Raw genomic sequence first — 115343 nt, 5'->3', positions numbered from 1 at the left:
GGTTTTTGCCAATTTCCTTCGCCTTTATTACTAATAACCTTTCTAGCTTGTAACTTAGTCAAATCTTTTTTATCTTCTCTAAAAAAACTTCCTTCTGCAAGCTCGAATTTGTTATTGTTTGATATTTTGTAAGCTTCTATAGCCTTGCATACATCATTATAAATTTCTCTTCTCCCCTGTATGGGAATAGTATCACCCTTACTATTAATATACAAATATGCTGCATCCAATTTAGGAACTGTTATTAATTTTTTCCCTTCAGATAACTTATTAAGCTCACTTTCAGGTGGATTTATTACTATGTCTCTTTCAGAAACCTCATAGGATGCCATGGATTCTTCAATGCTATCATCAGTTACAATTTTAATAGCAGATATATTTACATCATTGCTTATTGAACTTCTCTTTAATGTAAACTGATCCTTAGTTATTGAACTAATTTTGTAATCTCCTGAATAAATCAACGTATCGTAATTATTTCTTATGTTTCTCCACATTACTAAGTATTTTCGCAATCTATATTGGGGGTTAGTTAACTCATTTAGAAAATTGTCATCCTTATTATTTAATCTTATAATTACGGAACTATCCGTTCCTTTTATTGCAACTCCGTTCTCAAATACAACTTTTCCTTCTTTATATTTCCTAGCTCCATAAACTTCAAGTAACCCTTGGATGTTTTTTTCATCTTCTTCCTTTAATAATTCCTTAAAAAATCCCACAATATCCTTTGGAGTTATTTTTGTTCCATCACTCCAAAAAACATCATCTCTAATTTTAAATTCATATTGAATTCCATCTGGATCTTTAACAACCTCGCTTGCTAAAGAAGGAATTATTTTATTATCCTGATCCTTTGAGACTAATCCTTTACTTACAGCACATATAATGTCTTCTTGACGCTTTGAAAGATTAGTTACCTTTTCTAGGTCATCAGGAATTGCCTCCATTCCATAAGTTATTGCTTCTTCTAAATTACCACTAGCCATATTATCACTTTCTCTATTTATAAATCCAACAAAAAATAAAATCACATATAGTAGAATGATTATATAAAAAAGTTTTTTTTTCATATCCTACCCCCTTTACCTTCATTTATATTTTGTATTATTGCCAAAACTTTCTTCTTATAATCATGGATATAAGCTTAAGAATAAAAAGGAGCATTTCAACTGGTCAAATTTTAACCAATTGAAATACTCCTTCATTAAGCTCAGATTATTAATTTAATTTTTATTATTGTTTCATATCCTCTACTTAACAAAGTTCAACATAAAGAAAATCAAAGAAGATGCTATTATAAAGCTAAAGGCTGCATAAATTATGCGCTTCTTACCATTTTCATTAATAAGAAATCTAACGCCTAAAATTGTCATAGTAATGCAAACTCCAAGCTGTATTGGCAAATAGGAATTAAAAATTTGCCCAACATAATAAAATTGATATGTTGTTGTAAAAGTACAAATTATTAAAATGCTTGTTACAAGAGCTGATGTAAACCCAAGCAAATTCACTAATTTTTTCATACTCTACCTCCTTAACATTTCCTCAAATTCTTCTTCTGAAATGACTTTAACCCCTAATTCCTGTGCTTTCGTTAATTTTGAACCAGCTGCTTCACCTGCAATTACATAGTCTGTCTTCTTACTAACACTTCCTGCTACTTTAGCACCTAAGCTTTCTAATTTTTCTTTTATCTCTGTTCTTGAATAATTTTGAAGTGAACCAGTTGCAACTACTGTCTTTCCTGCAAATAAATTTTCCACAACTTCTATTTCATTAAATTTAGGAGTGATACCTAAAGCTAATAATTCCTCTATTGTTTCTATTACTTTTTCTTCACTAAAGAACTCTACAACACCTTTTGCAACTATATCTCCAACATCCTGAACACTCACTAATTCTTCAAAGGTTGCATTTTTTAAACCTTCTATGGATTTAAATCTGTTAACTAAATCTTTTGCAGTCTTTACACCTACATTAGGAATACCTAAAGCATATATAAATGCAAACAATTCACAATCCTTACTCTTTTCAATAGCTTCCAAGAGATTTTGTGCTTTTTTAGGGCCAAACTTTTCTAAACCTACTAGTTCTTCTTCTTTTAGCTTATATAAATCAGAAATAGCTTTAATATTAAGTTTTTCAAATAACTGCTCTGCTGTCTTTTCTGAAAAACCTTCTATATTCATAGCTTCTCTTGATGCATAGTGAACTATACTCTTAACCATTTGTGGTTTACAAGATAAGGTATTTTCGCAGAAATAATGTGCTCCATTTAAGACCAAATGACTTCCACATGCAGGACATACCTCTGGCACTTTAATTTCTTCAGAACCTTCTAAGGATTCTGGAACAATGCCCATTATTTCAGGAATAACATCATTACTTCTACGGACAAATACTTCAGCACCAATTCTGACGCCTTTTCTTGCAATATCATCCATGTTGTTTAAGGTTGCTCTTTTAACTGTAACTCCTGCAAGCTCTACTGGTTCTAATATAGCTGTAGGTCCAACCCTTCCGCTTCTTCCAACATTCCATTCAACATCTAAAAGCTTTGTTGTTGCTTCCTGTGCTTCAAACTTATATGCAATTGCCCATTTAGGAAATTTAACTGTATATCCTAATAGTTCTCTTGTTCTAATATCATCAATTGCAATAACTAAACCATCTATATCATAATTTAAATCAAATCTTATATCTTCAATCTTCTTAATTTCTCTTTCAATATCCTCTAAAGATGTACAAACTTCAAGATAATCATCAACAGGAAGCCCTTGTTCTTTTATAAAATCCATCATTTCTAAATAAGTTTTAAATTGATTTCCTTCTTTATATCCCACATCATAAAAGAAAGCTGAAAGATTTCTTTTTGCAGTTTCTTTAACATTAAGATTTCGAAGCGCTCCAGCTGCACCATTTCTTAAGTTCTTAAGTGGTGTTTCAGAAGCTTCATTATATTTTTTAAAAGCCTCCTGAGTCATTACTGCCTCTCCATGAACTTCTAATATATCATTACTTGAAATTTTAAGTGGAATTGATTTTATGGTTTTTACTTGTGCAGTTACTTCTTCTCCCACACTTCCTGTTCCTCTTGTTGCAGCAATTTCAAGTATACCTTCCTTATTATATGTTAAATTGATTGTTAATCCATCAAACTTTTTAGTAACTACATATTTTAAATTAGGTAGATTTTCTCCTCTGCTTCTTGCTTCCTCAATAAACTTAACATTTCTATTGTGCCAATCCTTAATTTCTTGTAGGCTTTGAGCCTTATCTAAACTCCAAAGTCTTGCTTTATGAGTATACTTTGAAAATCCCTCTAAAACTACATCCCCAACTCTTAATGTAGGAGAATAGGGCAGTACATACTCTGTTTCTTTTTCCAACTCTTGAAGCTCATAATACATTTGATCATAATCCTTATCACTTACAGAAGGATTATCTAAAGAATAATATTCATATGAATATCTATTTAAGTTTTCCACAAGTTCTTTTATTCTTTCAATCTTATCCACAATTACCTCCACATTATTCTAATTACATTCACTTAAAATATAAAATTAATTTTAAAAATCTAATAATATTAGCTTTAATATAATGAATAAGGAATAATGAATGGTGAATGATTAAGGAATAATATCCTCCTCAATCATTCACTATTCACCATTCATCATTAATTTAAATTCCCTTAAGCTTTGCCATTGATAACATTAAAGACTTAATCCCTTGTTTATCAAAAGCAACCGTCAATTTCTTATCATTTCCTGAATCTTGAACTGCTACAATTGTTCCTACACCAAACTTTTCATGAACTATTTTTCTGCCTAAAGTAGCTTCATTTACAGTTATATAATCAGTTCCTTCTGCTTTAACTGCACTTTTATCAACTATATTATTAAGCCCGCTGCTAAAACCACCAGAAGTATTTGTTTTATTTCCAAGTATATTATTTCTTAAGCTATGAGGATTACTGTAAGAATTACTTTGAATCACTCTATCCCTGCTTATAATATTTGACTTTTCTCCGCTAATATATTCCTTAAGTTCTGATTTTATTTCATTAATAAAATCAGATTGTGGGTAAGCTACTGTCTTACCGAACACCCTTCTAACTTCTGCCGAGGTCATAAACAAGGTTTCTTTTGCTCTTGTTATTCCAACATAACATAATCGTCTTGATTCTTCCATTTCAGAATCTTTTTCAAAGGAAGCCATTCCAGGGAATATTCCATTTTCCATACCAACCATAAATACTACTGGGAATTCTAGACCCTTAGCACTATGTATTGTCATTAATATTACAGCATCATCTTCCTCTTCAATTTTATCAGTATCCTGAACTAAAGATACTTTTTCTAAATATGCAGTTAAAGATTTATCTTCACTATTCTTTTCAAAGTCAACAGCATCAGATACTAATTCTTTTAAATTTTCAATTCTGCTCTTATCTTCAATTTCATTTGAATCTTGTAACTGCTTAAGGTAACCTGTATCCTTCAATATTGCTTCAATAAGTACAGATACTGGTACGGTTTCACTTAATTCCATTAAATTTTCCATCAATGCTACAAATGGTTCAATGGTTGATACATTTCTAGAGGTCAATGTTGGTATACTTCTAACTTCTGTTAAAGCATCCCACATATTTAATTCAAAATCAGCTGCAAAATCCTGCACCTTAGAAACTGTTGCATCTCCAATACTTCTCTTAGGAACATTTATTATTCTCTTAATACTAATATCATCCTGTGGATTAATAAGAACTTTTAAGTATGCTAACATATCCTTTATTTCTTTTCTATCGTAGAATCTTGTGCCACCAACTATTTTATATGGAATTCCCTTTCTTCTAAGGCTCTCTTCAAAAATTCTTGATTGAGCATTAGTTCTATATAAAATAGCAAAATCATTATACTTCTTATCTTCTTTAGATTTTATATCTAAAATTTGCTTTCCAACAAAATCGCCTTCATCACTATCTGCATAGGCTCTATAGATTTTAATCTTGCTTCCAGCTTCCTGCTCTGTTCTTAGGACCTTGCTTTTTCTATTAGAATTATTAACAATAACAACATTAGCTGCAGTTAATATGTTTCCTTTAGATCTATAGTTTTGTTCTAACTTAATCACTTTTGCACCAGGATAATCTTTTTCAAAATCTAGGATATTTCTAATATCAGCACCTCTCCATTGATATATGCAATTATGAACTACTACATCATTTGCAATATAATTTCTAGCATTATCTATATTTAAATCATAAACAAAACCATCATAATTTTCTATTTCAACAGAAACAACAACTTCTTCTTCAATAACACCATTATTGCACACTCCAATAGACATGCCTTCTTTAAAACTACCTATGGGCATGAACATAAAGCTTTTATCTGTTGTTAATTTTGCTTTTCTTAAAATTTCAAAGTCTTCTTCTACCTGGCTCAATTTTCTTGCAAATTCTTCTGTTTCATCATATAAAGCTCTTTCTGTTTCCACTCTATATGTATTTCTTTCACCTTTTCTAACATTAAAACCTGCTTCTATAAACTTTTGTTTAGACTCATCTCCTGAGGAATTCAAACCTATTCTATGAGAGTAAAGACCTCTTTGACTTGATTTTTTCCCGCCAAAAAAGCTTATATTAATTCTTTTTCTTGAGGTTTCTCCTCTTATTACTGCTCCGCTTAAATGATGTGGATATTCCTTATATAAGAATTCATCCTCCATTAATCTTTCAGCAGCACCTTCAGAATCAATTTCTTTAAATAATCTTTCTATTTGCTCTTGTGAAACTGTTATATTTCTGCCTCTAGAATTAAATACCATAGTAGGAATTCCATATTTAACAGAATAGTACTGTTCATAAAAAGTTGCCTCTCCCTTTGATGTGCAAACCTTTATTATCCACATCTTATCTGCCTGTTCTCCATTGAGTCTCACAGCTAAGCCACTGGCATCACTACCTTTTCTACTTCTAATTGATGAAGTTTGCCCTACTCTATAACCAAAGCCTTTTTTATACATTAAATATACGTAATATTTTTCTTCCTCTAATAAGACTCTTCCAAATGACAAATGATTAGGCGTAGCTTTTATTATTTTTCCACTGCTTGTAGTAACCTTTACTATATCTCCACAATACTTCTTTTTACTTATATCCTTCACTGGAAGTAAACAGGTTTCCCCATTACCTGCTGCTACCTTTATAATGTCATCTTTATTTAAATCTTCTATTTTTATAGCTTTATTATCAACAGCTATTAAGGTTCCTTCAACCAAACATTGGTCATCATCACCAACAACGCATATATTCTTATATTTTGCTGCTAATAATTTTACCAATTCATATTGGGCTCCATTTGTATCCTGATACTCATCCACCATAATATACTTAAATTTATTTTGATAAAAATCTAATACTTCAGGATTGTTCTTAAAAAGTTCAACTGTTTTAAAAATCAAATCATCAAAGTCTAATGCATTATTTTCCTTCAATCTTTTTTGATACATTTCATAAACATCTGCAATCTTTTTTTCTCTAAAATTGGATTCATTTTCTAGCATATAACTTCTAGTTCCCTGCATACTATCTTTGGCTTTTCCTATCTTTCCAATAATCTCTTGCTCAGTTATATCTTTATCATTTATATTTAAAGCTTTCATGCATTCTTTAACTAAGGTCTTTTGATCTGAGCTATCATATATAGTGAAGCTGCTTTTGTAACCTATTTTATCAATTTCTCTTCTTAAAATCCTAACGCACGTTGAGTGGAAAGTGGATATCCACATATTATCAGCTCTTTCACCAATAAGTGCCTTAACTCTATCCTTCATTTCCTTTGCTGCCTTATTCGTAAAAGTTATTGCTAATATGCTATAAGGGGCAATTCCAAGATCATCAATCATATGAGCCATTCTATGAGTTAAAACTCTTGTTTTACCTGAACCTGCTCCAGCTAAAATCAATACCTGCCCATTAATTGTAGTTGCCCCTTCATATTGTTCTTTATTAAGTAATGTTTTTAAATCCATTTACTTATTCCTCCTTTCCTAACCTTTAAATATTATACCATATGTGATAATAATTAAATCATTATGTAAGATAAAATTTACATCCTTATGAAAAGAGCAGCTATGCACTTATATAAAGAGTCGCTATGTCACAACACGGACTTATCACTTATAAAAAGAGGGCTATGCCACAATACTGAACTTTCCTGCAATTCAGAACTTAAATTTAGTTAAGAAGCAAGAGGTAAAAGTTAAGGAAGAAAAGCCACAGACTTTTCTATAAAAAATAAGCTACTACAAAACCAATTTGTTAGTTTTGTAGTAGCTTATTTTCAAGTTAAATCGTAAATACTAAAATCTAATCTTCTCGTCTAAAATCAAATTTTTCATCAGGAACTTTCAATTTATGGCCATTAATTATAACAGTGTTATCATCAATCCATTCAATTATAGCGTTGTCCTCTCTATTATTCCAATATATGTTTTTAGCACTTTTCTTTTCTTTATTGTAATTTAATTCTCCTCTTATAGCAAATGAAGTCGTCGCTCCTCCGTTTGTAATATAAGCTTTAATTGTATATGTTCCATCAGGAGATTCTTTTTCACATATAAAATCACCTTTTGGCAGGCTCTCCATACTATAGCCAGTTGAATAAAAGATATAACCTAAAAGCACTATTATAATAGAAAGTCCTATTAATATTTTTCTTTTCAAATTTCATCCTCCTATATTATATATAAGCATTGATATATTACATCATATAATATTTAAACTTAACTAAAAGTATATGTGTTACGCCATCTTCTGAATACAATCCTTCTCATTTTCAGAAATAGCTTGGTATTTCATCCTTAACTCTTGCCTCTCTTAATTCTTACCTATTAGCAATTCATGTATTTAATTTGAACTTATATACGCAAGAAATGAATGAAAAAAGTCATAATATAAAACTTATGACTTTTTTCATTCATTTCTTGTGATTTTATTAATTTAATTAATTATTTTACTATTTTTTATTTCCGATTTTTTTGATATCGTATTCATTTTTAAAGTAAACATTTTCATTTATATGTAACAAAAAACGCAACCCTTGGGGCTAGGTTGCGCTTTAGCAATAAGCAATAAGCAATAAATAAAAAGGGGGCTATATATTCCTTTTATTTATCCTTGCAAGAATATTATAGGGTATAATTATTAATATTGCAAGTAATTTAATAAAATTTATGATTTTTTTTAGAATAAATGAATTATTTTATTGCAAAATTGCTTAACATTCGTTAATAGCTCTTTAAAAGGGCTAATTCTTCGTCTGTCAATTCTCTATATTCGCCTTCTTGTAACTCTGGATCTAATAACAGACCTCCAAATTCTTCTCTCTTTAGATAAGTAACCTTTTTCCCAACAGCTTCAAACATTCTTTTTACTTGATGAAATTTTCCTTCTTGTATTGTAAGTTTAATTTCTGAACCTTCATCACTGCTATTTAATATTTCAAGCTTAGCTTCTAAACATTTGTATCCATCATCTAAGGTAATTCCATTTTTAAATGCTGTTATATCTTTTTCATCTACCTTTTTATCTATTTTAGCATAATAAACTTTATCAACATGCCATTTAGGTGATATTAATCTATGATTAAGTTCTCCATCATTAGTAAGTAATAATAAACCTACTGTATCCTTATCTAAACGTCCAATTGGAAATGGCTCAAACACTTGATGATCTAATTCAAGCAAATCAATTACAGTTTCATCCTTATTATCATGAGTTGCAGATATTACTCCATCTGGTTTATTCATCATTAAATATATGAATTTACGATATAATATTTGTTCACCATTAACTTTTATAATTGATTTTTCTGGATCAACACTTATTCCATTATCCTTAATTACTACTCCATCTACTTCTATAAGCCCTTTTTTAACAAAAGATTTAACATCTTTTCTGCTGCCATATCCTAAATTAGAAATTATCTTATCTAATCTTTCCAAATTATTCACTCCAATCTTTTTTCTATTAGTAAAAATTCACTCAATTATTTTTCTCTATATCCACTTATTTTATCATAGTGTTGTATTTTATAACATATTATTTATAAGATTTAAAAATTTAGGTAAGAAGTAAGAGGTAAACCCTATGCAATGAAAAAGTCTAGAATGCTTTGCATTCTAGACTCCACTTCCGTAATATCCCATTACCTTTGGTACATAATTTTGAGTTTCTTGAGGCATTTTGTATAAATCAGAAGCTGATCTAACACCTCTTTTTTGCATAGTGCCTGGCCCTCCATTATAAGCCATAAGTGCCATTTCCTTATTTCCATCATATTGATCTAAATATTCCTTAAACAGTTTGGTTCCACCATTGATATTTTGATCTACATCATATGGATCTGTAATTCCCAAATGACTGAAATTTTCTGGCATTATCTGCATTAATCCCGCAGCTCCACAGCCTGAAGTTGAGTTCGGATCAAAATCAGATTCTTGCTTAATAATTGCAAGTAATAAATTTGAATCTACTCCATACTTTTTAGCAGCAGTATTTACAGCACTATATATCTTTTTCAAATCAGCATCACTTCTATTGGCCAATATAGGATTTGAACCTTTTCCATAAACACCATATTTGTTATTAAGAATTAAAGGAATATCCTCCAATCTTTGTCCTGCAGCATATTTTTGTGCCGTTCTTGCATCTACACCTTTAGTTGGAGTACTTACAACATTTGAATCTGCAGAATTACCTGCTTGAGTATCCGTCTTTTTAGAATCCTTGCTTTGTTCTTCTCCAGTTTTATTTACATTACTAGTAGTTGTAGGAGCAGTATTTTTATTAGAATTCTTATCCATCAAATTTTGCATTACTGTTTGAAATGCAAAGTTTGCTTCATTACTAGTAGCCCCATTTGAACTAGAATCATTTGTTACTTGTCCGTTAGATAACAGATTCATCGCTAGCAGTTGTTCATTTGAAATTTGATTTAAACCATCTATTGCCATCTTTAAATACCTTTCCTCCCAAATTTATCTACGGTAATTATCGAACCATTTTTTCAAAACTTTAGGCACAAGAAAATAATAGGCTTATTGTTTTTTTGATTTTTCCTTAACATAAAATACTATTTGGTCATAATCTTCATAACTAACCTTTTTGTAATAACTTTTTGCTAAAGCCAAAATTTTATATTTTCCAGGAGCAAATGGAATAAAGCTATAATGATGCTTTCTGCTATATTCTTGTACTTTCATCCATTCATTATTCTCCATCAAATAAAATTCATAGCAGACATCTTTTCCTCCTCTGCTTGTGGCTTCAAAGGTAAACTCCTCATTTATGCTTCCTTCAAATTTATCAGTTATTATCTTGGTTTCTATTACTGGATATGCTTCGTTTACATTAATGGTTATTTGTTTTTTAGAGTCATATTCACCCTTACATTTTATATTTTTTGCATACACCTCAATTGTATATTTACCTGAAATTTTAGGATTAAATCTTAGCTTTTTGTTTTTAGAAAACTCTGTTTCCTCAACAACATTCCCATTGATTTTAGTTTCATATTTAACTAAAACATTTTGGGTATTTTGGATAATGCATTCAAATTCTATAGTATCTCCAATTAAATAGGTTTCTTTATACGGAAATATAATATAGTCAATTTCTCCAGGTAAATATTCCATAGACTTTAAATATACAATTGCATTAGTGTCATAAGATTTATCAGAATATCTATCCTTAACCATGACTTCTACTTCATATTCTCCAACCTCTTTAGGGACATAATTAATCCAGTTAGATTTACCGTAATCTATCTTTTCTAAATTTCTCTTGTCCTTTTTAATTATAAATGAATATTGAAGCCTTGTTCCACCTTCTGCTTTAATCATTATGTTAATTGGTTCCCCAACTATAATCTTCTTTTCCTTATCAATTACAATATCTAAAATTTTTACTGGTTTACTTCCCTTTTTTTCAATTGTAAATGCAATTTTTTTAGATGCTTCATATTCTCCTGAATAATTAAGATCCTTAATATATAAAGTAATATCATATTCCCCTGGTTCCATAGGCTTCCATGAAAATTCTTGCTCACTTATAAAACCAGTATCTACTTCAATAGGTCCATTAACCTTATACCTGTAAAGTAAATTATTTCCGCCTTCTACTTCTGATGTAAAATTTATTGCTGTTTCAGTAGTTTGAGGCGAATTTAAACTAGCTACAAAACTATTGATTTTAACAGGCTTATAAGGTTTTACACTATACATTAAAACAGCTCTATCCTCATATTCTTTATTAGATAATATACTCTTTACTAAGCATAAAATCCTATAGCTTCCTTGTTCCATTTCTTTGTAATACACATGATTTTTTGTAGAATAATCTTGTATACAAACAGACCTTCCATCTTTAAAAATTTTATAGAATTTATAAAGCAGCACAAGCTGTTCCTGCTCTTGCTGTTGCTGATTAATATTAGTTTCAACTTCAAATTCAAGCTTTTCACCAACAATTAAGGAGCTGGTTAAACACTTAAAATTTGTAATTTCTATCTTAGCAATATTTTTTACCACTACTTTTATAGTTCTATAATCATCAAAACTTTCAGTAGATTCTATTTTTTTGCATTGAATTAAAAATTCTTTTTCGCCTTCTTCAGTTGCTGTATATTTTAAAATGTTAGCTGTATCATAATCTCTAACTATATCCCAATTTTCATATCTTTTAATAAAAAATCTATATAAACATCCATTTTCATTCTTAGGTAATACTTGTATAGAACATTTTTCTCCAACTACAAGTTCTTTTTTATCAATTAAAACGTCTTCTATAATACCTGGTTCTGATTTAATACGTTCTACTTCTACTAGCTTAACTATATTGTTCTTATCCAACAATGCTTCATCTGTAATTTCATTTTCATTTTCCTCAAAATTATCACTGTCGGTTAAAATACTTATATGACTCTTTTCTTCACAGCCTATTGTTTCTTCCTCTATATTTATTTCAGATTCATTAACTACATTTTCATTAGACACTTCTTCATTCATAGTATTCGCTACCTCTCCATCAACTATAGAATAATCCTCTCTTGCTAGGTAATCTAAAGATTTCTTTCCATACTTGTCCCTAGCTTGTACCATAACCATATAATCCCCTTCTATTACAGGTCTCCATATACACTGATTTTTTTCTGAGAATTCTTGTATTGTATTCCAAACTCCGCCTCTGCCTACAATAAATTTATATTCTAAATTTCCAACATGTCTATCTATTTTAGTTGAAATATTTATTTCTGTTCCAACACTTTGTGGTCTTTCCTTATCAAAAGCAATTTCAACATACTTTAACTGAAGCTCTTCCATATAATTAATTCACCTCTTATAACCATATTTGAATTCATCCTTAATAACAATTATACATTTATCCCATAATTTGTAAATAACTTCAGTTAAATTTTTATTTTATTATAACATATTTCGAAATGTAATAGAATTCAGTTTTCCATTTAATACGTAACTTCTGCATTATGACGTGACATGGTAGTATTACTCACTAAAAAACATAAATTAATTAAATGAAAAAATATTGAATTTTAAAATCACTTCAAAAAAATACAACTACATTTGTAGTTGTATTTCCTCATAACTTTTTATAATCATAATTTCAACTTCACTAAATTTTATTTATTCTATCTACTGCAATTTGATACACTGCATTATCTTCTCTAACTGATACCACAATTACCTTCATTGTATCTTTTTCCCTTATAAGCTTATATACAGCTCTTATTCCTAATTGTCTAAGTTTTATTTTTAAATATCCAGTTAAATTATTCCCATTTTTATTACCTAATGGCTTACCATATCCACCTTCACTAAAAGGTAACGGATTATTGGATACTTTAGACATTGCTTTTAAAACTTGCTTCCTTTGCGAACCATCAAGCGTTTTTATATCTGCCTTTGCTTCATCAGTATATTCAATTTCCCAACTCACTATTCTATCTCCACTTCTGTGGAATCTAAATCTTCTTGTGTAATTCCCAACTCAACCATCAAATTTTCTTGAGATGTACATTTATCATTTTTTGCATTTTTCATTCTTTTCTCTGCTTCCATATATAAATGATAGTCTTCAATTTCTTCCATCAATTCTTTATATTTTTCTGGTGAAATAATAACACCCGTTGGTATATTATTCTTTACTACAATTTTAACACCTGTCTTATCGACTTCATCAAAAATCTTGCTTGCTTCACCTTTATTAAATCTTGAAATAGGAACTATTGAATCTAACATATTATTTACTGATACTGTATTCATTCTCAATATCACCTCTTTCTTTATGATATTATTATACATAACACCAATAAATTTATATATAAATTTATTGATATATAAATATATATATATATATATATTGTATCCGAAATATAAATTAAAATCAATATTACTCTTTAATAATGACTAGTTGAGAAAAAAGAAGCCTAAAATAACATTAAGCTTCTAAAAAAATTTATTTTCAATAAGTTTTATTAAATTTTTCTCTAATCGTAAATTATCTTCTTCAGTTCTCTTTTTAGGATTTGAAGTTCTTCCTCCACCTCTTCTGATTTTTTGTGAGAGATGTCTTTCTTCTAATAATCTATCCATATTTTTTTCATCATAGATAAAACCTTTAGGATTTATAACCTTTGCCTTTTTTGATAAACATATTGCAGCTACGCCATAATCTTGAGATATAATTATATCTCCATCTTTAGTTTCATTCATCACATACATATCTACGCTTTGAAATCCACTATCGACAATTTTCACTTGTGAATAATCACTTTGAATAAAATGATGAATATCACAATAAATTGTCACGGGTAATTCATATTTTTTTGCCACTTTTTCAATAATGGAGATACCTGGGCAGGCATCTCCATCAATTATGATTTTCATATTTTAATTAAAGTCTCTTTTCAAGTTCTGCTTTCATTTCTTCGTAGCCTGGTTTTCCAAGTAAAGCAAACATGTTTTTCTTATAAGCTTCAACTCCTGGTTGATCAAATGGATTAACACCTAAAAGGTATCCACTGATTCCACAAGCTTTTTCGAAGAAGTAAACCATATATCCAAAGTAATATGGTGAAAGTTCTGGTACATTTAATACCATGTTAGGAACTCCTCCATCATTATGAGCAAGTATAGTTCCTTGGAATGCCTTCTTATTAACAAAGTCAACAGTCTTTCCAGCTAAGAAGTTTAATCCATCTAAATCACTTTCAGCTGCTTCTATATTAATTTCATATTTTGCTTTTTCTACATTTACAACTGTTTCAAAAAGGTCTCTTCTTCCTTCTTGGATATATTGTCCCATAGAGTGAAGGTCAGTTGAGAAGTCAACTGCTGCTGGGAATAATCCCTTATTGTCTTTTCCTTCTGATTCTCCATATAATTGTTTCCACCATTCATTGAAGTAGTGAAGTGATGGTTCATAGTTTACTAAAACTTCAATTGTTTTCCCCTTATTGTATAATGCATTTCTAACTGCTGCATATTGGTACGCTTGGTTTTCTTTAAGAGATGGATTAGAATAAACTTCTCTTGCATCAGCAGCCCCCTTCATCATTTCATCTATATCAATTCCAGCTGCAGCTATTGGTAATAATCCAACTGCTGTAAGTACAGAGAATCTTCCTCCGATATCATCTGGAACTACAAAACTTTCATATCCTTCTGCATCAGCTAATGTCTTTAAAGCACCTCTAGCCTTATCAGTTGTAGCATAGATTCTCTTTCTAGCTTCTTCTACGCCATATTTCTTTTCTACGTATGTTCTTAAAATTCTAAATGCTATTGCAGGTTCTGTAGTAGTTCCTGATTTTGAAATTACATTTAAACTTACATCTTTTCCTTCAATAGCTTGTAAAAGCTCAGTCATGTATGTAGAACTAATGTTGTTACCTACATAAAATATTTTTGGAGCTTTTCTCTTGTCGCTATCTAATGCATTATGAAAGTTATTTGTTAACATTTCAATTGCTGCTCTAGCTCCAAGATATGATCCACCTATTCCAATAACAATTAAAACATCTGAATCTGATTTGATTTTTTCTGCTGCTTTTTTAATTTTTGCGAATTCATCTTTATCATAATTCACTGGTAGATCAATCCAACCTAAAAAGTCATTTCCTGCTCCTGTTCCATTGTGTAATTTATCATGAGCGCTTTTTACCATATCTTCCATATAGTCAATTTCAGTCATAGCTAAATAAGGTGCCACTTTTGATAAATCTAACGATATCCCTTTACTCATTTTCTATTCTACCTCCATATACAATAAGAATATTTTTTTCTTATTAATTATATCACAATTTATCTAAATCATAACTTATGTGTTTGTATTTTTTATTATTTACTACAAAATAAATGATTATTCTTTAATTCTAATTAATGATGAATGGTGAATATTGAATAATGAATGATTGCTTATTCATTCTTAACAATTTAACTTATTTAATTCAAAAATAAATTATACTAACATAATGGGTTAAAATATTATAAAGAGGACTATATTTCTACAATCCTCTTTACTTAATTTTAAATTATACTATTTTTCAGGTATAATACTAAGTTAATTAACAATGTCTATGCTTACAGCATTTGCAACAACATTTACAACAACATCTTTTTTTCTTGAAAAACTTCAAGATATCTTCTCTTGCCTTCTCTTGACCATCTTTACAGCCTTGTTTATATCCTTCACAATATCCTTTTTCATATCCAACGCAGTAACCTTTTTTATATCCCTCATTAAAAGCTTCTTCTAAAGCTTGAGCAAAACGATCACGATCCCTATTATGATTGCATTCTCTTTCTGCTTCTTCATATGAACATCTTCTATTCATACCAGCAAGCTCTTCTTCATCACAATCAAAATAATCTCTTCTATCTTTATTGTTATCCATGATTTTCTCCCCTTTTGTAAAAATTCTTATAAAAAATGAATTTGTATAGAACTTGTAATTATCTAATAATATATTATGCTTGTTTTTAATATTTGCCATTGAATAAATGTAAAAATTTGACCAAAAACAACGTGACTGAACCAATCCCTTTATTAATCACATTTTTACAACTAAACTTCCTATTAGATATTGATATAACTGGCTTTCTAATTTTGGAAATTTTATATTTTCCTCTTATAGAATGGCTGTCCATAATTCCAAGCTTCGTACTAACTAATAATTTATGAATAAAACTAAAATAGGGTTTTATGTAGTAAAATCACTACATAAAACCCTTAAATATTTAAACCATTTATTTAAATTCAAATATCATATTTTTTATTATAACTATATATATTGCAATAATAATTCAACATTATTAATTCAAAAAAACCTGTAAGGAAAAGTGAGCATCCAAATTTTATATTTGGTAACTCGAACTTTCTCTGTGAGCTCGAACCATAATTGTAAACTATTAATTGAAGTATATATTAAGCGTTATTTAAATTTATCCATTGGCCGTCAAGGAACATCATTCCTGTTTTCATCATTCCATTTGCATCGAAATAATATCTCTTGCCATTTATTGTTTGCCAGCCTCTTACCATCTTTCCTGTACCATCTAGGTAATACCATGTCTTACCATTGTATAACCATCCATATCTCATAGTTCCATCATCATTAATGTAGTATTTATTTTTATCATAAGTTATCCAGCCTTTTTGCATTACACCATGGTCATCCATATAGTACCATTTACCTTTATAGTATAACCATTCTGTTGCCAATTGACCGTACTTATTAAAGTAATACCACTTTCCATCATAAGTAGCCCATGTATCATATCTCATAATGCCATCACCTTGTAAGTAATACCAGTATCCATTATCATATAACCAACCTGTTTGCATTATTCCATCTTTATTTAAGAAATACCATTTACCGCTCTCTTGAAGCCATCCAGTTTTACGATATCCATTGATGTCTAAGAAATACCAAACATTATCATATTTAACCCATTGGTTCTTAGCTTGTACGCCTTCTGCATCATAAAAGGTCCATTCACCACCAACAAGAACCCATCTATTTGTTCCTTCTATTTCTCCTCTTATTATGCTTAACTTATAAGTAGTTGTTGATTTACCATCCTCAGCTATAACTTGTACATCTACAAGATTAGCACCTAGCTCTAATTTTATAAAATCAGATTGACCACTAGTATATTCTTTACCATTTATTTTAATTTTAGCTTTGTCATTTTGAGATTTATAAATAACTTTAACTCTTTCAATATTTCTACCTACTTTAACACTATAAGCATAGGTTTCAGGATCAAATCTTGGTGAAAAAGTTCCATCTGTTACTGAAAGACTTGCTAAGTTAACATTATCTTTAGAATATTTTCTACTTACAGCTATTGTATAAGTATTTGTTGCACCATTAACATCAGTAACTGTTACACTAATTAGATTTCCGCCTTCACTTAAACTTATATTTCCAGAAGCAGCTCCACTTGGTACCCTAATCCCATTAACTGTAATTGTTGATGCAGGATCTTCTGCTGTTGGAGTTACAGTTATGGAATTAACAGTATTATCTACTGATGCAGTGTAAGAATTAACATCCTTATTAAAAGCAGGACTCAATGTACCACTGCTTATAGTTAAACCTGAAAGCTTATTACTTCTAAATTTTTCAGCTCTCACTACAGTAACTATATAGGTAGAAGTTTCTCCTTCTCTAGTTGTGACTACAACAAGAACTTTATTAGTTCCTTCTGAAAGAGAAATTTCACTACTCTTTTTTCCGCTCTTTACAGCATATTTTCCAACTTTAATAGTAGATGCATTATCTACAGATGTTGGTGTAAATGCTATAGTAGTTTGAGTTGTAGGTACATTTAGAGTATAATCCATAATATTTCCTGCAAATGCTGGACTTAAACTTCCAGTTGAAGGAACAAGAGATTGTAATAAAGCCTGTCCCTTTTTAGTTATTATAAGATTAAACTGTCTAGTGGAATTATTGCGCGTTATTGTTATTGGTATGTAATTATCTCCACCAGTTAAATTAATATCGGCTCCTGGTGAACTTCCATTGATTTGTACACCATCCTTCATAACAAATGATCCACTTATTAAATTAATTTGAGCCTTAACTATATCTGTTGGAATATCTTTACTCCTATAATATCCATCTGAATCGACTTGATTATATCCTATATTGGTCTGAGTCTTTTTACCATCCTTATCAAGATAAGTAATGCTTATTGTATCAAATTGAAATACTGAGTCAGAATCATATTTCATATCAACTGTAAATGTTTCTTCTACTTTAGTACTTATATTTTGAACTGTTATCTTAAAGCTAAAGTTACTATATTCCTTTATTGAATATATATATAAAATCGAACCAGCACTATTACCATTTATAACACTTGTCCCAGTTGAGGAACCCAAAGAATTTCCTGCTGTATGAGTTACATTAGTAACTTTATACCCCAGTGCGCCTTCTATAGTAAACTGTTTAGTTGCAAGATTAATCTTTTCATAAGTTAATCTATTACTTACTGAGTCAACTATTACTTGCGAACTTGAATCAAGATCTGTTTTAAGTATTATCTTATCAGCAAAAGTTCTATCAGGTACTGCTGCTTTAGCTACCTGTATATTAGCTGATTGTACTAATCCTAATAGCATAAAAAACATCAATAAGTATGAAATGGTTTTTCTTAAAGTGAATTTTGTCTTCATAACACGTATATCCTCCCAAAATTGTTATATATAGCAACCTTATTTACATAGGTTTATTATAATCTACATTAATCTTTCTTTTCTTATTTTATTTTCAAAATAAATGTGTTCTAGTATATAATATCATTATTATGAAATCTTTTCAAAGCCATATTTATTAATTTTGCCATGTCGCCAATATATGTATTTAAACATAATACATTTTTTCTTATTAATATTATTAATACATTATAATATACAATTAATCTGCAAATTATAAGTACTTTTTCTGTAGAAAAAAACAAAATGCCATCACATAAAGAATAAAAACTCCAATATATTGTATTAAATTTTAATACAAAACATTGATAATTATTTTTCTTAATGCGACAGCTCTTTTTAATCAACCTTTATTGAACCATCAGAATTAACTTCATATAGATATCCATCCATAATTTTTGAAGTTGTCATTAAAGTTCCATCTTCATGAAAATAATAATATTTACCCTCGCTGTTAAGCCAGCCCCGTCTCATATTTCCTACATAATTCAAATAGTACCAGTTATCTTTGTAATATAGCCATTCTCCAGATTTCATACTTCCATCAGAATTTAAACAATACCATTCACCATCTATTTTGATCCACCCTGTTTCCATAGCTCCGTCTTCATTTAAGTAATACCACTTTTTCCCATAGTATATCCAACCTGTCCTCATTGCTCCATTAGAATTTAAATAATACCATTTGCCATTTTCAAGCATCCAGTTTGTAACCATCTTGCCATTCTTCTGCAAATAATACCACTTATCATCATAATATATCCAGCCTGTCTTCATAACTCCGTTTGTTCCTAAAAAGTACCACGAGCCTTCATCAAATATCCAGCCTGTCTGCATAGCTCCACTTGAACTCAAATAGTACATTTTTTCATTATCCTCAAGCCAGCCTGTTTGCATATTTCCTCTGCTGTTAAAATGAAAATAACTATTGTAATTTTTATCAAAAAACCAAATATTTTTTAAGCTTTCTCCTACAGAATCATTATATCTCCATCTCCCATATACTAAAATCCATTGATTAGGCTTAATTACATTCTTAATAGCCTCTTCAACATTAGGTGATACAGGTATTCCTAAATATATATTTAAAGTATATTTTCCTACCCTATCAGTATCCTCGTCTTTAACCGTTATAGTCACTGCATATTTTCCTATGGCTTTAAACTTTAGCTTTATAGAGTTTTTTTCACTTAATTCAACTTCATTAACAGTGACAGAATAATTTCCTTCATCTAATATAGTTTCAAGATCAACAATATTAGAATTTTCATCTAATTCTAAATCATAGGAAGTTGTACTTTTATTAAAACCAATAGTTTTACCATCTATGTTTATATCCTTTAAATAAACAGCCTCTTTTCCTCCTCTATATACATAAACTATATATTCTGTTTTAACCTTTTTTGAATCACTAACTTCAATTTTTACTATATTTTTACCTGGTTGTAATTTTACACTTTTTTTGTAGTTATCGTCTTTAGTTACAATTTTACCATTAATATTAACTGTATCCTGATCATTGTTTGGCCTAGCTTTAATATATATTTCATCAGTATCCTTGTCCAAATCTAGAATATAAGAATATTGGTCTTCAGAAAACTTTATATTATCCCCTTTGTTTATATATATACTCCTTAAAGAAGGCTTTATTTCTGCATAGGACTTTGCAAGAGTAAAATTTAAGCAGCTTGGTGCTGTAGCTGAAAAAGCAGAAAAAACAAATATTGCTGCAATTATATTTTTAATGTTTTTACTCATAATTCGCCCCCTTTTCCATAATGTCTGCATCTTAAATAATTTCCAAATTATTTCTATTCTATTAATAATGTTATCATTTAAATACTTTACTGTAAATGTGGATTGAATAGTAAAATTCTTAATTTTACATTAAATTTTTCTAAACGAAATTTAATATATAGTTATTGCTATTAAGCTTTTTACAACTTAATAGCAATAAAACTATCACCTGAAGTTGGATTTAACAATATTATATTTATATTTCAAAAATTAAATTTTACTATGAGAATGCTTTATATTAAAATAAAATGGATATAACTACTCATTAAACTCTAGGAGGAATTTTATGCAAAAGCTACTTAGTAAAATGCGTCAAGCAATAAATGATTATAAATTAATAGAAAATGGAGACAAGATAGCTGTTGGGCTTTCAGGTGGTAAAGATAGTTTAACCCTCCTTCACCTTTTAAATTTCTATAAGAAATTTTCTCCTGAAAAATTTGAACTTATAGCAATAACTCTTAATCCTGGAAAGGTTGATAATTCACCTCTTCACAAACTATGCAAAGAATTAGAAATAGAATTTCATGAAATTCAAACAGATATTCAAGAAATAGTATTTGATATAAAGAAAGAAAAAAATCCTTGCTCACTATGTGCAAAATTAAGACGTGGAATACTTAATGATACAGCTGAAAAACTTGGTTGTAACAAAGTTGCTTTAGGCCACCATCAGGATGATGCAATTGAAACCTTAATGTTGACTTTATCTTATGAAGGAAGAATTAACTGCTTTTCACCAAAAAGCTTTATGGAGAAAAACAACCTAACACTAATACGTCCTATGGTATATATATCAGAGTACATGATAAAAAGCACAGCAAAAAAATATGATTTTCCTATAATAACAAATCCATGCCCTGCTGATAAAAAAACTAAAAGAGAAGATATAAAGAATTTAATTGAAGAATTAAATGTTAGAATTCCAGGCTTTAAAAAGAATTTATTTGGAGCTTTAACTAATTCCAAGGAGCTGTTTATTTGGGATAAGGAAGATATTCAAAATATGAAATGATATAAATTAAAGATGAAATTCAAGATATAAAATGCATAAAAAATCTGCTTTGCAAACCATGTGTTTCTGCTGCTTTCAAAAGTTATATTCAGATTTGACTTAATTAAATTTCGTAAAAAATAGAAAAAGATGAGACAAAATAAACAAATTATTTTGCCTCATCTTTTTGAATTTTATTTTAGGACTTAAGAAATATTCAACCCTTAATATTTACTTCTCTCCTTTTCTCTTAAACATCTAAATTAAATGTTAAAAAGAAAAGCCTTTATCTTTTGTTTTTGTAGGGGTAATTAGGGAAATTGGTAAATTTCCCCTGGGGTCAGTCCCCGTCTATTTTACCCAAGCTCCTGATGCACCTAATTTGTATCCATCAACAACTGTGTTAGCAAGCATTGCTCCTGATCCTGCTAAGTAGTACCAAGTTCCGTTGTCATTTATCCAACCAGTTTTCATTGCTCCTGATCCTGCTAAGTAGTACCAAGTTCCGTTGTCATTTATCCAACCAGTTTTCATTGCTCCTGATCCTGCTAAGTAGTACCAAGTACCATTGTCATTGTACCATCCAGTAGCCATGATTCCATTAGCTTTGATCATGTACCAAACTCCGCCATCTTGAACCCATTGTCCTTTTACTTGGCTTCCATCATTATTGTAGAATGTCCAACCTTCTGCTGCTTTAACCCATCCTTTATTTTGAACTGGAGTTTGTGTATTTCCTCCGTTACCAACTTCTCCTAAAACGTCTTTGTCATTTACTGCTGCATAAACATTTTCGCCGTCTTCCCAAGCAAGTAAACTTTTTTCATTGTATACTTCTAAAGTATCCATAGCTCTATCAACATTGTAAACAGTCTTAAATTCTGATCCATCAAATTTTAAGATATCACCTTTATTTAATACCCAAGTGTTTCCATTAACATCAATTGATACAGCTTTTTCACCCATTATATCTTGATCTTTATCTACATCTTGTTCTACTAAATAAGCATCTAATTTAGCTGTTGTATTATCTACTGCAACCTTGTCCTTCTTTAATTTAAAAGTAGTTACTGTAACTTTCTTTCCAGCAGTTTTAGTTGCATAAACAACTCCATTTATTACTCTGAAATCAACTCCTGAATAATTAGCAGTTTTATAAGCATCAAATGCACTCTTTGCATCATCTGCACTTCCTGAATCAAAGTTAGATGTTATTTCATATGAAGCTACAACATTTGGAAGATATGCTCCATCTTCATCTACACCTTGAGCTTTAGAAATCTTTTGAACATAAGTTGCTTGTGCAGTAGTAGTTGCACTTACAACATTTACGTCTGCTAATCTGTATATATAATCTTTATCTTGAGCAATTGTTTTAGTACCAACTAAGTTTACTGTTAAGTTATTGTCTTTGTCAGTTTTACCAAAATTCTCAATTTTAACCATTTTAGTTCCATTATATACATACATGTTTGCTGTAACATCTGTATCTACATACTTTCCTGCTTCATTTACATAACCATGTAAAGTTGCTCCACCACTTGTAGTTACTTCATATGAGAACCAGTTATCAGCAAATTGTCCTGATACTACTTCTTTTAATTCTCCAATGTTAGCAGTAGTGATTTTTCCATATCTATCTGTCTTGCTTAAAGTTGATTTTAATTTAGTTGCTACAGAATCTTTTATGTCTTCTATAGTTTCATCAACAACTTTTCCAGTTGTTAAATCAACTAAATAATCTTCTGACATATCTGAAACTTTAGCATACTTGCTGCCATATTCAGCCATATCTGATGAACTTAAATCTTCAATTAGCTTGTCTTTATCACCTTTATTATAATAAACACCAGTTTCATCAGTGTCAGCTTTATATCCATTAAATATATATCCACCATCGAAAGCTATTGCTTGTTCAATAGTTCCTTCTTTAGTTTCTAATCTTTCAGCTGCACTAACACTTGCTGCAGGCACTAATGACATAACTGCTGCTGCTGCTAATAATAACGATGTAGCTTTACTTACTCTTTTTATCATTTGTATATTCCTCCTAAAGTTTTATCTTTTGTGTTTTTCTTCTATAAGTGTTTTTGTTTTCTCTTACAAGAATTATTATACCAATTCAGTTCGACATTGTCTACACTCTTTATTCAAAATTTGTATTTTATTGTAGTTTTTTATTAATTTTATTTAATAAAAATACTGTTATTACGTGAAACTTATTCTTATATTACCATTTACATGAAACTATGTCGTATTTTTCTCTAATAAAAAAGCAGTTACACAATGTCTGTACTTTTTTAATCAGCTTAAAATCATTGCAAATATGCATATAAATATATATATTTATAGACAAAAGCAAAGGTTATGCTCTCATTTTAATAATTGCATAACCTTTGCTTTTTCTTAATTTATATTCTTACTTAACCCATGCACCACTTGGCCCTAGTCTATAGCCTCCAATATTTGTGTTTGAAAGCATTATTCCTAACTCGTTGCAATAGTACCAAGTTTGTCCATCTTGTATCCAGCCAGTCATCATAGAACCACTGCCATTAAAATAATACCAATTATTATTAACCTTCTTCCAACCAACAACCATTGTTCCATCAGTATCTAAATAATACCAACTTCCACCATAAGGTAGCCAGCCTGTAAATTTTGTTCCATCTGCATTGTTGTAAGTCCATTTACCATTTGAATCTTTTACCCATGATGATGTAGTTGCTGGAGTTCCTGCATTTGTATTAGTATTAGTATTAGTATTAGTATTAGTATTAGTATTTGTGTTTGTATTGGTATTAGTGTTAGTAGTATTATCAGTAGTCGCTTCTTTCTTGCCAACTATTGAATATATTTCATCACCTGAATCCCAAATAACTAAATCACCTTTATCATAAACAGATAAATTATCATATTCCTTATCTACTGAGTATATTTTTTCAAAATCTTCATTATTATCAAATTTATAAATATTGCTATCTGATAATGCCCACAAGTTACCGTCTACATCCGTATCAACTGAATTTTCTCCATCTCGTAGAGTTACATGATCATCGTTACTTTTTTCCACATAATAAGTTGAACTTTTAGATTTTAAATTTATTGATACAGCTTCAAGCTTATTTCCGCTGATTTCATAATTAATAAGCTTTCCTCCAGCTACTGTAAAACCTGTTTGAGAAGCATTCAATAAATCTACCTTTTTACCATCTTTATCTGAAAGAACATAAGTAGATGTACTCTTAGCACACTTTATTCCATTAACTTCTTTAGATGCTTGAGATTTTGATATAGATTGAATAACATCAAAACTTACGCTTGTTTTATCTGCTGATGGCACTAAGCTTGTAGCACTTGAATCCACCTTTATATTATTAATTTCAGTTATAGTATTTGCGGTTACTGTAGATTTAACAGTAATCTTAGCCAATCTATAAATGTTATTAGAATCTTGACCTATAACTTTAGCATCTGAAACGCTTGCCCTTACATCCTTGTCTCCATCACTTGTATTTTCAATAGTAGCAATCTTATCATTACTTAATTTAACTCTTATTTTACCTAAATTATAATCAGCATCAATATACTTACCATCTTTATTAGTATAAACATTAAATTTATCTGCGCCACCATTTATAGAATCATCAGTCTTCTTAGCTTTATATGTAGCTTCATACCAATCTTCTGAAAATTTACTGTTTGGAATTTTAGTTACTTCCTTAAGAGCCTTCGCATCATCAGCATCATATCTTCCATCATTGTCAGATTTTATTTTATTTCTTAAACTAACTGAAGCGTCGTCTAATTCTTTTTCCTTAACCTTATCTTCTGTAACCTTACCTGTTGATAAGTCTACATAATAATCTCCATCTTTAATTTCTGCATATTTACTTCCATAAGCCTCTGCTTTATCTTCTGAATCAATGTCCTTTAATTTATTATAACTTCCATCAGATAAGTAGTAAGCTGCACTATCTTTACTAGAAGGTTTTCCTCCTATGTAAAACTTACCATCTTTATAAGCTATTGCAGTATAAATTTCTCCCTTTTCTGATTTCAATTGATCTGCTGCCAATACTTCTGTAGGCACTACTGAAGCTATGGCTGCTGCTGCAACTAATAAAGCTGTTATTTTATTTGCTCTTTTAAACATATTTTCCCTCCTAAGTTCCCCTATATTTCATTTAATATGAAATTCGTCGATTATCTATACATTATACCACAACTTTACAATTTAATTATTATTTTTATATACTATTTAAACCTTGCCTTTTCTAGCTTTATTTTTTAATTTAGTTCCCAATGCAAAAAACATATTACTTAATATAGTTCCAATTATACCTCCACTAAAATCTATTAATACATCAATTAAACTGGAGGTTCTTCCTTGAACATATTTTTGAAAAAGTTCATCAAATACTGCAAATAACAGAACCACAAATAATGGATAAATAAAAGATTCTACTTTATTTATTTTTGCAAAACTAATTGTTATAAAAACTACTACAGCTAAAAGAAAGAATTCAAAAGCATGAGCACTTTTTCTAACTAATACATTTAGATCAGATTTGTCTATTCCTTTTTCTTTTATTTTATCTATGATATCAGAATCTAAATAATCACTTTCTTTAAGCATAGTTACAACACGATTTACTATATTTTGACTTATATTATTTGATGCAGTTCCTGTTTTGCTTGAATTAAAAAATATAAATGCTATACAAAAACAACATATTACTACTAATACTACTCTTTTCACTTAACTTACGCATCTCCTTCTATATTGATAATGTTATACTGCTTTTATTAAATTTACCCTTAATTGATTTGCAATATCAGAAAAATACAGTTAATAAAATTATATCCTTCAAATCTGAATATATACTCAGATAAATAGACTGCACAAAACTATTCTCCCCCATAATCTTAATACAGCAAATTAATCATAATTTATTAAATAATACTGAAAGAAAGCAACTAGTCTTCCATCTCAGACCAAGTCACTTTCTTAAATAAAAAATATTCTATAATTAAATATAATTCCTTTTATATTAAAATGTATTTTTTTGTTGAACAGCTATATTGTACAGTCCTATCTAATCCTTTTTCATCAGTAAAACCAAATTCATATCTAAGAATTTCAATATCGTCTTTATTTGTTTCTATTGAATCTCTAGGTTCTATTTTATCTGATGTTTTTTTAGCCTTAACCTTTTTGTCAGAATCAAAATATACTTTTTTGCCAGTGCTTTTTACTGTGGCTGTAACTTTATAGGATGTTATATCCTTATCTGTATTATTAGTAAAGGTAGCCTTTACAGTATTATTTTCATCTATAAACGTTACAGGAACATCTTCAACATGAATTGGCGGTTCCTCTACAATTCCCTCTGCATTTGCATATTTTTCATCCATTGTTTTAACCTTCTTTTCGCAGCCTATCATAGAAAACATCATTATTACTACAAAAATTGGTATAAGTATTTTTTTCATTGTTCAATCACCTCATGAACCATTATAGTACAAATTGCTTTCAATGACCAAACTTGTTCTTATGCAAATTATAATCTTGCTTACTCATAATAGATTGAGTGGTTTAAAATCTTTCCCCTTTCTGCATTAATGAGTTAAAATAGTTGATTCTAATAAAACAACTCTTCTATATCCACTTCAAATTCTTCAAAAAGTTTTGATTTAACAATTCCAGTTTCAGTTTTAACTATACTTTGTTCATACATTTTATCTTGGTTTAGCGTATATAACATAACAGTATTTAATATAGGATTAACTATCCAATATTCTTTTACCCCATAGTTCATATATATATTTAATTTTGTAACTAAATCGTGAGATTGATTTGATGGACTTAATATTTCTATTATTAGGCTTGGCACTCCTATATACTTATTATCTGTAAAACCGCTTTTATCACATATTACTGATAAATCTGGAATTACTAACTTTTCTCCTTCAGTCTCATCATTCTTTAATAATATATCGAAAGGTGCATGAAATACCTCACAGCTCTTTCCTTCTAATATATTATATAACTTTGCATGTAGTTTACTTGATATTCTTTGATGCTTAGTAGATGGTGATGGAGACATATATACAATACCGTCTATATACTCTAATATATTATCACTTTTTTCCCTAAGCTCTAGGTAAGCCTCATATGATAATTTGGTATTCTTTATCACTGGTTCCACTAAAATCACTCCAATCAATTTTATATCAATAAATATATTTAATTCTTATTATAATTATATTTTAATATTTAAGTTAATTCAACTTGGAGAAAGCAAGAGATTTATAACCTGGTAAATTCACCCAAGGGTCTGACCCCATACAAGTCGCTCGCCCTCTTCTAATGGTGGCATATCTCCATCCAAAAACACTAATATAGGTTTATCTTCTATTTCATCTGCAGCAATTTCGGTAACCAATTTACTTTCACTTTTCCTCTTTTTCTTGGATTTCTGGTTATCTTTTGTTTCTAAAACGACTAAATTATTCTGATTATCCTGTTCAGAATTGTACTGGATATTTTCCTGAGTATTTTTATTGCCTAGATAATTGCTAATATTATCTGATTCAGAATTCACATAAATATTTTCTTCACCTGTTATATTAATTAAATCAATGTCTACCGCCTGTTTATTATTAATATTCACATCCTCCATATTAGCACTAACAACATCAGTATTCCTTACATTATCATTAGTTATTTCTTTATTTTCTTCTTGTATTTGCTTATTTTTATACTCAAACTCTTCTTGTATCTTTTCTCTTCTGCTATCTTCTAATTGCTTATCCTTATTTATCTCAACTTCTTTATTACTTTCAATCTGAGCGTTTGTCTTTTCTTTATCATTTATCTCAGCATTTTCTTTCACCTTGATATTTTGATGCTTTACAAAGCCCTTTACTCTATAAATATTATCTTGTATTACTTCAATCATTTTTAACTGTATTAATAAATCTAAAGCCAGTTTAATAAGTGTAACTTCTCTATTAAACTCTATTGCTAAAGTTTCTATTGTATAAGGAATATTTTTTGCCATATACAAATTGCCTTCACAGTCAGCCTTTCCAGCTAAGATAATACTTCTAGCAAAAAAGTAATGAATAAAATCTCTTTCTGGTCTTTGATCTATAATCTTAGTTTTTGTATCGTCGTATATATCTAATTTGAATTTTACATATCTTCTTTCTCTCATTTTCATCATACCCCTTCATATTTATATAGTAATAAATAAATCCACAAATAAGTTCTTAGTTACAGAAAATTTCCGAATTGTGGCATACTCAATCTTTTTATAAATGCATAGCTGCTTTTTATATAGGTGATAAGTTTCCTATTGCAGCATAGCTGCTTTTTATATAGGTGTGTATCTTTCTCTCATTTCAATAATTGTTATATATAATAGGTCTTATATATGTACTTCATAAAAGATATATGTATTTTGATGAATGTTTGCATATCTTTTGAAAAAATATCTTCCATCAAAATGCTACATTATTTTTGTAGAAAGTAAAAATTCGGAGAGTAGTTATATATTGGAAAATACATCCAGGGGTCTGACCCCTCCCTCAACAAACTCTTTATACAACCTATACTTATTTTCATCCTTGAAATAATCCAAAACTATATCTGCATTTATAAATTTATCTTCTTTTTCTCCAATAAACATATTATAACTGGACCATTTATAGTCTTCTGGCTTTTCTATTAACTTTGCTTTTACTGGATTTAAATGAACATATCTGCTTACCTCTAGCATATACCAATCATCTCTAATTAATTTTCCTTTATATCTATCTTGAAATAGATGGCCTACATAGTTATATTTATTATTAAAATTACAAGCATATCTGCTATGAGCTCTTTTTATTAAATCAGATACATCCTTATCTGTTGTTCCTACTACGATATGTACATGATTAATCATCAAGACATATGCAATTATATAGTATTTATTTTCATAATGTTCGACAGCTTCTTTTAAGCAATTTAAATATACTTGATAATCTATAGTTTCTCTAAAAATAGCATTCCGATGATTACCTCTTGCAGTAACATGTATTTTTGCTCCTTCATACCATTGATGTTTTTTTCTTGGCATTTTTATCATCCCTTAATTAAAATTTTTATTTTAATTATTTGCCTTTTTCTAAAATCTTAAACAAAAAACAAACGAGATATAATTCCGCAATTACCCATGAGTCATTCCCCTCCTTAAAACAAAAAAACAGATAAGATTTCATTTCTTCAATTCATCTTATCTGCTTTACTTATTTACTTGGTAAATTTATACAAGGGTCAGTCCCCTTAATTTCCTATCTCACAGTTTATCTTTAATTCTTACACTTAATACAATATACATACAATTAATAGACTATACATACAATTTATGGTTGCATAATATATCTATGAACAGATTGATATATAAAGTCTAGGAGATGATTTACATTTTAAATAAAAGAATATAAAATTTTATAGTAATATAAACAAATTAAATAATTATAAACTATATTTTAATAACTATAGAAAATTATTTAATGTCTTTACATTTTTTCGCGCCTGGAGTTTGCTTCTTAGTTGTTATTTGTTCCGCAATTGTAAATTCTTTATTTTCACTCGCTACAAGTCTTACCATCTTTAAAGCTTCTATATTTTTCTACACGAAAAAAAGACAAGAAATCACTCTCTCATCTAAGACACATTAAAGAAGATATTCTAAAAAATCTCTTTCTTCAGAACATCATAATTTATTTATTCTTCAAAATTCACTAAGGGTTTATCCCTTCATTAATATATTGTAAATTAATAACCCCTGCTTATTGGTAATTTTCCCCAAGGGTCAGTCCCCTATATTCATTTACAACACTTCTGACCACAGCCGCAGCATATGCAGGTAATGATTTTATATTCTCGCGGCTTTTATGAATTTGAATAGCTCTATATTTATTTACTATAAGTTGAGTGATTCTTTCTTTTAAAAACCATTCCTTAAGATTAGCTATTGCACGCACTAAGTGCATCACTAACTTTTTAGTCAATGTTATTTCAGCAAATTTGGCCTTTTCCATTACAAGATTGTATTCATTGGGATTATTAATTTTAACTAGTTCGATATAATCATCTTCTTTAATCTTAGTATTAATTACTTCACATTCAAAGTAGAATTTAAAATTTGCATTTTTCTTAGGAGATAAGTCTTTTGAGCGCTCATTTTCACTATTATTTTTAAATATTTCTGAATACTTATTAAGCATTTTATCAATAGTATATTTTGCGTAGTATTTACATTTAGTCTTTAAAACTTTCATCCAGGTGCTATTGAATTTTAATAGGTTTATAGAAAAACCATCATGAAATTTTGAAGCTTTAGAATCGTTAAGAGCCGACATGTACATCATAAGTCTCTTTTCACGAGCTTTCATATTTCTGAATTCAGAAGTGAAAAAGAATTTTCTTATATTAGTATAACCAGTTAGAACAGACTTTTCTTTAACTGTAGTAGAGTTTAAATCACTCTTTAAGCTACCTTTAGCTTTTGTCATATTCTCCATATCAACTAAAACCCAGCTATCTAATGCGTAATCAAAAGCTAAAATTGATTTTTCAATTAATTTGTTTATACAATTAAATACAGTTTTATAAGAAACCTTTAAATTGCGACGAACTAAAGCTACGAGATCAGCCTTAGAGCTTGTAGAGGTTTGAATAATATATTTTGAATCAATTTCAGTAGAAATGGCTGCTAAAGATATATAAGTATCAATAATGTAGTATTCATTGCATTCAAATATTATTTTTGATAAATGAGAATTATATAGTTTTGTAGCCATTCCTTTCTACCTCCTCTTTTTTGTTAATTTTAGGCCTTTTATTTTCCTTTTTAATATGCTTCTTATTTTCTTTCTTACTTTCGCTCTTATTTTACTCATTATTTTCTTTCAATTGCTTATATGAAACCATATATAAATTTATGAATATAAAATCTTATAAGTTTATGAATTTGTGAGTTTATTAACATATTGTTTTATTAGTCATTACTTCCTATAGATTATAAACACGTTTCCATTTTTTTATGTTAATACATTGTCTTCTTTCTTATTCCTTAGGCGGAATTCTATTTAAAATATTATTAACCCAGAAATCTTTTTCTATTTGAACAATCATATCAATTACCTTGTCATCTCTTAAAACTTCTTTATATACAAATTTTTTACCACCAAGTAATGATGCTACATAGCATTTCTCAGCTTTAGAAACTCTCATGGAATGTTGGGCTTCAAGGACATATCCAGCTGGCACCTCCTCCCCCTTCCAGTTAACAGCAAAAAATATACTTTCACATTTACAAATTAAAATGGAGTTTTCCCCAACCACCTTTCTATTAATATTGGATACTATAAAATCATGTTCCTCATCTATTAGCTGCTTATTTCCTTTTCTGATCTTCCTATTACTTCTAAGTGAATATTCTCTTGCAATCATTTCTTCAAAAGTTAAATTCCAATAATCAGCTTCACTTGTTTTTTCTAAAATGCCACCATATTTTGTAATTTCATCAATTGAGTTTAGCTTCTCTAAGTAAACATCACCTAAATTTTTATTTTTGTCCAAGCCCATAATTGCAGCAATATCTAACCCATCAATTCCATTTCTAAATTCTTTTAAAATATTACTTTTCACCACTTCAATTTCTCCTATCTGCACAAAAAACAATCTATCCAAAATAAATTACAATCGCCTACTTTAAATGAAGAATTAAAATTGCAACATATATATTTAATTTTAAATACGTTAACATTAGATAATATTCACCTCAACAAAACGTTTTCATTATATTGGTTGAAACATTTTATTTGAAACGTCATTAATATCATTATATTTTTCACTTATCATTTCTTTCATCTTATTAAAATCATATTTCTTTGGATTTTCAAATATTAATTCTTCACTAACCCCAAGTGCTGCTGCTATTATTTTTTTACTTCCTCTTCTAGGAATTGATTTTCCATTCTCCCAGTCTGACCAACACTTTTCAGTTGTAATACTTAACTCCGCTGCTTGTTTTATTGTTAAATTTCTCATTTTTCTCAAATACCTTATTCTCTCATTGACCTCGCTATTCATAAATATTTCCTGACATTCAATTAAAAGTCTCTCCATAGTATTTTGCCTCCATATTTTATAATTTCAAATTATCCAACCTCGTTGTAAATAATTCCCTTAAATGTATTTTATATAAATTTCATTACACTTTCCAACCTCTTATTTGTTCAAAATACCTTAATTTAGCCATTTACATTTATTTTTATCAAATTTAATAGATTTTATATATAAAGCGACATGAAACATATAGTTTACTGCTTTAAAACCAATTTTTTAAATATTTTATGGTAAAATTTCCCTAAAACCATATATAAAGTAAAACTAAAACTCATAAAATTATTTAATTTAGGAGGTATTACTTTATGAATTTCAACGAAATTGAAGCTTTAGTTGCAGCTGCTAAAGCTGAAAACAAATTATCAAAGGAAAAATTAGCTGAAAATTTCAAACCCTTCATATTAAATCTTTCCAGCAAAACCTTTATAAATGGTTATGACAAGGAAGATATACAAAATGAATGTTACAGAATCTTATTTAACTGTGTTTCTGCTTACAATTTAGATAGGCATAGATTTGTAGGCTATGCTATGAGTGGAATAAGAAGAAGCATAAATGATTTAATTGAAAGAAGTGTTAAAAGAAGTGCCACAGAAGGCAAAGAAGCTCTCATTTTATCAGATAATTTAGAACATATACTTCCATCAGAGATGGATGCTTTAGATGATATGCTCTGGAATAAAACAGCTTCACAGCTTCTGAAAACTGCTATGGATAGTTTATCTCAAGAGGAAAGGGAATTAATCATTTTTGTTTATTTTAATAACTCATCTTTAAGAACATATGCTTATTGGAAAAACATGTGCTATTCCACTGCCAGTAAGAAGAAACAAACTATATTAAATAAGTTAAAGAACCATATGGGTTGTGCAATATATTAGCTTTTACACTAGGTTCTAATAAATTAAATTAATTGATGATAAATGTTCAAGGATTTACTATTCATTATTCATTTTTGATCATTTAACTATTATATATATTTTAAAATCCATACTGTATAGGTAGTGTAAAAATTATATAAAAAACTGTATATGAGGAGGTGATACTTATGACTATTAATGAATTGATAGGCCTTATAGGAAATGTTGGTTTCCCTGTAGCAGTCAGTGCTTATTTATTGATTCGCTTAGAAAAACAAATCGATTCCTTAACAAATTCCATTAGTAAGCTAAATAATATAATCTCAGCAAAAACTGGCATGATTATTGAAAATGGTGAAGAAAATACAGTTTCCAAAAAAATTTCATAATTTTTTTAATTTTCCGTGTTAACTTTCCAATATACCCATATATATTTTATGAACCAACAGAAAGGAGGTGAAAAAAATGGCTATAAATAAAGTTATAACTGAAACTTCACTTAACATTGAAGTTCAAAAAGGCGCTGACAAAAGTGGTGATCCAATCTATTCTAAAAGAACTTTCTCACACTTAAGAAACGATGTAGACCCACAAAATGCTTATGATGTTGCTACAGCTATTAAAGATGTTTTAGAAGCAAATTCTAGAAATGTATCTTTAAATGTATCATCTGACTTAGTGAACAGCTAGGAAATTGACAATTTTCAATTTATGATTGATGCCCTTTATGGGTAGCATGTTACCGATTAGTGTGTTACCGATTAAGGATAAAATTCCTACGGAATTTTTAAATACTTTTTCAAACTTCATAGGAATGTTTCTCAAATTGTGTATTACAAGAAGGAGGTGAATTTTAAATGGAATATGTATTAACAATGGTTTTTGCAACTGAAAAGGGTGGCAAAACAACTATCAGCATAAATGGTGTTAAATCAACATTTACAGAAGCTCAAGCTAATGCCCTAATGGACACAATAATTGCTAAGAATGTGTTTCTTACACCAACAGGAGCTTTAGTATCAAAGGCTGATGCTAAGATGACTGAAAGAAAAATCACTAAGTTTACTGTAGATTAATGATAAATATGGGGGTCAGACCCCTGGGAATTTTCCCCAGGGGTCTGACCCCCAAAAAAATATTATTCTTCTACAATCTTAACACTTTTCCCTTTAAATACAATTGCCAATTTCCATATATGAGTTATGCCTCTATCCTGAAGTTCAGCTTCATATTTATTTTCTTCAATTTGGTCTAAGGCTTCCTTAACTCCTTGATCCATAGTTTTAGGTGAAGTATCTTTTATTCTTTTAAATTCAATAATAATTCCAAGCTTTGAAGGATTTCTTGGAATCAGCATAACATCGTATCTACCATAACCGCTTTCTTTGTTGGATTTAACTTCATATTTATCTGCAAGAGATACTATCATTCCAAGTACAAAAGCATGATACACCTTTTCTGGTTCTTTTCCTGATGGATCAAAATAACTCATATTCATCATTACAAAATCACTAAATATTTCTTCAAACACTTCAAGGTCTTTGGTAATTAAAGCAGTCAACATAGTATTATATTTTTGATTATTTAATGTTTCTTTAAACCATTTTACAATTAAATTTTCATAAAATATTTGGACTTCTTCATTAGGAATTTTAAGTTCACAGTTCAATCTGCCTCTTATCACTTCAGTTTTTGTAGCTTTTAAATACCCACTCATTAACAGGAAGCTCCAGATATTCTCACTTGAATCTTCAACTTCTGACATTACTATATTATCATCAATCATTTTATTTATAGAATTTCCATCTATAAGTTCTTCAAGTTCTAACTTCATATTATTGTCACCTTGAAGAAGAAGTTTTTTAATTAAATCATTGCTGCTGCTATTAATCCAATAAGGCATAAATCCAGCATTATTATTATCAATATAATTTAATACAGACCAGGGATTATATATTACTTCCCCTCCAAAAATATAACCATTATACCATTTTCTTATGTCTTCACATTTATCATCTAAATTATAATATTTTAAGAGTTCTTTTAATTCTTCTTCTGTAAATCCAAATTGCTCATTAAACTTAAAACCCAATATGGTATTTACTTGGAGATTATTTAATCCAGAAAAAATACTCTCCTTTGCAACTCTAAGTATTCCTGTTATTAATGATTTTTCAACATATAAATTATCTTTAAGTGCTGCAGTTAATAAATTTCTTATTATTACTATCATTTCTTCATAATATCCACGTAGGTATGCTTCTTGAATAGGCACATCATATTCATCTATAAATAACATTACTTTTTTTCCATAATGTTTATTTAAATAATACATTAAATCACTTATACCATTTTGTAATGTAGCTGTATTAATCTCTTCTTTTAAATAAGCTTGATATTTTCCTTTGTCATTTTCCGTTAATTTAGTACTATCTAACAAGTATTCATATTCTCTATATAAATTAGATATGAGATTACTCATTCCTTCTAAAAATTCTTCATAATTTATATGCTTTTGATTTTTAAAGGTAATAAAAATAACTGGATATTCTCCTTGAAGCTTCATTATTTCTGCTTCATTTTCTATTTTTAGCCCTCTAAATAAATCTTTTGTTTCCTCTTTTTCTCTTATGTCGAAGAAATATCTGAGCATACTTAAATTTAACGTCTTCCCAAAACGTCTTGGTCTTGGGGTTAAAATAATCTTAGCTCCATTTTCTATAAATTCTTTTATTAATAAACTTTTGTCTACAAAGTAATTATTTCTTTCTATTAATTCTCTAAAATCAGATATTCCTATTTGTATAGTCTTATTCATTTAATAACCCTCCTCTCTTATTAGGCATAGTTTTATTTCCCGCTTCACGTCTTTTCTTAATATTATATCCTATAACCCAATCGCTTAAAACAAAAAAACAGATAAGATTTTTCAACATATTGATTATCCTTCCTTAAAACAAAAAAGCAGATAAGATTTATTCCTTGAATTCACCTTCTCTGTCATCTTTATCGTTTTTATTGCTAAACTGTGACCAGAACAATATTATAACAATGCAAAGAAAGAATTAAAAGTAGCATAGATTTTGAAATATTAAGATATTCTGCTTTATTTGATTTTCTCTTTTAAACTATTTAGCAACTTCATCTTATCACTATCCCCATTTACATCAGGATGATATTTCTTAGCAAGTTTACTAAATCCTATCTTAAGCACTTCTTTGAAAATCTCTGCTTCCTCTGATGTTAAATCATAAAAGTTAGATTTACTTTCACCTCTTAGCTTCTTCCATCCTTCAGATTTATGATATCTTTTAGCTTCATTATATGTATCAAATTTTGTGTTGTAGTTGTAGTTAATTATATTTACATACCACATTTTAAAATGTTCTTCATCATTAAAATTTTCACCATATTCTTCTTCATAATAGATCATATCTTGTAAAATTTCATTTTCTTTTTTCTTGCGAAGATATGCTCTATACTGGTTCTTACTAAACTTATCTCTGAACTCATGTTCATAAAAATCCTCAACTGCTTCTATTATCATTCGTTCAAAAGATTTCTTCTCTATATTTACTTTGTCTTTTATATTTTCAAATACTTTAAATTCCTCCAATAAGTTTCTTATATCTGACCTGTAAAACGATGAATTACCTGTTTCACTTATATGAAATATCTCTTTTTCATCAAACTCAAATAGATGCAGAATTTTCCCTTCCTCAAGGCAGTAATCCACTTTATATTTATTTCGATATCCTTTTAGATGTCTATTAATGTTTATGCACAAGTATATCGCCCCCTCTACAACTTAATTTGATAATGGATCACGAACACCTTCATTCATAGTTTTAGATGAGGTATCCTTTATTCTTTTAAATTCTATAGTCAATTTTCTTATTATAATATATTATATCCTCTAATATATTTGCTTAAAACAAAAAACTCAATGAAAAAGAGGTCATGCTTGCTTTTATGCGTGGCCTCTTTCCATTGTTATACAAAGATCTGACTCAATAAGGTATCAGGTCTCTTTTATTTTATATTTTTTATTTTTACTTTTTGGTTTATGAGGAATAGTATATTCTATCAATCCTTGATTTAGCAAATTATCTATCGCTTTTTTTAGATTTCCGGTAATTGATTTATATCCTAACTCCAAAGCAATTTCTTTTTTTGATTTCTCTGATTCTTTTAATATTTTAATTAACTTTAATTCAGTCTTATTCAAATTATCTATATTTATTATATCAATTTCCTTTATTGATTTATCTTGGGCCTCATCTTCAATAAAATATTTATTAACAGGTAAATTCACTAAAAAATATGTTCTATCATCATCTGTATCAAAAATAGGTTTTGGTGATTTATTTATCTTCATAGACTTAATTATTTTAGGAATACCTGTTGCTCGGCCTTCTGTCAGCTTTAATTCTTTCAAAAAGTCTCCAATTCTTCTATTTCTATACCTTCTTGCAATCACTTGCCCACTATCTATATCTGATTTTTTTATTGATTTATCTGGTCCTGGATAACTTACTATAGTAATCCTATCTTTATCAATTCTAACTTCTATTGGATTTCTTTCCTCATAGCTTCTATGATATACTGCATTTACAATAGCTTCTTCTATTGCTGCATACGGATAATTAAATACCCTTATCGCTTCTGCCTGACCAGCCACTTTAATAACTTTTTCTCTTATTATTGTATTCTTTATATACTTTAGAATATTTCTGATTTGCTCATGAATAGGTCCTGCAAATATCTTTTCAATAGGTATATCACTAACTTTATGGTACAAATCGCTTTCTACATCCCCAAGATACTCTTTTATTAGATTTAGCTTTAAATCTGATACTTCTGAAGTGTAATGCACTCTATCATCAAATGGTATATTTCCAGCTAAATTATATAATTCTCTCTCCTCATCTTGTTTAGCCGGAACAGTACTAGAATAGCGTCTAACATACAATTTATAATCCTTTGCTTTAGAATGAAAATCCTTTGGAGATTTATATGGTCTATTTTGCCCTCCTGGGGCCCAAATAACAATAATCCATTTTCCTTTATATAAATTTTCTTACTTAAAGTAATTCCACCCATGCTTCATAATAATCATATCTTTTATCCTCACAAGCAGAAATCAGGTATTTTCCGATTATAGTACCTGTTTTGTATCCCAATTTTTCAGCATTAAGTATTAATTCATTACAATTGTTCTTATTATTAATATCATCACCATCAACTTTTAACAAGCCCTTTAAATATAATTTTTCACAGCTATCTTTATCTCTAAAAATATTCTTCTCCTCTTCTTCAGATACAAACATTCCATAATCTGCAATTGATTTTTCAGAATCAATAACTATTACAAAATCATCAACATCTGAAATGTAGAATTGTGTCATTTCTTTACTCAAGTAATTTTTAGAATAATTGAATAATTTAATTGGAGGGAAAATATATTTTTCTATATAGCAAGGGTTGGATTTATAATATTTGATTTTCTCAATACTTTTTTCTTTTGTTTCAATTTTTTTAACGGCTTTTTCTAGGCTAGCTAATTCTTCAATAAGCTTTTTTCTATTTTGACCTATAATAAATTCTAATTCATCAATATTCATCTGTCGCATTAACTTAATTTGTTTCAATGGAATGTTAAGGTTTCGATACAGTATAATATCCCAAATTCTTAATATTGTCTTTAAAGAAATGGATCGGTAGTTGTTGTCTTTATCTCTTGGAAATTCAACAAGTGATTGATCTTCCCAATATCGCAATGTAGAAGAAGGAATTTTAAGTACTTCTGAAATTTTCCCTATATAATTTCTTTTTTTCATATAAACCACTCCTGTATGAAGTTATATTTTAAATATATACGTCTTGACTTTAAAGTTACTTTAAAGTTTATAATGTGAATATAGCATAAATAAACTTTAGACGTCTAGCATAATAATAAAATATTATAATATTAAATTAATTTAATTTAGGCTATTACTTTTCAATTCTCATTTAAGGTATTACTAGAATCATCTAGTACACTAATAAAAATATTAATAAATACCTATAAATACTTTAAGCTATATTATTTTTCTTGATTGCTTATCAACGTTTTAAAATAATATCTATTTTTCTTATTATATTAAAAATTACTTAGTAATTCATTTATAGTTAATAAATATAAAATGTGGAATAATATCAAAAAGGTACCCAAATAATGTTTTTTAATTGTATTATATACCGAGAGAGAAAAATATAGGTTTTCAAGAGACATTATGTCGTTATTTATTTATTTTTTATATTATCTTTAATATAGATATAATATTTCTTCATAATGTCGATTGATTACAAAAAATTAGGAGGAAATTTTATGTTCAAACGAGCTAACAAAATTACAGCATTATTAGTGGCTGCTGCTTCAGTTATGTCAATTGTACCAGCAATGGCTTCTACAAGATTAGGGGTTAAAGATGGTCACATCAAAGGACAAGCTTTCGCTTACGACAACGGAAAATACATCTATGAAGGATACAGAACAGATGAAGATGACAACGGTATTTACTACAACAACGGTAGTGCAGAAAAAGAAAAATTCAATGATGATCTAAGAGATTATGAATTAAAAGCTAAATATGGTACAAAGTACGCTTATGCTCAAGATGGGAATGACCAATATTTAGTTGATTTATCAACAGGAAAAATCGTTGATGATGAAACTCCAGAAGATAAAGCAGATGAAGTTAAAAGTAAATTAAGATCAGCTTTAAAGAAAACTGATAGATATTCATTAACTAGTAGCTGGGATACAGTTGACCTAGGAGATCAATATTCTGGAACTATCAAAAGCAGAGATGGTTACAACTTAAACGTATTTGGAAACAGATTCGGAGAAGTTTGGTACCAATATACAGCTAAAGGTGACAAAAACAACGGAACAAATACAGGTTCTATAGTAGGAAACGTTGATACTGCTGCTAAATTCACTATACAATTACCATCAACAGTTCCAACAACAGGAACATATAAAGTTGGTAATGGAGCATTCTTAACTTATCCTGCTACAACTACTAAAGCTGAATTTGCACAAAAAGTTGTTGCAGCATTAGTTGGAGATCCAGATTTTGCTTACAATGTTACTACAGATACAGGTGTATTTGATGTTACTACTATCAAATATGATGCAACTTTAAACCAAATCACAGGAACTGCTAAGAAAACTGGACATGTTGATGCAACTGTTGCTTTAAGCCATTACACAGTTGTAGACGGTCTTGGAGCTGGAGAACAAACTACAGGAGCTGCCGCTGGTTTAGCTTTAGATAAAGTTATTAAAGCAGAAGGTACAAGATTACAAGTAGATGTTAAAGCTGCTAGAGATGCAGTAGCTGTTATAAAGGATTCAGATCCAGCAACATATGCTGCATATACAGCAAGATTAAATGCAATAGCAGTAATTGGAGATGAAGCACCACTTGGAGCAACAACTGTACAAGCAGTAAATACATTAGTAGCTAACCCAGCTGTAGCAACTCTTTCTACTTATACAGATGCAGGAATAACAGGTGTTTCTGCTGATGGATCAGTATCAGGAACTATAAGTGTAGCAGTAGCAAATGCAGCATTAAAAACAGCAATTGCTAATGGAAAATTAGGTGATTCAGTATCAGATGCTTTCGCAAGACAAAAAGCAATTCAAGCTATAATCACTAATGAAATAAGTAAAACTCAATCAAGCACAAAAGCTGTATTATACCTAGTAGACGGTAAAGTTCAAAGCAACGGTTTAATCGGAGTAAGAGGAAATTACACTGGATTCGTTAACGGATCAGGTAAGTATATCGATGCTTCAGCTACAGCTAACATGTATATCTATAGCCAAGCTGCAAAGAAAACAGTAAGAGTTAAAGAATACGATAAAGCAAATCAAGATTATAATATCACTGTTAACTTAGAAAATCTTTATGCATTAAATCAAGATAAAGATTATATCTATGCTTTAGCTAAAGTTGCAGTATCAGAAACAGGATATGCAGTAAATGAACAATACTTCATCCAAAAGATATCAAAAGCTCAAGGAGACACTAAAGACGGTGCTTACCTTCCAAAGAGCGTTGATTCATATCAATTAGATAACAATACTATATACGATTGTGATGATTCTAAAGTTGCATACAACTTCTTAGTAAATGGTAACGAAGATGGATTTGATTTAGAAAATATCACAGTTAAAGATGGCAATTTATATATAATTGGATCTAAAGATGACAATGGAGATAAAGATAAAGTTAAAGTATTCAAGATTGTTTTAAGAAAAGACAAAATTGATACTAAAGATAGTAGTAAGAAAAATGTTGATGTTTATATAGCTAAGAAAGATGGGGATAGCGATATAGATATTAAAGATGGTACAAGACACACAGCAATCGCATATGACGTTAATGGAAACACTTGGGTAATAAGTAAAGGTACTATCACTAAGTTCAATGGAACTGAAAAGAAAGAAATGTACACTACAGATAGATCATTTGATCATATAGATGTATATGACGACAACAACTTAATTGCTTGGGATGAAGATAATGAAGTTTACACAACAGTTCAAGAAGGAACTAAGAAAACTCAAGATGAATCTACAGCAGTTACTCCAGCAGTTGTAACTGGATGGGTTAAAGGAACTGATGGAACTTGGACTTACAATGATGCAGCAGGAAATAAAATTGTTTCTAAATGGATTAACCTTGGTGGAGCTTGGTACTACATGAAAGCTGATGGAATCATGGCTACAGGCTGGTATCAAGACGGAGATGCTTGGTACTACTTCAATCCATCATCAGGAGCTATGCAAACTGGTTGGATAAATGACAATGGTACTTGGTACTACTCAGCTGGCTCTGGAGCTATGGTTACTGGCTGGATAAATGACAACGGTAATTGGTATTACTTATCTCCATATACAGGCGGACCAAAAGGTTCTATGAAGACTGGTTGGATAAATGATAATGGTACTTGGTACTACTTAAATGGCTCAGGAGCTATGTTAGCTAATACAACTGTTAATGGTTATAGATTAGGTGCTAGCGGAGCTTGGATTGGATAATATAAACAGTTAATACTATTAATATGCAATTCTGCGTGCTCTTAGCAAAATTGCATATAAGATACTTTCCTAAATTTAAAAATTCAGATATGTTGCTGGGAACGAAAGTTTCCAGCAATTTTTTATCTATTTTTTATAATAATGCAATCTTTTTTATAAAAGCTAATGCGGTACTTTATAATGTTTTTATGCTCTTCACTTCTAAGTTCTAAATCATAGTCTTTAGTTTCTGTCTGCTTTATTGCTTCTTCTGCCTTTTCTATCTTTATTTTTAATTTTACTTCCCAATGCAAAGACCATATTACTTAATGTAGTTCCAATTATTCCTCCACTAAAATCTATTAACACATCAATTAAGCTTGAGGTTCTACCTTGAACATATTTTTGAAAAAGTTCATCAAATACTGCAAACAACAGAACCACAAATAATGGATAAATAAAAGCCTCTACTTTATTAACTTTTGCAAAACTAATGGTTATAAAAACAACTACAGCTAAAAGAAAGAATTCAAAAGCATGAGCACTTTTTCTGACTAATACATTTAAGTCAGATTTGTCTATTCCTCTTTCCTTTACTTTATCTATAATATCAGAATCTAAATAATCGCTTTCTTTAAGCATAGTTACAACACGATTTACTATATTTTCACTTATATTATTTGATGCAGTTCCTGTTTTGCTTGAATTGAAAAATATAAATGCTATACATAAACAACATATTAATACTAATACTATTTTTTTCACTTAACTTACGCATCTCCTTCTATATTACTAATTTTATCCTTAATTTAATTTAATTTAATCACTATTTTATCCCTACTTTAATTAGATTCACTATCCTCAATGCAACTTGAATAAAAAATAAAAGTATCTATACTAGTATTTTACCCAAATTATGCTGAAAGAAAGCAACTAGTCTTCCATAACAGACCAAGTCACTTTCTTAAATAAAAATATTCTATAATCAAATATAATTCCTTTTATATTAAAATATATTTTTTTGTTGAACAGCTATATTGTACAATCCTATCTAATCCTTTTTCATCAGTAAAGCCAAATTCATATCTAATAATTTCAATATCATCTTTATTTGTTTCTATTGAGTCTCTAGGCTCTATTTTATCTGATGTTTTTTTAGAATTAACCTTGTTATCAGAATCAAAATATATTTTCTTGCCAGTGCTTTTTACTGTTCCAGTTACTTTATATGATGTTATATCCTTATCTGTATTATTAACAAAGGTAGCCTTTACAGTATTATTTTCATCTATAAATGTTACAGGAACCTCTTCAACATGGATTGGTGGTTCCTCTACTATCCCCTCTGCATTTGCATATTTTTCATCCGTTGTTTTAACTGTTTCAACCTTCTTTTCGCAGCCTATCATGGAAAACATCATTATTACCACAAAAATTGTTATAAGTATTTTTTTCATTGTTCAATCACCTCGTGAACCATTATAATACAAATTGGTTCAATGACCAAATTTGTTTTTCTGCAAATTATAATGTTGCATGCCATAACAGATTCAGTAGTTTAAAAGCTTTCGCTTTCGCCTTTTTTATTAATTAGCAAAAAATGTTGGTCTAAAGTAAATCAATTTAAAATCAACTATTTATATTATATATTGTAGTTTTATTCATCAATAACCGATCTCTATAATAGGCTCAGTACCAATTATTCCGCTGACAAGAAATATTATAATCTATAAGTAAATTGTGGATTGTACAGTACTTTTAATTGCAAATCAACACTTACAACCATCAATATCTTTACAAAAAAGAGGTCATGCTTTTTATTTAATCCCATAACCTCTTTTACCATTATTATACAACGGACTACCACTTCTTAAATTACTGTTTCTAAATACTTTACAAATTCATCTTTAAGTTCTGGCTTTCTAAGTGCATATTCCACAGTAGCTTGTAAATATCAGAGTTTATCCCCCACATCATATCTTCTGCCTTCAAAGTTATATGCATACATTGCTTCTTCTTTAATAAGTTCTAGTAAAGCATCTGTTAATTAAATTTCATAACCTTTACCAGGTCTAGTATTGTCTAAAATATCAAATATTCTTGGAGTAACTATGTATCTCCCTAATATTGCAATATTTGAAGGCGCTTCATCAACTTCTGGTTTTTCTACTAGTCCTTTTACTTTAGACACTTCGTTTTCTACAGGTATTCCATCAACTATACCATACTTGGATACATGTTCCTCTGCTACAGTCTGCACACCTAATATACTTGTTTTATATTCATTATAACAATCAATGAGCTGCTTCAAACATGGTGTTTCAGTATTATAAACAATATCATCTCCAAGAAGAATTGCAAAATGTACGTCTCCAACAAATGTCTTAGCACAACGTATAGCATGTCCTAATCCTTTAGGCTCCTTTTGAAGGTCTACAGACTTATCAAAGTAATCTTCAATACACTTCTTGTTTCTACCTGTAATAATAAGAATTTCTTCTATTCCAAAAGCAATGCCTCTTCAATAATATATTGAATTGTTGGCTTGTCAACTATAAGAAGCATTTCTTTTGGTTGAACTTTTGTTACAGATAAAAATCTCGTACCTAGACCTGCAACAGGTATTACTGCCTTTCTTATTTTCCTGTTCACTTTTACATCTCCTACGTATTTATTAATCAATTCTATAAAATACACGCTTTAAACTATTACCATTAGCATAATATCGATATATATAGGAACTAATCTTACTAAACAATATCATTAGTCCTAAAATAAATACTAAAAATAAATAGTAAAAAGATGGGAAAAAATATCTGAATTCAAAACTTTGTGTATTAATTATAAAACCTCCATAATAAAAAACTGAAATTAGTAAGAGAAATGCTAGCATAATAAAAGATTCATGTTTAATTATTTTTGCATAACACACTGCCAGTATGCCCAAAACAAACCATATATACGGCTGGCGAATTACTGAGAACGCACTATGAAAAAGATGATAACTTTTGATAAAATTTGTTCTTAGACTAGTATTATTTATTTTAATATAATTACTGTCAGGTACATTGTACTCCAATAAGTCAGCCAATTCATGTGTAATACCTAAATTGCTTAAAATGAATTTAAATTTATTTTTTAAAAAAGCCTTTGGTTCATTTTTCATTAACTCAAAATATTTTTCTTTTACCTTTTGGGCGTTATTAGATTCACCAATAATATCAGGTTTAAGAATACTCCAAAGCCAAGGATTAACACTTTCATTATTCTCAGCGTTCTTTTGCAATGCAGCATTTGTACTTCCTTGACCTCCAATTTCATCTAAATAATTAATATATTCTATTTTAGATTCTTGTCCCAATTGATTAATGGTAGAAAGAATCTCCCAAGAAAATCCTGCTGTAGAACTATCATAAACTTTTATATTTAATATACTAGGAACCATAAAAACCAAACTTAATCCCATAAGCAATGCGCTGACTCTTAATAAAAGCAAATGAATATTTTTTTTCTTTCTATAAAAATATACACAAATCAAAAAAAATATTGGTAATACAGTAAATGCATTTTGTCTAAATCCGAACATGCAATAAGATGATAGTACCAAAAATAAAAAATGTATAACTTTTTTTATTTTTGGATTATCTTCATTAAAATTTACGACAAGCAATATGTACAAATTACTTCCAATTATGAATCCCACTTCTGTAGAATGATATACGCTAAAGGTATAAAAAATTGGTGTTATAATAAATATAATTATTGCAAATAATTTATAGGTTCCAAACACACACTTATCAATTAGAATAAACGTAGTTAAAAAAAATAAAAAACTTTGAATTATTGTAAATGATGATATATTATAAGTAATCATATACAATATAGCCATAAAAAACTGTGGAGTAATACTAATCCAGCTATCAATTTCTTTAAAATTAAACTTTGAACTTGATGATAATATTTTAAACACTGAATCCCATCGAACGCAAGAATCCGAATATAGTATACCTGGATACGTTATTAGTGTAAGAATTACAGATAAAAAAACAGAGATTATTATTAATAATAAATACTTTTTTTGCTGTTTGGTTTCTATCTTAATCCAATCTAAATCAAAACATCTCATATTGTCACCCTTTCTTTACTTTTTTCCATATCCTTCATATTTAAGTTTTCGAATTTGTGTCACCTACCTTCCTACAGTTTCACTTATAGATAACTTTGAACATAGAATCTTTACATACTAACTATCTACTGAAATTATCCTATTTAACACTGTAGGCTTCTTACTTTTTTTACAAAATCTAGTTATAGAATAAATATAATCGAATTGCTTTTTGAACTATACAATTATTAATTTAAATTTTTATTACTAAATAGGAATACATTATTGTGCTTATTTTTGCTGTTTTTTATCATAATATTTTAAATGCCTATATATATTCAGTCAGTAATTAGACTTTCATATGTTTGTACACCGAAATTGTGTATCACTTTATAGTAATTAATAGTGCACCAAAAAAAATAAAAATAATTCCAAAAATCTTTTTGGTAGTTACTTTTTCTTTTAAAATAAAATATGATATGATCATAGTCCAAATATAAGTTATTGAAGTTAATGGCAACACAATAGAATACTCTAAAGATCTTAATATATATATATTTAATATGGCTGATAAAAAATACAATCCTCCACCAATATATAAATTCTTGTTAAAAGCTAAATGTTTTAGAGATTTAAATTCTGAAGCTTTTTTTAAAAATAAAGCAGCAACAGCTCCCATCATAGTCATTATTATAAGTAAAATAAAAAATAACATTTTAATCGTCACCACCTCCTATCAAAGCCACACCTATTATAATAACTAAAACACCAATGATTTTTATTAATGTTATTTCTTCTTTTAAAATTGTTGCTGCTAATATCATGCTTAGCACATAATTTAGACTTAACATTGGTTGTAAAACAGACAAACTACCGAATTTGTATGCAATAAGCATAACTCCTGCACCTATAATATAAAAAACAAATCCTAATAACAGAATTAATATTCCTTTATTGGATGATAACTTCCACAGTAACTGTCCAATGCACACACATATAGACGATATGCACATTAGCATAATTCCAACCTTATTTTTGCTCAATGACTCTAACATATTTACTCCTATTTTGTTAACTTTTCAATTGATTCAATCATATACTTTTGCTTTTTGAAAATCAAATCTATAATAATTGAAAGATATTTAATAACAACAGCTAAAATTGAAAATACACCAAAAAATCCAATTGCCAAAAATAACATTGTTGTTGTCCAACCAGCCACAGGCTGTTGACTTGCAAAAATAAATACTGTATAAATACCAACTAATACTATACCAATTATCATTAAAAACGTCATAAAAATTGCAGCTTTATATGCAATATCAGTAAATAAAATTAATGATTCTATAGCTATATTTTTTCTAATATTTCCATCATCTCTATCAATATTTTTCTTCATATTACTTTCATAATAAAACGTATCTATTTTCAATCCACAATTTGCATAAATTGCTTTCCTATAAGGAATAGTCTTATTCATAGATTGAACTCTATTAATTGCCCTTCTTGACAAGATTCTAAATGTTTCAGTTTTTAATTTATTCGGATTATTTGAATATCCATTAAAAATATTATAGAATAAAATTGAGGTCTTTTTCATAGGCTTCTGCGCCGATGCACTTACAATATCAAATCCTTTTAATGATTGATAATAAACTGCCATGATAGTCTCTATTGGATAATCAATTTCTATATTATCAAATTCAAAAACAAAATCACCAATAGCTAAATCAACTCCTGCATTCATAGACAATTCCATTCCTTGGTAATAACTCATATTCAATATACTGATAACTGCTCCATTCACTGTGTTAGCAAAAGCTTTTATTTTTTCTACACTTTTATCTGTAGAAAAGTCATTTACACAAATTATTTCGTACTTTTCAAAATTATTATCAAGCACTGTATTTACTTTTTGTAAAATATCAATTATTTGCTTTTCAATATTTCTAATATAAAATACAACTGAAATAAAATTCTTTTCTTTATTTGTTACCATTCGTAAGCACCTCATCTAAATCATAAACTGTATTTATTTTTCCTGAAAGAACACTGATAAACCTCGGAATTGATGAATATTGTTTAATAACTGTTGGACGAGAATCATCGATTTCCGAAGCTTTTAAAATAGGCTTCATAGAGAATAATGAACTTGCATATTCAAATTCATATTCTTCTTTCAAATACTTTTTAGCCATATTTGACATATAAGTCCAGGCACTTTGTGGTTTTGCTGGACACTCATTACAGTTACCTAACTGCTCAGGTGAACAAAACCCATTACTTTTTTCCTGACACTCAAATTTTGGGAGACTATCATAACTTGTCATATGCGGTGTAAAAGTTACTGATGTCAATGAATGATAACCAGTTTTACCAAATGGCATTATTGAAAAAAATGGTCCATCCATAACTGTAATTCCAACATTTTTCAATTTATCCGAAACCTTACATAATATTATTTCGCATAATTCATACTTTATTTTAAATGGCTCATATCCAAGTTTATTAAGTATTTGATTACAAGATGCATAAGTCGCATTAAGTAAAAAATCTGTTGAATAATTTTCTCCATTCTCTAATATTATATCAAAATGTGTTTCAGCTTGATTAATATCCCTTATTTTTACATCATATTTAATTTGCACATTGGGATATTTTTGTAACTCACTTAAAAAATATTCCTTTAAAATATTGGCATCATATGTATATTCTTTAGTCAAAAATGCGCCGTCACACATTCTATCATTAAAATATTTTGATGGATTAATATCTTCACAATGAATATTAGCCGCTTTACAAAACTTCATAAACTGTTCTGAACTTGTCCAAGAAAAGTTAGCAGAAGTTGCATATACCTTTTCAAATTCAGTTAATACACAAAATGCGTAATCTTCCATAAATCTATCGAAGTAATGAGCAGATTTTATAGCTGTTGAATATGACCGTGGATAATGGTAACCCATATGAACACGTGCTTGATTTATATACGTTGCTCTTTTAAATGGTGCTGAATCATGCTCCAATACTAATATTTTTTCTCCACGTTTTCCACAAAAAAGTGCTGAGTATAAACCATATAACCCTGCACCTAATACTATCTTTGTATAAACCATTTTAAAGTATCTCCTTTAAATTTAAAATTTGCTAGCAAAAAGCACAATATTAATGTAAATAAAGATTATAACAAATAATTTACTATGCTTTATTCTACATTATAATCGCCTCTCAAATTCTTAAATAAAATCTTAAGCAACTCACAATTTCCTTTTAAAAAACTAATTTTAGTAGGTATCTTACCGGTTTTAGGATATTCTCTTGTAACTGCAACCTCGCAAACTTTTAATCCTATTTGAGTAGCTCTTGTTGATAGATATGCAAGCAATTCATATGTCATAAATATATCTCTAAAAGGCTTAACTTTGAGATCAGTTAAGTATTTTCTTGAATGTGCTCTATATGCATTTGTCGTATCAGTAAATCTATGTTTCGCTGTCAAAGATATTATTGGAGCATGAATAAGCATTACGGATATATGGCGAATTAATGGAGTATTTATAGCTTTGCCACCCTTAATAAATCTAGATCCTTGAATAAAGTCATACCCTTGTTCAAGTTTTTCAATAAACTTAGGAATATCCTCAATACTATCCTTATTATTACCATCAACTGTGATAATACCATCATATCCCCGTTCCAAAGCCCACCAAAATCCCATTCTCAATTGGGCACCTTGTTTACCTATATCTTTCTTTGTCAAAAGCGTATTTACTCCCAATTTTATTAATTTATCTGATGCAGTACATCCGTCTGTTGACCCGCCATCACAAACAATAATATCTACTAAGTTGTGTATATTATATTTATTAGCACGTTCAAGTTCCTTAATTATTCTTTCCCCTTCATTAATAATTGGTATACATACACAATATTTCGCTTTTTTAGGATAATATTCATTACATTCAAATTTCGGAACACCAGTTATCCCTTCATAAATCATGAAAACACCTCTTTAATATATTTAATGGTCTGTTTTATTTCATCTAAGTTTTCGCGTTTTCCCATTTCTATCGAAACAAATTTATCATATTTCACTTGCCTTAGTATATTAGCCAGTTCAACATGAAGTTTCCTCTTTTCTATTAACGCTAAATTAGGTTCACTAATATGAACATGATTTACTAAATCAATATTATCAGATATCATTGAAATCGCTTCATTGTTATAAATTACAGTTCCTAAATCAATATTTACTTTAAATGAATCACTATTAACTATTCTTGAAATTTGAAATGCTTCAGAAGTATAATTTATAAAGTTTGTATTATATATTACAGGATTAGGTTCCATAGATATAACCGTTTTTTTTTCTTTTGCATACTCACCTAATTCTTTAAAAAAAGATATTGCTATTTCCATGTCATTTGCATTTTCGCTAATTCTATTTTTAGGGCATCCAAATACCACATTTTTGCAATTCATACTACTTGCAAAATCAATTGCTTTCCTGGTGTAGTTTGCTAAAACCTTTCTTTCTTCATTCGATCCAAAAATCTTCTCTGTTCTTCCATACCATATTGATTGCATTGAAGAAATTGCCAGTCCATAATTTTGTTTTAATTGAATAGCATATTTTTTTGCCATCTCCAAATTATTATATGGTTCATTTTGAAATATTCTTGTTGGAGCAATTTCAATACCCTCAAATCCAATATTTTTTATATAATCATACATTTCACAATCATTTTCTGATGTCCATGCTATATTTGAAATTGACAATCGCATCTACTTTCCCTCTTTTCCATAATATTAGTAATCTAAAACATTTTTATAATGAATATAACCTATAAATAATTTACTTTTTTATTTTTTCCTCATTCACAAAATTAATTATTTCTTTCAAAACAAAATCTTTATTAAAAATATATCCATTACTTCCATCAAAAATTTCACTATATTTTGTCTTATAATTATAATTCGGAACAATCTTAGATATTTCATTCTCAAATTTAATCCCCATAATTGCTTCATAAATTTCATTAACTGTAAGAGGTTCTACAGCTAAGTTTAATAATCTAACGTTATTTTTAATAGCTATATCAATATGCTGATAAAGATATTCTAAATTATAAAATTGAAAACAACCTCTACTATCAGTAAAATTCAATGCTGAAAAACCAATATTATTAAAATAATCTTTTAGCTTAATCTTTTCTGACTGTGTTATATCTTTACATTCATAAAAATCATTTTCTTGCTTAATATAATACTCTTTTATAAGATTATTCTTATCACATAATTGCATAAATTTTTCTTTATTGAGCATTGTAGGAATAATATTAATTAAATCATAAATAAAATTCTTCTTTAAATTTTTCCCAAATAAGCCTGGTAACCTAATTATAGTATGATTTTCAAAGTTTTCAGATACCATTTTCTCAAGTTCATATCTATTATAGCCATAAGGGTGCAAATTACTTGTATCAATTTCTGTACTTTCATCTACATCTACGGGATTCTTATATACATCAATCGTCGAAATTAGTACTATATGTTTAGGATTTATTTTTTTTATATTATTAAATGCATTCTTAATTATTTCATAATCTTTTTCTGGTTCTTTATTAGCCAAAAATTTTTCTGCTTTAACTCCTGCATAGATTAATAAATCTGGATTAGATTCAAATGCATCTTCTATATTCTTCGAATTATATTTCCCTTTAAAATTACACATATTTACCAAATTAGAACCTACAAAACCTGTATATCCTACTAAAATTGCATTATTCATATAAAACGCTCCTTTAAATTAAGTCATATAAAATCATCAAAATTATTACTATATAAAAAGTAAATTACAACTTCTAAAATAAACACTTCTTTAATTTTAAATGTGAATATTTTTTCATTCCTAATTACTATAAGTAATTATAGTATAAAATTAAAAATATACATAGTAATTAATTTCGAAATAATTTTTGAATTAAAACTTTATCGTAAATAAAAATTGCATTATTTTACTTCACTGCTTTTACCAAAAATAGAAATATTATTTGTAAATAGTATTTTTATAAAATATAATATTAAAACAGTAGCCAATGGTACAAATGGAATAAACCAAGTAATTGTACAATGTATTCTATGAATATAAGTATGTGGTTTAGCTAAGATAAACCATGATAATGGTGCTAGTAGCGATACTAATGAACTAACAGTTAATGCAACTAATTTACTGTTACCCTCTATTTTATTTTTCTTAAATAAGTACAGAATATAAAACGAAATTAATATAATAATACCTATAACTCCAAAATTTGATAAAGAAAAAACTTTTTTAAAATAGTAGGCCGGATATGATCCCATGATTTTAATCACCTCAATATACGGTGCTTTAGCTGACATTGCAACTAGTGGATTAACATTGTCTGATTCTCCAGTTAATCTTCTAAATATACTATCAAAAAATATTGTTTTGGCTGTTTCTACAGAGGAATATTCAGCAATTAATAGCTTGAATTTTATAGCACTAACTACAATAAAAGACATAAACGCACCAATAGTTGGATATGCACATACTTTTACGATTTCTCTTACCTTATATTTTCTATATATACACATAAAAATATAAGGTATCATCATTGCTATCATAGTAGTAGAAATAAATTCAAAATAAAATAACTGTTTTAGCATGCAAGTTAAAAATGCTAGTATCATAGGTAAAAAATATTTCTTATTGGTAGTATCAAAATATTTACTTTCAACAATAAAAATAGATACTACCATTGGCAAAAATAAACTCCAACTTATCCAATATAAATTGATTCCATACATAGCTATTGATGGCGAAAAACAAGCTATCATTGCCAATATAATATATCCAATAATTATATTCGTGTGATTCTTTAGCCAATTAATAAAAATAGTTAAAACAACAGATAAAAGCAGTGCATTAATCATATAAAATATAGTTATATTAGTGCTTTTTGAAAATGGTGATATTTGATTAAAGAAATTGTACACATACCTATGAATTGTTAAACTTGAATTATAAATTCTATAGTCTTCTCTATCATATTTTTCATTATTTACATATGCATCGTAAACATCCTGACCAGACTCTATTTTTCTTCCATCTTTCAAAACCAATCCTGGAAAAACTACTTCTTGAAAGTAACTGCTAACCGGATAATTTTCCCTATAATTCATATCGGCAATCATAATTCCATTTGAAAATGAATCAAAATCTTTAGCCCACTCAAGGTCTGTGGTTTTTAAAGCAATATTGAAAAAAGTAGCAATAAACAGCATTGTAATTGATAATCCAATAAATATTTTTTCTTTTTGTTTTATTAAAAAAATCATTATTCTTATTCCCCTTTTAAAATCTTTATTATTAATTAAATTCAAAAAAATGATTAGTCTACATAAATGCAAGTGGCTTTCACTCATGATAAAATTTAATTTCAACTAAATTAAATTTTATAATTTTAAAAGGACATTTTAAATAGCATTCAGTTTTTACCAAAATATTACTAAAAACTAAATCCAAACTTATCCTTTATATTTACAATAATTGATTGTAGTAATTTAAAGTTTCCTCAATTCCATTCTCAAGACTATATTCAGGTTTCCATCCTAATTCCTCTTGAATTTTATCATAGCTCATATAACTATTTTTTATATCGCCTTCTCTTTCCAATGCATATATAGGTTTAATATTTTTACCTAGTATCTCAGCTATACAATAAAATAGAGAATTCACTGTAGTTCTTGAATTTGTACATACATTATAAATTTCACTTCCATTTGATTTTATAGCTATTAAATTTGCCTTTGCAACATCTTTGACATAAACAAAATCTCTTATTTGCTCACCGTCACCATATATATTAGGAGCTTCATTTCTTAATAACTTTTCACAAAATATAGAAACAACTCCGCCTTCTCCTGATGAATCTTGCCTTGGTCCATAAACATTAGAATATCTTAAAACAGTATAGTCTATATTGTATAGTTGTTTATATACATATAGATAATGTTCTACAGTATGTTTAGTTATGCCATATGGAGATATCATATTTAAAGGATGTTTTTCATCTACTGGTAAATATTGTGGTTCTCCGAAAATTGCTGCCGAAGCTGGATAAATTATTTTCTTTACTCCACAAGTTCGCGCTGCCTCAATAATATTTATTGTGCCCATAATGTTTATACTAGCATCTTCAATTGGATCATTAATGGAATTAGGAACACTTATTTGTGCTGCATTATGTATAACTATATCAGGCTTTTCATTTTTTAAAATCTCAAATATAGCTTCATCCCTTATATCTGCTTTATAAAACTTAGCTTTAGAATTTATATTTTCTTTTTTCCCATGACTTAAGTTGTCAATTACACAAACTTCAAAATCATTATCAATTAACATATCAACTGTATTTGAACCTATAAATCCCGCACCGCCTGTAACAAGAATTTTCATAAATATCACTCCACCTTATTAATAAATTTCTAACTAAAACTTCAGCATAATTAATTTAATTGTATTAACTATTAAATTAAGCTGTATAATTATATAATTGATTATATTTCTATTTGAATACTTAACTTTTTCTATTTTCTTTTTGCTTTTTATACCTTCAATAAACCCCTGTGAATATTCTTTTCCCATTCCTTTTTTTAGGAAGAAAAGGTATTTAATAAAAAATCCCAATACCAAAAAAGGAATATTAACAATTATTTGTAGGAAAGGCATGTTTTTTAGTATAACATAGATATTATTTCTTACTGCAAGCCTAACTTTAAAAATATTGTATCTACTTCCACTAGTAGCACTTCCTATATGGTAAACTTGCGCTCTACCAGCATATACATTTTTATATCCATATATCCTAGCTCTATAACTCATATCTACATCTTCCATGTAAGCAAAAAAGCTTTCATCAAAATAACCAATCTTATTGAATATATCTCTTCTATAAATTGCTGCACCTGCACAACAACTAAACACTTCTCTATCTTTAGTAAATTTATTTATACTTGCTCCATCTCCACATTTATATGCCCATCCAAAAATCGTATACTCATCTCCAGCATCATCTATTCTATCTTTTTCATTGTATCTTATCATCTTACTGCAACAGGAGAATATTTTTGTATCTTTTTCTATACAGCTAACTAAACTTAGAAGCCACTCTTCCTTTACTTCTGTATCATTGTTTAAAAGAACTACGTAGTCGCTTTTTGATGCTTTAATCCCTTCATTTACAGCCTTACTAAAACCATAATTCTTTTCCAACCTTATAATTTTTATATCTTTATATTTATTTTTTATATACTCATAGCTACCATCTATAGAATTGTTATCAACTATTATAATTTCATAATCATCAAAAGATTGCTTATAAATAGATTCTATACATATATCCAAATAGCATTTTCCATTATAATTTGGAATTATTATTGATACTTTCATAATGCCCTCACGCAATTTACTTATTGTTTTAAATAATTTATCCTTTTATATGTCCTCACCACTTGATAAATTGTAGATTAAAATATCGATCTCTTTCTAGAAGACCATTCCCCCATTTATTGATAAAAAACTCAGTATCTGAAATAGCTATCTTATTATAGCTATTCGGATTATTATCACATACTTCTATAAATGGCATGAATACTATAAATTTATTTAATCTTCTGGCTTTCAAGCAAAAATCTATAAAGGCTAAATAAGAAGAAATATTTTCATCAAATCCATTTACCTCTTCAAATAAATCTTTTTTTAACAAAACACAATTTTCAGATATAGCACTTAAATTTTGCACTATTTTTAATCGTCCCATATATCCATAATAATTTCTATTTATATTTTCATATAAGTTTTTAACAACTTCGGATTTTTCCAAAGCTAAACCAGCATTTTTAATTTTTCTATTTTTATATAAAAATTTAATTCCTACTATACCAGTATTTTTATTCTGAATATACGATACCATAAGTTTTAGCCAATCATTGGTTATAGTATCTATGCCTTCACTTATTAATAGAATAAAGTCTCCCTCTGCTCTCTCTACTCCATAATTAATTACTTTGGAATAAGACTCCTCTTTAATATTAATAATTTTCACATTAAGCTTTTCTAATTCATAAGAATTATTAATTTCATAACCATTATTCAATACTATAATTTCATAATTACTGTACCCAGCCTTTTGTATTACATTTTTTAAATAGTTCTCCAATTCTTTTAAATCAAATGCATTATTCTGAAATATTATTGAAACTTTATACTTTTCATTTATATCATAATTTATTTTATATGATCCAATAAATTCCCCGTAATTAACATTTCCCCTTAACCCAATCCGTTCCAAGTGACTCTCTAATGCTTTCTTTCCTGCTAATACTGCATATTCTTTATTTCCAACCTCATAGGCCGTTGAATTCCTATTTATCCGCCAGTGATACAATATTTTAGGTATATGCGATATTTTAGAAGCAACCTCAGTTATTCTTAATATAAAATCGTAGTCTTGGCTTCCATCAAATTCTTTTCTAAATAGGCCAACCTTGTCAATTAGACTTTTTTTAAAGACAAAAAAATGACATATGTAATTATAGCTTCTTAATGTATCCGGAGACCAATCTGGTTTAAAATGTGGTTCAAACCTCTCTTTTCCATCCTCTGAAATTTTATCTTCATCTGTATATATAACGTCAGCTTTTTCATTATTTATTACTTTTACTACCTCAAAAACAGCATTTGCATGTAATATATCATCGTGATCTAATAAACCTATATATTCTCCTGTCGCAAGGGATATTGCCTCATTAGTATTTCCTGATATCCCTTTGTTTTCATTTAAGAATTTTATTTTAATTCTCGAATCTTTAGATGCATAATCATTTAAAACTGGTCTTATGTAGTCTTTATCACTTCCACCATCTAATATACATAATTCCCAATTTGAGTATGTTTGATTAGATACTGATTCAATCAAATCCATAAGAAAATTTTTAGGAGTATTAAAAACTGGAACAACTATACTTATTTTAGGTTCATATGCAAACTTATTATCTTCATTCATAATATTTTGATACATTCCATCTGTAGACAACATGCACCTATAGTTTTTCTCTGTTTTATCATTTATTTTTTCTGAAACCTTATACCAAAAGTTCTTTATTCCACATCTTTTTATGTAGTTAATTCCTCTTTTTACGTTATATAGTCTTATTTTTGTTAAATTCATATATAGATCACCTTTAAATCTCATCATTGTTTTAGCAAAATATCTTTTCTAAAATATCAATACTTGATTCCCATTTCCACTTATTTGCTGTCTTAATACCATTTGCAATAAGTTTCTTTCTTAAATCCAAATCATTTATCAAGCTCTCAACTGCCCTTTTAGCACCAGAAACATCGCCTTGTTCTACTACTAAAGCATTATATCCATCTAAAATGTACTCATCATACCCAGTAACTTTTCCTACTACGCATATTCCACCACAAGCCATCATCTCTAATGGAGGTCCAAAAAAACCTTCAACTCTACTCATTTTTAGTAATACATCACAACTTGAATATATATACTTCATATTATCCATTGGAACCTTTTCAAAAAACCTGTCACATTTCCAGCTAGGTTTAGGCAATCCAGAAGAACTTACACACCATACTTCACAATCTATATCAGATACAACATTAAAAGCATCTTCCATTCCTTTATATGGTATACTTATTGATCCTTCTAGTAAAATTCGTATTTTATCTCCCCTAGGACTAATAGAATCAACCTTATGAATTATATTTTCATCTAATCCATTTGGCACATAATAAGAATCTTTATCAAATTTTTCTTTTAACCAAGCTTGAATCCATTTAGCCTCTGTTATATACTCATAATCTAATTGATATGTAGCCATAGCCATTTTATATTGCTTACTTCCTTTTGCATAAAATCGACTTTCATCAGATTGAACAAAATAGAACTTTCTTTTAGCTGGTATATCCTTTATGGTATATGCTGTGCTCCAACCAGTTGCTATAACAATATCTAGGTTAGATGAAATATTATCAATTGTGATAATTTCAACTTGCTGATTTGGAAACCAATTTATATCTGTACTTCCATCTACTGAAATTAATATTACATCAAATCCTCGTTTTAGTAGCCTATTAGCATGTTGGCAAACAACTCCTATTCCTCCTGATATCTCACAGCCTGGAATTACATATGCTATTTTGGGTTTCATACTTACAATATTTTCATGCTCTTCTAGCATTAATTTATTCCAGTATTCATCATCTTCTTTAAAACGTAGCTCCAAGTTATTGTTATGAAGTCTTAGATTTGTCAACACCTTATGTATTGATTTGAACTTATATCCTTTATACGCTAATCTCAACCAAAGTTCATGATCCTCTCTATACTTCATTTTTGTCTTAAGTCCACCAACAGCCCTTAAAGCATCTGTTCTTGCCATTACAGTACTTTGGCATGGAACACAAATTTTCAGTAACATTTCATAATCGCAATCAGGACTATAAACAATCTGATTATTTTTTATTTCAGTCTTTCTTGTTCCATCTACAATTGCTCTCCATCCTCCATAAACAATATCTACGTTATATTCTTGCATATAATAAATTGAAAGTTTTAGTCTATCAATTTCTGCAGTATCATCGCTATCTTGAAAAGCAATATATTTTCCTCTAGCTTCTATAATTCCTTTATTTCTTCCACGAACTGCATTTCCACTATTATTTTTAAAGTAGAATGCTCTTATCCTTGGATTCTTCTCATATGATCGAACTATTTCAATTGTTTCTTTTGGTGAACCGTCACATATTAGCAATAATTCAAAATTACTAAAAGATTGATTTAAAATAGACTCAATGCTCTCTCTTAAAATATCAGTTCTATCATAAACAGGAATAATAACGGAAACTAATGGATTATCACCATCTGTATCAATATTTATATTCTTTACCTTAAAATTAATTTCATGTCTAAAATAATCTTTAAATTTCCTAAATATAATAGTTGGATTTTTTCTTAGCTTAGTAAACTTCCCCTTGATTTTTCTATAGAACAAGACCATTTTCCAATATTTCGAATTGTAAAGTGAGAATAGTTCTTTAGTATTTTTATCATTAAGCTCTAATAAATAACTTAAACTATTTTCCCTTTCTTTTAGCTGGTCTTCCTTTTTTTCTAATTCCTTTTCTTTTTGGAGTAATTCTTGTTCCTTTTCTTTTAATTTTTTTTCTTTTTGATCGATTTCTATATTTGTTGGAAACGTCATAATAAACCCTTTCCTATAAAAACTTCTAAATTAATTTTCTTCCGAAAGCTCTTTTACTTTTTCTCTAATTTCATCATTAGCTAATCCTTCTATATTCATAAGTCTATGAACATAGCTATCATTAATTATAAGATTATTTCTCTTATAAAAATTTAATAGTGATTTCACAAATCCTTCATTATTATAACGAGCCCTCATATAATTTTGTTCAGAATCTGCCTGTTTACTATTAAACATTATATGATGATGATATATTTTCGCTGATGGACAATTTGACATTTTATACCCCATACGGGCAATTTGAAGTGAAATATCATTATCTTCAAAAGCATTTATATAACCTGTTGAATAGTCTAAATGTTCTATAACACTCCCTTTAAATAGAGTGGCGCCACCTGGTACCCAATCACACTTATGCCATAATGCAGTTTCTATATCTGATTCATTTTTTTCCGAATCTATAAGAGAAAAAGATATAAATCCATCTGAAATATGATATCTTCCTCCATTAAATTGAACTGTTTCATTTGGGAAAACTGTTTTACAACAAACTGCTGCAATATTTTCATCTGAGTCAGCTCTAACTATTAATTCTTCTATCCATTCACTAGTTACAATAATATCATTATCTAAATTTATGACATAATCTCCTTTTGCCATTTTAATCGCTTGTCTTCGTCCACCAGGGCACCCTAGATTTTCTTTAGAATAAAAGACCTTTACATTTGCTATTGGTTCTATATATTCTTTTATGAAGTCAATAGTCTCCTTCGAAGAAGCATTATCAAAAACTATAATCTCATAAGGAATTCGAACTGTATCTTGAATAGCCTCTATACATTTTAACGTCATATCTTTTTTCTCAAATGACAGAATAACAAATGAAACTAATTTATCTAAATCCCCATTTCTTATGGTTAATCTCTTTAGTGATTCTTCTTTAATTTTATTTACTATCTTTTCTATTTTTTGAGATGATTCGATAGTAGTTTGCTTATTATGAATACGGTGATGATATACAGGTTCAGATAAATATACAAAAGCATTATCTCCTAAATGAAAAGCCGTTTTTAGTGCTATATCATAATCCTGAGCTCCATCAAATCTAGATTCATGTAAACCAATCTTCACAAATACACTTTTATTTATTATCTTTAAGTGACTTGTATACATACCTACTAAGAGTTCTTTAAAATAATTTTCCGTAGGTCGACACTTAAAGCACTCAACTTCAGATCGCTGATCTACCTGATATTCATTTACTCTATCAGTATAGCCATAAACAGCGCCTGGTTTTGAATATATACAATCCATTAACCTTTCTATTGCATTACTTTCTAACCAATCATCACAATCTAGAAAAGCTATCCATTGTCCATTCGCTTTTATAATTGCATTATTCATTGTAGTACTAATACCACTGTTAACATCATTTTTAAAATATTTAAATCTAGAGTTATTGGTAAATGAATCTAATATATTATATACTTTCGGATCAGTAGAGCAATCATCTACTACAACTACTTCAATATTCTCATAATTCTGCTCTAAAGCACTTGTAATACATTTTTCTAAGTATTGAGCATTATTATAAACTGGTATAATTATACTTACTAAACTATTTTTTTCATCCTTTTGAACATTTTCATTCTCTTGTAAACTGTTTATATTTGACGGAACAAGAGGAGAACTTCTTCTTATTTTCAACAATTTATCGCGCACTTTATAATATTTCAAAAGCATCCTATAACCATTAGAATTTTCATACTTCTGAATCTGCTCTTCTTTTTCATTTAAACTATAATTTAACGAATTTGCCCATTCACTCAATTCATTTAACTTATTATCTTTTTCTTTTATAATTTTATCTAGTGAATTACCCCATTCTTGTAAATCATTTATTTTGCACTCTTTATCTTTAATACTCTCATCTAATGAGTTTCCCCATTCACTTAATTCTTTTATTTTAGACTCCTTATCTTTAATAATCTTATCTAATGAGTTTCCCCATTCACTTAATTCTTTTACTTTATACCCATATCTTTCTATTAGGGAATCTTTTTCCTTTATACTTTCACTCATTGATTTGACATCTTGTTCTAATTCCTGAATTTGCTTAACTTCCTTTAAATATTTATCACTAACAACATACTTTTTTTCTTTGCCATGAACATATTCCTGAAAGCTTTCATCCATTTTAATGAAAATATTTTTTTCTTCTTGTGTAATTCCTACATATTCCAAGATTTCATCAAAACTTATTCCAATTTTCTCAGTCTGACATCTATATCTTGCATAAAAAACATATAAACTTCTAAATATTACGAATGACGTAGGTATTTCAAATTGAAATACCCATTCATAATCAATTACATTAAACTTATTGTTGCTATCAATTATTAGGTTGTCAAAAATCATATCTATATTAGCAATACTAAGACAAGAAATATTTTTAGCTTCAAAAGAAATTCCAAAAATATCTCTAAAAAAACGATCGGCATAAAAGTCTTTAATGCACTTACCTTCTAAGTTATTTATAAAAGATACATAATCATCTATATACCTAAAAAACTTTTCTTTATTATTTTCCAAAATTGCATCTACAAGTAATAAATCATATGTTTTTCCTTCTTTATATTCAAATATGATTTTATTAGAATTTAGCGTAGCCTTCGCAATATTGGTATTTTTATATGTATCTTTTAATAACAAATAATTAGAAAATATGGATTTAATGTATACTTCTGCACTTCCTGTTAATGCTCTTTTTGTTACAACTAATTTACCATCTTGTTCACAAATTGCTGTTTCTATTTGGAAATGTGGTAATCTTTCTCTGTTATATTTTACATAATTTACTCTCATATTACTTCACCTTTTTTACATATTACTAAGAATGAATTAGCAAAGAAATCAAACTTATTATTTTTAATAATATCTTCATAAACACTTTTTTCATCGAATAGCTGCAAACGATCAGTATCATAATTTGGAAAATAGTGAGTTACATCTCCAACTCTTGGCATAAACTCATCGGAAAATATTTGCATTGGCAATTTATAATCTGGAATTGGGTAATAAAAATCCAAAGATGTTAATCCAACTCTACTGAATAGTTCTATCAACTCATTTTTACTAAATGTTTTTACATTGCTGTTTTGATCATATCCTTTTATGCTATGAAATAAATTTCCAGTATGATCTTCTCGTGCTCCAGCCCAATACTTTAATCCAAACCTATTTTCAATTGCTACTATAAGTTTTCCTTCTGGTTTCAATAGTTTTGTAACATGCTCTAAAAAACCACAATATGGATCTGAATAATTGCTATATCCACCTGCATATTCAAGTACACCTATTAATGTAATGTAGTCAAACTTTTTTTCACCAAAATCTATATCGTTTAAATTTCCTACTATTATTTCTAGATTATTATGATTTTTATATCTATTGGAAATAACTTCAGCTCTAACTTTAGACAATTCTACAGCGATAACATCCTTTGCCTTTTCACAAAATACTCCTGTAAGCGCCCCACAACCTGCACCTATTTCAAGAACACTCGAATCATTCTCAAATTCCATCCACTCCAATAAATTTCTTCGTATTGGAGACAAATGATATAAAATAGGCCACCTACAATCATCTTTTATGATTTGACTAAAGTCATCATTATTTCTAGTAATCTCTACCAATTCTTTTTCTATATCGCCATCACTGTAATAATCTTCTCCTGAATAATATTTTAAATTCATCTTTACATTATTTTTTTCTTCCAAATTACTTTCTCCTTTCTTTATATATAATCTCAATTTCTATTTTTAAACATCGTCATCTAAATTGTTAATTTCTCCTTACTATTCCGATTCCACTAATTCTTTCAATTATATATTCTTCATAAAAGGATTTATCATTCCAACCTATTAAACAATCTCTATTCCAAGTAAAGCTATCATCTTTGGTAAAACTATTATACTGTGTATGCCATCCTTTTTCTTTTTCAACATTTGAAATTCTGTTTACTCTTTCTTGAAATATTTTCTTCGAAGCTTGTTCTTTATTTCTAAGCGGATAGTGTTTAGTAATAAATTTAATTGGATATACTTTTCTATTTTCAAAGAGAACCTCATGCCCTCCACTAGTAGCCAAATCAATTTTTGCATTATTTTGATTTTTCCATGCCTTAACTTGCACAAAATGCCCTGGCCTTTTCCCAAATTCAAAGCATGTTAAACTTTTCTCAATGCTATTATTAAAGATATAGTTATCCTCAGATATGGGTCTAAAATCTAATATAGTAAAATCTATAGCATTATATCCCTGAGAATCTATAAAGGAAATAGCCTCTTGCAAATTGACATTCTTCCAAGGTGATATCCTTATTTCATCCGCATCATAATGAATTATCCAATCATATTCCGATTCTCCTGAGATTTTTTCTGTATTTTTTAAAAGCTGTCCCCATTCATAGAAATCAGGAGGTGAATCAGGGAATCTAATAACGGATACTCTATGATTTTCTTCTGAAATTTGCTTTACTTTTTCATACGAACCATCATTTGACCAATTGTCAACAACCTTAACATCTAATCCTTCCTTAATAAGATGAGTAATTACTTCTTCTATTATATCAATCTCATTAAATAAATTTACCACAGCTAAAACTTTTAATTTTTTCTCTGGTTTTGAATATATATTTTTTCCTGTTAGCATTAAAATTGTATCTTTATATAAGTTCACATTATTATTTGTATAACCGATCATAAAATCTTTAAATCTATACTTATTTAATAATGAATAAAATTCTTCAACACTCCATTCTCTAATATTTGATGATTCTAATGGCGGTTTAGAACTTCCAATCCCTCTCAATTTAACTCTTTCAGGAGTGGTTATCAACAAAAATTTACACATGTAACTTATATCACTTAAGAATTTTAATATTTTATGGGGATCACATAATTTTTCTATTACATTTGAGAAAATAACTATTGAATTTTCTATAATATCTCTTTCAATTAAATCAGATATCCCTGCTTCAAAATTTATACCTATAAATTTTGATATTTTTAAATCTTGTGTCGCAATAGTTTCATTACCATAATTGTCTATGCAAATTATTTCATACTTATTTTCAAATTTCTTTAGATTCACCCTACTTCCAAAACCTATATCAATTATATATTTAACTCCACTTTTCTCAGCTAAATAATATGCTAATTCATAAACATCTGACGGCTTATCATTAACTAATTTGGGGGTCAAGAACTTATTGCATTTATATTCTTCTTTTATACAAAATCTATCTTGCTTGATTAGTAAATTTCTTAAATTCATGCCTATCCTCACTTATATATCTCTATAATATCTATACTAGAATCTTCTGTTATTATAGTTCCATGTTGTTTAGAAAATCTATCTGTTCGAGCAACTTTAAAATTATAAGCTTCATTAACCCTATGAATTACCTTATGCTCTCCATACTCTCCATCATCTAGCCCTAATCCAATAAAATAATTTCCATTTCTTAGCTTAGGTATTTTTATATTGAATTTTAATAATATTCTACTTCCAGATTTAAAAGCTTCTATTTTTTTTGATAGTGTATAATTATTAAAATGTATTATTGGTACCCCTCTATCATTGAAAATTCCAGCTCCTAACAAAGGCCTTTTTATATCATTAAATGCTATAATATCAACAAAAAGTACAAGTTCATCTTCGTTTTCTAAAACAGCTACTTTTTTAAAAGGCTTTTTCATATAAAAAGCTACTTTCTCTATTAACGCTTCTTTTCCACCTATTGAGTTACCATTAGAAGTGTCACTCCACTCTATGTTATTTATATACTCAGCCTTTTCAGTTGTAATATTCCCTATACTACCATTAAATTTTTTAATTAAGTTTTCTGCATCCTCCTCTGGTATTATCCCATGTGTCATATAATCATCATACAATCTCGTTATTTCCTTAGGATCTCCATCCTTGAATACTTTTCCATTCATTAACCATATCGTTCTAGAGCAGAAATTTCTAATAGATGTTGTATCGTGTGAAACAAATAATATTGCTTTTGATTTTTTTATAAGCTCTTTCATCTTTCTCATTGCTTTTTGTTGAAATTTCAAGTCTCCTACAGCTAGCGCCTCATCTATAATAAGTATATCTGGTTCTATATTTACAGCTACCGAAAAAGCTAGCCTAGCAAACATACCACTTGAATATGTTTTAACGGGCTGATGAATAAATTCCCCTATTTCAGCAAAATCAGCTATTAATTCTACTTTTTTATCTATTTCTTCTTTTTTATATCCCATCATAGTTCCATTAAGATATATATTTTGTATCCCAGTATATTCTGGATTAAAACCTGCTCCAAGTTCTAATAATGCTGATATTTTACCATTCACTTCTACATTTCCTTTAGTTGCATTTAATACACCTGTAATAATTTTCAATATAGTAGATTTACCTGCGCCATTAGTTCCTATAATCCCCAAAATCTCGCCTTCATTTATTTCAAAGGATATATCATTCAATGCATAATGTTCTTTACTATATTTTTTCTTAGTTAAGCTTAATGCTTCTTTCATTCTATCTGTTGGTTTATCATATAATTTATAAACTTTACTTACATTTTCTACTTTTATTACTGTATCTGACATTTGTCTCTCCCTCTACAATACATCTGCAAAATGTGGTTTTAATTTCTTAAATATCATTGCGCCTAAAGCAAATAGTCCTAATGTTATTATCCAGAAACACACAGTTTGGAAATACCTTTCAAAAAACCAAATATGATTTATAATTGTATCCCTATATCCTTCTACTATATAATTTAAAGGATTTAGTTTTACTATCCATTGCAACTGCTTAGGGACAATTGTATAACTCCACATTATTGGTGTCATCCACATGCCAACTTGTAATACTATATTTATTATTTCTCTTAAATCTTTAAAAAATACTACTATGGATGAAGTAGCATATGATATTGCAAGTACCATAGCAAATGTACAAAAAGAATAGTATATTACTTGTATTGTATACTTTGATGGATAGAATCCATATACTGTACATACAAAAAATAAAAATCCTATAAATACCAAATGCACAAGTAAAGCTGATATTATTTTTACTATTGGAAGTATACTTATTTTAAATAATACTTTTTTCACAAGATAATTATATTCTGACATGCAATTGGTAGCATTAAGCAACGCTTCTTGAAAAAAGAACCAAGGTACAATACCTGACATAAACCATAGTATAAATGGGACTCCTTCTAATGGTGAACTTGCTCTAAGTCCAAATTGAAATACAAACCAATAAACCAATATAGTTACAATGGGTTGTACAAATGCCCAAGTTATTCCTAAGTACGAACCTGCATATTTAGTTTTAAAATCATTCTTCGACAAATTCCATATAAGAGTCCTATTGTTATTAAGTTCTTGAATCAACAATAATACACTTTTGGACTTTTTGAAAAGTATTAATAGTAATATATCTATAATTATACAAAAAAAGGTTTTTAATATATTATTAATAATATATTTATTTTCCATAAGATCTGTAACTATTTGTGAATCTAATTCATAAACCATATATGGCTCATTTCCTATTGCTTCTACATTAAGATATTTATTTTCGCTATTCATTACTTTAATTTGATATTGATTGTTTTTATCTAACAATTGATTCAAGTCTAACTCAATGTTCTTACCTAAATATGATAACTTAATATCCCTAATCTTTATATTTGAAGGTTGGGTTCCTAACTCAAATCTTAAATTCGTAGTTTCTTTTGGAATTGTAAACCTAAAATTTTCTTCTTTATTTGTATCTTTATAAATTATTTTTTCTGATTGTTCTTGTTTCCAAGATGCATCTTTTCCATAAAACACTTGATATACGTCTTGTTTATCGGATACTATTTTATAGCTTAATGTTATACTTCTATCATCTAAATTACAGTAATTAATCACTAAAATATTCGATATGATAACTAATAATATTGCCAATATTAGTTTTATAAACTTTCGCTTATTCATAATTAAACCTATCCTCTTATCTCTCTCAAATATCTCTCTAAAGCATCTTCCCATCTAGGCAACAACTCAAACCCAGCTTCCACTAAACTTTTTTTAGATAATCGAGAATTTAATGGTCTAATTGCCTTAGTTTTATATTCACTACTAGCAACATGTCTTATTTTACAGTTTAACCCTGCTTTTTTCATTATCTCTGTTGCAAAGTCTGCCCAAGAACAAATCCCTTCATTTGTTGCATGATAGATTCCATACTTCTTAGATACAGCCATATTGCATAAAAGTAGCGCTAAATCTACTGTATATGTTGGACTTCCTATTTGATCAGATACAACGTTTATACTTTCTTTTTCTTCACCTAATCTAAGCATTGTTTTAACGAAATTATTACCATTAACACCAAACACCCAAGAAATCCTAACTATGAAATACTTATCCAAGCTTTCTATTACCTTTAATTCTCCTTCATATTTAGTTTTTCCATAAGTTGATATAGGATTAATATTTCCATCAACTTCAAAATAATTATTTCCTTTACCATCAAAAACATAATCAGTAGATATGTATATCATTTTAGCGTTTGCTTCTCTGCATGCTTTCGCTATATTTTCTGTTCCTAATACATTTGTCCTATAACAAATTTCGCTTTCATCTTCAGCATTATCTACCGCTGTATATGCAGCACAATGTATAACACAATCCGGCTTCAATTTTAAAATATAATCTTCGACAGACTTAGTATCTGTTATGTCTAATTCTTCTCTATCAATTCCTAGACACTCTATTTTCCTTTTATTTAACTCTCTTACAACATCAAAGCCTAGTTGGCCATTAATACCAGTAACTAAGATCATTTTTTTACTCCTTTACATTATCGCTTCTTCAGCCACAAATATATACATAATAATGTTTTATCTATTTCCATACATGTTCTCATAATAATTTTGATATTCGCCACTAATAATATGTTCCCACCAAATCTTGTTATCTAAATACCACTTAATGGTCTTTTTTATTCCTTCATCAAAAGTCGTTGTAGGAAGCCACCCAAGTTCCCTATGAATTTTAGCAGGATCTATTGCATAACGCATATCATGCCCTTTTCTATCTCCAACATATTTAATAAGCTTTTCTGATTTTCCAAGTTCTTGAATGATTGTTTTCACAACTTCTAAATTAGTTCTTTCATTATGTCCACCGATATTGTATACTTCTCCAACTTTACCATTATGTATAATCAAATCAATTGCACTGCAATGATCCTCTACATATAACCAGTCACGTACATTTTCACCAGTTCCATACACAGGTAACTCTTTATCATTTAATGCATTTGCTATCATAAGAGGAATTAATTTTTCTGGAAAATGATATGGGCCATAGTTATTAGAACATCTTGAAATTGTAACTGGCAATCCATATGTTCTATGATATGCCCCTACTAAAAGGTCAGCAGATGCTTTACTTGATGAATATGGACTCGATGTATGTATTGGAGTTTCTTCTGTAAAGAAAAGATCTGGTCTATCAATAGGTAAATCTCCATATACTTCATCAGTTGATACTTGATGATATCTCTTTATTCCATATTTTCTACAAGCATCCATAAGTACAGCTGTACCTATAATATTCGTTCTTAAAAATATTTCTGGATTTTCAATTGATCGATCCACATGACTTTCAGCTGCAAAATTAACCACCATATCAGGGTGTTCTTTTTCAAACATATCATATACTGCTTCTCTATCAGCTATGTCAATCTTATAAAAAATAAAATTAGGATTATCTTGTACCGATGCTAAAGTTTCCATATTTCCAGCATAAGTTAAAGCATCAACCACTATTATTTTATACTCTTCATATTTATTAAGCATATAATGAACAAAATTTCCACCAATAAATCCCGCTCCACCTGTTACTACAATCTTCATATTTATTCCTCCAAAATATTTATTCATAATTAATAAATGGATACTCGATATTTACCAAGTCTCATCCATTATTTATATATAAAATTACAATCACTATCCTTTAGCAATGGTGCCTTCTTATCCTTTTCTGAAAGAATTGGGTTTTCTACTCCCCATTCAACACCAATTTCCGGATCATCAAATTTAATACTTCTATCACTTTCATAATTATAGTAATTATCTGTTTTATAAACAAATTCAACATCACTTGTTAATGTTACAAAACCATGTCCAAATCCTCTCGGAATAAATAGTTGCTTTTTATTTTCTGCTGAAAGTTCAATAGCTACCCACTCTTTATACGTTGGTGATCCTTTTCTCAAATCAACTGCCACATCTAAAACAGCACCTTTAACACAACGTACTAATTTAGCTTGCGCATGCTCTCCATTTTGAAAATGAATTCCTCTAAGTATACCTTTTTCTTTGGAATATGATTGATTGTCCTGTACAAACTCACAAGATATTTCTGGAGTTTTTGCTTTAGAATAAGTTTCCATAAACCATCCTCTTTCATCTCCAAAAACTTGTGGTTCAACTATGTACACACCTTCTAGTTTTGTCTTTATTAATTTCATTTTTTACACACACCTTTTTTATTTGTCAATCAATAAAAAATTTTCCCTTCAGCCACATTTCTCAAATGTTGACCATAAGGACTCTTACCATACTGTTCTGCACTTTCAAGCAAAGTTTCTTTATTAATCCAGCCATTTCTGTAAGAAATTTCTTCTAAGCACGCAATTTTAAGCCCTTGTCTAGTTTCAATAACTTTTACATATTCAGCTGCCTCTGTTAAACTATCAACAGTTCCTGTATCAAGCCAGCCATATCCACGTCCAAGAGTTATTACATCTAAATTTCCATTTTCAAGATAAATCCTATTTAAATCAGTAATTTCTAATTCCCCTCTTGGTGATGGCTTTAAAGCTTTTGCATACTCACATACTTTATTATCATAAAAATAAAGCCCTGTAACTGCATAATTAGATTTTGGCTTTAGCGGTTTTTCTTCTAACGATATAGCTTTCCCATTTTCATCAAATTCTACTACTCCAAAGCGTTCAGGATCATCTACATAATAACCAAAAACTGTTGCACGCCCTTCATTCTCAACAGCTTTTTTTAAATGCTTTGTAAGTCCATTTCCATGGAATATATTATCTCCAAGTATCATAGCACAATTATCGCTGCCAACAAATTCTTCTCCTAATATAAATGCCTGAGCCAATCCATCTGGAGATGGCTGCACTTTATAAGACAAGTTAATTCCATATCTAGAACCATCACCTAATAAATTTTCAAAATTAGGCAAATCCTTTGGTGTTGAAATTATTAATATGTCTCTAATTCCAGCTAGCATCAAAGTTGATAAAGGATAATAGATCATCGGCTTGTCATATACTGGTAAAAGTTGCTTTGACGTCACCATAGTTAATGGATAAAGTCTTGTCCCACTTCCACCTGCTAATATTATACCTTTTGTCAAAAATATCACTTCTTTCTAAAGATATTCAAAACTTATAAATCATTAATATAGTTATATATCCAAAATTATAGCGACAATATTACATAATAATATATAAATTAATATATATCTATCTTATTATTCACCATTTTTACATTTCAACTTTAATTTTACCATGTTATACGAAATAAATAAATGCATTTCAAAATATTTGCCCTTCCAATTACTTCAGTTATAGTTAACTAATTGTAATTAAATAATTTCATATTATTTAATATATTTTAAGCCTATAATATAGCACAAACAAAAAAACAACTCTAATTACCTAGTTTATTGCAAAATCTCTTTCAAAATGATATTATACAGCTAGTTAAATAAGAAATTTAAAACTCATATGGGAGGCTTATAAAATGATAAAAGAAAATCAAACTTTATTAAATAAATTCAATGCTTTCTCAGACATTATAATTTTATTTTTATCAATGACTTTTGCATATATAGTTAGATTTCATATATTTTCCTCTGACACAGATTATATTAAATTAATCACATATATTGAATTTTCAGGTATTATAATACCTATAAATCTTGTTATTTTTAACTTTTTCAATCTATATCATTCTTTTAGAACAACTACCTTCATCAAAGAATGTACTCAAATTATTAAAGCAAACACTATACTTACAGCTGTTTTACTTTCTTTATTATTCGCTTTTAAATTAGTAGATATTTCTCGCTGGGTTCTTATCGTTTTTTATTTTGTAAACATTACTTTAATTATATCCAAGAGATTTATCTTAAGAAAAACACTATCAAAATATCGTTCAAAAGGCTTAAATCTAAAACATGTAATAATCGTTGGAGGTGGCGAAGTAGCTAATGAATATTTAGATGTAATTAAAACCAACAAAAATTATGGTTACAATTATTCTGGATATGTTGCAAACAACTCGAATTTCAAAGGTGAAAAACTCGGAAATTATGATGATTTATTTGATGTTTTAAACAAACATAAACCTGATGAAGTAATATGTGCCTTAGATATGAGCGATGCAATTTTTTTAGAAAATATTGTTTCAGATTGTGAAAAGACCGGCACTAAAATTTCAATAATTCCATTTTGCTATAAATACATTCCAAGTCAACCTTATATAGATCAAATTGGAAACATACCTCTTATAAATGTTAGAAGAATACCATTAGATAACTTAGGAAATGCTTTTAGTAAAAGAGCTGTTGATATATTAGGTTCTATTGTTTTAATAATTTGTACAAGTCCTATAATGATTGCTACTGCCCTAATTATTAAATGCACTTCAAAAGGCCCTATTATATTCAAACAAAAACGTGTTGGTTTAAACAAAGCCACCTTTACTATGTATAAATTCAGATCAATGAAGGTTAATTCCGAGGAACAAACTGGTTGGAGCAAAAATGTTGACCCTAGAAAAACTAAGTTTGGTTCTTTTATTAGAAAGTTTTCAATAGACGAATTACCACAATTTTTTAATGTATTAAAAGGCGATATGAGCTTAGTTGGACCTAGACCTGAACTTCCTCACTTTGTTAATAATTTCAAAAATGAAATTCCACTTTATATGGTTAAGCATCAAGTAAAACCAGGAATAACCGGACTAGCTCAAGTTAATGGTTTTAGAGGTGACACTTCGATTAAAAAGAGAATCGAATTTGATATATATTATATTGAAAATTGGAATCTATTGTTAGATATAAGTATCCTATTTAGAACAGTTTTTAAAGGTCTAAAAAACAACGAACAAATTATAACAAAATCCAATACACTTGACAATTGACGCTAGACAATGGATAATTGCAAACTTTCTATTATTAATTAGCCATTGAAAAGAAGGAGAAAAAAATGAAGTTATCTATTATCATTGTAAATTACAATACTTATGCTCTTACAAAACAAACCATAGATTCAATAATTCTAAAAGAACATACTTTTCAATACGAAATCTTATTAATTGATAATGCCTCTAGCGATAATAGTATTGAAAACTTAAAAGAAAACTTTGCCACTATAATATCAAAACAAATTTTGCAGATACATATAAATAAAGCTAATCTAGGTTTTTCAAAAGCTAATAATATAGGTATCAAAAAAGCTAAAGGAGAATATATATTGCTATTAAATTCTGATACGGTAATCAAGGGCGATTGTTTAGAACTCTGTCTTGATTATCTAGAGCACAATCAAAATATTGGTGCTTTAGGATGCAAGGTAGAATTAGCAGACGGAAATCTTGATCATGCCTGCAAGAGAGGTTTCCCAACGCCTAAAGCTTCTCTTCATTATTTGCTAAAACTTTATAAAAGAGATCCAATAAAATACGGTGAATATAATGCTCTTAATTTACACGAAGATGATATAGGCGAAGTTGACTGCCTTACAGGTGCATTTATGCTCATGCCTAAATCTGCTCTTGATGACATTGGATTACTTGACGAGGATTTCTTTATGTATGGTGAAGATATCGATTTATGCTATCGCATCAAAAAAGGTGGTTATAAAATAATTTACTATCCAAAAGCACGTATTATCCACCATAAAGGCGGCAGTTCTAAAAAGAAAAGGACTAAAGTCATACATGATTTTCATAATGCTATGTGGATATTCTACAAAAAACATTATTGTAAAAAGTATAACTTTGCTGTAACTTCACTTGTTTATATTGGTATTTGGTTAAAATATTTATTAGAAATTATGAAAAATGCCTTTAAGAAATAGAGTTTCTGTTTCTTTAATGTTATAAGAATCAATATAGCGCATGCATGTTTCTGCATGCGCTATACTATTTTCCATAAGGGTAAAGCCCCTTAATCATAAATTGCAATAGACTTTTGAGAATGATATAATATTACATATTTGTAATTTGATTAATTTACAAGAAGATATAAATGATTTATAAGTTTATATCTTATAAAAAATAAAAAACTAGGATGTGTTAAAGTTGGAAAATATCAATAAAATTCTCAAGAAAAAAAATGTTAATTTCTTTTTTCCAGTTGCTTTTATACTGGGAATTGTTCCTTTAATTGTTCGAGCTACCATTCTTGATCCACCTGAAGAAAATACTGTTAAATTATTTGGTACTATTAAGGCAAGCAGTGATTTGTTTTCTCAAAAGAAATCTTTATTATTAATGATTTTTTGTATTGTTTTAATAGGCATTAGTATAACCTTCTTTAAAAAAATATTTGAGAAAAAAGATAGAACTATAAATTTACTCCTAATTGCATCAGGAGTATTCTGGCTATTCACTCTACTCTCGACGATATTTTCTTCATATAAGGAAGTAGCTCTTTGGGGGATTTTTGATCGGGCAGAAGGATTTATTACAATTACTTGTTACATAATTTTATTTGTTTATTCAATATACACTTTTAAAAATGCTGACAATTACAAGTGTATAAGTACTCCCATACTAATTTTAGTTTATATTAATGCTTTCTTAGGTTTTTTTCAATATGCCGGACAAGACTTAATGAAAACTAGCATAGCTGCTTTAATTGTTACTGGTGATTCTAACAACAAATTAGATTTACTGTATGAAGCCGGAAAGTTATATGGTACTCTATATCACTATAATTACGTTGGTAGTTTTGTTGCTATCGTCTTTCCAATTCTACTTTTATTAACAATATTCGAAGATGAAGATATTCTGTATAAAATACAATTAGGGATAGGAACTTTACTTTCTTTATGGCTTTTATTTGGAAGTACTTCCCGTGCTGGTATCATTGGTATTGCAGTTTCTACTATTTTTTCTGTAATTATTTTTTGGAAACAAATAATCGAAAAAAAGAAAACTCTTTTAATATTTTTTATTACTATATTAATCATAGTTGGTGGACTTAATTTTGCAACTAAGGGAGCAATTTTTGAAAGACTTCCTGGTTTAGTAAGTGATTCATTAAGTATATTTAAAGATACCAGCGATTTTAATTACAAAGAACATGTACCTGTTTCAGATATAAAGTATGATGGCAAAACTACTGAAGTTATATTACCTAATGAAGTTATTAAAATAACTTACGAAAATGGTAATTATATATTTAAAAATTCTAAAGACGAACCAATAAGCTATATTAAAACGAACGCTGACTATAAGATGAATGACGAAGCATTCAAAAACATTTCTTTTCAAATGGCTAGACTTACAAAATCCTCAACTACTCCTGACGCACTCATCTTATTAGTTGATGGCAAAGGACAGTTTACATTTAATTTAAAAAAGGATGGAACTATACACCTAGTAAGTCCGGCAAATATAAAAGATTTAGATTTAGCAACTCCTGACACATTTGGCTTTAAAGGAAAAGAAAGACTTGGTTCTGCAAGAGGATATATTTGGTCCAGAACATTTCCTTTGGTTAAAAACAATATAATCTTAGGTGGAGGACCCGATACTTTTGCTTTCAAATTCCCTCAAAATGATTTAATAGGTAAATATTATGCTTATGGTACTACTGGTATGATTGTTGATAAACCACATAATCTATATTTGCAAATAGCCTTAAACGAAGGAGTAATTGCATTATTAGCTTTTCTAGTTATCATGATTCTTTACATTGTTGATAGCTTAAGATTATACTCAAGAAAAGATTTCTATGAAAAGCCTCAAATTCTCGGTGTTGCCGCTTGCTTAGGTGTTATTGGATATTTATTTGCTGGAATCTTCAATGATTCAGTTATAAGTGTTGCTCCTATCTTTTGGATAATTTTAGGTAGCGGAATTGCAATTAACTATATTAACAGAACGAAACTCAATAAGAATAAATAGTGAATTTAACTTTTAAAAAACTTTGGCTATCAAACTAATAATTAGTATGATAGCCAAAATAATTTTATTTTTATAGTAAATTTTTCCTATACTAATGCTCCATCAGCACCAAGCTTATAACCACCTACAGTTGTATTAGATGCCATCTTTCCTTCTGCATCTAAATAATACCATTTTCCATTTATTTGTTTCCAACCATTTTGTCTTGCTCCATTACTCTCATCTAAATAGTACCACGCTCCATTTAAGCTTAACCAACCTGTAGCCATATATCCTTGCGAATCTAAGTAATATACTTTTCCATTAGTTCTATCATTAAACCAAGTACTTATTAAAGCATTTCCTATTGAGTCATTATATTGCCATCTTCCCATGACATTTACCCATTGATTAGTCTTCACTGTTACATTATTTGAGTTTGTATTTGTAGATGTATTTTTACTTCCTCTATATACATTTATTGTATATGTCCTTTTTTTGTAATTATCTTTATAATCACGATTGTCGCTAAAAGAATCATCTTCATTTGATATCTTTACTTTAATTTCATTTTTTCCTTCATTTAATTTAACTATTTTTCTGTAATAAGAATCAACTCTATCATCATTAACTCTAACTACATCTCCAGAATCTTCAGGTTCTGCCTTTATTATGATTTCACTACAAGCGCTATCAACATTTACATCATATGAAGTTACTCTTCTATTAAAATAAATTGGTTTATTCCCATTATCTATAAGTAAATTATCTAAATAAATAGAATCTTGCTCCGTATCTATTTTCCCAGAAGTTGTAGTATTTGACGCTACACCTCTATTTACGTATATCCTATAATTTCTCTTTTCATTATCATCATCTTGAACAGATAATATTATAACATTAGTTCCTTGATTTAAACTTACAGTTCTTTTATAATTATCATCTTCATCTACAATATTTCCATCTATACTAACAGTATCACGACTATATTCAGGTACAGCTCTAATAGTTATTTCATTTACAGACGAATCAACATTTACTGTATACGTAGAGGTGCCTTTGTAAAAATTCAAAGTTCCTTGATTAACTGTAATATTATCTAAATATATATTATCATCATAATAATCATCATCATAATAATCATCATCATAACGGTAATCACGATCATAACGATCTGATGAATATCCTCTTATAACATTTAGATAATAAGTTGTAGGATCTTTAGTTCCTGTTTTATCCCTAACTTTTATTCTAATTCTATTATCGCCTTTAGATAAATCTACTGTATGTGAATCTCCAGTATATCCATCAATAGTTACTTCATAATCACTATCTGCACTAGTATCAATACGAATATCATCTACTGAACTTCCAACTCTTACTGTATAAGAAGTATCAGTTTTTGAAAAACTAAGACTTCCATGATTTACATCTATATCACTTAAATAAGCCTTACTTGAATCTGATGCATAAGCTTTAGTAATCATTAGATCCATACTTTTAATTGGAGCAACCGCCGAAATTGATGCAATTGCAAGAGTACATGCAATTACACGCTTTATTGATTTATGCATAATCTATCCCCCCACATTTTATTATTTATTTTTTAACCCACAATAATTTTTATTCTAAGTCTAAAAGTAAATTTCTATTTATTTTTAAATATTTGTTTATGCTGCCTTTGTTGTATTATATACTCCCTTTACAGAGACTATATTTCCTTCATTTTGTAACTTTTCATCACTATAAAAATCATATGCCACATATACATCGTTTCCAATTTTCGAATAAATAGTTCCATCTACATTAGTAATGTTAGTTATTGTATTTTCTTTTGTTGTTTCTTTATTCATTCCAGGTAAAATTATATTGGCGTATATTGATTCTTGACTTTTATCTTGTGGCAACAATTCATCTACAACTTTTTTAGGAACATAATAATATAGTGAATTATAGAATCCTGTAGCACTTTTTATAGTTCCATCAGATAGTTTATAACTAAAATCCCATTTAGTAGCTGCATTTGTATTTGTTATTGCAAATCCAATCCCAATCTCATCTTGTGGTATCCACTGATGGCCTGTATCTATACTGTTATTTGCAGGATCTAAAACTTCAAACCATACTTTATCTCCTCTTGTTGCATATCCTATACATAATCTCGCATGTACAAGTGTAGGAATCGCTATTATATTACCCCAATCCAAGTAACGCTTTATATCTTTTCCATCACCATATATAAACTGGGAATTAAATTCATAAGGTTTTAAATACTCCATCATTGTGCTTACAGTTCCCAAGTATACACCATCATTCGATATTGCTTCCACAGATTTGTCACTTAGAACATTTTTAGTATTTGCAAGCATTTTTGTACACGCAGGTAAACAGTTGTTAAGTGAATTTTTACCTGTATTAAATTGAGACACCCAAATTGATGGATTTGCGTTTTGTACATGATAATCTGGATATGCGCCCCATCCATCTGCTCTATATGTATCAATAGTGACACTCGCTTCCTGTGGGATACCATCCTTAATTAATACCTTTGCTTGCACCGGAATTTGTATTCCCATAAATAGAAAAAGTGTAAGTATTGATGATAAAATTCTTTTTTTCATTATTACTTCTCCTTTTTAATTAACTTAAAAACATTGGTAAGCTAATTTGACTTTTTATCCTTGGTTTATCATTAATAAAGTTTTTTTTATTAAAACAGGTGAGATTAAAACTAATCTCACCTGTTCATTTAATTATAAGCTTAAATTAGATTTAAACTTTTTAATTTTTTAATTTTTCACTCACAGAGTAAGTTCGAATAACTAAATCAAAGATTTAGATTCTTACTTAATCCAAGCTCCTGATGATCCTAATTGGTAACCATCAACAGTTGTATCCTTTAACATAGCTCCTGATCCTGCTAAGTAGTACCAAGTACCATTGTCATTTAACCAACCAGTTTGCATAGCTCCTGATGATGGATTTAAGTAGTACCAAGTACCATTGTCATTGTACCAACCTGTAGCCATGATTCCATCAGCTTTTAAGTAGTACCAAGCTCCACCAAGGTTAAGCCATTTAGAAACTACTTTATTTCCTGCAGCATCATTGTATGTCCAAGTTCCATCTGTTCCTTTAACCCATCCAGTTACAACTACTGGAGCAACTGCTGTAGATTCATCTTGAGTTTTCTTAGTTCCTTCTTGAACTGTTGTGTAAACTTCATTTTCTGTATCCCAAGCAAGTAAGTTCTTGTCGTCATATACATCTAAATGATCAAATGATCTATCTGTAGTGAACATTTCTTTCTTTTCAGTTCCATCAAACTTAGTGATAGTTCCTTTAGCGATTACCCAAGTGTTACCATTAACATCGTATGCTATTGGTTTTCCATCTTTTAATGAACCTTCTCTGATATCTATGTCACTATCGCCATCTTTCTTAGCTATATAAACATCTACATCTTTTTGTTTATCACCAATTAGAGTATCGATTTTGTCTTTCTTTAAAACAATTTTGAATACTTTAACTTTATCGTGATCTGAGTTATCGTCTTTAGCTCCTGTAATATATAAGTTACCATCTTTAACTCTGATATTTTCGAAAGTAAATCCATCTTCAGTACCATTTACTAAGAAGTTATATGCTACCTTAGAATCACCACAATCGTATATAGTATTGTTATCTAATTGATATGAATCAACGCTCTTTGGAAGATAAGCACCATCTTTAGTATCTCCTTGAGCTTTTGAGATCTTTTGGATGAAGTATTGTTCATTTACTGCATATCCTGTTTCTGATACTGCTACTTTAGCTAAAGCATAGATATAATCTTTATCTTGATCTAATGCATAAAGATTTTCAAGTGTAACAGTGATATTGTAATCTTGATTTGCTTTGTCAAATTCTTTAACTTTTACTGTTTTCTTTGCAGCTTGGCTATATATATACATGTTAGCTGTAGCTGAAGCATCAATATATTTAGCTGATTCGTTAACAAATCCAGTGTAACTTCCTCTTAATCCTATTGAACCGTTGCTAGCAACTTTACCATCTACTAGGTATAATACAGCTTTTGTGCTTGATTGAGTTTTACTTATTTCATTAGTGATTATAGCTTGAATTGCTTTTTGTCTTGCAAAAGCATCTGATACTGAATCACCTAATTTTCCATTAGCAATTGCTGTTTTTAATGCTGCATTTGCTACTGCTACACTTATAGTTCCTGATACTGATCCATCAGCAGAAACACCTGTTATTCCTGCATCTGTATAAGTAGAAAGAGTTGCTATAGCTGGGTTAGCTACTAATGTATTTACTGCTTGTACAGTTGTTGCTCCAAGTGGTGCTTCATCTCCAATTACTGCTATTGCATTTAATCTTGCTGTATATGCAGCATATGTTGCTGGATCTGAATCCTTTATAACAGCTACTGCATCTCTAGCAGCTTTAACATCTACTTGTAATCGTGTACCTTCTGCTTTAATAACTTTATCTAAAGCTAAACCAGCGGCAGCTCCTGTAGTTGTTTCTCCAGCTCCAAGACCGTCTACAACTGTGTAATAGCTTAAAGCAACAGTTGCATCAACATGTCCAGTTTTCTTAGCAGTTCCTGTGATTTGGTTTAAAGTTGCATCATATTTGATAGTAGTAACATCAAATACACCTGTATCTGTAGTAACATTGTAAGCAAAATCTGGATCTCCAACTAATGCTGCAACAACTTTTTGTGCAAATTCAGCTTTAGTAGTTGTAGCAGGATAAGTTAAGAATGCTCCATTACCAACTTTATATGTTCCTGTTGTTGGAACTGTTGATGGTAATTGTATAGTGAATTTAGCAGCAGTATCAACGTTTCCTACTGTAGAACCTGTGTTTGTTCCATTGTTTTTGTCACCCTTAGCTGTATATTGGTACCAAACATCTCCGAATTGGCTTCCAAAAATGTTTAAGTTGTAACCATCTCTACTTTTGATAGTTCCAGCATATTGGTCTCCAAGGTCAACTGTATCCCAGCTACCAGTTAATGCATATCTATCAGTTTTCTTTAAAGCTGATCTTAATTTACTCTTAACTTCATCAGCTTTATCTTCTGGAGTTTCACTATCAACAACTTTTCCTGTTGTTAAATCAACTAAATATTGGTCATTACCATCTTTAGCATAAGCATATTTTGTGCCATATTTAGAAGTTAATTCATAGTCTTTTAAATCTTCATTTTGCTTTTCTTTATCTGTTGATCCATCATTGTAATAGATCCCGTTGTCATCACTGTTTGTTCTGTACCCTTCATAGATGTACTTTCCATTGTCGTAAGCGAAAGCTTCTCCTTTTATGTGTCCATCTTTAACACCTAATCTTGTAGAAGCCATTGCTGGTACTACTGACATAACTGATGCAGCAGCTAATACTAAAGCTGTTACTTTATTTGCTCTTTTAAACATAAATTTTCTTTCCTCCTAAAATTTAAAATTCAGATAAATTATAGCACTGTTGTACAACCTTGTAAAGGAATATAATTCTTATATTGCACTTTTTTGTATAAAAATGATTTTTTACAAAAGTTCCACTATGTAGTTTTTACAAAGCTTATAATATTGTAAAATTATTATACCTTATTAAGCATGTACAAAATTACCATTATATTTATCAACTTCATTTATTATCTAGTATTTCCTGTGTTGTCCTTATAAAATACATTGCTTTAAATTTTTTTTGGTACCTTTTTTGATATATTTTAGAAATTTATTTTTTATTATTTTCTTATATATCTTCAATTTTCCATGTACACCATATAATACAGTGAGATTTAATTTTTTTGGTACTTTTTTTAGTACCTTTTTTAATTTTTTTCATATATTTTAGAAATTTATTTTTTATATTCCTAATTTACCATCTGCATCCTGCATTGTCATTATATTATACAAGCCTCCAATTTATTTTGGGTACCTTTTTAAAATAATATAATAGAAAACTTTAACTCTTCATTATATTATTCCCTAGTTGAATATTTAAAAGAGTGTTATATTGAAAAAAAAATATTAGATTATTAAAATTAAAATAATCTTCTACAATTTCTATTTTGATTTCTTCTAATGCCTTAGCTTTTCTTTCCATCAAAGAATCTACCTGTGATTTTATTATTTCCTATTTAATCCAAGCTCCATCTGAACCTAATCTATAACCTTCAATTATAGTATTACGATCCATAGCTCCATTATTATTTAAATGATAATATTTATTTTCATTTAATATCCAGCCAGTTCTCATGGCTCCATCATCTCCCAAGTAATAGCAGCTTTCATTTATAAACTGCCAGCCTGTTTGCATTATTCCAGTTGAATCTAAAAAGTACCACTTACCATTATTATTTAACCATCCTATTGATCTATATCCCTCTCCATCTAAATAATAATATTTCCCTACTCCCTTATCTAAGAACCAAGAATTTTTTAAAGGATTTCCTGAAGCATCTAAATATTCATACTTTCCATTAACTTCAAGCCATTGATTTGAAGTTTTTATGCCTCTAGTTACATTTAATACATAATTTCTTTCATCATTATTAGTTTCATCTTTAACTTTTATTTTAAATTCATTTTTTCCAGTATTTAAAGAAAATCTCTTTTCAAAATCATCATATCTATCTATTTCAGTACCATTAATTGTAACTATATAATTACGATCTTCTGGTTCTGCTGTTATCTTTACTTCATTAACATTTTGATTAACCTCCATGTCATATTTAGTTTTATCTCTTGAAAGGCTAACATTGCTTCCATCCACTCTTAATCTTTCTAAATAAACTGGCTCTTGGCCGTCTGTTATTCCACCTCTATTTATATTTAATTTATAAGTCCTTATTTCTTCATGGTCCTGAACATCTATTTCAATTTGGTTTTCTCCCATACTTAAATTAATCGTTTTCTTATAGTCGTCTTCATCTTTTACTGTTCCACCATTGATTCTAACTCTAGATGTACTGTCTTCTGGTTTAGCTTTTATAGTAACTCTGTCAATTGATGAGGTAACGCTTGTACTATAAGATGTCTTATTTTTATCAAAGTCAATATCTCCATCACTTATACTTAAAGTCCTCAAATATATATTATCAAGTTTATCGTCTGCTGACCCTCTATAAATATATAAAGTATATGTCTTTGTATAATCATCATTATCATCAGTAACTTTAATTTTTATTGTATTTTTACCTCTATTTAAAGATACAAGATTTTTATAACTATCATTACGATCTACTTTGGTTCCATCAATTTCAACAGTAGCGTCTGAATCTTTAGGTCTAGCTGAAATTCTTATTTCATCAACAGAACTGCTTACTTTCACTGTATAGGAGTAAGTACTTGATGAAAAATCAATATTTCCATCACTTAAATAAATACTTTTTAACTGAGCATCACTAACACTTGCATAAGCTTTAGTCTCCATAAAATTAGCCATAGGTGAAAATGTAGTAATTGCATTAGTGATAAGTCCAGCTACAATTATCCTTTTAATATTTTTATTCATATTTTTCCCCGCCTCCTTATTTATTCCATATATATATTAGCATTTTATCAGATTACTTTTCAACTAGCTCTACTATTAATAATTCCCCAAAAGTAATTGATTACATTTTTGTATAACAAAAACGACTAAGACCTAATCTTCTTTAGATTGTTCTTAGTCGTTTTTTAATTTATAATTTAAATTTTATTATTGTATCCAAGCGCCATCTGATCCAACTCTATATTGACCAATCTTTGTATCTTTTGCCATAACTCCATCAGCTTGTAGGTAATAATATTTACCACCATCAATTATCCAGCCTGTCATCATAGCTCCATCTGCGCCAAAATAACGCCATCCATTATAATTTATCCAGCCCGTAGCCATAAATCCATCTGCTTGTAAATAATATGTTTTATTACTTGTTCTGTCAGTAAATAATGTACTCTTTAATGGAACTCCATTAGAATCATTATATGTCCATCTACCATTTACAGTTACCCATTTATCAGCTACTATAACTGGAGGTTCTGCTCTGGTTATTTTTAAAGTATATATTCTGTAATCATCATTATCTTCATCTTCAACTCTTATTTTAAATTCATTTACGCCTACTTTTAAATTTACTTTTGTTTTATAGTCGTCACCTTCATATACTTTATTATCATTAACTTTAACTATATCACCATTATGTTCCGGCTCAGCTTGTAATGTTACACTGTTAACATTTGTAGCAACACTATAACTGTATTCAATTTGAGAAGTTGATAATCCAATACTTTGGCCATCTACTTTAAGCTTGTCTAAGTATATGTTGTCATAATCTGATGCATTTGAACTTCCACTATCTGAATCAGAAGTACATTTTACTTTTATTACATATTTACTTAAAACATCACTATTATCATCATATCTTATATCTGAATCTGGTTTTTTACTGTATATTTTTACAGTAATGGTATTTGTTGATGACGATGATAAACTAATATCATTGCTTACACTTTTACCTTTAGTAGAACTAGATGTTCCTTTAAATACTCTAATATATGAAGACTTTACTCCACTTGTACTAATTTTGATAGTATTAGCTGAAGTTTTAGCATAATATGTATCACCTTTTGATACATCATCGCTATCAACCTTGTGACTGCTACTATAGTCATCATCGCTATAAAGTTTTATACTAGATCCACCTGAAGTTTCTAACTCTAGCTTATCTAATGTTTCATCATCATTTGTTGACGCTGCATATGCTTTTGTAATTAATAAATTGGAATGTGTAGCTGGTGCTACAGCTGCAACAGTTCCAAATGCTAATGCTAATGCAACTATTCTTTTAACATTTTTATTCATCTTCCTACCTCCACTTTACCTATCATCACGCTTTTTCCAGCATATAATAATATTACCATATAAATATTAACTTTGTACTTATAAAAACATTAATTTTATCTTAATTTTTATATTTTTCCAAAACAAATATTTACATCCTTTTTGACTATTACATGCCTACAATAGCTATTAATTAGTTAAAATGCCTTTTTCACTTAATTGGTATCCATTTACATTTGAGTTTTTAATCATCTTGCCTGTTGAATCTAAATAGTACCAGTTTCCATCAGTTTCTTGAAGCCAACCTGTTTTCATACTTCCATCACCATTGAGATAATACCAGTTTCCATCTGAATCTTCCAGCCATCCCATTTTCATAACTCCACTTTTACTTAAGTAATACCAATTTGAATTTAAACAAACCCAACCTGTTTTCATTTCTCCATTTTCATTAAAGTAGTACCACTTTCCATTATCTTGGAACCATCCTGTAGCTCTAGCTCCATCTTCTTTTAAGTAGTAATTTATTCCTGTATTTTTATCAAACCACCACATATTTTTCAGAACTTGTCCTGTTCCATCTAAATATTTTAGTTTTCCATCAATTCTGTTCCATTCATTGAATTTCTTTGTTGGATTTTTTATTTCAAATGTTTGAGCTGCTGCTCCTGTAGTTACATTAGTTCCTGTTGCTCCATTTGTATTTAAGGTATCTCCTCTATATACATTTAATGTGTAGGTCTTTTTATCATCATCACTTTGAACTTCTATTTTTATAGTGTTGTTGCCTTCATCTAATTTTATCTTTTTTTCATAATCATTTTTACGTTCTACACTATAACCATTAATGTCAACTAAGTAATCATCATACTCTGGTTTTGCTTTAACATAGATTTCAGAAGTATCTTTTTTAACATTAACATTATATTCAGTTTCATCTTTATCAAAGCTGATATTTCCTTCACTTAAATAGATTCCATCTAAATATGCTATATCATCAAATTCATCATCATCGTCGTAATGATGATGTGATGATGCATACACTTTAGTTGTTCCTAATCCAAAATCATTTGCTGGTAATATCCCTGAAACTGCACCTAATACAAGACTTGTAGCTATTAAAATTTTAATTTTATTATGCATATTTTTTCCTCCTAAAAACTTTTCTATTATATTTCATTTTCTATTTTTCTTGACTAACATAGTATTATAGTAATTATTTATTATTGTTTTAACTTCAGTTTATAATTGAAGTTTATTCTCCCACCTAATTTTATAAGTAAATATAACTGCATTGCTCATTTTATTCATAAAATATTATAAAAACAAAATACTTATGAATATATAACTATTATACTACATTTTTCTAAGTATACTATATGATTCTAAATAATTTGTTATTGAATTATTAATTTTTTATAAATCTTTGTATAATATCCATATATCATCCAATGACAAATCTCATTAAAAGTTTTCAAGTCTAACAAGCTGATAGACGTAGTAACTTTCTCTGATTTATAAAAAATCTTTATCTTCCATGGAATATTATTACTATATTGGGTTTGTACTTATATTATAAATCATTATAACCTATGATATAATATATTTAATTTCTGAGAAAAGCTTGAGGTGATAGAACTGGATAACGAAATATTACAAATTTTAAAAGAAATGCAATGCAGCATAAATAACATAGAATCTAAAGTGGATTCTCTTGAATCTAGATTTGATTCTCTTGAATCTAGATTTGACTCGCTTGAATCTAAAGTTGATTCTCTAGATTCCAAAGTTGATTCTCTTGAATCTAGATTTGATTCCTTAGAAAAAGATGTAAAGGAAATTAAATCTACCGTCAACGTTATTTGTGATCAAACTGCTTCTTTAACAGAATTTAAAACTGAAGTAAATGTAAAGCTTGATAAATTAATTGATTTAGAAAATGTAACTAAAGATAATTGTTATGAAATTGCTAAATTGAGAACTATAATCCATTAATTAAGTTTAAATATGAAAAGAGGCTGTCCATTTTTTTATTGGGCTAGCCTCTTTTTATTTCTAAATTATATTATTAATGCACCGCTTGAAGTAAACTTATAAACCTTGCCATCAATATTCTTAGTTCCTGTTGCCATCGAACCATCTGTGTTGAAATAGTATTTTGAATTAGAATCAATTATCCAACCAGTCTGCATTACTCCATTTTTATTAAAGTAATACCATTTATTATCATCTGAAAGCCAGCCTGTTTTCATTGAGCCATCTTGATTTAAATAGTACCAGTTTTGAGCTTTTGTTTTATCTTCGTTTGTAACCTCTTCTTTATACCAGCCTGTTACCATAGCTCCACTTGAATCTAATAAATATTTATTTCCATCCTTTTCTTTCCAGCCTGTTAGCATAACACCTTTTTCATCTAATAGATACCATGTGCCTTTATCTTTAAACCATCCTGTTTTTCTAAGACCATTTTCATCTAAATAACAATATACTTTTGCATCTTGATCAAACAACCAAGTATTTTTCTTTGGATTTCCATTTTCATCATTGTATTTCCATCCATCAGCAGTTTGAACCCATCCTGGTTTTTTAGTATCAGTGGTTGTACTATTTTGTGTATTGTTATTAGTTGTTGTAGTTTCTGCTTTTCCTCTATTTATAGTTAAGGTATATGTTCTCTTCTTATTATTAACTTCATCTTCAATTGTAACTTTTATGATATTTTCACCTTTTGATAAGGAAATTGTCTTCTCATAATCGTCACTAGACTTAACTTGTTTTCCATCAATTGTAACCAAATATTCATCATCTTCTGGTTCTGCACTTATAGTTATTTCATCTACACCTTCATCTAAGTTTACATCATAGCTTGTCTTATCATCTGAGAAGTCAAGTTTTCCTTCACTTATAGTAAGGTTATTTAAATATATATCATCTTGATTATTTGACGAACTACCTCTAGTTATATTTAAGGTATATGTTCTTTGATTATCTTTATCATCTGTGACTTTTACCTTAATTTCATTTTTACCAGATTTTAAATCTACAGTTTTTCTATAATTATCACTTTTTTCAGCTAAATTTCCGTCTATCCTAACTCTGCTATCCTCATTTTCTGGTTTTGCTGTTATTTTTATTTGCTCAGTGGAGCCTGATACCTTTACATCATAAGAAGTTCTTTGCTTTAAAAAATCTATACTTCCACCTTTGCTTAGTTCAAGCTTTTCTAGATATATTGGATCTTGAGTATTATCTTCGTAAGAACTTTCTGTAGTTTTCTTAACATTTATTGTATATTCTTCTTTGCATATAGTTACATCTTTTTTGTCATCCTTAGACTTTCTATAATCTGATAAGGATTCATATGTTCTTATGTAAAGCGTTGAATTTCCTTTTCCAAGTTTAATTTCTTCACCTGGTTTTATTCCTGTTGCATCAGCCTTATTCGATGTAAATATTCTAACTATATAATCCTTATCTTTTGCTGCTGCATTTATCTTTATTCCATCACTATCATCTGCAAGTTTAACATAATATTCCTTGGAATCGCTTAACTTTACATTATCACCATTATAGCCATCTCGTAAATCAAGAGTATCTCCATTAGTTGATTTTATGACTAATGTCTTTAATTCTTCATCACTTGGATCATATGAAGCTGCATAAGCTGTCTTAACTCCAATACCAAGCCCTTCTGGCAGCACAATTGAAACTGCTTGGGAAGTATTAAACGCAAGTGTAAGTGCAATTATACGTTTTATATTTTTATTCATAAAGCCCTCCTAATTTATATTATATTAATTTCTGAATTTTATAAGTAAAGTCAATTTATAAGTAAACGACTTAATATATATTATAACTCATAATCTTCCTATATTTAATCATATTTCTATAATATTTAACAAAAAAGCTATCAAAAATAAAATTTAATTTCTATTTTTGATAGCTTTCTAAAATAATATGAATAATTATTGTTTAAAAGATCATACTTCAGTAGTTAAATTGGTAATAATACTAATTATAATTATAATGTGAAATTATTACCTAAGTTTATATAAGCTAATTATTTAACCTTGCTGTAAGAAACATTATAAGCAAGTAGAAAATCACCTCAGCTTATATAAATTAATTATTTAACTGTTACTGCTGCACCTGTAGTAGTTTGTCCATCCATAGGGAAAGTTGCTTTGCTAGCTCCTAAATCATTAGATATTATGATTGCTGGTGCTCTAAAATCATATTCTCTTTTTCCAATATTAGTTGTGTCACTTATCATTTTACCAGTTGAATCAAAATAATACCATCCACCTGCGCTGTTTACCCAAGTATCATGAGCCATCATTCCATTAGACCATAAATAATACCAGTTTCCATTAGTTTGAACCCAGCTTACTTGCATTTTTCCATCATTTGAAAAATAGTACCATTCATTGCCGATGTTCTTCCAGCCTCTAGCATTAACTCCATCTTCAGTCCAATAATATGTATTTTGAGAATCTTGTTTCCATTCAGCAGATGCCCCTACTGGCATAACTCCCATGGCAGATACAGCAATTAATGATACTACTGCTAATTTTTTTAAGTTTTTTAACATTTTCATCTCTCCTCACCACAAATATCTTTTTTGTATTATAATATACTAATTTTATGGATTTATATACACAAAGAAAGTTATTTTTAATTTAATAATTATATAATAAAATTTACCAAAATTCAATATAATAACTTGGTTTAATAAGAATAATTATTAATAGATCACTTCTTATTGTATCCAAGCTCCGTTTGATCCTAACACATATTGATCAATTTGAGTATTGGCTGCCATGGAACCATCATTGTATAAATAATAATATTTACCTCCATCAAGTATCCATCCAGTCTTCATAATTCCATTCCAATCTAAATAGTACCATTTTCCATTAACATTTACCCAACCTGTATGCATTTGCCCATTTGCTCCAAAATAATACCAGTTTACACCTATTTTATTCCACTCTGTAGCCATAAATCCGTTATATTGAAGGTAATAGGTTTTAGAATTTACTGGATCAGTAAACAAAGTATTCTTTTTAGGTTGACCTGTTTCATCAATATACTGCCAATTAGCATTTACCTGAACCCATTGATTTTTATTGTATTTTGTATCTGATAAGTTACCATAGGAAATTCCTGTACCTTCTCTTGTTATTTTTAAAGTATATGTTCTATTATCATTATTATCTTTATCTTCAACCTCTATCTTTATTTCATTTAATCCAGAACTTAATGATACAGTTCTTTTATAGTCATCCTCTTCATATACTCTAGACCCATCAATTCTGACAATATCACTGCTGGACTGAGGTACTGCTCTAATAGTCACACTGCTCATATTATCAGGAACACTATACGTATAGGAAACTGTTGATTGTGATAAGGAAATATTTTCTCCATTTACACTAAGTTTATCTAGATATATATTATCATAACTTGATGCCTCTGCATTACTGCTATTTGAAGACCCACTAGTACATTTAACTTTAATTCTATATTCACTTAAAACCTTATCTTTATTATCATATCTTACATTGGATTCTGGTGTCTCACTGTATACTCTTATAACAAGTGTTGTTGTTGATGCTTCATCTATACTAATATCACTGTTAATATTTTTTCCTTTAGCAGAGCTAGAAGTACCTTTAAACACCTTTATGTATGAGGAACTTGGTCCATCTGCACTTATTGATACAGTTCTAAATTCAGTTTTTGCATAATAAGTACTTCCTTTTGAAATGTCGGAACTGTTAATCTTACTGCTACTAGAATAATTATCATTATTATAAAGCTTTATATTGCTGCCACCTGAAGATTCTAATTTTAAACTACTTAAGGCATCAGTAGTATTGGTTGCTCCATAAGTTATTGTTGTTAATAAATTCATATTTGCAGCTGGTGCAACTGCTGAAACAACACTTAATGCCAACACAAATGAAATCATTCTTTTTATACTTTTATTCATGTTTCTTCCTCCAAATTTTTATTTAATAGTGTAAATCCATTTTTATATCCAATTTTTTCATAGCTTACTTTACACTTTTACACTATATTAATTTTATTCAAGTTTTTCATAAGATTATATATTTTTCATGAGATTATATATAATATCTTACCATTTAAATATTAGTTTTACACTTATTCAAATATTAACCTACCTTAATTATATATCAAAACCTCTAAATCTTCTTAGACAATTTTTAAGATTTTCTTATATGTCATATATTTTAAAAACAACTTTTTTATAGATGTATATTTTTACTTATTAGCTATTACATGATACTTATTCATTTACTATCATATGGTTATATGGTTATTTGCTTATTCATTTATTACTTAGTTACTTGTTTGCCATTACATAGTCATTCACTTATTTAAATAGCAACTTAATTTTCTCCAAGTTAAAATTTAGATACTTTTTATGTATTATTAAAAATGTTTCTTCAAATAATAATGGTGTAATAATAATGTGGTGACATTCACCAAGTTCAATAATATTGTGACTGTCGCTAGAATTAGGAGTGATGATATGAATAACGAGAAAAAATCATATAATAATGAAGCTTTAAAGGCAAATTTTGATGAAAAATTAACAAATCCAGCTTCAGCAAATGAAACTTACATGGAGAAGATGAAGGAGGTTTACTTACCTGATGAGCAAAAGGATTCTTCTCCAAGTGAAGAAAGCATAGAAAAAGCAAATGACTTGACCTCTGCTAAGTCAAACCCTGTTGAAGATGCTATTTCAAGAATTGATTAAATAAGGAAATGAATTATTTTAAAGATTCAAATTCCTCATTTATAATTATCAATATGAATATTTAAATTTATCATTTTAATTTATGAATATTTTTTTTATTACTGGTTACAATTATACTGTACCCCATAATACTGTTGCACTAAAGTTTATCATTTTAATTTAGTGCTTATAAAAAGTCCCCATAAGATAGAGATTCTTATGGGGACTTCTTTTTAGTCTAAGCAGCCTAACTAACACAAATTCTACTTTTATTCTTCTTCTACTAATTCAACTTCTGATAAATCTATTTCTAAATTTTCAAATCATATAGATTTAAATTTGTCATTCAATGTACTACTATGCTTTAATTCATATTTATTATCTACTAAATAGTAAATCCATACCTTTTTATTCATTGGTGATATAATCCAACATTCAGCCACTCCATATTCTTCATATAAATCTTTTTTTATTATAAGATCATCATCTGAATTTGATGGACTTAGTACTTCTATAATTTATAATTTTGACCTTACCATCTTATAGATTTCTTCAGATATTTTAATACACTCTTCTGCTTCATAATCACTTACTATAAGTGGATTATCTGCTGGATAACGTGTTTCTATATAATATTGATTTACAAAACCACAATCCTTAATATATTTTCTAAAATCACTATCATGTTTTTCACTCATTTTGCATAAGTATATTAGACTATGCCCGCTTACAATTCCCTCTCCATTATATATTAAATAAGCTTTTAATAATTTTTCAACTGCTTGTTGTGAGTGGAATGCTACTACATCATTTCCGCATTCATGTTCTTTTAATATCTTTGCAGATTTAATATCTCTTTCTGCTTTTTCTATCCAATCTTTATATCTAAGCGTATCAACCATATATTTTCACCCCTGTGTTTATTATAGAATATGCAAAACTGCTTTTATCATTAACACAATTATCCCATTCCTGGCTTGTATATAAAACTAAATCAAATGGAATATTACTTTCTATCTCTATATACATATTTGTTAATAAATCTCTTTTATTTGCTACATCCATAATAATGCATATATCAATATCACTATTTTCTCTAAAAGTGCCTTTTGCTAAAGAACCAAAAAGTATTATCTCTTTAGGATTATATTTTTCTATTACCTGTTTCTTTATATAATCTATTTCTTTATTAAAATCATTAATACTCATTTTTTTAGATACTCCTTCGCTCATATATAACTTTTCCATGCTCATCTATATGTTTCTTCAATTTTTCATTTGACAAACTTTCATAATGAAATAAATCAAAAAAATATGGCATTGAGCATACCTCATTTAAATATTCCTCCACTAAAATCACTCCGTTTTGGTGCTACTTTATCTATTATTAAATATTATATCCCAAAATAAAAAAATGCACTAATTTAATTAGTGCATTTTTTAGCAAGCATAAACTGGTAATTATACCCAGGGGTCAGTCCCCTTTAAAGGAGACTGACCCCTTTTCATTTTTAAATTCTGAATTTATTAATTTCAGAATTTAAAAGTTCTGCCTTTTGCTTTAATTGTTCAGCTTCTTTTAATACATCTGCAATTGCCTCTGTTTGGGTTTGAATTGATGCTGTAACTTCCTCTGAGCAGGCTGCTGTTTCTTCTGAAATAGCTGCAATATTGTTCATTGAGTTAACTACATCATTATTGCTCTTATTCATTTCATTAACAAACTCACCCATATAATCTATTGCATTAGTTATTTGGTCTGTTGCTTGGGCAATTTTATCAAAAGCTTCATTAACTTCATTTACTGAAGTAAACTGTTCTTCTGAAACTACTCTTACATCCTTCATAATACCAACACTTTTTAAAATATCATTTTGAATTTCTAAAATAATATTTTCAATGTTTTTAGTTGCTTCTGCTGATTGTACAGATAACTTTTGAATTTCTGATGCTACTACTCCAAAGCCTTTCCCATGCTCACCAGCTCTTGCTGCTTCTATTGATGCATTTAAAGAAAGTAAATTCGTTTGCTCTGCTATTTGGTGAAGAGCTTGCAATATTTTTTCTATATCAAGAGATTTATTTTTAAGATCTTCTATATTTTCTTGAGTTTTTTCTACAATATCTACAGTAGTTGCAGCCTTTTCTTTAAGCTCATCTACTTTTTGGATTCCGTTAGCAATAGCTTTTGAAGAATTTATTGCTTCATTGATCATTAAATTTGTCTTTTCAGATAATTGATTAAATTCCTGACTCATATGATCTCCAAGTTTAGCACTTTCTTCTGCTGCATATGCTTGATTAGAAGCACCTTGAGCTATTTCCTGAACTGTAACATTTATTTCTTTAGCAACATTTGTAGTTTCATCTGACTTATGTGTTAAAATGTTGGAACTATCTTTTATTTCTTTAGTTAATTCCTTTGTACTGTTAAGAAGATTAGAAATCTTCCCTATCATTTCATTAAAGCTTAAGCTTAAACTTCCAATCTCATTTTTTGCCTTAACTGAAGATTTTACTGTAAAATCTCCTGTAGAAGCCCTCATAAGAAGATCCGATATTTGAATTATAGGCTTTGATATATGCTTTGAAACTACTAAAATCACAATACCTGCAAGTAATAATATAATTACTCCTACAATCAAAGTAGCCTTAATTACTTTGTTAATAATAGCTTTTGCACTTGATTCTTTTTGGATTGTTATAACAGACCAATTATCTGACTTACCTTCAAGTTTTATAGGTGTATAAGAAGCATATAAATTTTCGCCTTTATCTTCAAATTTAGTACTTCCAGCTTTTCCTGACATTACTTGTCCTATTATTTCATTATAACCTTGTGCTAAATCAATTGGCTCCTCTTTTGTATTTCCTGTTTCTACGCCAGTTGTCTTAGTCATTTTCTTGTAGTTATACAGCTGTGCTAAAACTTCATTATCTGGGTGAGCTACTACAACCCCATCTCCATCTATTACAAAAGAGTACCTTCCAGATCCTTCATCTGAATTTTCCTTTATTAATTCCTGAAGCTTGCTTAAATTTATATCTGATGCCATTACTCCTTTAAATTTATTATCTTCAATTATAGGAATAAATACAGATGTAACTGGATTTTTAGTAGAAACTGAATAATATGATTTAGATACAAATGGCGCAGGACTTTCTTTTTCTTTTATAAACCACCATCTATCTGCTCTATTAGCAAGTGCTCCTGCTGATCTTCCTGTTTGCATTCCTGTTTCATCCTGAATATATAATAATTCGAAATATGGATTTCTGCTTGCAGACCCTTTAAGTAAGCCTGCCTTAACCTCTGAAGTCGATGTTTTAAGTTCTGAATTATAAGCTAATTCTTCTGTAACCTTATATGCAGTATCCATAAAAGAAGAAACATTTTTTGATATTAAATTCGAAATCATTTCATTCTTACTATTAATTTCACTATCATAATTTTTTGATAAAATAGTGCTTACACCAATAATTATTACAACAGTTAAAACAATTGAAACTGATAGCATAGTAAAAAGTAATTCACTTTTTATGCTCCTGATTTTTAAATTTTTAGCTATACTTTTTTCTTGACCATTATTTTTTTCATTTACTTGATTTTCATATTTCTCTCTTAAAGTTTTCTTTTTTACACCATTAGATTTCATTATTATCCCCCATTTATTCATTTACAATTTACAGTGTACATTTTGCAGTGTGCAGTGGCAATTTACTTTACATTGTACAATTAACAATTTAAAATCTTATAGTTCAAGTCCTTAAACGATTTCTTAATTTGTTTCACATAGGACTTTTCTACAAATTAAAATTTTTATCCCTAAAATATATTATATTATTACTTTTAATTTTAATTATAACATATAAATATTATTGTTTTAATGTATATAATCTACTTTTTACAAAAAGTACAACTTTTCTACTTAAATTTTACACTTACCTAAACAAACTACTAAGAAACCAAGTTAATTAGTCTCTTAATAGCTTATTTTTACTTTAAATCTGCAATTATAATGTCGAGGTAATTTTTCCCAAGGGTCAGACCCCAGGGGGAATCCCCCTGGGGTCTGACCCTTTAGCTTATACTGTGAATTTATCTATTTCTTTCTTTAATTTTTCAGCTAAATGTTGTAAATCTTCTGTATGCTGGCTAAATCTGTCCATTGTAGCAGATACTTCTTCTGCTGATGCAGTTACTTCCTCTGTTGATGAAGCTGTTTCCTCAGAAATAGCTGAGCTATTTTCTATTTGTGTAACAAAAACCTGCTTTTGAACTTGCATATCATCTATTGAAGTTTTAACATCTCCAACTTTTTCTGTTAGGGTTGTAATAGATAATAATATATCAGTAAATATTAATTCTGTTCTTATTACCGCTTCATTTTGTTCAGAATTAATTTTCTTATTGTTATCCATTGCCTCTACAGCTATCCCCGCTTTTGACTGAATAGCACTTATTATAGACTTAATTTGTTCTGTAGAATTTTGCGATTCTTCTGCAAGTTTTCTAATTTCTTCAGCTACTACAGCAAACCCCTTACCTGCTTCTCCTGCACGCGCCGCTTCAATAGATGCGTTTAGTGCTAAAAGATTGGTTTGCTCTGTTATTTCAGTTATAGCATTAGATATTGAACTAATCATCTGTACACTTTCGTTCATACTTGAAACTATATCCGATACTTTTGTTGTAGCATCCATTGTTTCATTATTTTTATTAATTAATACATTTACAGTGTTTATTCCTTGTTTACTTAAACTCTTAGTTTCTTCTGAAACATTGCTCATATCTTCAGTTGTATCCGCAATTTTATCTAATTTCTTAGATAGATCTTCGATACCAATTGCAGTTTCTTGGGAATTTTCAGCTAAACTGATAGCTCCTTGAGATATCTCTGAAACAGCAAATGAAACCTGTGACATGGACGCTGTTGTTTCTTCTGCCATGCTTGAAAGATTTGCAGTAGTCTCAAATACTGTATTAGAAGTCTGCTTTGCACTTTCTAATAATTCACCTATATTTTTAATCATAGAATTATAGTCATTTGCAAGCTGACCAAGTTCATCCTTTGATTTAACCTCTACAACTCCTGATAAATCTCCCTCTGAAGCTTTGGCAAATACCGCTTTTAATTTATTAATATTTGTAGCAATACCTTTACTTAATATCAATGATAAAATTATTGCTATTACCGCCATTACCACCATTACTATTGCACTAGTTAATAGTATTGCTTTAGTGTCACTTGATAATTCGCTTTCTTCCAATCCAGCTATTAACTTCCAGCCTGTCATTTCATTAGTTTCATATACACCAAATTTTTGTACTCCATAATAATCATAAGCAATAAATCCTTCTTTACCAGACTTAACTTCATTCCAATAAGATAATTTTGTAACTGTATCTCCACCAATTAAGCTTTTATCAGAATGAGCTATCATCACTCCATCTGTGTCAGTAATAAATACAATCCCTGAATTACCTACCTTTTTTTCTGCTATACGATCTGAAAGTGTATTTAATGTTAAATCCAATCCAACAACACCTACAATTTCACCATCTTTTACAACAGCTTGTGCAATCCCAAGAACAGTTTTTCCTGTAACTGCATCTTTATATGGCTTAGTTATTACAGGCTTTCCTTTTGCTTTTATAGCTTCTTGATACCAAGTTCTTTTAGTTGCATCATACCCCTCTGGCATTTTTGCATCAGGATATATTGCAAATTTGCCAGAAGCACTTCCATAATATGAATCAAGAATATCCTTATTGCTATCATTTAAGTTCTTTAACAAGTCAGGTATGTAATCAAAATTCTTCCCATAATCAACATTCACTAAGTTATAATTGTTTGATAACATTGATATTCTCTCAGTAAATCCAGCAAAATAGCTATTTAGTCCACTGTTTACCTCAGAAAGTGTCTGTTCACTTGTAACATTTAATTTTTTGCTAAGTATTGATTTTGATTGGTTGTAGGAAATAAATCCAGTTATAATTAATGGTATTACACAAATCAACACTAAACTAAGAATTAATTTTGTTCGAATACTATGTACATTAAATTTTTTTTGTGACATTTTCTCTCCCCCTCTTATTTTCCCTCTAAAACAAAGACTAATGATCCCAACATAAAGCTCCTTATTTCAATTATCATCATTTTTTTACAAAAGTAATAAGAATTATTTATGTTATTGTTAAATATATACTAATAATACAAAAATTTCATTGCCTTTATTCATCAATATAACACAAATCCCTTAATTAAAACATTTTTCCTTATAAACTTAAGTTATCTATATCATTTAAATGTTTACATTGTCAATGTAAAATTTACAATTATGAACTGTAAATTGAAATAAGCTGTATAGAATAATTTATACATATCCCATACAGCTTAAAACTTATTATATATGTTCTAATTAATTAAATTCGTAAATTAGAATTTGTGCATTAGATTAGTTAAAAGGTAACCTTCGGTAAGAAGTAAGAGGTAAGAGTTAAGGAAGAAAAGCCAAAGGGATTTCATCCAAAACTCTTACCTCTTACCTAAGTTTAAGTTCCGAATTGTAGCATATCTACTATTTCTATAAGTGCATAAATTCTAGTTTTAATGAAGATCTCTAGAAATATACAAGCACATCTAACTTTCCACAATTTCTTGGAATTATATTATCTGTTATAATTTCTCCGTTTATAACTACCTTTATTTTATTGTGGCTCATTTCATTATTATTTATTTGAGTATTGTGCTTATTCACTTCACTACTATTATGGCTATTCACTTCACTACCATTTTCTTTATTTATTCTAGAAACCTTTATTGTATAATCTTCTTTTTCATTGGAAATCTTTATTTGGAATTCCTTCCAATCCATTGGCACACAAGGATTAACTATATATCCCTTATCTTTAACCTTTCTAAGTCCAAGAATATTTTCAATTCCTACTCGGTACATCCAGCCTGATGCTCCAGTGTACCAGCTCCAGCCTCCACGTCCTGCATGAGGCTCTTTTATATAAACGTCTGCTGCCATAACATACGGCTCTAACTTATAAGTCATACATTCCAGCTCTGTTCTAGAGTGATTTATTGGATTTATCATATTAAAATACTTTACTGCCTTATCTCCAAGACCAAGCTTAGTTAATGCTAAGATTACCCATACAGCCGCGTGAGTATATTGACCTCCATTTTCTCTTACACCTGGCACATAGCCTTTTATATATCCAGGTTCCAAATATGAGTTATCAAATGGTGGTGCAAGTAATAATATCATGCCTTTATCACTTTTTACAAGATTTCTCTCTACTGCTTCCATAGCTTCAATTGCTCTTATTCTTGGATTTCCTTGTATTGATGCTCCAGCTCCAGCTTTAACTTCAGTTTCTTGTAATTTATTTGATTGGTTTTCACTTATAGAATTTTCATTTTGCTCTAAAGCTAAGTTAATTGCTTCTGATTTTTCTGAAGCTGAATATGTTACTTCTGACTTTAATGTTTCTTCATTATTATTACTACTATTTTCAACTGCTCCTGAATTGTTATTTTCAAAAGCCCCAGAAATTATAGACCAGCTTTGAGCTAAAGAATCAATTTGACACTCTGGATTTTCTCTTGAACCTAATGGAGTTCCATCGTCAAAGTATGCTCTTCTATACCAGCCGCCATCCCAAGCATTCTTTTCTAAATTTTCTCTTATGAATTCTTTTGTTTCTTCAAAATGCTTTCTCACTTCTTCATCTTTTTTAATTTTAGCAATTTCAATAAAGCTATCTAAAATAGAATACAAGAACCATCCAAGCCATACACTTTCACCTTTTCCTTCATTTCCAACTGTACTCATTCCATCGTTCCAGTCTCCACTGCCCATTAGTGGAATGTTATGACTTCCAAATTTCAAGGATTTTTCAATTGCTTTTAAACAGTGTTCATATATAGTTCCTTGTTTTGAAGATTGATTTACTATTGTATACCTTTCATCTTCGCCTTCTCTTAATGGCTCATCTTCAAGGTATGGTGCTGTTTTTTCTAAAATTTCATAATCCCCTGTAGAATTTATATATTCAGCAGTCACATAAGGCAGCCATAATAAATCATCACTAAACCTAGTTCTTATTCCTGAATTTACAACTGGATGCCACCAATGCTGTACATCACCTTCTACATATTGCCTTGAAGCACTTCTTAATATTTGTGCTTTAGGAATTTCAGGATTTACTACTCCAAGAGCCATAGAATCCTGAAGCTGATCTCTAAAGCCATATGCACCACCACTTTGATAAAAGGCACTTCTACTTAAATATCTACAGCTTAAGGTTTGATATAAAAGCCATCCATTTAAAAGATAATCTAAAGATTTATCTGGTGTCTTAACTTGTATATTTCCTAGGAAATGGCTCCAATATTGTTTTACCTTATCTAATTCTGCTTCTACATTAGCAAACTTCTCATATTTATTGATAATATTTTCTATTTTATCTCTTTCCTCTTGACCAAATAAAATTACTAATTGCTTCTTTTCACCTTTTTTCAACTTAATTGTGGTTTGTGCGGCTAAACAAGGATCATAAATACCACCTGATTTATCATTGAGCTTTTCCTTATTTAACGCTTCTGGCTTAGACAATTCACCTCCAACTCCTATAAACGCTTTATTATCTCCAGTAAAGCTTAAGGCTTCTCCTCCTAATATAGTTAAGTAAGCATCTAATTTACCAAAGTATTGACTATAAGGATTTTTTCCACCTATAAATCCCTTACTTTGAGCTGATTTTCTTGAATTTATGTCTTGAGTTGATTTTCTAAAATTTATGTTTTGGTCTGATTCACTTTGAACTGATTTTGCTGAATTTATATCTTGGTCTGACTCCATTCCACTTATATATGTAGAAATATATCTTGAGCTATCATATTCATAAACACCTAAAACAAGCTTAGAATAATAAAATACAGAAACACTTCTATCTTCTTCACTTAAATTTTCTAGTGTTACTCTTTGTATTTTCAAGCGCTCTCCTTTAGGTGCAAAAACTTCAAGCTTTCCATTTAAATCATAGGCCTTATGTATAAATTCAGAATATCCAAAGCTATGTTTTATTAAATAATCACCTGAATCTCGCACCGGCTTAGGTGATATAGAAAAATATTTTCCTGAAATATTATCTTTAACATAAAGAGCTTCGCCTGCTGGATCTCTTATATAATCATTACTCCATGGTGTTATCTTATTTTCTCTTGAGTTTCCACACCAAGTATATCCAGCTCCTGTTTCAGATATATGAAATCCGAAATCTTCATTTGAAATAACATTAATCCAAGGTGCTGGAGTATTTTTATAATCAGATAACTTAATTATGTAGCTTTTATCTTTTTTATTAAAACCACCATAACCATTAAAGAAATCTAAGTCTGCTATATTAAAATCTGAAATTTCATTAAATTCTTTATTTGAGTTATTTTTAACTGGTTCATCTGCATCTAGCTTCTTATTTTCTTCTATTTCTTTGATTTCTTCTATTGCTTCTGTCCTTTCTATTTCTGTCTTCTCTATACTTGTTGAAACTTTTGCTGCTTCTTTAATTTCTTTTGAGGATTCCACATCTCCAATTATTGATTTTGCATTCTTAATGCTTTGAGATTCTTCTATACTCTGAGGTTCTTCTATATTTTCATGTTTCTCTATATTTTGAGATTCTTCTATATTTTGAGTTCCTTCTATTTTCAGATTTTCTTTTTTTACCTTTGCTATATCACCTGGCACTTTCATACCTTTAAGTAAATCTTCTCCAGTTATTAAATCTTCATCATGATCATATTCTGCATAAGGTACATTTGAATTATTTCTTAAGGCTATTTGAGAATTTAACCCTTCTTCTTTTAATTCCATATAAGGTTTCATGTTTTTCTCTACATATATATAAGATTTCAAACTGTTTTTACTATCTACATATATTCTTGAAATTCCTATTAATAAATTTTTAACTTCCTCATCCATAGTTGCCTTATTGTGAATAAATATTCCACCTGGTTTATTTAGCAAGCTATTTTCGCTAGACATTCTTATAGCATCAAGAATATTCTTTTGAAGTGGAGCTTCATAAGAAATTTCTTCATTATTATATATAATTAAATCCAGTTTTAATCCTTTAAGCTTTAAATAATAATGGAATTTTATCATATCAAGCACAAGATTTGTATCTTCCTCAGTTTCAATTACAGCCATAATAATAGGAAGGTCTCCTGAAATTCCATAAGCCCACAAATCTTTTTGATGCTTTTTTATGTTAACAATATATTCTTCTCTATTCTTTCTATTTGAGGTTAAGAAGAAAATTTCACTTGCAGCACTTTGGAAGCTATTAGCCTTACCGCTTCTTATACCTAGATTTTTTAACTCAAGCTGTGTACTTATACTATAATTTTTAAATACCTTATTAAGCTTAGCAAAATCATTATTTTGTCTGCATAGCTCTATAATCTGCTCTTTAGAATCACTTATTCCAGTTAAGAAGTAAATTTCTTTTTTTGAATTTGGCTCCAATCTAATTCTTGCCCTCAGGCTCATTATAGGATCTAAAACTGTTCCAACTGTATTGCTTAAAGACTTATCATTATCCATTACTACAGGTGATTTTAATTCTCTATTCCTGCCTATAAAGTTTATTCTTGAAGTTTCATAGGTAATAGGTCCCTCAAGCTCACCTTCTGATACTATTTTATGAAATATGTATGGAACCTTTGCGCCTTTAACTCTTCCTCTTCTACTTCCTATTAAAATATTTTCTCCTTCCTCATATTCTGTTTGAATAAATAAATTTGAAAAAGCTGGATGAGCTGCATCAGCACTAAAGGCTGCCAAGGTTATTTCCATATAACTTGTTATTTCCAAACTTCTTGCTTTATCACTTAAATTATTTAAAGTTAATTTTCTAACTTCAAAGTTTTCATCTGACGAAACAACTATCTCCATTTCAGTTTTAATATTGCCCTCTTTCCTTATAAACTTAGCTTTATCCAAATTAAACTCTGCTTCATATTTATCTCCAGAAGTTTTACAAGGTTCAAAGGTAGAACTCCAATAATCATTTGAATTTAAATTCTTTATATAAAAGAACATTCCACTGTCATCACTTGTAGAATTCCCCTTCCATCTATAAAGCATCATATCATTCTTTTTAGAATATCCACTTCCACTTGCAGTAATCATAGTTGAGTATTCACCATTAGAAAGCAATAAGACCTGTGGATTATCTTGCTTTACTTGTTTAAAGTTTCTTGGAACCATGATTTCTCCCTCAAAATATCTATTTTTTATTGAAAAATCATCATTTCTCTCGAAAACCACATGTTGTGGAATCTTTTCTTTCAACAAAAGCTCTGTTGCTTTTACTTCTGGTAAGGTGTGAAATCTATTAATTAAAATATTATCTTGAAGAATATTGTCTAAAGCCATAAGAGACATCCCTAAATGATGCACCATATAATTCACAACTTTATTAATCTTTTGTGGATTATTTATTGTTTTGAACTTATCCTCATCATAATTATCTACATGCCTATCATATTCTTCTTCAAAGTTATCAACATTATCCACATTTTCCACACAGGAATTGTTGATATCTTTTATATATTTATTCTTTCTACTATCCACCTTTTTTGCATAGTTATCCACATTTTTTAGATTGTTATCCACATTTTGTGTATAGTTTTCCCCAATTAGCATATCATTATTGTGATTTTTATTAATTTTTAAGGAGTTTTCCACATTCTTCTCATTTTCAATTTTATCAAAATTTGAATTTGACGTTGGTTTTTCTTGATTTTTTACTTCTGAAAAGGTCATTATATATTTTCCCTGTCTTGCCATAGTATAATCTATAGCCTCAATGAAGCCATATCTTCCTGTTGCCCCTGCTTTTTCAAGTCTTTTAAGATTTTTAATTGCAGTATTTTTTGCAAAAGGCACTGTCATTAATGTTGAATAAGGAGACACTACAAGTTCATCTTCAAGTCCCCTTTTCAGCCCAAGTCCAGGTACACCAAAAGCCTTATATTGATAATTTTCAGCTGCATCAAATTCATAAAAAGCAGCTTCTGATATTCCCCATGGAATTTTCTTTTGTTTTGCATAAGATATCTGTGCCTTTATTACAGCTTTATAGGTTTGACTAAACAAGGTTTTGGGGTAATTTCTCATTATTAATGAAGGCATAAAATATTCAAACATAGTTCCACTCCAAGAAACTAGGGAGTGAGTATGAAATGCATTAGTCATTGCCCTGCTCAACTTAAAATAATGCGCTTCTGGCACATCATTTTTAGCAATTGCAACAAATGAAGCTATTCTCGATTCAGATGCAAGCAAATCATAATAGGAGTTTCCAAGTGAATTTTCCTCAACATTGTAACCAATAGAAAATAGTTCTCTAGTATTATCATAAAGAAAATTAAAATCCATTTCCTTTGTAAGGTTATCAATATCTTTAATTATCCTATCAATTTTATCCACATAGCTTTTAAACATTTGAATTTTTTGACCTAAATTTTCTTTGAAGTTATCCCCACTTTCTCTTCTATACTCCTCACATCTGTGGATTAATTCTATGAGATTGGGAACCCCTTCAAAAAACTCCTTGCTGTACAGTTTTTCTAAGCCTTCAAAAATATTATTGTAGTTTTGAATTTTTTTCTTAATTTCATCTATAAGCTTATTAAGCCAGTAATTTAATTCTTCATTATTTAATTTTACATCGTATAAGCTTTCTTTTTTATACATTTCTCCTTTATCTTTGTTTGAATTTTTAAGCTTATTTAACTTTACATCAATTGGTTCTAAATCATTTATTTCATTACTTAATTCATATAACAATTTTTTATTTTTCTTTAAAATATCTGCTTCATAAAATATGTCTTTATTTTCTTTCAAATTGCTTATTTTATTTTTCTCTTCACTCAACTTTTGAAGTATATTTAGTTTCTGCTCCTCCTTAAAGTCTTGAAGTTTATATAAAGCTTCTTTTAGAATATTTAAGTATTCTCCTATATTATGTTGTGGTAAAAATTTAATTTTAATTGAATCAGCTTCTTCTTCTATTATCTTATAAACATCATTTAAGGCTGATGTTTCTTTTATCCTTATTACCTCATTATATTTAACCTCTTCAATAGCCTGCTTCAAAACCCATAAATCGCTTAGGAGATTTCCACTGTCAACTGTTGATACATATCTTGGCCATAGAGGTTTTCTACTTTTTGTATCATACCAATTTAAAAAATGACCATGAACTCTTTCCAGTTCCTTCATACTATTTAAGGTAAGCTCTGTCTTATCAATAAATTCCCACATAGTTATATATCCCAAATCATATGCAGTAACATTTGAAATAAGTCCCATTCCTATATTAGTAGGAGAAGTCCTGTGGGCCACACCTTTAAACGGTTTTTCCTGATAATTATCTGGTGCTAAATAATTATTTTCTTCATTAACAAAATCTTCATAATATGCATATATTCTTCTAGCTATTTTTTGTAAATAACTTTTTTCTTCATTATTTAATGTATTTTTATCCTTGGTAGTCTCCATGCTTATGCAATATGCAAAATAAGGACTTATGATCCATAGAATTGCAACTGCTAAATTATACGCAATTACACCAATTGAATTAAAGAACGATAAATAAAGAATCACCATCCCCATTACTGGTGAAATCCACATTCTCTTAAAGCAGGATAGAAAATCATTGCTTGAATTCTTTTCTACAAACTCAGCTGACTGCCACTCAAGCATATTCTTCTTAGAAAAAATAACTCTAAATAATGTTACCAAAATAGCATGAACCATTAAATATGATTGATAAGGTATAAAGCTTACTATTAAAACAACCTGTTCTAAGTTTTTAAAAGTTCCCATAAGCTTATTTTTAGGTGTTACAACAAAGTCTGTCACAGTAAACACTAAAGAACTTATTAAAGCAAAAAAACAAAGTGCTGCTATTTGATTCCCTGCTGACAAAACTGTTAAGGATAAAATAAGTGCCAAAAGAAGATTAGGTGCTAAAAGGCTTCTTCTTAAATTATCAAATACCTTCCACTTATATAATAAAGTAAGCTTATTAGAAAACAGCCAGCCTATTAACTGCCAATCTCCCCTAACCCATCTATGAAGCCTTTTGCAGCTGGATTCATAAGACCCCGGATACCCATCAATAAATTCCACATCACTAACCAAAGCACATCTTGCAATTCCACCCTCCAAAAGATCATGGCTGAGTATTTTATTATCCTTTATTGTATTGTGAAGTACTTCATAAAATTTATCTATGTTAATTATTCCTTTTCCCGTAAAGGAGCCTTCTCCAAATAAATCTTGATATGTATCTGAATAAGCTGTTGAATATCCATCAACTCCTTCTTCTCCTCCAAATATTCTTGAAAAATAAGTTTGATTTTTAGCCTCTAAGCTAATGCTTACCTTAGGCTGCATTACTCCATAACCTCTGACTACACGGTTATCCTTTATCTTTGGGGAATTTAAAACATGACTCATTGCTGCTACTAGCTTTACAGCACTTTCTCTCGGCATAAAAGTATCTTCATCTAAAGTAATCAAATACTTAACCGCTCTTAATTCCTTAATATCTGAACTAAAAACATTAAAGGTATGCTCATTACTTCCTCTAATAAGAGCCATAAACTCCATAAGCTTTCCACGTTTTCTTTCTCTTCCCATATAAACCTTTTGCTTGTCATTATAAACTCTTACTCTGCTAAAGAAAAAAAAGCGATTACTTTTCGATCCCTCATAAGAATATTTTTCATTTAATTTTCTGGCGCACTCTATTCCGCATTTTATTACTTCTTCATCATTTTTCTCTACTTCCTCCTTAGAATCTAAAAAATCACAAAGTAATGCAAAATATAAATTTTTATCTTTATTCCCACAATAAGCTACTTCAAGCTTTTTCATAAGTTCTTTAATCTTTTCTTTTGAATTTGTAATTGCAGGAATTACAACTACAGTTTTACTTTCTTCTGGAATTCCACTGCTGAAATTTAACTTGGGAACTAATCTAATTTCTGAAGCCTTATTTACAGTCCAGTTTGTAATACCAATTATTATTTCATTTACAGGAATTAAAATAAGCAAAAATGAAATTAAATATTGAGTTCTTGTATATGCTATTCCTAAAATACTGGTCATATATATAATGAAAAAACTTATCAAAAGAGTTCCAAGTATATTCATGGCTAAATACATATTTTCTGAGAAATTAAATTTAGCACGATTATTGTGACTCTCCAATTCCTTTATTCCATCGTCAATTAAATAATACCCAACATGGCATTTATAATCATCTTCATTATTGTCCATGCTTTTTTGAGCAAGTTCCAAAATATTATTTGTTAAATCAATTTCATTGACCTTTAGCTTTCTTGCTAACCTTTCAAGCTTATGTCTATAATAATCTTTTGATTTAAACTCCATATTACTATAGACCTTTTGAGGATCCTTTTTCAGCTTCTTTTCAACTAAAGAAGTATTTTCAAAAAACTTTCTCCAGCTTATCCCCTCAATCTTTCTAATATGGGTGATATATTCACCAATATAATTTTCCAACACCTCTTCTCTTAATTGGCTTTTAAGTTCACTCTTTTCATAATCCACACTTAAATTCCAATTAGTCTCCATAAATTCATAAAATCTTTCATCCTCTATAGAATTCTCTCTTAAAACCCTAAAAAATTCTCTTAGAAATAGATGACTTACATGATCAAAATCAACCTGAACACTTCTTAACTCCTGATAAAGAATATTAAGATTATCCTTCATATTACTTTCTTTTAAATTAGCATTATTTAATTCTCCAACATTTTTACAATATACAGGATTATTATTGATAATATCAATAACCTTTTCAGCTGTAATCTTTCCTTGTATAATTTCTTTTTGAATAGATGTAAGCTCATCAGTATACTCTGACAGGCTTATTATAATTGCTGTTTTAAGCATAAGAGGAAAAGCCCACAATTCTCCCATGGTAAAACCAGCTTCATTATTCTCTAAATCTATCTCGCCACTCATTTCTGTTCTTTTTTCCTGAAGCTTATTTATATAAGCTATTAATTTATCACAATCAATTTCATTTTGATTATTTATATAATCTTTAGCCACTAAAAAAATACGTGGCACCATTTCCTTTGAATCTATAGAAGTTAATCCCTCAAAATAGTCTATTGGCATCTCCCTTTTTATCGCTTTATATTCTTTTTCAATTAAATATATATTATCTAGAAGCCATTCTGAGGCTCCAAGAACTTTGCAGCCTTCTTTGGACAATTTGCTAAAATATTTATAATTATCATGTATACTAGAAAATGCATCTGAAAGTTCTCTTAAAACATTCCTTCTTACACCATAAGAATTATTCTTTTCCAAGTAAAAAACTCCCTTCAATATGTAATCTTAACAACTTCACATAGAAACTAGAAAAACATACTATTCTAATTTTTTAACTGTGTTTCAATGCCAATTACTCAATAGAGATATTTTTACCATAAATATATAAAATATTCTTAATAGCATGTATTAATATGATAGACTTGGAGAATAACATAGTGTTTTTGACATAAACTAAAGTGGAAAGGTGGTTAAATTAATGAAAAAGTTCTTTTTTATGTTTTTATTCTGCTCATATTTATCCTTTAATTTATTTTTAGTACCTTCTATGGCTGAAACAAAAATTCTTAAAGAAGGACTATATAAAGCAGAAGATTTAAATTTATCTGAAAACAAAATAAACACCATTAGAAATCCATCTAATGATGAGTATACTTTTATAATGGTTTTTGATTCAAATCAGATTACACAGCAATATATGCAATTAATACCTAATTCAGAAGAATATATTTTAACAACGCTACAGCCAGGATATCAATTATTAGTAGTTACTAATGATGAAATTATTCTAGAATTTTAAACAGAAAGGTGGTATATACCCTTGAAAAAAGCTGTTATCATATTTTTACTTTTTATCTATTGTTCTTTTCAATCACTACTAATGCCCGCTACAGCCAGTTCTCAAACCCTTAAAAAAGGTTTTTACAAAGTGAAAGATTTGCAGCTTTCGCCTAATACACCTTATACAGTACAAAACTCTACCTTTAACGAACGTATTTACATAATTATTTTTGATTCTCATGCAACACCACTTCAGGGTATACGGTTAAAACCACAATCTAAAAAATTTAATATAATTCCTCTTCAACCAGATTATAAGGTTGTATTAATAGGAGATGGCGAAGTCCTCATATCTTAATGCTGACCTAAAATATCCCAAAAGATATCAGGCACTTCAACTTATATTACTCCCATATAAGACATTTCAATTTTTATTGACTATATTATTTTCTTTTCATAAAAATAGGTTAATCTAAATTCTTTATATTTTTAGTGTTGAACGAAAATAAAAGGTATAGATAAATAAAATCTATACCTAAGTTCAATACAAATCTGGATACTATTTAATTAGCCCACTGCACTTATTTAATTAAAAAATTCAGTAAATGCCTTTATAGTATATTCATTGTCCTTTACTGATGCTAATTCTCTTATTGAATGCATACTTAGAACAGGTGCTCCCATATCTATCACTGGTATATTTAACTTACCTGCAGTGATTGGTCCTATTGTTGTTCCGCCTCTTAAGTCTGATCTGTTTACAAAAGTTTGGCATGGAACTCCAGCTTTTTCACAAATTCCTTTAAATATTGCACTTGCATAGCTATCTGTTGAGTAGCTTCCACTTGCTGCAATCTTTAAAACTGGGCCTTTACCTAACATTGGCAGATTAGTTGGATCACATTTCTCTGGATAATTTGGATGCATTCCATGTGCTAAATCTGCTGAAATCATAACTGAATTGCTTAAAGCTCTTCTAAATTCTTCTCTATTCTTACTTAAACCTAAAGTTATTCTTTCTAAAATGTTTTCTAATATAGAAGAATTAGCACCTTGAGCTGTTAAGCTTCCTATTTCTTCATTATCTAAAGCTACCAAAACTTTAGTTTCTTTAATTTTGTTGCTATTTAATAAGGCCTTTAATCCTGCAAATACCATCCAAAGGTCATCTAATCTTCCGCAAGATATAAGCTCTTCATTAGGTCCTACAAACATACCTTCTGCATATTCATATAAGAATAAATCAAAATCTAATATATCACTTGGGGCTACATTTAAGCTTTCTGCAACTAATTTAATTAAATAACCATCCTTTTCTAATTTATCCTCAACAATTGTAACTAAAGGTAATGTATCCTTTTGTCTGTTGAATGCATATCCTTCATTAACTTCTCTATTCATATGTATAGCTAAATTAGGAATTATTAAAACAGGTTTATTAATATCTACTAGTTCTACTTTTGGTTTAAAAGGATTTTCTCCCTTTAATGTAACTCTTCCCGCTATGCTCAATGGTCTATCAAACCAAGTACTTAATATTGGTCCCCCATAAACTTCTGTATTTAACTTTAAATACTTTCCTTCAACTAACATTTCAGGATTTGGCTTAATTCTGAAACCTGGTGAATCAGTATGTGCTCCAATTAATCTAAAGCCATCTTTTTCAATATCTCCTGTTCCAATCTCAAATGCAATTACTGCTGAATCATTCTTTTTAATATAATACTTTCCGCCCTTTTCTAAATTCCATGTGTCTTCTTCTTTAATTTCAGAATATCCTTCTTTATCTAAAATAGTCTTAATTTCATATGCACTTTGAAATGCAGTTTTGCTCTTGTTTATAAAATTTAATAATTCTTGTGTGTTATTCATAGTTACTTTCTCCCTCTTTTTCATGCTAATCAATTTATTTCAAATAATAATTAGCTTATTTATATAAATTAACATCATATGCTTAAAAACAATTATTTTTTATATTCCTCTATTACCATTTTAAATTGCTTTATTAGTAAATGATTTTCACTTCTTCAAATGTCATTCTTCTAATATCAGACTATCAGTAACCTCCTTAAAATATTTTCCTTGAAGAATCGTCCCCAAATTTATCAAATGGTACCTAAAAACAGTATTAAGGAATTATTTTAGGATCTAACTCAAAAATCTTTGCGGCGCCCTCTTTAATTACCTCCATTGCCTTCTTAAAAACCGCATCTTCTACTTTATTATAATCCATTATAAGTTTCCTTCCAAGTCTTGCTATATATTATAATAATCAAATAAAAGTAATTTATACAAGCACATGTTTATTTGCTAGCTAATTTATACTTACACACTTTTTCATACAAATTTCTTATATGAACATATTATATTTTATAGTACATATGAATATGTTTTAAATAAATGTTGTTAAAAATTTTAATCCTATAGAGCTTCTCTATATCTCTATATTATTAATTGCTGCATTTTAATCTTTTCTATTTTAATAAATGAATTTTTATTGCATAAACAAGATATCATATCTATATAATCTATTTTTCTATCCAAATTAAAAAGTACAAAAAATGAAAGATAACTATCTAAATATTTTGTAGCTACTCCTTTAAATTTACCTAACCATTTTCTTAAGTTTACTATAATGTATTTTACTCTATTATCAAGCTCAACTTCTTTCAATAAACCTTTATTATGTTTTTGAGCTTGCACACTAATATACCTATCTTGATAAGGAACAATATACGATCCTTCTTCAATTTTGGAATAAATTTTACTCTTAAATAATTTCCAATCCCAAAAATCACAGAATGCTGGTATGACTAACATAGAATCTTCATTCCCTTTTGCTGCTACCACCCAAATATTTCTTCTTCTTTTTGTCGTTATATTTCTGCAGCCTTTATAATTTTCTTTTAATATTGTTTTGTTCATATGTACATAACCTTTTAAGCCACTAGGAATACTGTCATTTTTTAAAATATGTAAAATCTTATGTCTCCAATAAAATGCTGTTGCTATATTAATGTCTAACTTTTTAGCACAAAATCTTAACGATCTTCTTTTCATCATTAATTCAATGAACTTAATCCATATATTTAAATCCTTTTTTGAGTAACTCCATAAGGAATTGGTAGCTTTTGAATAGGTCTTTCCACACTCTTTACATTTATATCTTTGTTTCCCATTATAAGTTCCATGTTTAATATATTTACTTCCACCACAAATTGGACAACATTTAATTATTTTATTTTTATAAACATTATCCTTTATAAACTCATTTATATGAAATTTTAATTTTTTTAACTTCACTTTTTTTCGTATCAAAAAGATTCACCTCAATATATAAAGTATCAGTATTGTTCAATTTCTTATAATTATCAAAATTGCTTAATTAAAATAAAACTGATTAATAAAATATATTCTATATGTTCTAACAAATTCTGTTCATCAAACCTGTGTTTTTATTTATAACTTTGAAAACAATAAATAAATTTATAAACAAAGTTACTAAATTTATTAAATAGAATATTTATTAGCCCAATGCTTTATATTACTTATTTCTTCTTAATACTTTCCACTTACTATAATTTTTAAACATACTACCAACATTTATTTAAAACAATAGTATATACAAATAAATTAGTTATAATGGAACCTCCCATATTATATTTTTTGCACAACCAAATTAACTGAATTCATGAAAAAAATTCTCATTTAAAACTTTATCTATATAATGTTAAAAATCATAAAATAAGTCAGGCAATAAATTCCGAAAAATTTATTGCCTGACTAAAATTAATTAACAATCAATACTAATGTTAAATATATTCAATTATATAAGGTCATTAGCTTTAAGCTGAGCTTTTAATGTATCTAAATTCTTATCTTCCATTGGAAATAATGGCATTCTTAGCTGTCCTACATTATATCCCATAAGACCAAGTGCAGTCTTTACTGGAATTGGATTTACTTCTATAAACAATGTATTAATTAGATCTAAATATTTTGTTTGAAGTTCACAGCTTTCTTTTACCTTACCTTCAAAATAAAAGCTACAAATATCATGTGCTTGCTTTGGCATAATATTTGAAAATACTGAAATTACCCCCTTGCCCCCAAGAGATAAGATCGGTACTATTTGGTCATCATTTCCTGAATAAATATTAAGTTGATCACCACAAAGAGCTTTTATCTTTGCAATAGCTGAAAGATCCCCACTCGCTTCTTTCGTAGCTACTATACGTGGATGTTTAGCTAATTCAACGTATGTTTCAGGAGTTATGTTAACGCCTGTTCTTGATGGCACATTGTATAAAATAATAGGAATATTCACTCTATCAGCAATGTAATTATAATGCTTGATTAAACCACTTTGAGTAGTTTTATTATAATATGGTGTAACTAATAAAAGTGCATCTGCTCCAACACTTTCTGCATATTTAGAAAGTTCTACAGCATAAACAGTGTCATTAGAACCTGTTCCCGCAATTACTGGCACTCTTTTATTTACATATTCAACTGTGAATCTAATAGCCTCTCTATGTTCATCATCTGTCATAGTAGAAGATTCTCCAGTAGTTCCTGCAATTACAATTGCATCGCTACCATTTTCAATATTAAAATCTATTAATCTTTTTAGTTCGGAAAAATTAATTCCATCTTCTGTGAAAGGTGTAACAATAGCAACTGCTGCACCCGTAAATATAATATCCTTCATAAAATTTTGCCCCCTTGAATATTTTCTATATTGATTATAACACAGTAAAGGCCTAGTATAAACTTAGAATCTCTTAAAATTCAAAATATTATTCCATTATTAATGAATAATTATTTATCAATAATGAATAATTAGTATATATTCATTATATAATAAAAGTCATAATATATGTTGATTATGCTCTTATATCCTCTTCTATTTCTAAATGTATCCATAAAAAGTATTTAATTAATTAAAGATATTTAATATAATGAATATATTGCTTATTTCTAGGAGATTATTATTAAAAGATTGGAGTGTATTTTATGTTTTTCGAACGTATAGTTAAAATGTTTATAAAAGATAGTTCTAACATTAAAGATGAAAAAGTTAGAAATTCATATGGAATGTTTGGTGGAATTGTTGGAATTTCAGTAAATGTCCTTTTATTTATAATAAAATTTTCTGTTGGACTTATTGTTTCAAGTATAGCTGTTATGGCAGATGCCTTCAATAACTTATCTGATGCTGCTTCTTCTTTAATAACTATATTAGGCTTCAAATTATCTAGTAAACCTGCAGATAGGGAGCACCCATTTGGACATGGTAGAATTGAATACCTTTCCGCCTTAATTGTTGCGTTTATGGTAATGTTAGTTGGTGTGCAGTTTATTAAATCTTCTTTTGAGAGAATATTAAATCCAACACCTGTAATTTTTGATTTAGTTCCATTTATATTACTCTTTGTGTCTATATTCCTTAAAGTTGTACTTTCACGTTTTAATAAATTTGTTGGAGAAAAGATCAATTCCTCTGCTTTAAAGGCCGCTTCAATAGATGCTTTAGGAGATGTATTTACCTCAACTTGTGTTGTTATATCATTTGCAGCTGCAAATTTCACTTCCTTTCCAGTAGATGGTTACATCGGTATGGCAGTTGCCTTCTTTATAGTTTATTCTGGTTTCAACTTGGTGAAAGATACTATAAGTCCTCTCCTTGGAGAAGCTCCTGACCCAGAACTTGTTAATTCAATTAAAGAAATGGTACTATCCTATGATAATATATTAGGAACTCATGACTTAATCATTCACAATTATGGCCCAGGCAAATGTATGGCATCCATTCATGCTGAAATACCTAGTGATATTAGCGTCGTTACAATTCATGAAATAATAGATAAGGCCGAAAGAGAAGTTTCAGCCGCCCTTAAAATTTATTTAGTAATACATATTGATCCAATTTGTATTATTGAAGGTGAAGTAAAAAAAGCCTATGATGAGATTTTATCTATAATTAGTGAGTTTAACTATATTGAATCAATACATGATTTTAGAGTTGTTGGTGAAGGCGACATTAAAAATTTAATTTTCGATGTAGTGGTTGAGCCTCCAAAAGATTTCACAATAAATGATCATGAATTAATTGAAAAAATATCTAATGGCGTTAAGAAATATCATCCTTCTTATAATTGCATAATTACTATAGATAAACATTATGTATAAGGTGCTTTAATAACCAATTTACTAATTGCTAATACTCAAAAAATATTCACATCATACTAATTAATATATCTATATATTTATTGGTAATAGCATTTTACAAGCCAACTTCAGTTTAACCATTTATATCACTGGCTTTCAAAATCAAAAATTTGTAT

88 protein-coding genes and 1 pseudogene (1 of these 89 cut by a window edge) are annotated in these 115343 nt (G+C 28.8%); 14 read left to right on the top strand and 75 right to left on the bottom strand.

Annotation, left to right across the window (positions count from 1 at the left end):
• From GXK56_RS01480 to GXK56_RS01410, 15 genes are all read right to left on the bottom strand, one after another.
• Positions 1 to 1073, bottom strand: partial view of an ABC transporter substrate-binding protein gene (locus GXK56_RS01480; protein ID WP_160683937.1) — the 5' portion only. It extends 427 nt beyond the left edge of the window; the window shows 1073 of its 1500 coding nt (coding positions 1-1073); its start codon is at positions 1071 to 1073; its stop codon lies beyond the left edge, outside the window.
• A gap of 180 nt (positions 1074 to 1253) precedes the next feature.
• Positions 1254 to 1526, bottom strand: coding sequence for a hypothetical protein (locus GXK56_RS01475; protein ID WP_160683934.1), 273 nt, complete (start codon positions 1524 to 1526; stop codon positions 1254 to 1256).
• Between the two features lie 3 nt (positions 1527 to 1529).
• The gene (gene ligA / locus GXK56_RS01470) at positions 1530 to 3524 is read right to left on the bottom strand and encodes an NAD-dependent DNA ligase LigA (protein ID WP_202127804.1); all 1995 of its coding nucleotides are present in this window, start codon (positions 3522 to 3524) and stop codon (positions 1530 to 1532) included.
• Between the two features lie 160 nt (positions 3525 to 3684).
• Entirely contained in the window at positions 3685 to 7038 is a 3354-nt protein-coding gene (locus tag GXK56_RS01465; RefSeq protein ID WP_160683928.1) for a UvrD-helicase domain-containing protein, read from the bottom strand.
• A gap of 337 nt (positions 7039 to 7375) precedes the next feature.
• Positions 7376 to 7732, bottom strand: coding sequence for a DUF5412 domain-containing protein (locus tag GXK56_RS01460; protein ID WP_160683925.1), 357 nt, complete (start codon positions 7730 to 7732; stop codon positions 7376 to 7378).
• 563 nt (positions 7733 to 8295) lie between these two features.
• Positions 8296 to 9012 carry a pseudouridine synthase gene (locus GXK56_RS01455; protein ID WP_160683922.1) on the bottom strand — a complete coding sequence of 239 codons (717 nt, stop codon included), beginning with the start codon at positions 9010 to 9012 and terminating at the stop codon, positions 8296 to 8298.
• 177 nt (positions 9013 to 9189) lie between these two features.
• On the bottom strand, positions 9190 to 10023 hold the full coding sequence (locus tag GXK56_RS01450; RefSeq protein WP_160683919.1) for a lytic transglycosylase domain-containing protein: 834 nt from the start codon (positions 10021 to 10023) through the stop codon (positions 9190 to 9192).
• An 84-nt stretch (positions 10024 to 10107) separates the two neighbouring features.
• Entirely contained in the window at positions 10108 to 12390 is a 2283-nt protein-coding gene (locus GXK56_RS01445) for a triple tyrosine motif-containing protein (protein WP_160683916.1), read from the bottom strand.
• 310 nt (positions 12391 to 12700) lie between these two features.
• Entirely contained in the window at positions 12701 to 13024 is a 324-nt protein-coding gene (locus GXK56_RS01440; protein ID WP_160683913.1) for a type II toxin-antitoxin system RelE/ParE family toxin, read from the bottom strand.
• Positions 13024 to 13350 carry a type II toxin-antitoxin system prevent-host-death family antitoxin gene (locus tag GXK56_RS01435; protein WP_160683910.1) on the bottom strand — a complete coding sequence of 109 codons (327 nt, stop codon included), beginning with the start codon at positions 13348 to 13350 and terminating at the stop codon, positions 13024 to 13026. The genes GXK56_RS01440 and GXK56_RS01435 overlap by 1 nt, the downstream gene beginning before the upstream one ends.
• A gap of 183 nt (positions 13351 to 13533) precedes the next feature.
• Positions 13534 to 13974: a YaiI/YqxD family protein gene (locus tag GXK56_RS01430; RefSeq protein ID WP_160683907.1), complete on the bottom strand. Its 441-nt coding sequence runs from the start codon at positions 13972 to 13974 to the stop codon at positions 13534 to 13536.
• A gap of 7 nt (positions 13975 to 13981) precedes the next feature.
• Positions 13982 to 15331, bottom strand: a complete 1350-nt coding sequence (locus tag GXK56_RS01425) for a glucose-6-phosphate isomerase (protein WP_160683904.1) — start codon at positions 15329 to 15331, stop codon at positions 13982 to 13984.
• Positions 15332 to 15653: 322 nt separating this feature from the next.
• Positions 15654 to 15983 (bottom strand): hypothetical protein, encoded by a 330-nt coding sequence (locus GXK56_RS01420; protein ID WP_160683901.1) that lies wholly within the window; start codon positions 15981 to 15983, stop codon positions 15654 to 15656.
• Positions 15984 to 16513: 530 nt separating this feature from the next.
• Positions 16514 to 18775: a cadherin-like beta sandwich domain-containing protein gene (locus GXK56_RS01415; protein ID WP_160683898.1), complete on the bottom strand. Its 2262-nt coding sequence runs from the start codon at positions 18773 to 18775 to the stop codon at positions 16514 to 16516.
• Positions 18776 to 19153: 378 nt separating this feature from the next.
• Entirely contained in the window at positions 19154 to 20572 is a 1419-nt protein-coding gene (locus GXK56_RS01410; protein WP_160683895.1) for a cadherin-like beta sandwich domain-containing protein, read from the bottom strand.
• A gap of 325 nt (positions 20573 to 20897) precedes the next feature.
• Between GXK56_RS01410 and GXK56_RS01405 the strand changes: the two genes are divergently transcribed.
• Positions 20898 to 21626: an ATP-binding protein gene (locus GXK56_RS01405; RefSeq protein ID WP_160683892.1), complete on the top strand. Its 729-nt coding sequence runs from the start codon at positions 20898 to 20900 to the stop codon at positions 21624 to 21626.
• A gap of 330 nt (positions 21627 to 21956) precedes the next feature.
• Here GXK56_RS01405 and GXK56_RS01400 read toward each other — a convergent pair whose 3' ends face one another.
• The 10 genes from GXK56_RS01400 to GXK56_RS01355 all read right to left on the bottom strand — a co-directional run bounded on the left by GXK56_RS01400 (position 21957) and on the right by GXK56_RS01355 (position 32793).
• Positions 21957 to 23642 carry an N-acetylmuramoyl-L-alanine amidase family protein gene (locus tag GXK56_RS01400; protein WP_160683889.1) on the bottom strand — a complete coding sequence of 562 codons (1686 nt, stop codon included), beginning with the start codon at positions 23640 to 23642 and terminating at the stop codon, positions 21957 to 21959.
• A gap of 382 nt (positions 23643 to 24024) precedes the next feature.
• Positions 24025 to 25761: an N-acetylmuramoyl-L-alanine amidase family protein gene (locus GXK56_RS01395; RefSeq protein ID WP_160683886.1), complete on the bottom strand. Its 1737-nt coding sequence runs from the start codon at positions 25759 to 25761 to the stop codon at positions 24025 to 24027.
• 105 nt (positions 25762 to 25866) lie between these two features.
• Entirely contained in the window at positions 25867 to 26367 is a 501-nt protein-coding gene (locus GXK56_RS01390; protein ID WP_160683883.1) for a VanZ family protein, read from the bottom strand.
• 287 nt (positions 26368 to 26654) lie between these two features.
• Entirely contained in the window at positions 26655 to 27101 is a 447-nt protein-coding gene (locus GXK56_RS01385) for a hypothetical protein (RefSeq protein WP_160683880.1), read from the bottom strand.
• 149 nt (positions 27102 to 27250) lie between these two features.
• Entirely contained in the window at positions 27251 to 27817 is a 567-nt protein-coding gene (locus tag GXK56_RS01380; protein ID WP_160683877.1) for a Uma2 family endonuclease, read from the bottom strand.
• Positions 27818 to 27934: 117 nt separating this feature from the next.
• Positions 27935 to 28828 (bottom strand): phage replisome organizer N-terminal domain-containing protein, encoded by an 894-nt coding sequence (locus GXK56_RS01375; protein ID WP_160683874.1) that lies wholly within the window; start codon positions 28826 to 28828, stop codon positions 27935 to 27937.
• A 333-nt stretch (positions 28829 to 29161) separates the two neighbouring features.
• The gene (locus GXK56_RS01370; RefSeq protein ID WP_160683871.1) at positions 29162 to 29734 is read right to left on the bottom strand and encodes a transposase; all 573 of its coding nucleotides are present in this window, start codon (positions 29732 to 29734) and stop codon (positions 29162 to 29164) included.
• A gap of 715 nt (positions 29735 to 30449) precedes the next feature.
• A complete protein-coding gene (locus GXK56_RS01365; RefSeq protein ID WP_243155976.1) occupies positions 30450 to 31463 on the bottom strand; it encodes a hypothetical protein in 1014 nt (337 codons plus the stop codon).
• 265 nt (positions 31464 to 31728) lie between these two features.
• Entirely contained in the window at positions 31729 to 32316 is a 588-nt protein-coding gene (locus GXK56_RS01360; RefSeq protein WP_160683868.1) for a YqaJ viral recombinase family protein, read from the bottom strand.
• Between the two features lie 147 nt (positions 32317 to 32463).
• The gene (locus tag GXK56_RS01355; protein ID WP_160683865.1) at positions 32464 to 32793 is read right to left on the bottom strand and encodes a helix-turn-helix transcriptional regulator; all 330 of its coding nucleotides are present in this window, start codon (positions 32791 to 32793) and stop codon (positions 32464 to 32466) included.
• Positions 32794 to 33098: 305 nt separating this feature from the next.
• Between GXK56_RS01355 and GXK56_RS01350 the strand changes: the two genes are divergently transcribed.
• The 4 genes from GXK56_RS01350 (at position 33099) to GXK56_RS01335 (ending at position 34729) form a co-directional block, all read left to right on the top strand.
• Positions 33099 to 33674 (top strand): sigma-70 family RNA polymerase sigma factor, encoded by a 576-nt coding sequence (locus GXK56_RS01350; RefSeq protein ID WP_160683862.1) that lies wholly within the window; start codon positions 33099 to 33101, stop codon positions 33672 to 33674.
• A 167-nt stretch (positions 33675 to 33841) separates the two neighbouring features.
• Positions 33842 to 34042: a YvrJ family protein gene (locus GXK56_RS01345; protein WP_160683859.1), complete on the top strand. Its 201-nt coding sequence runs from the start codon at positions 33842 to 33844 to the stop codon at positions 34040 to 34042.
• Between the two features lie 76 nt (positions 34043 to 34118).
• On the top strand, positions 34119 to 34343 hold the full coding sequence (locus tag GXK56_RS01340; protein WP_160683856.1) for a DUF1659 domain-containing protein: 225 nt from the start codon (positions 34119 to 34121) through the stop codon (positions 34341 to 34343).
• Positions 34344 to 34510: 167 nt separating this feature from the next.
• Positions 34511 to 34729: a DUF2922 domain-containing protein gene (locus GXK56_RS01335; RefSeq protein WP_160683853.1), complete on the top strand. Its 219-nt coding sequence runs from the start codon at positions 34511 to 34513 to the stop codon at positions 34727 to 34729.
• Positions 34730 to 34791: 62 nt separating this feature from the next.
• Here the strand turns inward: GXK56_RS01335 and GXK56_RS01330 are convergent, their stop codons facing one another.
• The 5 genes from GXK56_RS01330 to GXK56_RS01315 all read right to left on the bottom strand — a co-directional run bounded on the left by GXK56_RS01330 (position 34792) and on the right by GXK56_RS01315 (position 39493).
• A complete protein-coding gene (locus tag GXK56_RS01330) occupies positions 34792 to 36471 on the bottom strand; it encodes an AAA family ATPase (protein ID WP_160683850.1) in 1680 nt (559 codons plus the stop codon).
• Complete coding sequence (locus tag GXK56_RS28475) at positions 36464 to 36589, bottom strand: hypothetical protein (RefSeq protein WP_279283029.1); 126 nt, start codon at positions 36587 to 36589, stop codon at positions 36464 to 36466. The genes GXK56_RS01330 and GXK56_RS28475 overlap by 8 nt, the downstream gene beginning before the upstream one ends.
• Positions 36590 to 36759: 170 nt before the next feature.
• The gene (locus tag GXK56_RS01325; protein WP_160683847.1) at positions 36760 to 37440 is read right to left on the bottom strand and encodes a hypothetical protein; all 681 of its coding nucleotides are present in this window, start codon (positions 37438 to 37440) and stop codon (positions 36760 to 36762) included.
• 234 nt (positions 37441 to 37674) lie between these two features.
• Complete coding sequence (locus GXK56_RS01320) at positions 37675 to 38625, bottom strand: ATP-binding protein (RefSeq protein WP_160683844.1); 951 nt, start codon at positions 38623 to 38625, stop codon at positions 37675 to 37677.
• Between the two features lie 112 nt (positions 38626 to 38737).
• Positions 38738 to 39493: a MerR family DNA-binding transcriptional regulator gene (locus GXK56_RS01315; RefSeq protein ID WP_160683841.1), complete on the bottom strand. Its 756-nt coding sequence runs from the start codon at positions 39491 to 39493 to the stop codon at positions 38738 to 38740.
• 530 nt (positions 39494 to 40023) lie between these two features.
• Here GXK56_RS01315 and GXK56_RS01310 point away from each other — a divergent pair.
• The gene (locus GXK56_RS01310; protein WP_160683838.1) at positions 40024 to 42750 is read left to right on the top strand and encodes a hypothetical protein; all 2727 of its coding nucleotides are present in this window, start codon (positions 40024 to 40026) and stop codon (positions 42748 to 42750) included.
• Between the two features lie 222 nt (positions 42751 to 42972).
• Here GXK56_RS01310 and GXK56_RS01305 read toward each other — a convergent pair whose 3' ends face one another.
• The 26 genes and pseudogenes from GXK56_RS01305 to rfbA form a co-directional block, all read right to left on the bottom strand.
• Complete coding sequence (locus GXK56_RS01305; protein ID WP_160683836.1) at positions 42973 to 43494, bottom strand: VanZ family protein; 522 nt, start codon at positions 43492 to 43494, stop codon at positions 42973 to 42975.
• A 236-nt stretch (positions 43495 to 43730) separates the two neighbouring features.
• The gene (locus GXK56_RS01300) at positions 43731 to 44186 is read right to left on the bottom strand and encodes a hypothetical protein (RefSeq protein WP_160683833.1); all 456 of its coding nucleotides are present in this window, start codon (positions 44184 to 44186) and stop codon (positions 43731 to 43733) included.
• 263 nt (positions 44187 to 44449) lie between these two features.
• Positions 44450 to 44575, bottom strand: a complete 126-nt coding sequence (locus GXK56_RS28470) for a hypothetical protein (protein ID WP_279283028.1) — start codon at positions 44573 to 44575, stop codon at positions 44450 to 44452.
• A gap of 24 nt (positions 44576 to 44599) precedes the next feature.
• Positions 44600 to 45381 (bottom strand): annotated as a pseudogene (locus GXK56_RS01295) (UTP--glucose-1-phosphate uridylyltransferase).
• 22 nt (positions 45382 to 45403) lie between these two features.
• The gene (locus tag GXK56_RS01290; protein WP_160683830.1) at positions 45404 to 46855 is read right to left on the bottom strand and encodes a hypothetical protein; all 1452 of its coding nucleotides are present in this window, start codon (positions 46853 to 46855) and stop codon (positions 45404 to 45406) included.
• Positions 46856 to 47219: 364 nt separating this feature from the next.
• The gene (locus GXK56_RS01285) at positions 47220 to 47549 is read right to left on the bottom strand and encodes an EamA family transporter (RefSeq protein WP_160683827.1); all 330 of its coding nucleotides are present in this window, start codon (positions 47547 to 47549) and stop codon (positions 47220 to 47222) included.
• 1 nt (position 47550) lies between these two features.
• Positions 47551 to 47889 (bottom strand): EamA family transporter, encoded by a 339-nt coding sequence (locus GXK56_RS01280; protein ID WP_202127799.1) that lies wholly within the window; start codon positions 47887 to 47889, stop codon positions 47551 to 47553.
• A gap of 8 nt (positions 47890 to 47897) precedes the next feature.
• Positions 47898 to 48833 (bottom strand): glycosyltransferase, encoded by a 936-nt coding sequence (locus tag GXK56_RS01275; RefSeq protein ID WP_160683824.1) that lies wholly within the window; start codon positions 48831 to 48833, stop codon positions 47898 to 47900.
• Positions 48820 to 49950, bottom strand: a complete 1131-nt coding sequence (locus GXK56_RS01270) for an FAD-dependent oxidoreductase (protein WP_160683821.1) — start codon at positions 49948 to 49950, stop codon at positions 48820 to 48822. Before GXK56_RS01270 ends, GXK56_RS01275 begins: the two co-directional genes overlap by 14 nt.
• 89 nt (positions 49951 to 50039) lie before the next feature.
• A complete protein-coding gene (locus GXK56_RS01265) occupies positions 50040 to 50834 on the bottom strand; it encodes a glycosyltransferase family 2 protein (RefSeq protein ID WP_160683818.1) in 795 nt (264 codons plus the stop codon).
• Positions 50831 to 51619: a sugar phosphate isomerase/epimerase family protein gene (locus tag GXK56_RS01260; RefSeq protein WP_160683815.1), complete on the bottom strand. Its 789-nt coding sequence runs from the start codon at positions 51617 to 51619 to the stop codon at positions 50831 to 50833. The genes GXK56_RS01265 and GXK56_RS01260 overlap by 4 nt, the downstream gene beginning before the upstream one ends.
• 70 nt (positions 51620 to 51689) lie before the next feature.
• Positions 51690 to 52625, bottom strand: coding sequence for a sugar nucleotide-binding protein (locus GXK56_RS01255; RefSeq protein ID WP_160683812.1), 936 nt, complete (start codon positions 52623 to 52625; stop codon positions 51690 to 51692).
• Between the two features lie 221 nt (positions 52626 to 52846).
• Positions 52847 to 54196 (bottom strand): hypothetical protein, encoded by a 1350-nt coding sequence (locus GXK56_RS01250; protein ID WP_160683809.1) that lies wholly within the window; start codon positions 54194 to 54196, stop codon positions 52847 to 52849.
• 202 nt (positions 54197 to 54398) lie between these two features.
• Positions 54399 to 55316 carry an SDR family oxidoreductase gene (locus tag GXK56_RS01245; RefSeq protein ID WP_160683806.1) on the bottom strand — a complete coding sequence of 306 codons (918 nt, stop codon included), beginning with the start codon at positions 55314 to 55316 and terminating at the stop codon, positions 54399 to 54401.
• A gap of 33 nt (positions 55317 to 55349) precedes the next feature.
• Positions 55350 to 56309: a glycosyltransferase family 2 protein gene (locus GXK56_RS01240; RefSeq protein WP_347707924.1), complete on the bottom strand. Its 960-nt coding sequence runs from the start codon at positions 56307 to 56309 to the stop codon at positions 55350 to 55352.
• 55 nt (positions 56310 to 56364) lie between these two features.
• Positions 56365 to 58089 carry a glycosyltransferase gene (locus GXK56_RS01235; protein ID WP_160683803.1) on the bottom strand — a complete coding sequence of 575 codons (1725 nt, stop codon included), beginning with the start codon at positions 58087 to 58089 and terminating at the stop codon, positions 56365 to 56367.
• A gap of 31 nt (positions 58090 to 58120) precedes the next feature.
• A complete protein-coding gene (locus GXK56_RS01230; protein ID WP_160683800.1) occupies positions 58121 to 60148 on the bottom strand; it encodes a glycosyltransferase in 2028 nt (675 codons plus the stop codon).
• Positions 60149 to 60178: 30 nt separating this feature from the next.
• Positions 60179 to 63013, bottom strand: coding sequence for a glycosyltransferase (locus tag GXK56_RS01225; protein WP_160683797.1), 2835 nt, complete (start codon positions 63011 to 63013; stop codon positions 60179 to 60181).
• Positions 63010 to 63927, bottom strand: coding sequence for a class I SAM-dependent methyltransferase (locus tag GXK56_RS01220; RefSeq protein ID WP_243155975.1), 918 nt, complete (start codon positions 63925 to 63927; stop codon positions 63010 to 63012). The genes GXK56_RS01225 and GXK56_RS01220 overlap by 4 nt, the downstream gene beginning before the upstream one ends.
• A 64-nt stretch (positions 63928 to 63991) precedes the next feature.
• Complete coding sequence (locus tag GXK56_RS01215) at positions 63992 to 65485, bottom strand: glycosyltransferase family 2 protein (protein ID WP_160683794.1); 1494 nt, start codon at positions 65483 to 65485, stop codon at positions 63992 to 63994.
• Positions 65486 to 65493: 8 nt separating this feature from the next.
• Positions 65494 to 66813, bottom strand: coding sequence for an ABC transporter ATP-binding protein (locus GXK56_RS01210; protein WP_160683791.1), 1320 nt, complete (start codon positions 66811 to 66813; stop codon positions 65494 to 65496).
• A gap of 12 nt (positions 66814 to 66825) precedes the next feature.
• Positions 66826 to 68202, bottom strand: coding sequence for an ABC transporter permease (locus tag GXK56_RS01205; protein WP_160683788.1), 1377 nt, complete (start codon positions 68200 to 68202; stop codon positions 66826 to 66828).
• 8 nt (positions 68203 to 68210) lie between these two features.
• Positions 68211 to 69053, bottom strand: a complete 843-nt coding sequence (gene rfbD, locus GXK56_RS01200; RefSeq protein ID WP_160683786.1) for a dTDP-4-dehydrorhamnose reductase — start codon at positions 69051 to 69053, stop codon at positions 68211 to 68213.
• A 57-nt stretch (positions 69054 to 69110) separates the two neighbouring features.
• Entirely contained in the window at positions 69111 to 70130 is a 1020-nt protein-coding gene (rfbB, locus tag GXK56_RS01195) for a dTDP-glucose 4,6-dehydratase (protein WP_160683783.1), read from the bottom strand.
• 68 nt (positions 70131 to 70198) lie between these two features.
• A complete protein-coding gene (gene rfbC, locus GXK56_RS01190) occupies positions 70199 to 70747 on the bottom strand; it encodes a dTDP-4-dehydrorhamnose 3,5-epimerase (RefSeq protein WP_160683779.1) in 549 nt (182 codons plus the stop codon).
• 29 nt (positions 70748 to 70776) lie between these two features.
• Positions 70777 to 71658, bottom strand: a complete 882-nt coding sequence (gene rfbA, locus GXK56_RS01185) for a glucose-1-phosphate thymidylyltransferase RfbA (protein WP_160683776.1) — start codon at positions 71656 to 71658, stop codon at positions 70777 to 70779.
• A 389-nt stretch (positions 71659 to 72047) separates the two neighbouring features.
• Between rfbA and GXK56_RS01180 the strand changes: the two genes are divergently transcribed.
• From GXK56_RS01180 to GXK56_RS01170, 3 genes are all read left to right on the top strand, one after another.
• On the top strand, positions 72048 to 73451 hold the full coding sequence (locus tag GXK56_RS01180; protein ID WP_160683773.1) for an undecaprenyl-phosphate glucose phosphotransferase: 1404 nt from the start codon (positions 72048 to 72050) through the stop codon (positions 73449 to 73451).
• Positions 73452 to 73516: 65 nt separating this feature from the next.
• Complete coding sequence (locus GXK56_RS01175; protein WP_160683770.1) at positions 73517 to 74389, top strand: glycosyltransferase family 2 protein; 873 nt, start codon at positions 73517 to 73519, stop codon at positions 74387 to 74389.
• Positions 74390 to 74612: 223 nt separating this feature from the next.
• Positions 74613 to 76445 carry an O-antigen ligase family protein gene (locus tag GXK56_RS01170; RefSeq protein ID WP_160683767.1) on the top strand — a complete coding sequence of 611 codons (1833 nt, stop codon included), beginning with the start codon at positions 74613 to 74615 and terminating at the stop codon, positions 76443 to 76445.
• 86 nt (positions 76446 to 76531) lie between these two features.
• Here GXK56_RS01170 and GXK56_RS01165 read toward each other — a convergent pair whose 3' ends face one another.
• From GXK56_RS01165 to GXK56_RS01140, 6 genes are all read right to left on the bottom strand, one after another.
• Positions 76532 to 77998, bottom strand: a complete 1467-nt coding sequence (locus tag GXK56_RS01165; RefSeq protein ID WP_160683764.1) for a cadherin-like beta sandwich domain-containing protein — start codon at positions 77996 to 77998, stop codon at positions 76532 to 76534.
• Positions 77999 to 78094: 96 nt separating this feature from the next.
• A complete protein-coding gene (locus tag GXK56_RS01160; RefSeq protein WP_160683761.1) occupies positions 78095 to 79045 on the bottom strand; it encodes a hypothetical protein in 951 nt (316 codons plus the stop codon).
• A 222-nt stretch (positions 79046 to 79267) separates the two neighbouring features.
• Positions 79268 to 81868, bottom strand: coding sequence for an N-acetylmuramoyl-L-alanine amidase family protein (locus tag GXK56_RS01155; RefSeq protein WP_160683758.1), 2601 nt, complete (start codon positions 81866 to 81868; stop codon positions 79268 to 79270).
• 703 nt (positions 81869 to 82571) lie between these two features.
• Positions 82572 to 83951: a cadherin-like beta sandwich domain-containing protein gene (locus tag GXK56_RS01150; RefSeq protein ID WP_160683755.1), complete on the bottom strand. Its 1380-nt coding sequence runs from the start codon at positions 83949 to 83951 to the stop codon at positions 82572 to 82574.
• A gap of 186 nt (positions 83952 to 84137) precedes the next feature.
• Positions 84138 to 85283, bottom strand: coding sequence for a cadherin-like beta sandwich domain-containing protein (locus GXK56_RS01145; protein WP_160683752.1), 1146 nt, complete (start codon positions 85281 to 85283; stop codon positions 84138 to 84140).
• Between the two features lie 168 nt (positions 85284 to 85451).
• Positions 85452 to 86405, bottom strand: coding sequence for a cadherin-like beta sandwich domain-containing protein (locus GXK56_RS01140; protein WP_160683749.1), 954 nt, complete (start codon positions 86403 to 86405; stop codon positions 85452 to 85454).
• 486 nt (positions 86406 to 86891) lie between these two features.
• On the opposite strand from GXK56_RS01140, the gene GXK56_RS01135 reads away from it, so the two are divergent.
• Positions 86892 to 87257 carry a hypothetical protein gene (locus tag GXK56_RS01135; RefSeq protein ID WP_160683746.1) on the top strand — a complete coding sequence of 122 codons (366 nt, stop codon included), beginning with the start codon at positions 86892 to 86894 and terminating at the stop codon, positions 87255 to 87257.
• 65 nt (positions 87258 to 87322) lie between these two features.
• On the opposite strand, the gene GXK56_RS01130 is transcribed toward GXK56_RS01135, so the two are convergent.
• From GXK56_RS01130 to GXK56_RS01120, 3 genes are all read right to left on the bottom strand, one after another.
• Positions 87323 to 89032 (bottom strand): cadherin-like beta sandwich domain-containing protein, encoded by a 1710-nt coding sequence (locus GXK56_RS01130; RefSeq protein ID WP_160683743.1) that lies wholly within the window; start codon positions 89030 to 89032, stop codon positions 87323 to 87325.
• Between the two features lie 356 nt (positions 89033 to 89388).
• On the bottom strand, positions 89389 to 89853 hold the full coding sequence (locus GXK56_RS01125) for a phage tail protein (protein WP_160683740.1): 465 nt from the start codon (positions 89851 to 89853) through the stop codon (positions 89389 to 89391).
• A gap of 168 nt (positions 89854 to 90021) precedes the next feature.
• Positions 90022 to 91257 (bottom strand): cadherin-like beta sandwich domain-containing protein, encoded by a 1236-nt coding sequence (locus GXK56_RS01120; protein WP_160683738.1) that lies wholly within the window; start codon positions 91255 to 91257, stop codon positions 90022 to 90024.
• A 564-nt stretch (positions 91258 to 91821) separates the two neighbouring features.
• Here GXK56_RS01120 and GXK56_RS01115 point away from each other — a divergent pair.
• Positions 91822 to 92052: a hypothetical protein gene (locus tag GXK56_RS01115; RefSeq protein WP_160683735.1), complete on the top strand. Its 231-nt coding sequence runs from the start codon at positions 91822 to 91824 to the stop codon at positions 92050 to 92052.
• A gap of 302 nt (positions 92053 to 92354) precedes the next feature.
• Here GXK56_RS01115 and GXK56_RS01110 read toward each other — a convergent pair whose 3' ends face one another.
• The 7 genes from GXK56_RS01110 to GXK56_RS01085 all read right to left on the bottom strand — a co-directional run bounded on the left by GXK56_RS01110 (position 92355) and on the right by GXK56_RS01085 (position 108474).
• A complete protein-coding gene (locus GXK56_RS01110; RefSeq protein ID WP_279283031.1) occupies positions 92355 to 92546 on the bottom strand; it encodes a Uma2 family endonuclease in 192 nt (63 codons plus the stop codon).
• Between the two features lie 3 nt (positions 92547 to 92549).
• Positions 92550 to 92933, bottom strand: a complete 384-nt coding sequence (locus tag GXK56_RS01105) for a HEPN domain-containing protein (RefSeq protein ID WP_160683733.1) — start codon at positions 92931 to 92933, stop codon at positions 92550 to 92552.
• Positions 92926 to 93240, bottom strand: a complete 315-nt coding sequence (locus tag GXK56_RS01100; protein WP_243155974.1) for a nucleotidyltransferase domain-containing protein — start codon at positions 93238 to 93240, stop codon at positions 92926 to 92928. The genes GXK56_RS01105 and GXK56_RS01100 overlap by 8 nt, the downstream gene beginning before the upstream one ends.
• 4 nt (positions 93241 to 93244) lie before the next feature.
• The gene (locus tag GXK56_RS27935; RefSeq protein WP_207710247.1) at positions 93245 to 93382 is read right to left on the bottom strand and encodes a hypothetical protein; all 138 of its coding nucleotides are present in this window, start codon (positions 93380 to 93382) and stop codon (positions 93245 to 93247) included.
• Between the two features lie 160 nt (positions 93383 to 93542).
• The gene (locus GXK56_RS01095) at positions 93543 to 95687 is read right to left on the bottom strand and encodes a methyl-accepting chemotaxis protein (protein ID WP_160683730.1); all 2145 of its coding nucleotides are present in this window, start codon (positions 95685 to 95687) and stop codon (positions 93543 to 93545) included.
• Positions 95688 to 96117: 430 nt separating this feature from the next.
• Positions 96118 to 98115 carry a methyl-accepting chemotaxis protein gene (locus tag GXK56_RS01090; RefSeq protein ID WP_160683727.1) on the bottom strand — a complete coding sequence of 666 codons (1998 nt, stop codon included), beginning with the start codon at positions 98113 to 98115 and terminating at the stop codon, positions 96118 to 96120.
• Positions 98116 to 98658: 543 nt separating this feature from the next.
• Positions 98659 to 108474 (bottom strand): glucoamylase family protein, encoded by a 9816-nt coding sequence (locus tag GXK56_RS01085; RefSeq protein ID WP_160683724.1) that lies wholly within the window; start codon positions 108472 to 108474, stop codon positions 98659 to 98661.
• Between the two features lie 220 nt (positions 108475 to 108694).
• Between GXK56_RS01085 and GXK56_RS01080 the strand changes: the two genes are divergently transcribed.
• Together GXK56_RS01080 and GXK56_RS01075 are read left to right on the top strand one after the other, a co-directional pair.
• The gene (locus tag GXK56_RS01080; RefSeq protein ID WP_160683721.1) at positions 108695 to 109015 is read left to right on the top strand and encodes a hypothetical protein; all 321 of its coding nucleotides are present in this window, start codon (positions 108695 to 108697) and stop codon (positions 109013 to 109015) included.
• A 21-nt stretch (positions 109016 to 109036) separates the two neighbouring features.
• Positions 109037 to 109354: a hypothetical protein gene (locus GXK56_RS01075; protein WP_160683719.1), complete on the top strand. Its 318-nt coding sequence runs from the start codon at positions 109037 to 109039 to the stop codon at positions 109352 to 109354.
• 227 nt (positions 109355 to 109581) lie between these two features.
• Here GXK56_RS01075 and GXK56_RS01070 read toward each other — a convergent pair whose 3' ends face one another.
• From GXK56_RS01070 to dapA, 3 genes are all read right to left on the bottom strand, one after another.
• Positions 109582 to 110868, bottom strand: coding sequence for a M18 family aminopeptidase (locus GXK56_RS01070; RefSeq protein WP_160683716.1), 1287 nt, complete (start codon positions 110866 to 110868; stop codon positions 109582 to 109584).
• Positions 110869 to 111438: 570 nt separating this feature from the next.
• A complete protein-coding gene (locus GXK56_RS01065; protein WP_160683713.1) occupies positions 111439 to 112314 on the bottom strand; it encodes a transposase in 876 nt (291 codons plus the stop codon).
• A 508-nt stretch (positions 112315 to 112822) separates the two neighbouring features.
• Positions 112823 to 113707 carry a 4-hydroxy-tetrahydrodipicolinate synthase gene (gene dapA, locus GXK56_RS01060; RefSeq protein WP_160683711.1) on the bottom strand — a complete coding sequence of 295 codons (885 nt, stop codon included), beginning with the start codon at positions 113705 to 113707 and terminating at the stop codon, positions 112823 to 112825.
• Between the two features lie 305 nt (positions 113708 to 114012).
• On the opposite strand from dapA, the gene GXK56_RS01055 reads away from it, so the two are divergent.
• Complete coding sequence (locus GXK56_RS01055) at positions 114013 to 115188, top strand: cation diffusion facilitator family transporter (RefSeq protein ID WP_160683708.1); 1176 nt, start codon at positions 114013 to 114015, stop codon at positions 115186 to 115188.
• The last annotated feature ends 155 nt before the right edge of the window (positions 115189 to 115343 follow it).

This window comes from Clostridium sp. C2-6-12 (assembly GCF_009928485.1).
GTDB lineage: Bacteria > Bacillota > Clostridia > Clostridiales > Clostridiaceae > Clostridium.
The sequence above is the reverse complement of the archived record's forward strand: the minus strand, read 5'-3'. Positions and strand labels throughout refer to the sequence as shown.

What these genes read in the sequence shown, in the direction of transcription:
- GXK56_RS01245 (WP_160683806.1), bottom strand. Translation starts at nt 55,316, where the DNA reads ATGAAAATTCTTGTTACAGGCGGTGCGGGATTTATAGGTTCAAATACA.
- GXK56_RS01270 (WP_160683821.1), bottom strand. Translation starts at nt 49,950, where the DNA reads ATGGTTTATACAAAGATAGTATTAGGTGCAGGGTTATATGGTTTATAC.
- GXK56_RS01140 (WP_160683749.1), bottom strand. Translation starts at nt 86,405, where the DNA reads ATGCATAATAAAATTAAAATTTTAATAGCTACAAGTCTTGTATTAGGT.
- GXK56_RS01335 (WP_160683853.1), top strand. Translation starts at nt 34,511, where the DNA reads ATGGAATATGTATTAACAATGGTTTTTGCAACTGAAAAGGGTGGCAAA.
- GXK56_RS01130 (WP_160683743.1), bottom strand. Translation starts at nt 89,032, where the DNA reads ATGAATAAAAATATAAAACGTATAATTGCACTTACACTTGCGTTTAAT.
- GXK56_RS01145 (WP_160683752.1), bottom strand. Translation starts at nt 85,283, where the DNA reads ATGAATAAAAATGTTAAAAGAATAGTTGCATTAGCATTAGCATTTGGA.
- GXK56_RS01265 (WP_160683818.1), bottom strand. Translation starts at nt 50,834, where the DNA reads ATGATTTATGAAGGGATAACTGGTGTTCCGAAATTTGAATGTAATGAA.
- GXK56_RS01215 (WP_160683794.1), bottom strand. Translation starts at nt 65,485, where the DNA reads ATGAATTTAAGAAATTTACTAATCAAGCAAGATAGATTTTGTATAAAA.
- GXK56_RS01055 (WP_160683708.1), top strand. Translation starts at nt 114,013, where the DNA reads ATGTTTTTCGAACGTATAGTTAAAATGTTTATAAAAGATAGTTCTAAC.
- GXK56_RS01430 (WP_160683907.1), bottom strand. Translation starts at nt 13,974, where the DNA reads ATGAAAATCATAATTGATGGAGATGCCTGCCCAGGTATCTCCATTATT.
- GXK56_RS01410 (WP_160683895.1), bottom strand. Translation starts at nt 20,572, where the DNA reads ATGAGTAAAAACATTAAAAATATAATTGCAGCAATATTTGTTTTTTCT.
- GXK56_RS01160 (WP_160683761.1), bottom strand. Translation starts at nt 79,045, where the DNA reads ATGAAAAAAAGAATTTTATCATCAATACTTACACTTTTTCTATTTATG.
- GXK56_RS01255 (WP_160683812.1), bottom strand. Translation starts at nt 52,625, where the DNA reads ATGAATAATGCAATTTTAGTAGGATATACAGGTTTTGTAGGTTCTAAT.
- GXK56_RS01165 (WP_160683764.1), bottom strand. Translation starts at nt 77,998, where the DNA reads ATGCATAAATCAATAAAGCGTGTAATTGCATGTACTCTTGCAATTGCA.
- GXK56_RS01095 (WP_160683730.1), bottom strand. Translation starts at nt 95,687, where the DNA reads ATGAAATCTAATGGTGTAAAAAAGAAAACTTTAAGAGAGAAATATGAA.
- GXK56_RS01230 (WP_160683800.1), bottom strand. Translation starts at nt 60,148, where the DNA reads ATGACGTTTCCAACAAATATAGAAATCGATCAAAAAGAAAAAAAATTA.
- GXK56_RS01210 (WP_160683791.1), bottom strand. Translation starts at nt 66,813, where the DNA reads ATGTCAGATACAGTAATAAAAGTAGAAAATGTAAGTAAAGTTTATAAA.
- GXK56_RS01450 (WP_160683919.1), bottom strand. Translation starts at nt 10,023, where the DNA reads ATGGCAATAGATGGTTTAAATCAAATTTCAAATGAACAACTGCTAGCG.
- GXK56_RS01445 (WP_160683916.1), bottom strand. Translation starts at nt 12,390, where the DNA reads ATGGAAGAGCTTCAGTTAAAGTATGTTGAAATTGCTTTTGATAAGGAA.
- GXK56_RS01345 (WP_160683859.1), top strand. Translation starts at nt 33,842, where the DNA reads ATGACTATTAATGAATTGATAGGCCTTATAGGAAATGTTGGTTTCCCT.
- GXK56_RS01415 (WP_160683898.1), bottom strand. Translation starts at nt 18,775, where the DNA reads ATGAAGACAAAATTCACTTTAAGAAAAACCATTTCATACTTATTGATG.
- GXK56_RS01100 (WP_243155974.1), bottom strand. Translation starts at nt 93,240, where the DNA reads ATGAGTATTAATGATTTTAATAAAGAAATAGATTATATAAAGAAACAG.
- GXK56_RS01225 (WP_160683797.1), bottom strand. Translation starts at nt 63,013, where the DNA reads ATGAGAGTAAATTATGTAAAATATAACAGAGAAAGATTACCACATTTC.
- GXK56_RS01355 (WP_160683865.1), bottom strand. Translation starts at nt 32,793, where the DNA reads ATGGAGAGACTTTTAATTGAATGTCAGGAAATATTTATGAATAGCGAG.
- GXK56_RS01250 (WP_160683809.1), bottom strand. Translation starts at nt 54,196, where the DNA reads ATGATTTTTTTAATAAAACAAAAAGAAAAAATATTTATTGGATTATCA.
- GXK56_RS01260 (WP_160683815.1), bottom strand. Translation starts at nt 51,619, where the DNA reads ATGCGATTGTCAATTTCAAATATAGCATGGACATCAGAAAATGATTGT.
- GXK56_RS01400 (WP_160683889.1), bottom strand. Translation starts at nt 23,642, where the DNA reads ATGATAAAAAGAGTAAGTAAAGCTACATCGTTATTATTAGCAGCAGCA.
- GXK56_RS01090 (WP_160683727.1), bottom strand. Translation starts at nt 98,115, where the DNA reads ATGTCACAAAAAAAATTTAATGTACATAGTATTCGAACAAAATTAATT.
- GXK56_RS01340 (WP_160683856.1), top strand. Translation starts at nt 34,119, where the DNA reads ATGGCTATAAATAAAGTTATAACTGAAACTTCACTTAACATTGAAGTT.
- GXK56_RS01315 (WP_160683841.1), bottom strand. Translation starts at nt 39,493, where the DNA reads ATGAAAAAAAGAAATTATATAGGGAAAATTTCAGAAGTACTTAAAATT.
- GXK56_RS01475 (WP_160683934.1), bottom strand. Translation starts at nt 1,526, where the DNA reads ATGAAAAAATTAGTGAATTTGCTTGGGTTTACATCAGCTCTTGTAACA.
- GXK56_RS01115 (WP_160683735.1), top strand. Translation starts at nt 91,822, where the DNA reads ATGAATAACGAGAAAAAATCATATAATAATGAAGCTTTAAAGGCAAAT.
- GXK56_RS01235 (WP_160683803.1), bottom strand. Translation starts at nt 58,089, where the DNA reads ATGAATTTAACAAAAATAAGACTATATAACGTAAAAAGAGGAATTAAC.
- GXK56_RS01155 (WP_160683758.1), bottom strand. Translation starts at nt 81,868, where the DNA reads ATGTTTAAAAGAGCAAATAAAGTAACAGCTTTAGTATTAGCTGCTGCA.
- GXK56_RS01080 (WP_160683721.1), top strand. Translation starts at nt 108,695, where the DNA reads ATGAAAAAGTTCTTTTTTATGTTTTTATTCTGCTCATATTTATCCTTT.
- GXK56_RS01285 (WP_160683827.1), bottom strand. Translation starts at nt 47,549, where the DNA reads ATGTTATTTTTTATTTTACTTATAATAATGACTATGATGGGAGCTGTT.
- GXK56_RS01350 (WP_160683862.1), top strand. Translation starts at nt 33,099, where the DNA reads ATGAATTTCAACGAAATTGAAGCTTTAGTTGCAGCTGCTAAAGCTGAA.
- GXK56_RS01175 (WP_160683770.1), top strand. Translation starts at nt 73,517, where the DNA reads ATGAAGTTATCTATTATCATTGTAAATTACAATACTTATGCTCTTACA.
- GXK56_RS01105 (WP_160683733.1), bottom strand. Translation starts at nt 92,933, where the DNA reads ATGGTTGATACGCTTAGATATAAAGATTGGATAGAAAAAGCAGAAAGA.
- GXK56_RS01310 (WP_160683838.1), top strand. Translation starts at nt 40,024, where the DNA reads ATGTTCAAACGAGCTAACAAAATTACAGCATTATTAGTGGCTGCTGCT.
- GXK56_RS01395 (WP_160683886.1), bottom strand. Translation starts at nt 25,761, where the DNA reads ATGTTTAAAAGAGCAAATAAAATAACAGCTTTATTAGTTGCAGCAGCA.
- GXK56_RS01420 (WP_160683901.1), bottom strand. Translation starts at nt 15,983, where the DNA reads ATGGATAACAATAAAGATAGAAGAGATTATTTTGATTGTGATGAAGAA.
- GXK56_RS01240 (WP_347707924.1), bottom strand. Translation starts at nt 56,309, where the DNA reads ATGAAAGTATCAATAATAATTCCAAATTATAATGGAAAATGCTATTTG.
- GXK56_RS28475 (WP_279283029.1), bottom strand. Translation starts at nt 36,589, where the DNA reads ATGTTGAAAAATCTTATCTGTTTTTTTGTTTTAAGCGATTGGGTTATA.
- GXK56_RS01125 (WP_160683740.1), bottom strand. Translation starts at nt 89,853, where the DNA reads ATGTTAAAAAACTTAAAAAAATTAGCAGTAGTATCATTAATTGCTGTA.
- GXK56_RS01300 (WP_160683833.1), bottom strand. Translation starts at nt 44,186, where the DNA reads ATGAAAAAAATACTTATAACAATTTTTGTGGTAATAATGATGTTTTCC.
- GXK56_RS01150 (WP_160683755.1), bottom strand. Translation starts at nt 83,951, where the DNA reads ATGAATAAAAATATTAAAAGGATAATTGTAGCTGGACTTATCACTAAT.
- GXK56_RS01375 (WP_160683874.1), bottom strand. Translation starts at nt 28,828, where the DNA reads ATGAGAGAAAGAAGATATGTAAAATTCAAATTAGATATATACGACGAT.
- GXK56_RS01365 (WP_243155976.1), bottom strand. Translation starts at nt 31,463, where the DNA reads ATGGCTACAAAACTATATAATTCTCATTTATCAAAAATAATATTTGAA.
- GXK56_RS01275 (WP_160683824.1), bottom strand. Translation starts at nt 48,833, where the DNA reads ATGGTAACAAATAAAGAAAAGAATTTTATTTCAGTTGTATTTTATATT.
- GXK56_RS01280 (WP_202127799.1), bottom strand. Translation starts at nt 47,889, where the DNA reads ATGTTAGAGTCATTGAGCAAAAATAAGGTTGGAATTATGCTAATGTGC.
- GXK56_RS01330 (WP_160683850.1), bottom strand. Translation starts at nt 36,471, where the DNA reads ATGAATAAGACTATACAAATAGGAATATCTGATTTTAGAGAATTAATA.
- rfbC (WP_160683779.1), bottom strand. Translation starts at nt 70,747, where the DNA reads ATGAAATTAATAAAGACAAAACTAGAAGGTGTGTACATAGTTGAACCA.
- rfbB (WP_160683783.1), bottom strand. Translation starts at nt 70,130, where the DNA reads ATGAAGATTGTAGTAACAGGTGGAGCGGGATTTATTGGTGGAAATTTT.
- GXK56_RS01465 (WP_160683928.1), bottom strand. Translation starts at nt 7,038, where the DNA reads ATGGATTTAAAAACATTACTTAATAAAGAACAATATGAAGGGGCAACT.
- GXK56_RS01120 (WP_160683738.1), bottom strand. Translation starts at nt 91,257, where the DNA reads ATGAATAAAAGTATAAAAAGAATGATTTCATTTGTGTTGGCATTAAGT.
- GXK56_RS01405 (WP_160683892.1), top strand. Translation starts at nt 20,898, where the DNA reads ATGCAAAAGCTACTTAGTAAAATGCGTCAAGCAATAAATGATTATAAA.
- GXK56_RS01180 (WP_160683773.1), top strand. Translation starts at nt 72,048, where the DNA reads ATGATAAAAGAAAATCAAACTTTATTAAATAAATTCAATGCTTTCTCA.
- GXK56_RS01435 (WP_160683910.1), bottom strand. Translation starts at nt 13,350, where the DNA reads ATGAATACAGTATCAGTAAATAATATGTTAGATTCAATAGTTCCTATT.
- rfbD (WP_160683786.1), bottom strand. Translation starts at nt 69,053, where the DNA reads ATGATCTTAGTTACTGGTATTAATGGCCAACTAGGCTTTGATGTTGTA.
- GXK56_RS28470 (WP_279283028.1), bottom strand. Translation starts at nt 44,575, where the DNA reads ATGGTAAAAGAGGTTATGGGATTAAATAAAAAGCATGACCTCTTTTTT.
- GXK56_RS01070 (WP_160683716.1), bottom strand. Translation starts at nt 110,868, where the DNA reads ATGAATAACACACAAGAATTATTAAATTTTATAAACAAGAGCAAAACT.
- GXK56_RS01370 (WP_160683871.1), bottom strand. Translation starts at nt 29,734, where the DNA reads ATGCCAAGAAAAAAACATCAATGGTATGAAGGAGCAAAAATACATGTT.
- GXK56_RS01290 (WP_160683830.1), bottom strand. Translation starts at nt 46,855, where the DNA reads ATGAGATGTTTTGATTTAGATTGGATTAAGATAGAAACCAAACAGCAA.
- GXK56_RS01205 (WP_160683788.1), bottom strand. Translation starts at nt 68,202, where the DNA reads ATGAATAAGCGAAAGTTTATAAAACTAATATTGGCAATATTATTAGTT.
- GXK56_RS01385 (WP_160683880.1), bottom strand. Translation starts at nt 27,101, where the DNA reads ATGAAAAAAATACTTATACCAATTTTTGTAGTAATAATGATGTTTTCT.
- GXK56_RS01425 (WP_160683904.1), bottom strand. Translation starts at nt 15,331, where the DNA reads ATGAGTAAAGGGATATCGTTAGATTTATCAAAAGTGGCACCTTATTTA.
- dapA (WP_160683711.1), bottom strand. Translation starts at nt 113,707, where the DNA reads ATGAAGGATATTATATTTACGGGTGCAGCAGTTGCTATTGTTACACCT.